This window comes from Acidovorax sp. GW821-FHT10E03 (assembly GCF_059415205.1).
This window is the reverse complement of record NZ_JBWKMU010000009.1, coordinates 168,082-278,883: the sequence shown is the minus strand read 5'-3', so window position 1 is coordinate 278,883 and position 110,802 is coordinate 168,082. Positions and strand designations below refer to the sequence as shown.

The window sequence follows — 110,802 nt, the reverse complement described above, 5'->3', positions numbered from 1 at the left end:
CCAGCAGAGCGTGATGAGCGAGCTGCACGCGATGAAGGAACTGATCGAGGACCGTTTCAACACCCTGGCGTGGCTGGGGCAGGCGCGGCAGAACCCCATCCAGTCCAACCTCATGCTCAAGATGATCCGCGCAGGCTACTCCCCTTCCCTGGCCCGTGCCGTGCTGGAGCGCATGCCCGAGGAGCTGTCGGCCGCCGAATCCGTGCGCTGGCTCATGGAGGTGCTGGAGCGCAACCTCAGGACCGACCTGGCCGAACCCCCGCTGTACGAACAAGGCGGCATCTTCGCGCTGGTGGGCTCCACCGGCGTGGGCAAGACCACCACCACCGCCAAGCTGGCCGCGATGTGCGCGCGCATCCACGGCCCCGGCAGCGTGGGCCTGATCACGCTGGACACCTACCGTGTGGGAGCCCACGAGCAGCTGCGCACCTACGGCCGCATGCTGGGCATCGTCGCCCACCTGGCCCACGACCGCGCCGCGCTGCAGGACCTGCTGGGCCTGCTGTCGGGCAAGAAGATGGTGCTCATCGACACCACGGGCGTGGCCCCGCGCGACCCGCGCAAGCGCGACATGCTCGACGTGCTGGACCTGCCCCATGTGAACCGCCTGCTGGTGCTCAACGCGGGCTGCCATGGCGACACGCTCGACGATGTGCTCACGGCGTTCAAGACCGAAGGCTCCCAGCAGGCCATCCTATCCAAGGTGGACGAAGCCGTGAAACTCGGCCCGGCCATCGACGCACTGATCCGCCACCAGATGGTGCTGCGCGGCGTGACCAACGGCCAGCGCGTGCCGGAAGACTGGGAGCGCGCCGATGCACACAAGCTCATCAGCACCTCCATGCGCGCTCCCGCCAAGTCGGCTTTCGACCCCAAGGCAACCGACCTGAACTTCTTCTTCTCGCATTCGCCTGACACCATGAACGAACGGGGGCTGGTCGATGCTTGATATCGGCTTTCACCAGGCGGCAGGCCTGCACAGCTTCACCCCGCAGTCGGAACTGCGGGTGGTGGCGGTCGCCAGCCAGGACAACGCGGGCACCGGGCTGGAGACGCTGTGGCAGATCTGCGCAAGCCTGCAGCGCCTGGGCTACCCGGTGGTGGTGCTCGATGGCACCGCCCAGGAGACGGACGACAGCCCAGGGCTGCTGCACCTGCTGCAACAGGCGCCCTGGAACGAGGGTGTCAGCCTGAACATGGGGGCCATGGCCTCCTCGCTGGCGGTGATTCCGGCGGCGAAGGGCCTTCTGCGCATCAGCCGGGAAGCCAGCCGCAATGAAACGGCCCCCCTGCCCAGCCTGCTGCCCTATTTCCGGACCTACGGGTTGATCGTGCTGCACGCGCCTGCGGCCACGCTCGGGCCGCTGCTGACGCACACGTCCACCATACCGCTGGTGGTGATGGGCGACGGATCGGCCGGCGTGCTGACCAGCTACAAGAGCCTCAAGCAGATCGCCCTGCACACGACCCTGCCCTGCATGGTGGCGGCCTTGCTGCGCGGCGACACCGCCGCCGAACGGCGCAAGACACAGCACGCGCTGCTGACCCTGCAGGACTGCGCGGAGCGCCACCTGGGTGGCCCGGTGCGCACGACCACCATCGCCACGCAGAACCCCCAGGACCTCCAGCGCCTGGCCTTGCAACTACTGGAAAATGCGGGCACTATCAGTGAATCGCTGACTGCGCTGCCACCCAGCAACTTGACAGGCATGCCTGCGCATTTTGTCCGGAGCCACTGATCTGATGTACACCGCCAAAGGCCAGCTCGATCGTGATGCGCTGATCCGCCAGCACGTCCCGCTGGTGCGAAGGATTGCGCACCACATGATCGCCAAGCTGCCGCCCAACGTGGAGCTGGACGATTTGATCCAGGTCGGCATGATGGGCCTGGCGGAAGCACTCTCGCGCTACGAAGCCGCCCAGGGCGTGCAGTTCGAGACCTTCGCGACCCAGCGCATCCGCGGCGCCATGCTCGACGAGTTGCGCGAGGGCGACTGGATGTCCCGCAGCTCGCGCAAGAGCCAGAAAGACATCGAGCACGCCGTGCAACGGCAGGAGCAGAAACTCGGCCGCAGCCCGCTCGAATCCGAGATCGCCAGCGAAATGGGCATGAACCTGGCGGACTACCAGAACCTGCTGGGCAAGGTGCGGGGCACACAACTCGTGTATCTGGAAGACATGACACACGGCAACGAGGACGACGACGGTTTCCTGGACCGCCATGTTGCCGACGGCGATGCCGACCCCATGGAATTGCTGCGCGACCAGCGGCTCAAGATGTCCCTGGTCAACGCCATCAAGAGCCTGCCCGAGCGCGAGCAGCACATCATGGGCATGTACTACGAGCACGACATGAATCTCAAGGAGATCGCGGCCGTGCTGGGGGTTACCGAGTCACGGGTGTGCCAGCTGCACAGCCAGTCCATCGCCCGCTTGCGTGCCAAGATGCGGGCGCATTAGGGCTCCCTGAGGCCATGGCTCCCCCTGAGTCGCCTGCGGCGCCTTCCCCCTGAAGGGGACGCCCCCCCTGGACTGGCGAAGCCAGATCCCCGGTGGCACTGGTTGGGTTGCGACCGTTTCGACGGCCATTGCGCAAGGCCGAACTCCGGCGTACTGACCCCGGTTCGCTATCGATGGGATAGCTGCTTGCGCTTGACTTGCGTTGGATCAAGCCGGTTTGGCCATTCAAATGCAGGTAGCTCAAGCGCTGGCAGCTATCTTTTTTGAGTTGCGACTCGACTCAGCCCGCCGACTTGTAGATCCGTGCCACGCCGGGCTTGCCGGGCTGGGCGCCGCGGCCGTCGCCATAGGTAGCGGGGGAACCGGCCTGGGGCAGCAGGCTGGCAACCTGGCGGTCGGCGTTGGCGGACAGGCGGGCGAGGCCCTCGCGGTGATTGGCGAGCATGTCGCCGATGGCATCCACCCTCTTTTGCAACTGCGCGGGCAAAGGCAGGCCCCGGGCCGCCGCCTGCTCCAGGACGCGCGCGAACTGGGCCGCAGCATCCCGCAGGGCCATGCTGTTTTTCTCAAGGGATGGGGGATCTGCCGCAAGAAGGGCGGCGGAGACTTTTTCGATCAGCTGTTCAACAGCCGAGAGGGATTCTTCCAGCGACATGGCCCATTGTGCGCTGGATGGCATCTGACTGCCAAGCGAGCTGTGGGATCAGCCGCGGGAGCGGGAGAGGATTTCCTGGGCGTTGGTGAGCATCTTGTCGGCAATGGCCTCGGCATCCACCGAGAACGTGCCTTTTTCGATGGCCGTGCGCACGGCCTTGACCTTGCCGGCATCGAAATCGCCCGTGGAACGGGCCGTCTGGTCCAGTGCGCGGGCTGCGGTGGACACCGTGACGGGCACACCGGCGGTTGACACGGCCGCTGCGTCCTTGGCGGCTCCTTCAGCAGCGCTGGCAGGACTTTTGGCCTGCTTGGCAGGCCCCGTCTGCGCCAAGGCGCCCGGGAGTTCCGGTTTTTGACCAATCTTCATCGCTCTCTCCACCACCCCGCTTGATGTGGGGCACAGTAGCAATGTTTTCGACCCTTTTGGCCCGGACTTTAGCCATTTATCGCCACAGCGTCATCAAAGAGCCACGACCACTGTCCCAGTCTCATTCACAGTTCCACTGACAACGCGGCCATTATCCATGCGGATGCGAACAATCTGCCCCGCTGCCCCTGCCGACATTGCCTGGCCGGCCGATGTCACGGCATAGCCCGGCCCCTGCGCGACCACCTTGACCTGGGCCCCTGCCCGGAAAAGATGCGGGGCCCGCACCATGGTCTGGCGCAAAGTCTGCCCGGCAACCAGCTGGCGGGCGGCCACCTGCCCGACCCACAGCTCCGGATTGGCCATGACGGCCGCCGACTCCTCGGCCCAGTCCACCTCGGCCTGCGTCGCATCGTTGGCCGTGAGGATGGCGCCAGGAGCCACGGGGTTGATCAGCACCCAGGCGGGGCCAAAGGCCTTGACGGTCACCGGAAGATACACGTTCCATGCGGTCTGCCCCTCCACGCAGCGCAGTCCTAGGCGCGTACGCCCCCACAGCCGCGCGCCGGCCGGCAGATAGGGCTCAACCCGCGCACACGGCGCCAGCCGCAGCCTGGAATCCAGTGAGCCAACGCTCACTTCCATCCGCAAGGGGAGCCCCGCAGGCTGGTTGCGCGACATCGCATCGTCCAGCCAGCGCTGGGTCAGCGGCCCCAGGTCGGCCGCGGGATCGGCGGCGGCCTGCGCGAACGCGGCGCCGCTGCCGCCGGCCACAGCGGCCGCCAGCGCCACGCCCGCCAGGGCGCGGTGCGCGGCCACCTGCCCGCGCAAGGACACAGCCTGCGCGCAGGCTCGGACGAAACGGGAAGAAAAGATCGATGGCATGGGGCCTCCTGGGCGTCGCGCGTCTTCCCGCGCAGGGCGGCAAAGACTATTTCACGACTGGAACTATAGGCAGCCGGGCACAGCGCAAAACCCGAAACTGCGCGCCCATTTCCTCGTTCTTCGCGCTTTAGAAAAAAGCCACGGTTTCCATAATCAAGCCACGCCGGAAAGCCCCCTGCCCGGCGCCATTGCAACCCAGGGTGTGAGGCAACCATGCTTGACAAGATGACCAACCGGCTGGACTTTCACGGCAACGCGCTGACGCTGCGTGCCGAGCGCCAGCGCGCCATCGCCAGCAACATCGCCAACGCCGACACCCCGGGCTACGTGGCACGCGATTTCAGCTTTGGCGACGCGATGCGCGAAGCCACGGGGTCCGGATCGGGCGTAACCCGCCTCGCCACCGCAGGCTCCGTGGGCACCACGGGCAACCTGGGGGCCAAGGGCGCCACAGACCCCCGCCACATTCCACTGCCCGCGGCCAGCACGGGCACTGGCGCCCCCGGCGCGCTGGGCTATTCCGTGCAGGCGCAGCCGAGCCTGGACAACAACACGGTGGACCTGGACCGCGAGCGCGCGAACTTTGTCGACAACGCGGTGCGCTACGAAGCCACGCTGCGCTTCATCAACGGCAACGCCAAAACCATGCTCAGCGCGATCCAGGGCCAGTAAAGCCCACCGCATTGCAGCGCAGAAAGCGAGTCACCCCATGTCCATGTTCTCCATCTTCAGCGTGTCGGGCAGCGCCGTCAGCGCGCAGTCGCAGCGGCTCAACGTGGTGGCCAGCAATCTGGCCAACGTGGATGCGGTGGCCGGCCCCGACGGCCAGGCGTACAAGGCGCGCCAGGTGGTGTTCCAGACCGCGCCGATGGGCGCCGACAGCTCGGCCGGCGTGCGGGTGAGCGCCATCAGCGAAAGCAACACCCCCGGACGCCGCGTGCATGACCCCGCCCACCCCTCGGCCGACGAGCAGGGCTACGTGACGCACTCCAACGTCAACGCCGTGGAGGAAATGGTCAACATGATTTCCGCCTCCCGTTCGTACCAGAACAACGTCGAGGTCATGAACACGGCCAAGTCGCTGCTTCTCAAGACCCTGCAGATGGGCCAGTAATTTCCGGGAGACCCCACCATGATCCTCAGCGCCACCAACGCCCCTTCCTTGACGGATGCGACCGGCACGAAAGCCAACGCCGCCACCGACCCCGCCGCCGCGCAGGACCGGTTCTTGAAGCTGCTCGTCGCGCAACTGAACAACCAGGACCCGATGAACCCGCTGGACAACGCGCAGATGACCTCGCAGATCGCGCAGATCAACACGGTGACCGGCATCCAGCAGCTCAACCAGACCATGCAGAGCATGTCCGAGCAGTTCAACTCGCTGCAGGTGATGCAGGGCACGGCGCTGATCGGCCGCAACGTGATGACCGAAGGCTCGAGCGTCGCCGTGGCCGACAAGGTCGGCAAGGGCGGCTTCGAGCTGCCCTCGGCCGCCACGAACGTGAAGATCGAGGTCACCACCGCGGGCGGCCAGGTGGTGGACACCATCGACCTGGGCGCCAAGGCCGCGGGCCGCCACACGTTCGAGTGGGACGCCAGCAAATACACCGGCGCCACCGATGCGCTGCAGTTCCGCGTCAGCGCCGTCAACGGCTCGGCCAAGCTGTCGAGCACGCCGCTGTCCCTGTCCAAGGTCACCGCCGCGGGCGCCGAGGACGGCCAGCTCAAGCTGACGCTCGCGAACGGCAAGACCATCAGCTACAGCCAGATCAAGGCCCTGGTCTAACGCCGGCCCAAACCCTTTCTTCGCCTCTATCAGGAGAACACCATGAGTTTTCAGCAAGGCCTCTCGGGCTTGAATGCCGCCAGCAAGAACCTCGACGTCATCGGACACAACATTGCCAACTCCAACACCGTCGGGTTCAAGGCCTCGCGGGCGGAATTCGCTGAAATGGTCGCTTCCGCCATCGGCTCGGCCGGCGGCACCAACGCGGGCATCGGCGTCGAAGTCGGCGCCGTCTCGCAGCAGTTCACCCAGGGCAACCTCACGATCACGGGCAACAGCCTGGACGTGGCCATCAACGGCAATGGCTTCTTCACGCTGACCCTGCCCGACGGCACGCCCGCCTACACCCGCTCCGGCAACTTCAAGCTGGACAAGGAGGGCAACATGATCACGAACGACAACGCGAACGTGATGGGCTACCCCGTGGACCCCGTGACCGGCCTGCGCTCGGGCACCGACCCCATCCCCATGGTCTTCCCCACCTCCGAGCCGATCCCGGCCAAGCAGACGACGAAGATCACCGCGGCCTTCAACCTGCCCGCCACCGCCACCGACGCGGCCGGCGACCCCGCCGCCACGCCACCCATCCCGGCCACGCCGCGCGCCACCTATGGCACCTCCATCAACGTGTTCGACAGCCAGGGCGTGGCCAAGCCGGTGAGCCTGTACTTCCAGAAGACCGCGACGGACAACACCTGGGACGTGTACGACGCGCTCGACGATCCCACGGCCACCCCGCCCGTGGTGGCCACCCCCATCGGCCAGATCACGTTCGACAACAACGGCGTCATCACCGGCCCCACCGCCACGCCACCCGCCACGGGCTTTTCGCTGCCGCTCACCGTCAATCCGACGCCGCCCAACCCGAACAACCTGCCCACGTTCACCGTTGACGTGAGCCTGGACAAGGTCTCCCAGAGCGGCAGCAAGTTCGCGGTCTCGAACCTGAGCCAGGACGGCTACACGACGGGCGAGCTCACCGGCATCAACATCGAGAACAACGGGATGATCATGACCCGTTACTCCAACGGCGTGACCCGCGCGGAAGGGCAGCTCGCGCTGTCGAGCTTCCGCAACACGCAGGGCCTGGCCTCTGTGGGCGGCAACAACTGGGTGGCCACCTTTGAATCCGGCCAGCCCGTGGTGGGCACCGCGACGGACGGCAACTTCGGCGCCCTGCGCTCGGGCGCCCTGGAAGACTCCAACGTCGATCTCACGGCCGAACTCGTGAACATGATGACCGCGCAGCGTGCCTACCAGGCCAACGCCCAGACGATCAAGACGCAAGACCAGGTGATGTCCACCCTGGTGAACCTGAGATGAAACACCCCCTGAGTCGCTTCGCGCCTTCCCCCTCTCTCGGCGCGCTGTGCGCTCCGGAAGGGGGACGCAGCCAGCGCGGCGGGGCGGCCCTTGCGCGGCTGCCCGCGCCTGGGCCGCGCCGGTTGCACACGCTGCGCACGGCACGCAGCACTGCAGGGTACTGAAAGGAGCATCGCACCATGGACCGCATCATCTACACCTCGATGACGGGCGCGAACGCCGCCGCCCACCGGCAGGCCGTGCTGTCCAACAACCTCGCCAACGCATCCACCCAGGGGTTTCGCGCGGAGCTTTCCACCTTCCGCTCGGTGCCGCTGCAGGGCGACGGCTCCAAGACCCGCGTGTTCGCGCTCGAAGCCACCTCCGGCCATGTGAACACGCCCGGGCCCGTGCAGCGCACCGGCCGCAATCTCGATGCCATGGCCGCGGGCAACGCCTGGTTTGCCGTGCAGGGCCTGGACGGCACCGAGGCCTACACCCGCGCGGGCACCTTCGAGCTGTCGGCCACGGGCCAGCTGCTCACGCCCACCGGGCTGCCGGTGCTCTCCGATGGCGGAGCGCCCATTGACGTCCCGCCGGGCGCCGAGGTCACGCTGGGCTCGGACGGCACGGTCACCGCCAAGGCCGCGGGCCAGCCCGCGCAGGCCATCGGCCGGCTCAAGCTCGCCACGCCCACGCTGGAAGACCCGCTCAAGCGCGGCGATGACGGCCTGTTTCGCACCACGTCCGGCGATCCCATCGCGAACGATGCCAACGCCCGCATGCTCGCGGGGGCCGTCGAAGGCTCCAACGTGAACCCGGTCGAGAGCATGGTCGGGATGATCGCCGCATCGCGCCAGTTCGAGCAGCAGATGCGCCTGCTGCAGACCGCCGAGACCAATGACAAGACCGCCAGCCAGCTGCTGGGCATGAACGGTTGACGCGGCACCACCCACGCCCGCATCGCCCAAGGAAGGAAGCACACCATGATCAACTCCCTCTGGATCGCCAAGACCGGCATGTCTGCCCAGCAGACCCAGCTTGACGTCATCTCGCACAACCTGGCCAACGTCTCCACCACCGGCTACAAGCGCAACAACGCGGTGTTCGAGGACCTGATCTACCAGAACCTGCGCCAGGTGGGCGCCAACACCACCGAACAGAACCAGCTGCCCACCGGCCTGCACCTGGGCCTGGGCGTGCGCACGGTGGCCACCAGCCGCAACTTCGTGCAGGGCAGCCTGCAGGAGTCCAAGAACAACCTGGACGTGGCCATCAACGGCAACGGCTTCTTTGAAGTGACCATGCCGGACGGCACCCTGGGCTACACGCGCGATGGCTCGTTCCAGGTGGATGCGCAGGGCCGCCTCGTCACCTCCAGCGGCCTGCCCGTGGCCAACGGCATCACCGTGCCCCCCAACGCCACGAGCGTGAGCATCAGCGCCGACGGCGTGGTGTCCGCCACGGTGCAGGGCAACACCCAGCCCCAGCCGCTGGGGAACCTGGCCATGTCGGCCTTCGTGAACCCGGCTGGCCTGGAGCCCATCGGGCAGAACCTGTTCAAGGAATCGGCCGCCTCCGGCCAGCCGCAGCAGGGCACGCCGGGCACCAACGGGCTGGGCATTCTCAAGCAGGGCTTCCTGGAAGCCTCGAACGTCAACGTGGTGGAAGAGCTGGTCACCATGATCCAGACCCAGCGCGCCTACGAAATGAATTCCAAGGCCATCCAGACCTCTGACCAGATGCTGGCCAAGCTCAGCCAGCTGTGACGACGACAGGACCTTTCGCCATGCTGCACTCCACACGCCTCCCAGCCCTGGCCGCCGCCGCCGCGGGCGCCCTGCTGCTCACGGGCTGCGCCACCATGTCGCCGCCCCCGCCGGTGGACATCCTTCCCACCACGCCCCCTCCGCTGGCCGCCGCCCCGCGCACGCCGCCACCGGTCACGGGCGGCCTGTTCCACCAGGCCAGCTACCGCCCCGCCTTCGAAGACCGCCGCGCGCGCATGGTGGGCGACAACGTGACGGTCATGATCGTCGAGAACGTGACGGCCAGCCAGAAATCCTCCTCCACGGTGGACCGCACCTCCGAGGCCTCGGCCGGCATCACCAACCTGCCCTTCGTGAAGAAATCGCTGGCCGACCGCACCACGCTGGGCGCGGCCTCGGAAAACACCTTCTCCGGCAAGGGCGGCACCGAAAGCGCCAATACCTTCACGGGGTCGATCACCACCACGGTGGTGGACGTGCTGCCCAACGGCCACCTGGTCGTGACGGGCGAGAAGCAGATCGGCGTCAACCAGAACGTGGACGTGCTGCGCTTCTCGGGCACCATCGATCCGCGCGCGCTGCAGCCGGGCAGCATCGTCAACTCGACCCAGGTAGCCAACGTGCGGGTGGAATCCCGTGGCCGTGGCGCGCAGGGCGAGGCCCAGGCCATGGGCTGGATGGGGCGGTTCTTCAATACCATCACGCCGTTCTAGAGGTTCTGGAGTTTCACCCCCTGAGGCGCTGCGCGCCTTCCCCCTCTCTCTACGCGCTGCGCGCTACGGGAGGGGGACGCCGCCAGCGCGGCGGGGCGGCCCTTGCGCGGCGGCCCTCGCCTGGGGCGCGCCAGTTTTTACGTGGAGCGGGTTCGGGATGCGCCCGGGCTCCAATATCGGGAGACATGGAGACTTTGTACGTTTGGGCGCTGTAGTGTTCCCACACCATAATTGCTACACAATTTATAGCTACCAGCACTGTCTCATCAAGCGGCAGAGGCTGTTTTTAATCATATTTCCTCCTATAGCGCGGCACCGGCGCCTGCCTGGTTTTCCGCGCACCACTGGCCGTTCCCCACCCGCCCGGGAACGCACGCAATAAGCCGGTGAACCCGCTTCTTTTTGGGTTTTAGTTCCTGGCGGGGCCGCCCACAATGGATGCCATGAAAGCCTTGTCCCATTCCCTCCTGCCACGCTCCGCGCGCGCGCTGTGGCTGCTGCTGGCCCTCGTGGCCGCCTGCCTGGCCATGCCCGTGCACGCGTTGCGCATCAAGGAAGTGGCGGCGGTGCAGGGCGTGCGCACCAACCAGCTCACGGGCTACGGCCTGGTGGTGGGCCTGGACGGGACGGGCGACCAGACCACGCAGATGCCCTACACCACGCAGGCCATGTCCAACTACCTGCAGCAGATGGGCATCAGCCTGCCACCCGGCTCGGCCAATCAGCTGCAGCTCAAGAACGTGGCGGCGGTGATCGTCACGGCGCAGTTGCCCGCGTTCGCCCAGCCCGGCCAGATGATCGACATCAACGTCTCTTCCATGGGCAACGCCAAGTCGCTCAAGGGCGGCACGCTGATCGTCACGCCGCTGCGCGGCGCCGATGGCGAGATCTATGCACTCGCCCAGGGCAACGTGGTGGTCGGCGGCGCGGGTGCCTCGGCCGGCGGCAGCAAGGTCCAGATCAACCACCTGAGCGCGGGCCGCATTCCCCAGGGCGCGCAGGTCGAGCGCGCCGTGCCCACGCCGCTCAACGAGGGCGACACCATCAACCTCGGGCTCAACGCCTCCGACTTCCAGACCGCGCGGCGCGTGGCGCAGGCCATCAACACCAAGCTGGGCAGCGGCCTGGCCACGGCGCTTGACGGCCGCACGGTACAGGTGCGCGCGCCGCTCGACCCCGGCGCCCGCGTGGGCTTCATCGCCGACCTGGAAGAGCTGGCGCTGGAGTCGTCCACGCCCTCGGCCAAGGTCGTCATCAATGCGCGCACCGGCTCGGTGGTGCTCAACCAGGCGGTCACGCTGGGCCCCTGCGCCATCGCGCACGGCAACCTGTCGATCACCATCAGCTCCACGCCCATCATCAGCCAGCCTGCCCCTCTCTCGCAAGGGCAGACCGTGGTGGCGCAGCAAAGCGACATCCGCATCAACCAGGAGCCGGGCAACATCATCCAGATGCCGCCCTCGCCCCAGCTCGCGGACGTGGTGAAGGCGCTCAACACGCTGGGCGCCACGCCGCAGGACCTGCTGGCCATCCTGCAGGCCATCAAGGCTGCCGGCGCGCTCAACGCCGAGCTGGAAGTGATCTAAATGCTCCCCCTGAGTCGCTTCGCGCCTTCCCCCAAAGGGGGACGCACCTGGTGGCCTGGCGAAGCCAGTTCCACGGGTGCACTGGCCTGGGCAGCGCCCAATTCACTGTCTGTGGGTAGCCCAGCGCAGGAGTCTTGACCATGGCCCTCACACTCCCTTCGTCCAGCACCACCAGCACATCCAATGCGCTGGCGGTGGACATCCGCTCGCTCAATTCCCTCAAGTACGACGCGGGCACGGCCAGCAGCGCCCAGACCACGCGCGAGGTGGCCAAGCAGTTCGAGTCGCTGTTCATGCGCGAGCTGATCAAGAGCATGCGCGACGCCACGATGAAATCCGGCCTCATGGAGGGAGAGCAGGCCAACCTGGGGCAGGACATGCTCGACCAGCAACTGTCCGTGAGCATGTCCGGCATGCAGGGCGGGCTGTCCGAGGCGATCGCCCGCCAGCTGTCGCGCCAGATGGGGGGCGCCGACGCCAACTTCTCCGTGCCCTCCACCCTGAGCCTGCAGCAGCAGGCGCTGCCCCGCGCCGCCGCGCCGGCCACGGCAGCCCCCGCGGAGGCCACCCTGCAGGCCCCCAAGGGCCGCGAGGGTTTCGTGCAGCACCTCTCGGGCACCGCCGAGCGCGTGGCCCAGGACAGCGGCATTCCCGCCAGCTTCATGCTGGGCCAGGCCGGCCATGAAACCGGCTGGGGCAAGAGCGAGATCCGGAACAAGGACGGCTCCAACTCGTTCAACCTGTTCGGCATCAAGGCCGGCAAGGGCTGGACCGGCAAGGTGGCCGAGATCACCACCACCGAGTACATCAACGGCAAGCCCCAGAAGGTGACGGCCAAATTCCGCGCCTACGACTCGTACGAGGATTCGTTCCGGGACTACGCCCGCCTGATCACGGACAACCCCCGCTACGAAAAGGCGCAGGCCACCGCCAAGAGCGGCTCCGCCGTGGCCTATGCGGCCGAACTGCAAAAGGCGGGCTACGCCACCGACCCCGAATACGCCCGAAAGCTCAGCGGCGCCATCAACAGCGCATTGCGCGTACAGCGCGCCCAGGCGTGATGAGAAAGCCGAGGTAAGCCATGAGTCTTCTCAACGTCGGCGCCCGCGCCCTGCTGGCCAACCAGGTGGCCCTGCAGACGGCGGGCCACAACATCGCCAACGTCAATACGCCTGGCTATTCGCGCCAGACGGTGGTGCTGCAGACCGTGCAGGGCCAGTTCACCGGCGGCGGCTACATCGGCCAGGGCGTGGACGTGCAGACCATCCTGCGCAACCAGAGCGAGCTGCTCACGCGCCAGTCGGCCACGGCGGGCTCGGTGCAGTCGTCCGACATCGTGCGGGCCGAGCGCCTGCGCCAGTTGCAGGAGGTCTTCAGCGGCGGCACGGCGGGCCTGGGTGCCGCCATCAACGACATGATGAATGCGTTCTCGGACGTGGTGAGCGCCCCCACCGACATCACGGCGCGCACCGTGGTGCTCACGCGCATGGACGAAACGGCCTCGCGCATGCGCTCGGCCGCCGACCGCATCAACGAGATCCAGTACACCGTCACCGAACAGCTGCAGAGCAGCGTGACGGCCGTCAACAGCCTGGCCCAGCAGATGGCCAGCGTGAACGAGCAGATCGCGCGCGCCAAGGGCAACGGCCAGACGCCCAACGACCTGCTGGACCAGCGCGACCAGATCATCCGCGACATCAACCAGTACGTGCAGACCACGCAGATCCCGGCCGACGACGGCACCGTGGGCCTGTTCGTGGCGGGCAGCCAGCCCCTGGTGCTGGGCACCACGGCGACCAGCCTGTCGGTCGGGGATGCGACGGCCTTTCCCGGCAGCGGTCAGCTCAAGCTGTTCTTCAACCGGCCCGGCGCACCGGCCGTGGAAATGGACGAGAACGTGCTGGGCGGCGGGTCGATGTCCGGCCTGCTGCGCTTCAACAACAACGACCTGAGCGAAGGCCGCAACCTGCTGGGCCGCATGGCGATGGCCATCGGCATGACCATGAACGACCAGCACAACCTGGGCCTCACGCTCGACGGCGCGCTGGGCAAGGACCTGTTCGCGGTACCCACCAGCATGCCGGGCCACACCAACGGCGCAGGCGTGGGCACGGTGTCCTTCACCGGCCCCACGCAGTTCGCGGCGTCGGACTACGAGATCCGCTTCACCACCGGCACGGCCGGGCAGGTGGTGCGGCTGTCGGACGGCAAGTCCACCCCCTTCACCGACGCGGCCAACCTCGCCACGCTGCAGATCGACGGCCTGAACTTCAACCTGACCACGCCCGGCAACCCCGGCGAGCGCATGCTGTTCAAGCCGTTCAGCACGGCGGCGGCCAACATCCAGTCCCTGGTGTACTCGCCACGCGACCTGGCGGTGGCCAATCCGGTCAACGCGGCCATGGGCACGTCCAACGGCGGAACGCTGCAGCTGTCGGGGCTCAAGGCCACGGGCCTGCCCAACCCGCCGGGGCTGGTGCTGCCGGCCAATGCGAACCCGGCCGCGGTGCCGCCGATCCTGGGCGGGGTGCAGCTGCGCTTCACCGCCGGCCCGCCGACCACCTACGACGTGCTGGACCGCGGCACGGCGCCCCCCACGACGATCGCCGCCGCACAGCCCTACACGCCCGGCGCGGCCATCTCCATCAACGGCTGGGAGATCAAGCTGCAGGGCTCGCCGAACACCGGCGACACGGTCGTCATCGGCAACGCCGCCGACCCCCAGTACGGCGACACGTTCACCCGCAACTCGGGCAACGCCAGCGCCCTCATGGGCCTGCGCGACGTGAAGATGTTCGACGACTCCACGCTCAGCGACGGCTACGCGGGCGCCATCGCCCAGGTGGGCACCCGCACGCAGAGCGCGCTGTTCGCCGCCGAGCTGTCCACCACCATCGCGTCCAACCTGGAGCGGGACCGCACCGCGATCTCGGGGGTGAATCTGGACGAAGAGGCCGCAAGGCTGATCCAATACCAGCAGGCCTACCAGGCATCTTCCAAGATGATCCAGATCGCGCAAAACATCTTTGACTCGCTGCTGCAGGGCCTGGGCCGCTGAATGCGGACAGGAGTTAGGAGTTCGACATGAGCAATAGCATCTACCGCCTTGGCACCGCCAACATGTATGACAACGCCCTGCGCAATCTGGGCACGCGGCAGACCAGCCTGTCGAACCTGCAGGAAAACCTGACCTCGGGCAAGCGCGTGGTGCGGGCGAGCGACGACCCGGTGTCGGCCGCGCAGGCCGAGCGCGCCATCAACCGCCTGGCCCGCATCCAGACCGAGCAGCGCGCGCTGGAAACCCAGCGCAACGCCATCGCGCAGGCCGAATCGGCCCTGGGCGATGCCGTGAATCTGGTACAGAACTTCCGCGAACTGGTGGTGAGCGCCGGCAATGCCGCCCTCACCCCCAACGAGCGCACCACCATCGCCAACCAGCTGCAGGGCCTGCGCGAACAGCTGGTGGAAGTGGCCAACCGCAAGGACACCAACGGCATTCCGCTGCTGGGCGCGCTGGGCAGCGCGCTCGCGCCGTTCCTCGGCCCGCTGAGCAGCTCGCCGGACTACAGCTTCGACGGGCTGCCCGGGCAGGCGGCCAGCTCCGGCGTGACCATTCCCGGCGCGCTGGACGGCGAAGCCGCCTTCATGTTCGACCCGCAGCGCGACGGCGTCTACACCGCCGGCATCAGCGCCATTCCCACCGGGCGCATCCTCAACACCACGGCCGTCACGCCCGTGGACCCGAGCCTGGTGACCGGCGACAACTACACCATCACGTTCAGCGCCGTCGGCCCCGGAGCCACGCCCGGCACCACGACCGCCACCTACACCCTCACCAACACCACCACCGGCGCCGTCTCCCCCGCCGTGGTGGTGCCCGACTTTCCATCGGACAAGCCGGTGACCATTGCCGTCACTGGCATTCCGGGGCTGACCTTCGACATCAAGGGCAATCCGGCCAACGGGGACACCATCACCCTGCAGCCCAGCCCCAGCATGTTCAGCACCATGGACAGCGCGATCAACGGCATCCGCAACGCACCCAACAGCAATGCGGCGGCGCAGGCCGTGGGGCAGGCGCTGGGCAACATGGACATCGGCCTGGAGCGCATGCACAACATGCGCGGCTATGCGGGTGAATTGCTCAACCGCGCGGACCGCATCACGGGCGACCAGGAAAAGCGCTCCATCCAGCTCGAAAGCGACCGCTCACGCGCCGAGGATCTCGATATGATCCAGGGAATTTCGGACTTCCAGAACCAGCAGGTGGGCTATGAGGCTGCGCTCAAGTCCTATGCCCAGGTCCAGAAGCTGTCTCTGTTCAACTTCATTAGCTAGGACCTGCTCACGCGGTGGAGGGGATGCCCCCACCCGGGAACAGGCCCCCGTACATTTGCCTGAGAGCACATGGTCCAATCTGTCCTTGGCAGCCTGATTCTGGGCTATCGCCCCTTGTGGAGCCGCGCCCGCAAACTCGCCGGCATCCAGCTCTACGTGCACAGCGAGGCAACGGCCCTGGTCGATGCCGCCCATCTGCTGCGCACGCTGCAGGAGCTCTGGTCGGCCAGTTCCCCGCCGATCCTGCTGTCGCCCCAGAGCCGCCAGCTGCTGTGCGACATGCTCGAGCACGCGCCGCGCGGCACCCCGTGGATCGAGGTGCGGGGCGGCTGGCTGGCCGATTCCGCCATCTACACGCGCGTCAGGTCCGCGCACCAGCGGGGCCTCAAGCTGGTGTGGCGGGGTGAACTGGGCAAGCTGCCAGAACCCGACATAGCCCAGTGCTTCGACAACAGCCTGCTCACCCTGCGCCCCGAAGACGCCGTGGCGGCGCTGCAGGCCGCGCCCGCCCGTCCCGGCGCGCCCGCGCAGCCGCTGCGCGCCGCCAGCCCGGTGCTGGCCGGGCAGATGTACGAAAACGTCGCCAGCCGCGCGCTCATGGAGCATTGCCTGGATCAGAACAACGCGCTGGCGCTGGCCGGCTGGCCGTCGGAGGACGTGCTCTACAGCCTGCGCCACCACCCCCAGCAACCCTCGCACGCGGTGATCTTCAAGCTTATGAAGGCCATCGACGACGAGCAATCGCTCGAGATCTTCGAGGCCATCATGGGCGAGGACCCGCTGCTGGCCTACCGCTTCATGGTGTACACCAACTCGGCCGCGCTCGGCCTGCGCACCGGCATCGACTCGCTGCGCCGGGGCCTGGTGATGATGGGCTACGGCTCCATCAAGCGCTGGCTGTCCGACCAGCTGCCCCACGCGAGCACGGACCCCAACATGCACCCGGTGCGCGAGGCCATGGTGATGCGCGCCCGCCTGACCGCGCAGTTGCTGGACGCGGGCGTGGAAAACGATTTGCGCCGCGAGATCTACCTGTGCGGCCTGCTCTCGCAGATCGACGAGCTGCTGGGCGAATCCCTGGGCACGATCTTGCGGCGCCTGCCCCTGTCCGAGCGCATCTACGATGCCACGGTGCTGCGCACCGGCCCCTACACCGAAGGCCTGCAGATGGCCTGCGCGCTGGAGACGGACGACGCCAGCGCCATCCGCCAGCTGTGCGAGACCTATGAGCTCGACCTGGAAGAGGTCAACCGCGCCCTGCTGCGCGTGCTGTCAGACCTGGTGGTCGACAGGAAGTAAACCTCCCACGGAAGCCCCCTGAGCCGCTGCGCGTCTTCCCCCCCAGGGGGCGCCACCCGTGGCCCGGCAAAGCCGGCTCCACGGTGGCGCTGGCGGGGCCGCGCACTGTGCGCAACGGCCAGCCGGGGTGAAGGTGCGCGGGGGTCGCAGAGGCCGCTGATGGCGCGATGAAGACGCGTCCAGTGGGAGCGACCCCGGTTTGGAGCCAAGGGTATCTGCCTACCGCCCTTGCTCATCGCGCACGCGCGCGAAAGTCTTCCAGAACGCCGCCTCCTGCGTGGTGGCGAAGTTGATGCGCATGAGGGTGCTGGGCTTGCGCTCGGCGTGGAACAGCGCCCCGGGCGCCAGCAGATAGCCCTCGTCCAGCATGCGCTGCGCCAGCGCGTCGGTGTCCACGCCCGTCTCCACCCAGCCGAACAGTCCCACGGGCTCGGCCGCGAAGGTGCAGCCGGCCCCGAGCGCCAGCTTCACACTGCGCGCGCGTGCCGCGTCGAGCCGCGTGCGGATGCGCTCGGCGTGGCGGCGCAGCTGGCCCTGCTCGATGCACAGCGCCAGCGCCTTCTCCAGCAGCGCGGGCGTGGTGAGGGTCGCGAGCAGCTTGGTGTCCAGCAGCTGCTCGATCAACGAGGGGGGCGCTGCGAGGAAGCCGATACGCCAGTTGGGAGCGAGGATCTTGGCGAAGCCGCTCACGTAGATGGTGCGCTGCAGCCCGTCCAGCGCCGTGAGCCGCGTGGCATGCTCGGGCGCGATGTGGCTGTAGGTGTCATCCTCCACCACGTGGAAGTTGTACTGGTTGGCCAGCTGCAGGATGCGGTGGGCGCTGCCGGGCGACAGGCAGTAGCCCGTGGGGTTGTGGAACACGCTCACGCTCACGTAGAGCTTGGGCTGGTGCACCTCGCAGTACTTCGCCATGACCTCCAGGTCGGGCCCGTCGGCGCGGCGCGGCACCGGCAGGATGTGCATGCCCAGGGCGGCCAGGCGCGCGAACTCCACGGCCCAGCCCGGCTCCTCCACCATCACCGGGTCGCCCGGGCGCAGCAGCGTGCGGCTCACGATGTCGAGCGCGTGCGTGGCGCCCACGGTGGTGATGATGTTCTCGGGCGCCGCGTGCACGCTGAGCGTGGCCAGCTTCTTGGACAGCACCCGCCGCAGCCCCGTGTCGCCCAGCGGCTCGCCGTATTGCAGCGAGAAGTCCTGCAGCGCGCGCGTGTTGGTCACCTTGCGCACGGCGGCTGGCATGAAGGTGGACTCCAGCCAGTCGGGCGGAAACACGCCCATGCCGGGCTGTGGCTTGTCGCTCACCTTGTGGAACATGCCGCGGATGAGCGCCGTGGCATTGACGGGCGGCGCCCCGCGCGCCGCGCCGCGCCCAGCGCCCCGGGCCGCGAACCAGTGCGCCGTGCTCCAGTTGCCCATGCCGCGCTCGACCTCTTGCGCGGCCGCGTCGTCCTCCGGCGCCCGCTCCAGCAGCGCGGTGGCCATCTCCCGCACGAAGAAACCCCGGTTCTTGCGCGCCTCCACCAGGCCCTGCGCCAGCAGCTGGTCATAGGCGGCCACCACGGTGGAGGGGCTCACGCCGTGCTGCTGCGCGCACTGCCGCACCGACGGCAGGCGCGCGCCCGGCGCCAGCAGCCGGTTGCGGATGCGCTCGCCAAAACGCGCCGACAGCTGCTCGGTCAGCGACTGTGTGGAGGTTTTCATCAGCATGGCGGTGTCCTTGTGTACTGTTATCGCGGCCAATACAGATCACGAACTGCGCTGCTGAACTGTATTGGTTGTGTACTGGGCTGGAAGATTACATTGAAGCCTCAGCGTTGACAAGTTCCCCCACTGAGCCCCGCCTATCCCCGCACCATGAGCGCCCCCGAACTGACTGCCCTGCTGCTGTTCTGCACCGCGATGAGTTTCTCGCCGGGGCCCAACACCACCTTGTCCACCGCGCTGGCCGCCAACCTGGGCCTGCGGCGCGCCCTGCGCTTTTGCCTGGCGGTTCCGGCGGGCTGGACGCTGCTGATGCTCGGCAGCGGCCTGGGCCTGGGCGCGCTGATCACGGGCGTGCCGGCCCTGCGCTGGGCGGTGACCCTGCTGGGCGTGGCCTACATGCTCTGGCTGGCCTGGAAGCTCAGCCGCGCAGGCCAGCTGGCCGAAGTGGACAGCACCCGCCTCTCCGTGACCTTCTGGCAGGGCGTGGGCCTGCAGTTCGTGAACATCAAGGCCTGGATGCTGGCGCTCACGCTCAGCGCGGGCTGGGTGGTGAATGCGGCCGGGCAGCCGGCGGCCAACCCCGGCGAGCGCCTGGCGATCATCTGCGCCGTGATGATGGTGTTCGCGTTCACGAGCAATTTCGTCTATGCGCTGGTCGGCTCGCTGCTGCGCCAGTGGCTGGCGCAGGGCAGCCGCCTGCTCTGGTTCAACCGCGCGCTGGCCCTGGTGCTGGTGGCCACGGCCGTGTGGATGCTCACCCTATGAACCGCGCACAGGAACGCGAAGCGCTGGTCTGGGGCCTGGTGGGCGTCACCTTGTTTGCCGCCACACTGCCGATGACCCGCCTGGCGGTGGGCCCCGTGGACGCCCCCCAGCTTTCGCCCTGGTTCGTCACCTTCGGCCGCGCGGCGGTGGCCGGGCTCCTGTCCGTGGCCTACCTGGCGTGGCAGCACGGCCGCGGGCGGCTCAACGTGCCGCGCCGCGCGGAGTGGCCGCTGCTCGCCATCACGGCCTTTGGCGTGATCGTGGGGTTTCCGCTCTTCCTCGCGCTGGCGCTGCGCCATGTGCCCAGCACCCACGGCGCGGTGGTCACGGCGCTGCTGCCCCTGTCCACCGCCGTGCTCGGCGCGCTGTGGTTCCGCCAGCGGCCCTCCGCGGGGTTCTGGGCGTGCGCGGTACTGGGCAGCGGCCTGGTGCTGGGCTTCATGGTGTGGCGTGCAGGGGGGCTGTACCTGGGCGCGGCCAACATCTATCTCCTCATTGCAATGACCACGGGCGCTTTCGGCTACATCGGCGGGGCACGGCTCACGCCGCGCCTGGGCGCCGAGCAGGTGATCTGCTGGGTGCTCGTGTGCAGCCTTCCGCTGACCATCCCGGTGGCCTGGTGGTTCGCGCCCGCCGTGCCCTCTTCCATCGGCGGCATGAGCTGGCTGGGCTTCGTCTACGTGGCCCTGTTCTCGATGTGGATCGGCTTTTTTGCCTGGTACCGGGCCCTCGCGCTGGGTGCCGTGCGCGTGAGCCAGCTGCAGCTTATCCAGCCCTTCCTGAGCCTGCTCTTCGCCGTGCCGCTGCTGGGCGAGCGCCTGGACGCGGCCACCCTGGGCTTCGGCCTGGCGGTGATCGCCACGGTGTTCATGGGCAAGAGGATGCCCGTCCGGCAAGGAGCCCCCGCATGAAGGCGGGCCCTGTGCAGCGCCTGCGCCCCCGGGGCGCGGCCGAGATCAACGCCATGGCTTCTCTGAAGGACTGAGGAGAAAATGCAGCTACACGACATCCCGTTTGCCACCACCGACTGGTCTGGCATTCCCCGCGAGGAAAAAAGCGCGCAGGCCGGCCAGGCCTTCTGGCGCACGCAGCAGTTTGGCGATGTGCGCGTGCGCATGGTGGAGTACACGCCAGGGTATGTGTCGGACCACTGGTGTGTCAAAGGCCACGTGCTGCTGTGCCTGAGCGGAGAATTGCACACCGAGCTGGCCGACGGCCGCCAGTTCACCCTGGCGCCGGGCATGAGCTACCAGGTGGCCGACAATGCGGAACCCCATCGATCCACGTCGCCACAGGGCGCCACCCTGTTCATCGTGGACTGACGCAGTGCCCGGCCCGGCGCGCCGCATCCGATTTTTTGGCGACTTTGCAACAGGGGCGGTCCTTGGGGACTGCCCGCAGGAGACGAGAGTGAAACTGAACGACCTTCCACAGACCAGCACCTGGACCCTGGCGCGCCGCGCCGAGCGCATGAACCCTTCGGTCATCCGCGAAATCCTCAAGGTCACCGAAAAGCCCGGCATCATCAGCCTGGCCGGCGGACTGCCCTCGCCCAGGACCTTCCCGGTCTCGGCCTTTGCCGAAGCCTCCGCCGCCGTGCTGGCCAACGACGGCCCGGCCGCGCTGCAGTACGCCGCCAGCGAAGGCTTCGCCCCGCTGCGCCAGGCCATCGCCGACTTCCTGCCCTGGGACGTGGACGCCGACCAGGTGCTGATCACCACCGGCTCGCAGCAGGCGCTGGACCTGATCGCCAAGGTGCTGATCGACACGGACAGCCGCGTGCTGGTGGAAACACCCACCTACCTGGGCGCGCTGCAGGCCTTCACGCCCATGGAGCCCGCCGTGGTGTCCGTGGCCAGCGACGATGAAGGCGTTCTGATTGACGACCTGAAGGCCAAGGTGGGCACGGGCGCCGGCAAGGCGCGCTTCCTGTACGTGCTGCCCAACTTCCAGAACCCGACGGGCCGCACCATGAGCGAAGCCCGCCGCGCCGCCCTGGTGCAGGCCGCCGCCGAACTGAACCTGCCGCTGGTGGAGGACAACCCCTACGGCGACCTGTGGTTCGACACGCCGCCACCCGCACCGCTCACGGCGCGCAACCCCGAGGGCTGCATCTACATGGGCTCGTTCTCCAAGGTGCTGGCCCCCGGCCTGCGCCTGGGTTTCGTCGTGGCGCCCAAGGCCGTGTACCCCAAGCTGCTGCAGGCCAAGCAGGCGGCCGACCTGCACACGCCCGGCTACAACCAGCGCCTGGTGGCCGAGGTGATGAAGGGCAACTTCCTGGACCGCCACGTGCCCACCATCCGCGCGCTGTACAAGCAGCAGTGCGAGGCCATGCTGGCCGCGCTCGACAAGGAGATGCAGGGCCTGTCCGTGCAATGGAACCGCCCCGACGGCGGCATGTTCCTGTGGGTGCGCCTGCCCGAGGGCATGAGCGCCATCGAGCTGCTGCCCAAGGCGGTGGAGCGCAATGTGGCCTTCGTGCCCGGCGCGGCCTTCTATGCCGACAACGCCGACCCGCGCACGCTGCGCCTGTCATTCGTCACGTCCACGGTGGAGCAGATCGCCACGGGCATCGCCGCGCTGGCCGCCGCGATCCGCGATAGCAAGTGAACACCCCCTGTGGCGCAGCGCGGCCACCTCGCCTGGGCCGCGCCCGCTTCCTGCGTCACGGGCCGCGCAACGCACCATGAAAGTTGATTCAACATGCTGAGGCTCTGGGGACGGCTCTCGTCCATCAACGTGCGCAAGGTGGTGTGGGCGGCGCAGGAGCTGGGCATCACGCTGCAGCGCACCGATGCGGGGGGGCAGTTCGGCATCGTGCGCGAGGCCCGCTACCTCGGGCTCAACCCCAACGGCCTCGTCCCATTGATCGAGGATGACGACACGGGCGCCGTGCTGTGGGAGTCCAACCCCATCGTGCGCTACCTGTGTGCCCGGCATTCCATGGGCGAGCTGTACCCCGATGCGTTGCGCGAGCGCTTCGTGGCCGAGCAGTGGATGGACTGGCAGCAGACCACGCTGAACCCGGCCGGGCGCGATGCCTTCATCCAGTGGATACGCACGCCGGCCGCGCAGCGCAGCGATGCGCTGATTGCCGCGTCGGTGGCGGCCACCGAGCCCCTGCTGGCGATGCTGGATGCGCACCTGGCACGCCAGCCCTTCATGGCGGGAGACCGGTTCACCATGGCCGACATTCCCGTGGGCTGCGAGATCCACCGCTGGTGGGGCCTGCCGCAGGACCGCATCGCGCGGCCGCACCTGGAGCGGTGGTACAACACGGTCAGCACCCGCCCCGGCGCTCGGGGCGTGTTGGACCAGCCTCTCTCCTGAACCTCACCATGCACCAGCGCCCCTTCAAGCAGATCGACGTCTTCAGCGACCGGCCCGGCTACGGCAACCCGGTCGCGGTGGTGCTGGATGCCGACGGCCTGGACGACAGCGACATGCGCCGCTTCGCGGCCTGGACCAACCTGTCGGAAACCACCTTCCTGCTGCCCCCCACCGAGGCCGGGCGCGCTGCGGGCGCCGACTACCGCCTGCGCATCTTCAGCCCCAATGGCGAGCTGCCCTTTGCCGGACACCCCACGCTGGGTACCTGCCACGCCTGGCTGCAGGCGGGCAACACGCCGCGCCAGAGCGGCCTGGCGATCCAGGAGTGCGCGCTGGGCCTGGTGCGCATCGCGCAGGCAAAGGACACACTGGCCTTTGCCGCACCGCCCCTCCAGCGCAGCGCGCCCAGCCCCGCGCTGGTGCCGCTGATCGCCAGCGCGCTCGGCGTGCGCCCCCAGCAGATCCAGGGCGCGCAGCTGCTGGACAACGGCCCCGTGTGGCTGGGCCTGCTGCTCGACAGCGCGGACACCGTGCTGGGCCTCAAGCCCGACCATGCGCGCCTGAAGGACCTGGGCCAGGACGTGGGCGTGATCCATGTGGGCCCCGCCGCCAGCGACACCAGCCGGCCCGGCGTGGTGGTGCGCGCGTTTGCCGCGCCCATGGGCAACCCGGAAGACCCGGTCACCGGCACCCTCAATGCCAGCCTCGCCGAATGGCTGATCGCCGACGGCTTGGCCCCGCGCAGCTACCTGGTGGCCCAGGGCGAGTGCCTGGGCCGTGCGGGCCGCGTGCACATCCGCCAGGACGACGACCACCAGCTCTGGGTGGGCGGGCGCGCCGTCACCTGCATTGAAGGCACGGTGCTGCTATGACCTCGCCCAAGACCCCACGCCCCAGCGGCTGAACCCCGACCCCGTGGGCTCCCCCCGGCGCCCACCGAACACAGCTGAAAAACACCGAGCCACGTCCCCGGTCAGCCCCCGGCGTGCCCTCCCCCGATCGATCCGCCGCCCGTTTCACCACTATTTGTTCCAAGGACCACGACCACCATGCAACAGCGCCCCTTCAAGCAAGTCGACGTCTTCACTGACCAGCCCTACCGCGGCAACCCGCTGGCGGTGGTGCTCGATGGCACCGGCCTCAGCACCGAGGCCATGCAGGAGTTCACCAACTGGACCAACCTGTCCGAAGCCACCTTCCTGCTGCCCCCCACGCCCGAAGGCCGCGCCGCCGGTGCCGACTATCGCGTGCGCATCTTCTGCCCCGGGCGCGAACTGCCCTTTGCCGGCCACCCCACGCTGGGCAGCTGCCACGCCTGGCTGCAGGCCGGGGGCCAGCCCCGGGTGGCCGGCACCGTGGTGCAGGAGTGCGGCGTGGGCCTGGTCACGCTGCGCCAGGACGGCGAGCGCCTCGCGTTCGCGGCGCCCGCGCTCATCAAGAGCGGCCCGCTGCCCGAAGCCGATGTAGCCCTGATCGCGCGCGGCCTGGGCGTGGCGCGCGGCGACATCCTGCACCACGCCTGGTGCGACAACGGTCCCAACTGGCGTGGTGTGATGCTGCGCTCGGCCGAGCAGGTGCTGGCGCTCAGGCCGGACGCCAGCATCCTCGGCCATCTGGACGTGGGCGTGGTGGGCCCGCGTGGAAAAGTGGGCGTCATCGGCAGCACCGACGCCGAGGGCATTGCCTTCGAGGTGCGCGCCTTCTTCCCCGGCAACAACGGCCTGGCCGAAGACCCGGTGACCGGCAGCCTCAACGCCGCGCTGGCCCAGTGGCTCATCGGCGCCGGCCTGGCCCCCACCCGGTACGTGGCCAGCCAGGGCACCTGCCTGGCCCGCGCGGGCCGCGTGTTCGTGGAGCAGGACGGCGACACCATCTGGGTGGGTGGCAGCTCCGTCACCTGCGTGTCGGGCGAGGTGCTGCTGTGACGGCCGCCGCGCCCAGGCCGCCCTGCGTGGACCATCTGGTCGTGCTCGCGGCCGACCTGGCCTCGGGCGTGTCGTGGTGCGAACGCACGCTGGGCATCACGCCCACGGCAGGCGGCGAACACCCGCTGATGGGCACGCACAACCGCATCCTGAATGTGGGGAGCACCGCGCATCCACGCACCTACCTGGAGATCATTGCTATCAACCCAGGAGCTGCTCGCGCAATACCAGAAAGCGCCAGACGCTGGTTTGACATGGATGATGCCGCCTTGCAGCACCATGTGGCGCAACACGGCCCACGGCTCATCCACTGGGTGGCTTCCGTGCCCGACGTGGCCGAAGGGTGCGCCGCGCTGTCGGCGCTCGGCATGGAGCGCGGCGCCATCGTCACCGCCAGCCGTCCCACGCCGCAAGGGCTGCTGCAGTGGCAGATCACCGTGCGCGGCGATGGGCTGCGCCTGATGGACGGCTGCCTGCCCACGCTCATCCAGTGGAGCGATGCGCACCCTTGCGACAGCCTGCCGGCATCTGGCGTGCAACTGCAGTCCCTGGCGCTGCAGCACCCGCAATCGGCCACGCTGCAGGCCGCCTGCGCAGCAGTCGGCGTGGCGGCCCACGTGGCCGTGGGCGCGGGGGATGTGCCCCGCCTCACCGCCCAGCTCTCCACGCCGCGCGGCCCGGTCACCCTTTCATCCTTCATTCCGGAGTAACCACCATGCTCTTTTCCGCACAGGAACTGCTGCTCTTCGCGCTCGCCGCCCTCGTGCTGGTGCTCACGCCCGGCCCCAACATGGTCTATTGCGTCTCGCGCAGCCTCACCCAGGGACCGCGCGCGGGGCTGATCTCGCTGGCGGGCGTGGTGCTGGGCTTTCTGGTGCACCTGCTGGCGGCGGCACTGGGCCTCACCGCGCTGCTGGCCGCCGTGCCCGTGGCGTTCGATGCCATCCGCTACGCCGGGGCCGCCTACCTGCTGTGGATGGCCTGGCAGGCCGTCAAGCCCGGCGGCGCCGCGCCCTTCGAGGCCCGCAACCTGCCGCACGACGGCCCGCGCACGCTGTTCCTCATGGGCTTCATGACCAACCTCCTGAACCCCAAGGTCGCCATGTTCTACCTGTCGTTCTTCCCGCAGTTCCTGCACCCCGAGCGCGGCCACCTGCTGCTGCAGAGCCTGACGCTGGGCGCGGTGCAGATCACCACCAGCGCGGCCGTCAACGCACTGCTGATCCTGTGCGCCGCCCGCGTGGCGCTGTTCCTCAACCGCAACGCCGCATGGATGCGGGCCCAGCGCTACTTCATGGGCACGGTGCTCGGCCTGCTCGCCCTCAGACTGCTCACCGAAAAGAAAGCCGCCGCATGAACGCCCGCCTCGACACCACCCCCCTCCTGCCCACCCTGGCCGACATCGAGGCCGCCGCGCAGGTGGTGTACCGCGACTTTCCGCCCACGCCCCAGTACCGCTGGGGCCTGCTGAGCGAACGCCTGGGCACCGACTGCTGGCTCAAGCACGAGAACCACACGCCCGTGGGCGCCTTCAAGATCCGCGGCGGCCTGACCTACTTCGACCAGCTCGCCCGGCGCGGCGCCATGCCCCGGGAGGTGATCAGCGCCACGCGCGGCAACCACGGACAGAGCATGGGCTGGGCCGCGCGCAGCCACGGCGTGGCCTGCACCATCGTCGTGCCCGAAGGCAACTCGGTCGAGAAGAACGCCGCCATGCGCGCGCTGGGCGTCACGCTCATCGAGCACGGCAGCGACTTCCAGGAGGCGCGCGAGTTCGCCATGGACCTCGCGGCCGAGCGCGGCGCCCACATGGTGCCCAGCTTCCACCCCGACCTGCTGCGCGGCGTGAGCACCTACTGGTGGGAGTTCCTGCGCGCCGTGCCCCAGCTCGACGTGGTGTACGTGCCCATCGGCCAGGGTTCGGGCGCGTGCTCGGCCATCGCGGCCAAGCTGGCGCTGGGCCACGGCGTGCGCGTGGTGGGCGTGGTCAGCAGCCATGCCACCACCTACGCCGACTCGCTGGCCGCAGGCCGCGTGGTCGAGGCGCCGGTCACCACGCGCCTGGCTGACGGCATGGCCTGCCGCGTGGCCGACCGGGAGGCGCTGGCCATCATCGCCCCGCACATCGACCACATCGTGCAGGTGAGCGACGACGAGGTGGCCGCCGCCATGCGTGCCCTTTTCACCGACACGCACAACGTGGCCGAGGGCGCGGGCGCGGCCGCGCTGGCGGCGGCGCTGCAGGAGCGCGCGCAACTCCAGGGGCAGGCAGTGGGCCTGGCGTTGACGGGAGGCAACGTCGACGCGCCGGTGTTCGGCAGCGTCCTGGCGGCCTGACCACCTTGTCCATACGGGCTCAATTGCTACATCTTCAGTAGCATTGGTCGCTTGTGCGACAAGCGCCAGGGCCCGAATCTGGCCACAATCCGCCGCATGGGAACCCTCTACCTCGTGCGCCACGGCCAGGCCTCGTTTGGCGCGGATGACTACGACCAGCTGAGCGCGCGGGGCCGTGAGCAGGCCGTGCGCCTGGGCGAATACTGGCGCGCGCGCGGCCTGGCGTTCGACGCCGTGATCACCGGCACGCTGCGCCGCCACACACAAACGCTGGAAGGCATCGCCGAGGGCCTGCGGACCGCGCCCGAGGTGCTGCGGCTGCCGGGGCTCAACGAGTACGACAGCCATGCGCTGATCGCCGCCATCCACCCCCAGCCCCTGGGCCGCGCCGACACGCCCGAGCTGTACCGCCAGCATTTCCGCATCCTGTGCGACGCGCTCGCCCAGTGGATGGCCGGCGTCATCAGCCCGCAGGGCATGCCCAGCTGGAACGAATTCTCCGCCGGCGTGCGCGCGGCACTGGACCATGTGCGCCATCACCACGTGGGCCACAACGTGCTGCTGGTGAGCAGCGGCGGCCCCATCTCGACCGCCGTGGGCGAAGTGCTGGGCACGGCGCCCGAGGTGACGATCGCCCTGAACATGCGCCTGCGCAACAGCGCGGTGACGGAGTTCTCCATCGCGCCCAAGCGGCTGATGATGCAGACCTTCAACACCCTGCCGCACCTGAACGAGGGGCCGCACCTGGACTGGATCACGCACGCATAGCCGCCAGCGGGCCCGCCTGTTCCCCTGCCCGCCTATCCAGCGCGCCCGGAACCGGGTTCAGGGCACGGGGTTCGAGCTCACGGGCGCAGCCGTGGCAAATCCCGGCGAGGCATGGTGCCGCCGGGCCACGGTGGGCCCGGCCAGCACATCCGGGCCTATTCCCATTCCGTATCGGGGCGCACCGTCTGCGGCGCCAGGTCCGCAAGCTCCTGCAGCAGCGCCACCAGTTGGCCCGCCGCGGCCTCCACCACCGCGCGCCCCTTGCCCGCCGTGGCGCCAGCGGCATTGCCCACGGCACCCGCGGGGTGGTAGTCCTGCATCTGCCAGCCCAGCTTGGCGCTCTTGCCGTTGCCCAGAATGGCGTAGCGCTCCGCCCGGTCCTGCGACGTGGAGCGGAAATCCCGCGCGTGCTCCATGTGCACCGCGCCAGGCGCCAGGTGCAGCATCATCGAGGTCTCGATCTCGCCCGCGTGGATGCCAAAGCGGTGCTCCTCGCCGCTGAACTGGCCCGCCACCGCATCGGGCAGCGGCAGGCTGAACCAGCTGGCGCTGTAGACGATGAGGTCGCAGCGCGTGCGCAGCTCGCGCGCCACGATGTCCATCACGCTCACCTGGCCGCCGTGGCCGTTGAACAGCAGCAGCTTCTTGATGCCCGCACGGGCCACACATTCGCCGATCTCGGTCCACAGCGCGATCACCGTGGCGGGGGACAGCGTGAGCGTGCCCGGAAAGCGGATGTGCTCCGGGCTCAGGCCCACGTTCTGCGGCGGCAGGAAGAGCACGGGCAGGTCGGCGGGCAGCTGCGGCAGCGCCGCGTCGATCACGCCCTGCAGCAGGGTGGCATCCACCGACAGCGGCAGGTGCGGGCCATGCTGCTCGACGGCGGCCACGGGCAGCACGGCCACCACCTGGCCGGCCTGGCCCGTGCCCTGCAGCGCGGCAAAGTCGCGGGTGGACAGGTCGGCCCAGAAGCGGGAGGGCAAGGCGGGGCGGGCGGAGGAGGTCGCGGCGGCAGCGGTCATGCCGCGATGTTAGGGCCTGTCCGGGGCCGCGTCACTTCGGCGCCGCCTTGCCCAGCCCATGGCAGCCGGCGGCCCGCGCCCGTGGTATCCCTGCAGCCACGGGGCGCCGCCCATGCCGCTACCATCACCGCATGACCCAAGACATCTTCCGACAAGACGCCTACCTGCGCGACTGCGATGCGCACGTCACCGCCATCACCGACACCGGCGCCATCGTGCTGGACCGCACGGTGTTCTATCCGCTGGGCGGGGGCCAGGCCGGCGACAGCGGCGTACTCGTGCTCGCCGACGGCAGCAGCATTGCCATCGCCGACACCCGCAAGGGAAAGGATGCCGACGGCAACCCCACCAGCGACATCGTGCATGTGCCCGTCCCCGGGCAGGAAGACGGCCTGGCGCGGCTGGCGGCGGGCACCGCCGTGACCGCCCGCATCGACTGGGAGCGCCGCCACCGCATGATGCGCCTGCACACCACCTCGCACCTGCTGTGCCATGTGGTGCCGCAGCTGGTCAACGGCTGCTCCATCACCCCCGACTACGCGCGGCTGGACTTTGCGATGACCGACCCGCTCGACAAGGAAGCCCTCACCGCCGCCATCGCCGCCCTGGTGGCCGCCGCGCACCCGCTCACGGTGGCCTCGATCAGCGACGAAGAACTGGACGCCAACCCTGCCCTGGTCAAAAGCATGAGCGTGCAGCCCCCGCGCGGCACGGGGCGCATCCGCACCATCCGCATCGGGGGTGACAGCGGTGCACCGCTGATCGACCTGCAGCCCTGTGGCGGCACCCATGTGGCCAACACGTCCGAGATCGGCGCCATCGTGGTGACGAAGATTGAAAAGAAAAGCGCCACCACCCGCAGGGTGGTGCTGGGCTTTGCCCAGTGAGCGCAGCGAAGAGCGCTTTTCCTTGGGGTGCACTCATGGGTGCGCAGCGCAAATGAGTGCGCACCAAAAGACGTGGCACTTGGCCACCACCCGCAGGGTGGCACCGGGCTTTGCCCAGTGAGCCCACGCCCTGGCCACCCCCTCAAATGTCAACAATCTTGAGCCAGGGCGGTACCCCCGTTGCATTGGTTTACGCGGCCTGACGTACAACAGGGACAATAGCGGCCCGCGCACGCGGTCTTGCACCAGGCCTCCTGGGACGGCGGCGCTCACTTCTGCCTGCCGCCATGCCGTTTTCCCTGCGCTCCGTCACCCCTGCCTCCGTCCGCCAGCACCGCTGGTTCCGCCCCATCGTGCGCGCCGCCCTGGCCCTGGCCGGGCTGTGGCTGTTGACCTGGCTGGCCGTGCCGCCGCTGCTCAAGGGCCCGCTGGAGCGCGCGGCCACCGCGCAGCTGGGCCGTGCCGTGACGGTGGGCGCGATCGATTTCAAGCCCTGGACGCTGGAGCTGGCCCTGCGCGACGTGGCGGTGGCCGGCGCCGACGAGGGCGCGCCACCCCAGCTCACCATCGGCCGCATCTACGCCGACGGCGAACTGCAGTCACTGCTGCGCCTGGCGCCCGTGGTGGATGCCTTCACCGTGGAAAACCCCGTGCTGCGCCTCACGCACCGCGGCGATGGCCATTACGACGTGGACGACATCATCGCCAAGGTCACCGCGCCAACGAACGAGCCCGACACGGGGCCGGCGCGCCTGGCGCTCTACAACCTGGCGCTGACCGGCGGCAGCATCGACTTCACCGACAGCAGCGTGGGCAAGACCCACGAGGTGCGCGAGCTGGCGCTGCAGGTGCCGTTCGTGAGCACCCTTTCCAGCCAGCGCGACGTGAAGGTCGAGCCCCACCTGGCGTTCGTGCTGGGCGGCAGCCGCTTCGACTCCTCCGCCCAGGGCACCCCCTTCGCCCAGACCACCCATGCCGACGCGAACGTCCGCTGGCAGGGGCTGAATCTCGCGCCCTATCTGGGGTACCTGCCCGCGAGCCTGCCGGTCAAGGTGCAGGGCGCCACGCTGGATGTGGATGTGAAAGTGGCGTTCGAGCAGGCGCCCCGCATGGCCGTGAAGCTCAGCGGGACCGTACAGGCACGCGATGTGCGCATGACCGACCGGGGCGGCCAGGACCTGCTGGCCTACGACGGGCTGAAGATCGACATGGCCGATGTGCGGCCGCTGGAACAGATCGTGCGTCTGAGCCATGTGGAGCTGACCGCGCCCGTGGTGACCGCCACGCGCAACGCGTCGGGCGACATCAACTGGGCCCAGCTGGCCCAGGCGCCGTCGGCCCCCGCGCAGGTCGCACAGGCCGCGCCGGCCAGCGCCGCGCGCGGGCCCGCCAGCTCCGAGGCAGCGCCCCCAACACCCGCCAGCGGCGCTGCATCGGGCCCCGCGCGCGCCAGGGCCGCAGCCCCCCGCGCGCCCGCGCCGTGGGAGGTGTCCGTCGCCAGCGCCGCGGTGCGGGGCGGCACCGTGCGCTGGGCCGACCAGGGCACGCGCCCGGCCGCCGCGCTGCAGGCCACCGACTTCACGCTGAACGCCGCCGGCATCGCCCTGCCCTTCACCGAATCGTCGAAGCCCTTCACCTTCAAGGGGGGCCTCAACGTGCAAGGCAGCGCCCTGGCCTTCGTGGGCGAAGCCACTGACCGGCGGGCGCAGACCACTGTCTCGGTCAACGCGCTGGCCCTGCAGCTGGCGGCCCCCTATCTGGCGCAGGCGCTGGAGCCGCAGGTGTCCGGACAGCTGACGGGCGACGTGGCCGTGCTGTGGGAGGCGCCCAGCCCCAAGGCCGCGCAGGCCGGCGCCACCGGCGTCACCCTGACGGCCGGCCCCCTGGCCCTGGAGCAACTGTCGGTGAAGCAGGGCAAGACCACGCTGGCCAGCCTGGGCAGGCTGGAGGTGCAGGGCGCCCAGGTGCCGCTGGATGCCCGCACGGTCACGCTGGAGAAGCTGACCCTCAGCCAGCCGCAGGCCACGGTGGACCGGGGCGCGGACGGGCGCTGGATGTTCGAGCGCTGGGCCAAGGGCGCCAGCCCGTCGCCCGCCCCCGCCAGCCCGCCCCCGGGCACCGCCGCGGCCGCCCCCTGGAAGCTGCGCGTGGCCGATTTCGCCGTGCAGGGGGGCGTGGTCTCCTTCGCCGACAACGCCCAGGCACGGCCCGCGGCCCTGGAAGTTTCCGCCCTGAACCTGAGCGCCAGGAACCTTGCCAGCGACGGCGCCAGGCCCGAGGCCTTCCAGCTCTCGGCGCGCGTGGCCGCGCCCGGCAAGGGTGGCGCCAGGGGCGCGGGCAAGCCCGAGGCAGGCCGGATCGACTACCAGGGCACCCTGGCCCTGCAGCCCCTGGCCGCGCAGGGCAAGCTCGACATCGCGCGGCTGCCGCTGCATGCGCTGGACGGCTACCTGGCCAGCCAGCTGTCGGTGGAGCTGCTGCGCGCGGACGTGGGTTTCCGGGGCCAGGTCGCGCTGGCGCAGAACGACAAGGGCACCAGCCTGCGCCTGGCGGGCGACGCCGCCGTCGACGAACTCAAGGCCAACAGCACGGCCGCCTCCACGCCCAAGACCGAGGCGCAGGTGGGCGAGGAACTGCTGGCCTGGAAAAGCCTGAGCCTGCGCGGCCTGTCCGTGGCCACGGCGCCGGGCACGGCGCCGCGCGTGGAGGTCAAGGAGACCAGCCTGGTGGACTTCTTCGCGCGCATCACCGTGAACGAGGTCGGCCGCATCAATCTGAGCGACATCGCCAAGACCCCCGCCGAGGCGCAGGCCGCGAACGCCGCCAGCGCCGCAGCGAGCGGCCCCGCGGCCTCTGCCTCCGCCGCGGCCCCCGCCAGCGCCGCAGTGGCCCAGGCCGACCCGCTGGCCCCGGTGGTGCAGTTCGGGCCGGTGAGCCTGGTCAATGGCCGGGTGGCGTTCTCGGACTTCTTCATCCGGCCCAACTACTCGGCCGACCTCTCGGAGCTGACCGGCCGGCTCAGCGCGTTCTCTTCCGAGGCCCCGGGCGGCGAACCCATGCTGGCCGACCTGGAGCTGCGCGGCCGTGCCGAGGGCTCGGCGTCGCTGGAAGTCACCGGCAAGCTCAACCCGCTGGCCAAGCCCCTGGCGCTCGACATCGTGGGCAAGGTGCGCGACCTGGAGCTGCCGCCGCTCACGCCGTATGCGGTGAAGTACGCCGGACACGGCATCGAGCGCGGCAAGCTCAGCATGGATGTGAACTACAAGGTGCTGCCGAGCGGCCAGCTCACGGCCAGCAACCGGCTGGTGCTCAACCAGCTGACCTTTGGCGAGCCGGTGGAGGGTGCGCCCAACAGCCTGCCGGTGAAGCTGGCGGTGGCGCTGCTGGCCGACCGCGACGGCGTGATCGACCTGGACCTGCCCATCAGCGGCTCGCTGAACGACCCGCAGTTCCGCCTGGGCCCGGTGATCGGCCGGATCATCGTCAACCTCATCGGCAAGGCCCTCACCGCCCCCTTCAGCCTGCTGGCCAGCGCCTTTGGCGGCGGCAACGAGCTGAGCCACGTGGCCTTCGCGCCGGGCAGCGCCGCGCTCACGGCCGAGGCGAAACAGAATCTGGACAAGGTGGTGAAGGCGCTGACCGACCGGCCGGCCCTCAAGATCACCGTGACCGGCATGGCGAGCCTCAAGGACGAGCGCGAAGGCCTGCAGCGCGAACGCCTGCAGCAGCTGGTGGCCGCCGAAAAGCGCCGTGCGGGCGGGGGCGACACGGCAGCGCCCGTGTCGGCGGCCGAGTACCCCGCCCTGCTCAAGGAGGTGTACCGCCGCGCCGACATCCCCAAGCCGCGCAACCTGGTGGGCCTGGCCAAGGACCTCACGGTGCCCGAGATGGAAACCCTGCTGATCACCAGCCAGAGCGCCACCGACGCGATGGCCGCCGAACTCGCGCAGGAACGCGGCCAGGCGATCCGGGCCTATCTGGTGGCGCAGAAGCTGCCCGCCGAACGGCTGTTCGTGGCCGCGCCCAAGTCGGGCAGCCAGCCCGACAAGTGGACACCGCGTGCGGAACTGAGCCTGAACACCCAGTAGCCCCCGTGCCGCCACGAGACGCGGCGGCTCTTCGGGGCGGTCCCCGGCGCCTCCTGCCGGAGCTGCTGCGCCCGTTTCCCCAGGGGGCCCGCGGGGCGCGCCCCGTTCCAGAGGGAGGGCGGTCCCGCGCACAATGGCGGATTCACTGAATGGACGGCCGGGCGCCGGAACCAACGGCGCCGCGCCTGCTCCCACACTGCAACCATGCCCCAACGCCTGCTCCACCGCCTTGCGGTCACTCTGCTTTTCATAGCTGCCAGCGCTTTATGGACAAGCGCCAGCGCCCAATTCAGCTCCAAAACCAGCGGCCAGGGCACGAGCGTGGTCACCACGCCGTATGTGCGGGCCGAGCTGATGGCCCATGCCCCCCAGGGCGTGGCGCCCGGCCAGCCGCTGTGGCTGGGCCTCTCGATCACCCACCAGCCCGAGTGGCATACCTACTGGAAGAACCCCGGCGACTCCGGCCTGCCCACCGACCTGGCCTGGACGCTGCCCGCCGGCCTGGACGCGGGCGAGATCGCCTGGCCCCTGCCCCGCAAGATCCCCATCGGCACCCTGGCCAACTACGGCTATGAAGGCACGGTGCTGCTGCCCGTGCCCGTCACGGTGGCCGGCAGCTTTGCCGCCGGGCCGCTCGCCAGGGACGCCACGATCAAGCTGCGCGCCTCCTGGCTGGTCTGCCGCAAGGAGTGCATCCCCGAAGAGGGCGAATTCACGCTGCAGCTGCCCCTGCGCAGCACCACGGCCCTGAACGGCGCCGCGTTCGAGGCGGCCGCCCAGGCGCAGCCCCGGCCCGTGCTGGCGGGCACCGGCGGCATCGTGCCGGACAGCCAGGCGCAGATTTCCGACGGCAATGCGCTGCAGGTCAGCGTGCAGGGCCTGCCCGTGGCGCTGCGGGGCAAGACGCTGGACCTGTTCCCCGAAACCGCCGAGGTCATCGACAACGCCGCCAGTTGGAAGCAGGCCTGGAACGGCACCGTCTGGACCGCGCAGATTCCCCTGTCTGCCCAGCGCAGCAACAGCCCCACGCTGATGCCCGTGGTGCTGGCCGAGCAGATGGCCGCGCACGCCACCGGCCCCGACACCCGCACCGGCTACCGGGCCGAGCTCAAGGTGCTGGGCACCTGGCCCCCCGCGGCCTCGGTGGCCAGCGTGTCGCCCGCCTTGGAGGCCGCGCTCAAGGCCAATGCAGCGCAAGCGGGAGGAGCGGCAGCGTCGGCCGCAGGCTCCGGCGCATCGTCCCTCACCCTCGCGGCGGCGCTGCTGGGTGCCTTGCTCGGCGGCCTCATCCTCAACCTCATGCCCTGCGTGTTCCCGGTGCTGGCGATCAAGGTGGTGGGCTTCACCCGGCACGCGCAGGACCGCCGCGCGCACCGGCTCAGCGGCATGGCCTACGCGGCGGGCGTGGTGCTGTCGTTCATGCTGCTCGGCGCGCTCATGCTGGGCCTGCGCGCGGCGGGCGAGGCCATTGGCTGGGGCTTTCAGCTGCAGTCGCCGGCCGTGGTGGCCTCGCTGGCGGCGCTGTTCACGCTGATCGCGCTCAACCTGGCGGGGGTGTTCGAGTTCGGGCAGTTCCTGCCGTCCTCGGTGGCCAGCCTGCAGGCGCGCCACCCGGTGGCCGACAGCTTCCTGACCGGCGTGCTGGCCGTGGCCGTGGCATCGCCCTGCACCGCACCATTCATGGGCGCATCGCTGGGCCTCACGGCCACCCTGCCCGCGCCGCAGGCGCTGGCCGTGTTCGCGGCGCTGGGTCTGGGCCTGGCGCTGCCGTTTCTGGCCGCGAGTTTCATCCCCGCCGTGGCCCGCGCGCTGCCGCGCCCCGGCGCGTGGATGGACACCTTCCGCAAGCTCATGGCCTTCCCCATGCTGGCCACCGTGGTCTGGCTGGTGTGGGTGCTGGGCCAGCAAAGCGGCATCGACGGCGCCGGTGCGCTGCTGATCCTGCTGGTGGGGCTGTCGCTGGTGGTGTGGGCGCTGTCGCTGGCGGGCCGCGCGCGCGTGTGGATGGCCAGTGTGTCCATCGCGGCGATGGCCTTGCTGGTCTGGGCCTTTGCGCCGCATATCACCACCATGCCCGCCACGCAGGCCGCCCCGCAGGTTTCCGCCAACGGCTGGCAGCCCTGGGCACCCGGCGCGGCCGAGCAGATCGTGGCCACGGGCCGCCCCGTGTTCGTGGACTTCACCGCCGCATGGTGCGTGACCTGCCAGTACAACAAGAAGACCACGCTGGCCGACGCCGACGTGATCGCCGACCTGCAGGCCAGGAACGTGGCCCTGCTGCGCGCGGACTGGACGCGCCGCGACCCCGACATCACCGCCGCGCTGGCGGCGCTGGGCCGCAGCGGCGTGCCCGTGTATGTGTTCTACCGGCCCGGCAAGCCGCCCGTGGTGCTGACCGAGGTGCTCAGCGTGGACGAGGTGCGCTCCACCATTGCCCAGTTGTAGAGGTTTTCACCCCGTTTCTTTTCCATCGATAGCCAACCCTTCAGGAGAGTCCGCCATGAAGATGCTTCGCCGTACGTTGATTGCCACCGCCGCGCTGGTGGCGCTGGGTGCCCAGGCCGCCGCGACCGTGGGCCAGCCCGCCCCGGACTTCACGCTCAAGGACGCCGCCGGCAAGACGGTGCGCCTGTCGGACTTCAGGGGCAAACATGTGGTGCTGGAGTGGACCAATCCCGGCTGCCCCTTCGTGCGCAAGCACTACGACAGCGGCAACATGCCCGCCACGCAGAAGCACGCCACCGGCCAGGACGTGGTGTGGCTGGCGGTCAATTCCACCGAGAAGGCCAGCAGCGACTACCTGGAGCCCGCCAAACTCACGGCCTGGCTCGCCGAGCGCAAGGCCGTGCCCACCGCCGTGCTCATGGACGAGGAGGGCACCGTGGGCAAAAGCTATGGTGCGCGCACCACGCCGCACCTGTACATCGTCAACCCGCAGGGCGTGCTGGTCTATGCGGGCGGCATCGACAGCATCCCCTCGGCCCGGCCGGCCGACATCGAGAAAGCCACCAACTATGTGAAGGTGGGGCTGGCCGAGGCGCTGGCGGGCAAGCCCATCACGGCGGCGACGACCGCGCCGTATGGCTGCAGCATCAAGTACAAGTAGGAAGCCCCCCTGAGGCGCTGCGCGCCTTCCCCCGGCGGGGGACGCCACCGGTAGCCTGGCGGAGCCAGTTCCACGGTGGCACTGGTGTGGGGAGCGCGCCAGTTTTTACGAGTGTGGCGGGCTCGGCTCAGCGCGCCACGCAGTTCACGCGCAGCACACGGGGCGCCTGGAAGAACATCGTGTTGCCCTGGCCACGGATGTAGGTGCCACCGTCGCCGTACCCAAAGCCGGTGACCACACGCTCAGGCTGCAGCGGCACGGTGCGGCCGTTGATCTCCAGCAGCGCCGGGCCATCGGGCTGGGCGGGCCAGTGCACCACCAGCATGGGGCCACGGTCACAGGCGTAGGTCGTGACACGCTGGACCTTGGGGACATCGGGCGCGCGGGGCGGCGTGCAGGCGCTCAGGGCAACGGTGGACAGGACAACGGCGGCGGCCACAAGGCCAGTGGCGCGGCGAGCGCGTGGGGGGTTCTGCACGGGATCTCCTCGGAATCTGGGGCGGGGCCACAGTGTGGATGGACAACGGTGCTCTGGCGCCGCAGCAGTCCGTCCCCATACACTGCCATGTATGACACGCACGCCCGACACCATCAGCACCCTGCGCGATATTCTGACGCACTGCCGCACCCTTGCGGTGGTGGGACTGTCGCCCCAATGGCACAGGCCCAGCTATTTCGCGGCCAAGTACATGCAGGCGCATGGCTACCGCATCGTGCCGGTGAATCCGCTCGTCGCGCGCGAGGGCGGGCAGATTCTGGGGGAGACGGCCTACGCCAGCGTGGCCGATGCCGCCCGGGCGCTCGCGGCCCGGGGCGAACGCATCGACATGGTGGACTGCTTTCGCAAGAGCGAGGACATCCCCCCGCTGGCCGAGGAGGCGATCGCCATCGGTGCGCGCTGCCTGTGGCTGCAGCTGGGCGTGTTCAACGAGGCCGCCCGCCTGCAGGCAGAGGCCGCCGGGCTGCAGGTGGTCGAAAACCGCTGCGTGAAGATCGAGCACGCGCGGCTGTTTGGCGGCCTGGGCTGGATGGGCGTGAACACGCGCGTCATCAGCGCCAAGCGCCTGCGGCAACTGCCTTACTAGCAAATTCATAGCAGTCAGCGCTTGCCCATCAAGCGCTTGCTGCCAATTTCATTCAAGACCATGTCCTCATCAGACCACCCCTCCGGCGCCGACCGCGACTTCGGCTTCGGCACCCGCGCCATCCACGCCGGCGCCCAGCCCGACCCCGTGACCGGCGCACGCGCCACGCCGATCCACCAGACGACCAGCTTCGTGTTCGACAACGCCGAACACGCGAGCAGCCTGTTCAACCTGCAGACCTTCGGCAACGTCTACAGCCGCATCAGCAACCCTACGGTGGCCGTGTTCGAGGAGCGCATCGCCAGCCTGGAGAACGGCCGCGCGGCGCTGGCCTGCGCCAGCGGCATGGCCGCGCAGATGGCGGCGCTGCTGGCCATCCTGAAGACCGGCGACCACATCGTGGCGGCCAGCACGCTCTATGGCGGCACGGTGGGCCAGCTCGGCGTGGGCTTTGGCCGCCTCGGCATCGAGACCACGTTCGTGGACCCGGCCGACCCCGAGAACTTTGCCCGCGCCATGCGCCCCCACACCCGCGCCGTGTACGGCGAGACCATCGGCAACCCGCTGGTCAACGTGCTCGACATCGCGGCCGTGGCCGAGGTGGCGCATGCGCACGGCGTGCCGCTCATCATCGACAACACGGTGGCCAGCCCCTACCTGTGCAACCCGCTGGCCCTGGGCGCCGACATCGTGGTGCACAGCGCCACCAAGTACATCGGCGGCCACGGCACGACCATGGGCGGCGTGGTGGTGGAGGGCGGCAAGTTCCCGTGGGACAACGGCAAGTTCCCCGAGATGGTGGAGCCCAGCCGCGCCTACCACGGCGTGAAGTTCTACGAGACCTTCGGCGACTTCGGCTACACCATGAAGGCGCGCATGGAGGTCAACCGCACCTTCGGTGGCGTGCTCTCGCCCATGAACGCGTGGCAGCTGCTGCAGGGCGCCGAGACGCTGCACCTGCGCATGCGCGAGCACTGCCGCAATGCGCTGGCCGTGGCGAAGTTTCTGCAAGGCCATCCGCAGGTGGCGTGGGTCAACTACCCGGGTCTGGCGGATTCTCCGTACTTCGATCTGGCGCAAAAGCAGTTCCGCGCCGTGGACGGTACGCCCGGGGCCTCGGGCATCCTCACGTTTGGCGTGAAGGGCGGCGCGGCGGCGGGCGAGAAGTTCATCGACGCCTGTGAGTTCCTGAGCCACCTGGCCAACATCGGCGACGCCAAGACGCTGGTGATCCACCCCGCTTCCACCACCCACCGCCAGCTGAGCGAAGAAGAGCTGGCCCGCGCGGGCGTGAGCGCGGACATGGTGCGGCTGTCGGTGGGGATCGAGGATGTGGACGACATCCTGTGGGATATCGACCAGGCGCTGGGGCGCGCAACCGCCTGAACGCCCTGGCGCACTAGGCGGAGCTCACCGGCGCCCCCAGCCGTTGTGACAGGCTCCGCGCGGCCTCGCGCAGATGCCGCGCCGCCGGGCTGGCGGGACCCGTCCGCAGCGTGGCGCTGGGCCCGATCACCGCCAGGCACAGCACCAGCTGCCCGAACCCGTCAAACACCGGCGTGGCCAGCGCGCTGATGCCGGGCAGGAGCTGGTCAGTCACCTCGCTGATCTGGTGCGTGCGCACCGCCTCCAGTTCGGCCGCGAACGCGGGTTCATCCAGCGCGCCCGCGAACCCTTCGGCCGCCAAGGCTGCGGCGACGCGTTCGCGCGGCCCGAAGGCCGCGAACACCTTGCCCGTGGCCGTGTGGCGCACCGAGGCCGTGGTGCCGTGGCGCATGGCCACGTACACGGCCGTGGGGCCTTCCTCGACACGGATGATGGTCGGGCCGCTGTCGCCCCACACCGAGGCCGACACGGTGTAGCCGATGCGCTGGGCCAGCGCGGGCAGCTCGGCGATCGCCAGGCGCACCGGGTCCACCTGCTGCAGGCTGATCAGGCCCAGCTGCATGGCCAAGGGGCCCAGGCCGTAGTGGCCGCTCACGGCGTCCTGCTCGATCAGGCCCAGCTTGCCAAAGCTCACCAGGTAGGGGTGGGCCTTGGCGGCCGTCATGTCCGCCGCGCGGGCCAGGTCCTTGAGCGCCATGCGCCGGCCGGTGCGCGCCAGCACCTTCAGCAACTGCCCACCCACCTCCACGCTCTGGATGCCGCGCGGGCTGCGGGGCGTGTCTTCGTCATCGGCAAGGGGCAGGTCGGGGGTCGTGATGGGCATGGGCCCGATTGTCCACGCCTGGCGGCAAGGCACGCCTCTTCGGGTTTTCACCTAAACAAATGCATTAGACATGAACGAATTTCTTGCCTAACATCAACACATTCCGTTTAGATAAACGCATTCATCATTAACAAATCTCCACCATGAGCACCGTCAAAACCTTTGCCTCCGCCGCCGACCTCGAAGTGAAGAAGGTGAGCTTCGACAAGCTCTCCGACCACGCATATGCCTACACCGCCGAGGGCGACCCCAACACCGGCATCATCATTGGCGACGACGCCGTGATGGTCATCGACACGCAGGCCACGCCGGTGATGGCGCAGGACGTGATCCGCCGCATCCGCGAAGTCACCGACAAGCCCATCAAGTACGTGCTGCTCTCCCACTACCACGCCGTGCGCGTGCTGGGTGCCAGCGCCTACGGCGCCGAGCACATCATCGCCAGCGAAGACACGCGCGACCTGATCGTGGAGCGCGGCCAGTTCGACAAGGACAGCGAGATCGGCCGCTTTCCGCGCCTGTTCCAGAACGTGGAGAGCGTGCCCGAGGGCCTGACCTGGCCGACCATGACCTTCAACAAGAAGATGACCTTGTGGCTGGGCAGCGTGGAAGTGCAGATCCTGCAACTGGGCCGGGGCCACACCAAGGGCGACACGGTGGCCTGGCTGCCGCAGGAAAAAATCCTCTTTTCCGGAGACCTGGTGGAGTTCGACGCCACGCCGTATGCGGGCGATGCGTACTTCCAGGACTGGCCGCAGACCCTGGACAACCTGGCCGCCCTGAAACCCGAGAAGCTGGTGCCCGGCCGGGGCGCCGCGCTCCAGACGCCCGAGCAGGTGCAGGCGGGTCTGGCGGGCACGCGCGCCTTCATCAGCGACCTGTACGAAAGCGTCAAGGCCAGCGCCGCCCAAGGCGAGGACCTGCGCAAGGTGTACGAGGCCACCTTCGCGAAGCTGCAACCCAAGTACGGCCACTGGGTGATCTTCAACCACTGCATGCCGTTCGACGTGACCCGCGCCTACGACGAGGCCACGCAGTACCCCGACCCGCGCATCTGGACGGCCGAGCGCGACATTCAGATGTGGAAATCTCTGGAAGGCTGAGCCACTGAGGCTGGAGGAGACAAAAGATGAACCCCAGAGACATTCCTGCCGAGGCGTTCCACGCGAGCGGCCCGGACGTGCAGGCCATCGATTTCGGCTACGTGCGCTCGCCCGACCAGGACAGCGCCGCGCCCGCGCCGCACCCCATCGTGGTCGTGGGCGCGGGCCCCGTGGGCCTGTCGCTCGCCATCGACCTGGCCCAGCGCGGCCAGCGCGTGGTGGTGCTGGACAACGACCACAAGCTCTCCATCGGCTCGCGCGCCATCTGCTTCGCCAAGCGCACGCTCGAAATCTGGGACCGCCTGGGCGTGGGCCAGCGCATGGTGGACAAGGGCGTGTCGTGGAACGTGGGCAAGGTGTTCCTCAAGGACGAGCAGCTCTATGAATTCAACCTGCTGCCCGAAGAAGGCCACGAGCGCCCCGCGTTCATCAACCTGCAGCAGTACTACGCCGAGGCCTACCTGGTGGAGCGCGCGCTGCAGCTGCCCGGCATCGACATCCGCTGGCACAACAAGGTGACCGCCGTGGCCGCACGCAACGACGGCGCCCTGCTCAGCATCGACACGCCCGAAGGCCCCTACCAGGTGGACGCGCAATGGGTGGCCGCCTGCGACGGCTCGCGCTCGCCCCTGCGCCAGATGATGGGACTGGAAAGCAAGGGCCGCATCTTCCAGGACCGGTTCCTGATCGCCGACGTGAAGCTGGCGGGCGATGCGGACTTCCCGACCGAGCGCTGGTTCTGGTTCGACCCGCCCTTTCACCCCGGCCAGAGCGTGCTGCTGCACCGCCAGCCGGACAACGTGTGGCGCATCGACTTCCAGCTGGGCTGGGACGCCGACCCGGAAGAAGAAAAGAAGCCCGGGAACATCATCCCGCGCGTGCAGGCGCTGCTGGGCGCGGATGCGCAGTTCGAGCTGGACTGGGCGAGTGTCTACACCTTTGCCTGCCTGCGCATGGACCAGTTCGTGCACGGCCGCGTGGTCTTCGCGGGCGACAGCGCGCATGGCGTCTCGCCCTTTGGCGCACGCGGCGCCAACAGCGGCGTGCAGGATGCCGAGAACCTGGCCTGGAAGCTGGACTGGGTGCTCAAGGGCCGGGTGGGCCCTGCCCTGCTGGCCACCTACGGACCCGAGCGCGAATACGCGGCGGACGAGAACCTGTGCAACTCGACCCGCGCCACCGACTTCATCACGCCCAAGAGCGAGGTGAGCCGCCTGTTCCGCGATGCCGCGCTGCACCTGGCGCGCGAGCATGCGTTTGCGCGCCGCATCGTCAACAGCGGACGCCTGTCGGTGCCGGCCACGCTGCACCAGTCGCCGCTGAACACGCCCGACGCCGACACCTTCGCGGGCACGCAGGTGCCCGGTGCGGTGCTGCTCGACGCTCCCCTGACAAAACAGGGCCGCCCCACGTGGCTGCTGCGAGAGCTGGGGCCGGACTTCACGCTGCTGGTGTTTGGCCCCGCCCCCCCCTGGGCCCGGGACCTGGCCCATGTGCGGGTGCTGCAGATCGGCATCGACGTGATCGACCACCAGGCGCTGGCCGCGCAGCGGCTCGATGCCCTGCCACGCACCGTGTACCTCGTGCGCCCCGACCAGCATGTGTGCGCACGTTGGCGCACCCCCACCGAAGCGGCGGTGCGTGCCGCCCTGGCCCACGCCACGGCGCCGGCCCCCTGACAAGGAACACCTTCATCATGCTCAACACCCAGCCCCACCTGCAGGCCTGCGACGATTTCTACGAGGCGCTGATCGCTGCGCACCAGGGCCTGTCCACGCCCGAGAGCCACGCCATGAACGCCCGCCTCGTGCTGCTGCTGGCCAACCACATCGGCGACCAGGCCACGCTGCTGCATGCCCTGCAGCTGGCGCGCGGCGCCGCGATGCCTCTGGCAGACCGGCGCGCCACCCAGGCCATCACGCCCGTGGTGCCCACGCACGCCCTGGCGGCCTAGCCGCGCCCCCGCACCCCATCCGCCCCCCGGGGCTTGGCACCGCACGGACGGTGCAAGCCCCGGCTTTGCCCGATTCTTTTGACGACACCCCGGAGACGACACCATGCTGCGCAAACACTTCCTCGCCACCCTTGCCGGGCTGGCCTTGGCCACCACCCTCCCCCAGGCCCATGCCCAGGACACCAAGCCGCTGGAATGGGTGGTGGGCTATGCCGCCGGCGGCGGCTCGGACATCGTCGCGCGCACCATCGCCGAGTCGATGTCGGCCACGCTGGGCCGCCCCATCGTCATCAACAACAAGCCCGGCGCGGGCACCAACATCGCGGCCGAGTACAGCGCGCGCAACAAGGACTTCGGCAACCTGATCTTCTCGGCCGACTTCGCCACGCTGGCGGCCAACCCGTTCCTGTTCAGCAAGCTGAGCTACAACGCCGAGAAGGACTTCCAGCCCGTGGGCCTGCTGGTGCGCTTCCCCATGTTCCTCGTGGTGTCCAACAACGTGCCCGCCAGGAACCTCAAGGAGTTCATGGCCTGGGCCAAGGGCCTGCCCGACGGCGTGAACTGGGCCTCGGCCGGGCCCGGCAGCCCGCACCACCTGGTGGGCGAGCTGTTCCGCGAGCAAAGCGGCCTCAGGCTCACGCACGTGCCCTACCGGGGTGCGGCACCGGCCATCCAGGACGTGATCGGCGGCCAGGTCCCGGCCATGTGGATCGACAGCGCCACCGTGTACCCGTTCCTTGCCGCCGGCAAGGTCAAGGCCATCGGCGTGGCCAGCCCGCAGCGCGTGGGCACCATGCCCGACGTGGCCACCATTGCCGAACAGGGCCTGCAGGGCTTCGAGGGCTTTGCGTGGCAGGGGCTGGTCGCCCCCCATGGCACCTCGGCCGAGGCGGTGGCCCAGTTCAGCAAGGCCCTTCAAACCGCCCTTGCCGACACCCGCACGCGTGCGCGCCTGCAGGCCCTGGGTGTCGAACCCTTGCCCGGCACCGCCGCGCAGATGGGGAGCTTCGCGCGCGCCGAACGCGAGAAGTGGGGTCGTGTGATCACCAAGGTGGGCGTCAAGCTGGATTGAGCCCCCTGAGCGGCTGCGCCGCCTCCTCCTCAGGGGGACGCCATCCGCGGCCTGGCCAAGCCAGTCCCGCGGTGGCACTGGCGATAGCAGCGCGCCGGTTTCGCAGCCCGTGGACTCCAGGATTTGCGGGATTCGCGCTTCGGAAAGCGAGCAGCGCCGATTCGTCCGCTACGCGGCGGCTGAGCGGCAGCGCGCCAGCCGGCGCTTGCGCTGCAGGGCGGGGGCCAGCCACAGCACCTGCACCACGGCGTAACCCAGCGCCGCGAGCAGCAATCCCAGCGTGGGCAGGCCGACCAGCAGTGGCGTGCCCAGGGCCTGGATCCAGGCCGCCATCGCCTGCACGGAGAAATCGCCGCCCGGCGCCACGCTGCTCCATGGCGGCAGGGTTTGCGTGCCGGGCATCACCAGCGCGCCCAGGTAGAAGGCCAGGGCATACAGCGGCACGGTGGTGAACGGGTTGGTATAGAAGGTGGCCACGCCGCCCGCCACCACGTTGCCGCGCAGCCACGCGCACACCAGCAGGGTGCCGGGGATCTGCAGCGGGCCGGGAATGAGCCCGCAGAACATGCCGGCCGCCACACCGCGCGCCAGCGGCTGGCGCTGAAAGCGGAACAGCTCGCGCCGCTCCAGCCAGGGCCGCAAGCGGGCGAGCCAGCCCCGGTCCAGGTGCACGCGGGCCCGGGGTTCCAGGCCGCGCAGCCAGCGGCGCAGGGTGCACAGCATCTGCATCACCACCCTGATCAGCCCCACGCCAGGGCCGCGGCCGTGCCGGCGCCCCACAGGGCGGCAAGGCCCGCCAGCAGGCGCACGTCCCGCCGCTCATTGCCGGCGCGGTACGCCGTCACCGTCGCCCCCACCAGGCCCACCAGCACACAGAGCATGATGGCATCGAGCAATTGCATGGTCTCCTACTCCCTTCAGTCCTTGGATGGCGATGCCAGGGGCTTGTGGGCGCCCGGGGCCGAGTTGCGCAGCGACAGGAAGATCGAACCCGCGATCAGCGATGCCGTGACCAGCAGCGCGTAGCCGATCGGAATCTTCACGAGGTCGATGAGCAGCATCTTGCCGCCGATGAACACCAGCACCAGGGCCAGGCCATAGGCCAGCAGGTGGAAGCGGTCGGCCAGGTCCGCCAGCAGGAAGTACAGCGCACGCAGGCCCAGGATGGCGAAGATGTTGGCCGTGAGCACGATGAACGGGTCGCTGGTGATCGCGAAGATGGCCGGGATGCTGTCCACCGCGAAGATGATGTCCGTGGTGCCGATCAGGATGAGCACCACGAACAGCGGTGTGTAGTGCTTGACGCCGTTGATGGTGGTGGTCAGCTTCTCGCCGTCGAACACGTCGGCGATGCGGATGCGCTTGCGCAAAAAGCGCAGCACCGGGTTGGTCGCGATGTCGGGCTCCTGGCCGGCGGCGAACCACATCTTGGCACCGGTGAACACCAGGAAGGCGCCGAACACGTAGAGCAGCCAGTGGAACGAGGCCAGCAGCCAGGCGCCTGCCAGGATCAGCAGGGTGCGCAGCACGATGGCGCCGATGATGCCGATGATGAGCGCGCGCTTCTGGTGCTGGGCCGGTACCGCGAAGTAGCTGAACAGCATCAGGAACACGAAGATGTTGTCGATGGACAGGCTTTTCTCCACCAGGTAGCCGGTGATGAACTGCATCGACACGGTGTTGGCCACCTCGCGGCCCTGGCTGCCGTCCAGGTACCACCACAGGCCGGCCACGAACACGAAGGCCAGGCTGAACCACAGGGCGCTCCACTTCAGGGCCTCCTTGGTCGTGACCTTGTGCGCGCCCTGGCGCTCCATGACCAAGAGGTCGATGCCGATGGCAACGACCACGAAGACGGCAAAGCCCGCCCACATCCACCAGGTTCCAATGGTTTCCATGATGTTGTTCTCCTTCTTCGCGCAGCGGCGTCAGCGCCGCGAACGCGGCAGGGGTGGCAGGCCCGGGGTCGGGGTGGCGGGGGTGCGGACAGCGGTGTGGTGCATGAGGGGACTCCTGAGAAATTCAAGGCAAGCCCGCACTGTAGGGATGCCTTTGCATCTTTAAAACCTGTCTTTTCGGTACCATTGATCTGGTTTTTACGAACCAAATACTCTTTGCCAAATACCCCTTTGCCCTGTTGGGACAACATGCCATGAGCCAGAGCTTCAACTACCGCCACCTGTACTACTTCTGGGTGGTTGCCAAGGAGGGCGGCATCGCGCGTGCCGCCGAGCGGCTGGACATGGCCGTGCAGACCATCAGCGCGCAGGTGCGCTCCCTTGAGCAGGCCCTGGGCACCAGCCTGCTGCGCACCGAGGGGCGCAGCCTGGTGCTCACCGAGGCCGGCGTGGCCGCGCTGCACGAGGCCGACCACATCTTTGCCCTGGGCGAGCAGCTGACCCACCGCGTGCGCGAGGCCGCCAGCGGCCAGACGCTGCGGCTGAACCTGGGCATCTCGGACGGCATCGCCAAGCTGGCCATGCACCGGCTGCTCACGCCCGTGCTCGACGAGCCCCACCTGCGCCTGCTGTGCCACGAGGGGGAGTTCCAGCCGCTGCTCGGCGAGCTCGCGCTGCACAAGCTCGACGCGGTGCTGGCCGACCGCGCCGCGCCGCCCAACCCGGCCCTCAAGACCACCAGCCAGCTGCTGGGCACGAGTGCCGTGGCCTGGTACGCCCCGCCGGTATGGGCCGAGGCGGCGGCGCAGCAGTTTCCGCAGAGCCTGGCCGTGGTGCCCGTGCTGCTGCCCACGGACCATGCGGCCATGCGTGCGCGCATCGACCACTGGCTGGAGCGCGAACGCATCCGCCCACGCATTGCGGGCGAGTTCGAGGACAGCGCCCTGCTCAGCACCTTTGCCGCCACGGGCATGGGTGTGATGCCGGCCCCCGTGACCGTGGGCGCGCATCTGCTCAAGACCCATGGTCTGGTGCAGGTGGGCACGACGCCCGACGTGCAGGAGCAGTTCCACCTGATCTACAACGCGCGCAAGGTCATGCACCCGCTGCTCACGCGCTTGCTGGAAGCCTCCGAGGGAGGTGCGCTGCTCAACTCCTGAGCAGCGCGTGCTGCCTGTGCGGCCTATTTGGTGAACCGGCCGTCACGGCCCATCATGAGCAGATCCACGAACTTGCCCGAACTGTGTTGCGTGGCCGACAGCTCCACGGGGTAGCCGCCCAGGTTCACGCTCTTCATCGACTCCATGGCCTGCACCAGGCTGGCGCGCGTGGGCTTGGCGCCCGCGCGCGCCAGCGCCTCGACCAGGAAGCGGGCGGAGATGAATCCCTCCATCTGGCTGAAGGTGTACTCGGTGATGCCCTTGGCCTTGGCCAGGGTCTGGAACTCGCGCGAGATCGGCATGCTCTGGTTCCACGGCGAGGGCACGACCTGCGACACCACCACGCCCCGCGCGCGCTCGCCCAGCGCCTTGACCAGCTGGGCGTTGCTGATCACCGAGAGCATGTAGAAGGTGGAGCGGTGCCCGGCCGCCAGGTAGGCATCGACGAAATCCACGCTGGGCTTGCCCGCGCTGATGACGATGATGGCCTGGGGCGTGGCCTTGGCCACCGAGGCCACGGCGTCCGCCATCTTCGAGCCATCCACCTCCAGCGGGGCCTGGGCCACGAGTTCCACCTTGTGGTTCTTGACCGACTTCTCGACCGAGGCCAGCCCGCCCGTGCCGAAGGGGTTGTTGAGGTAGACCGCCGCGATGCGCGCGATGCCCACCGAGGCCAGTTGCTTCACGGTGGCGTCGAGCTCGGTCGCATAGCCTGCCTTGATGTTGAACACGTAGCGGCTGCTGGCCTGGCGCAGGCCGTCGGAGCCCGTGAACGGCGCGATGAAGGGCACGCCGCGCTCCTCGGCGATCGGCAGGGCGGCCAGCGCGGGCGGGGTGCCCGCGTACTGGAACAGCGCGAGCACGTTGTCCTCGTCGATCAGCTTCTTCGTGTTCTCGGCCGCCTTCTTGGGGTCGTAGGCATCGTCGAGGGCGACCACGCGGATCTTGCGGCCGCGCACGCCGCCCGAGGCATTCACATGGTCGAAATACAGGGCCGCGCCCTGGCGCACCTCGCTGGTCAGCGCCGCGAGCGGGCCGCTCAGCTGGCAGGACTGGCCGATCACGATCTCGCTGTCGGTCACGCCCGCGCTGTCCTGGGCCCAGGCCGTTCCCGCCAGACCCGCGGCCAATGCCCCACCCGAACGCAAAAACGCCCTGCGTGCCAACCCTGGCTGAACGCCTGTCTTCATGCTTTGTCTCCTGTCGTATTCATGGATCTTCACAACGCAAAAGCCCTTCCGCAGCCCCAAGGCCTGCGAAAGGGCGAAACAGGACGGTCGCTGCGCTGCGCGGCGGTCCTCGGGACTTTCAATGGGCTTCGGCCCGGGCGTGCGCCGCCCCTCCCATGCCCAGGTAGGTGTCGATGATGCGGCGGTCGTTGAGCAGGTCCTGCGCGGCGCCCGTGAGCGCCACGGCGCCCATCTCCAGCACATAGGCGCGGTCGGCCACGCGCAAGGCGGCGCGGGCGTTCTGCTCCACCAGCAGCACCGACACGCCATGCTGGCGCAGCGAGGACACCACCTGCAGCACCTCGCGCACGATCAGCGGCGCCAGACCCAGCGAGGGCTCGTCGAGCATCAACAGGCGCGGGCGGGCCATCAGCGCACGGCCGATGGCCAGCATCTGGCGCTCGCCGCCCGAGAGCGTGGAGGCCAGTTGCACGCGGCGCTCGCGCAGGCGCGGAAAGATCTCGAACACCTCTTCCATGCGCAGCGCCTGGTCGCGCTGGCCCTTGCGCCAGCGCGAAAAACCGCCCAGCAGCAGGTTGTCCTCCACCGACATTTCGCCAAACAGCTCGCGCTTTTCGGGCACCAGCGCCACGCCACGCGCCACCATGGCTTCCACGCTGGGGCGGGCGATGCGCTCGCCGGCCAGGCTGATGGAGCCGGTGGCCGGCAGCAGGCCCATGGCCGCGCACAGCAGCGTGGTCTTGCCGGCGCCGTTGGGGCCGATCACGGTGACGATCTCACCCTCGTTCACATCGAGCCGGACCTGGTGGACGGCCTCCACCTGGCCATAAGAGACGCTCAGGTCCTGGAGTTGCAACAAGGCGGTCATGCGGCGGCTCCTTCAGCAGCGGTGGCGGGCAGGTCATCGTCAGCACCACCCAGATAGGCATCGAGCACGCGCTGGTTGCTCTGCACCTCTACGGGTGTGCCCTCGGCGATCACGGTGCCGAACTCCAGCACGGTGATGCGGTCGGCCAGGTTCATCACGAACTCCATGTCGTGCTCCACCACCAGGATGCCCAGGCCCTCGGCGCGCAGTTGGCGCAGCAGGTCGGCCAGGGCCTTCTTTTCCAGATGCCGCAGGCCGGCGGCGGGCTCGTCGAGCAGCAGGATGGCCGGCTGGCCGGCCAGGGCACGCGCGATCTCGACGATGCGCTGCTGCCCCAGGGCCAGCGAGGCGGCGGGAGCGTCGGCATGGGCACCCAGGCCGCAGCGCTCGATCTGGCGGCGGGCCTCGGCCAGCAGGGCGGCTTCCTCGGCGCGGTCCAGGCGCAGCATCGAGGCGATCCAGCCGCGGTGGGCGCGCTGGTGCGCGCCCAGGGCGACGTTCTCGACCACGCTGCGCTGGCCCAAGAGGCGCACGTGCTGGAAGGTGCGCGCCATGCCCAGCTTGGCAAAGGCGCGCGAGGGGCGGCGCAACATGGCCTGGTCCATCAGGCGCACCTCGCCCTCGGTCGCGTCGTCCACGCCCGAGACCATGTTGAAGAAGGTGCTCTTGCCCGCGCCGTTGGGGCCGATCAGGGCATGCACCTCGCCGGCCTTCACGTCCATGGAGACGTTGTTGTTGGCGACCAGGCCGCCGAAGCGCTTGGTCACGTTGCGCGCCTGCAGCAGCACGGTGCCGGCCGCGGGCAGCGTGCGCTGGCCGAGCGGGGCTGCCTCGCGCACGGCACGCGGTGCCTCGCGGCGCAGCCAGCGATCGCCCAGGCGCTGCAGCGTGGGCCACAGGCCGTCGGCAAAGCGCTGCAGCACGAAGACCATGAGCAGTCCGAAGACGACGACCTCGAAATTGCCGCTGGTGCCCAGCAGCGAAGGCAGCACGTCCTGCAGCTTTTCCTTGAGCAGGGTGATGAGGGTGGCGCCCAGCACCGCGCCCCAGAGGTGGCCGGCGCCACCGACCACGGCCATGAACAGGTACTCGATGCCGATGTTGAGGTTGAACGGCGTGGGGCTGACAAAGCGCTGCAGGTGCGCATACAGCCAGCCCGAGATCGCCGCCAGCAGCGCCGCCAGCACAAAGAGCTTGATGCGGTAGCGCGCCGTGTCCACGCCCATGGATTCGGCCATCACCCGGCCGCCCTTGAGCGCGCGGATGGCGCGGCCCTCGCGCGAGTCGAGCAGGTTGTGCAGCAGCCACAGCGACACCAGCAGCACCGCCCAGATCAGCACGCCGATGGCGCGCGGCGAGGCCAGCGAGAAGCCCGCCACGACGAGCGGCGGCACGCCGGTGATGCCGGTCTGCCCTCCCAGGAATTCCATGTTGCCGAACAGGTAGTACAGCGACAGGCCCCAGGCGATGGTGCACAGCGGCAGGTAGTGGCCCGACAGCTTGAGCGTGACCGAGCCCAGGCCCCAGGCCACCGCGAAGGTGATCACCAGGCCGAGCACCAGCCCCACCCAGGGCAGGCCGGCCATGCCGACCAGGCCCGAGAGCGCCTGCACCGACGCGGGCGCCGTGCAGATCCAGGCCGTGGCATAGGCCCCGACGCCCACGAAGGCCGCCTGGCCGAAGGAGGTCATGCCGCCCACGCCGGTGAGCATGACCAGGCCCGCCGCGACGATGGCATACAGGCCGATGTAGCTGAGCATGACCACGGTGAAATCGGGCAGGAAGCCCCAGCACAGGGCCAGCAGCGCCACGGCCGCGAGCGTGAGCTGGGTGCGCGTGGCGATGCCGCGCGATGTGCCTGCATCGTGTGTGCCGGCAGCCATATCTGTCTTGACGGGCGCGGTCATTCCTCATCCTCCACATGGCGGCTGTTGAGCGAGCGCCACCACAGCACGGGAACGATCAGCGTGAACACGAGAACCTCCTTGTAGGCACTGGCCCAGAACGATGCAAAGGCCTCCAGCTGGCCCACGATCAGCGCGCCGAGCAGCGCCATGGGATAGCTGCCCAGGCCGCCCACGATGGCCGCGACGAAGCCCTTGAGGCCGATCAGAAAACCCGTGTCGTAGTACACGGTGGTGAGCGGGGCGATCAAGAGGCCCGAGACCGCACCGATCAGCGCGGCCAGGGCGAAGCTCACGTCGCCCGAGAGTTCGGTGGGAATGCCCATGAGGCGCGCCCCCACGCGGTTGAGGGCCGTGGCGCGCAGCGCCTTGCCCACCATGGAGCGGCCGAAGAACAGGAACAGCAGCATCACCAGCGCCAGCGTGACGCCCAGCACCACGAGCGACTGGCCCGAGATGGGGATGCCGCCGAGGTCGAAACGCGCCTCGGAGAACGGCGGCGTGCGCTGCCCCTCTGCCCCGAAGAACAAGAGGCCCAGGCCCACGAGCACGCCGTGCAGCGCGACCGAGACGATGAGCAGCATCAGCACCGTGGCATCGGCCAGCGGGCGGTAGGCCAGGCGGTACAGCAGCGGCCCCATGGGCGTGATCAGGATCAGCGTGGTGAGCGCCTGCATGCCCAGCGAGGTGGGGCGCAGGCCGATGATCAGCCCCGCCGCGATGACCGGCAGCACCAGGCACCAGACCACGGTGGCAGGCCAGTTCACGGGGCTGCCGCGCTGGTAGCGCACGGCCTCCACCACCAGCACCACCGCCGCCATGCCCAGCAGCAGCCACAGCGTGCCGGGAATACGCCCGCCCTGCATCATGGCCATGGTCAGCGCCCCAAAGGCCACGAACTCGCCCTGGGGGATGAAGATCACCCGGGTCACGGAAAAAACCAGCACCAGCGCCAGCGCCATCAGTCCATAGATGGCGCCGTTGACAATGCCGTCCTGCCCCAACAGCAGGGCGATCTGCAAATCCATATTCGGCTTTCTTTCACAAGGCAGACACGCCGCAGGCCGCAGGAACCACTCCCCACGCCACGGCGCCAGGCACACGCGCCTGTCTTTCTCAAAGCTCCGGCACCGCACACGCCCCATGCAACCGGCGCGGCCCATGCCAGCGCTCCCGTGCAAGGGCCGCCCCGCCGCACCGGGAGCGTCCCCCTCCCGACTCGCGCAGCGAGACGAGAGAGGGGGAAGGCGCGCAGCGCCTCAGGGGGTGCTTGTTACGGCTGGTATTTCCAAGTGCCGTTCTCGATCTTGACCATCACGCGCGCGCGCTGGTCCAGGCCCAGGTGGTCGTTCTCGGACATGTTGAAGATGCCGTGCGCGCCGGGCACTTCCTTGATCTGCTCCAGCGCATCGCGCAGGGCGGTGCGGAACTCCACCGTGCCGGGCTTGGCCTTCTTCAGGGCCACGGGCACGGCGGCGGCCATCAGCACGCCCGAATCCCAGCCGTGGGCGCCGAAGGTGGAGACGCTGTCCTTGCCGTTGGCGGCTTCATAGGCCGTGACGTAGGCCATGGCGGACTTCTTCACGGGGTGCGAGGCCGGCAGCTGCGAGGCCACGAGCACCGGGCCCGAGGGCAGGAAGGTGCCTTCCACGTCCTTGCCTCCCACGCGCAGGAAGTCGGCATTGGCCACGCCGTGGGTCTGATAGACCTTGCCGGTGAAACCGCGTTCCTTGAGCGCCTTCTGCGGCAGTGCGGCGGGCGTGCCGGAGCCGGCGATCAGCACCGCGTCGGGCTTGGCCGAGATCATCTTCAGGGTCTGGCCGGTCACCGAGGTGTCGGTGCGCGCATAGCGCTCGTTGGCGACGATCTGGATCTTCTTGATGGCGGCGGCCTTGGTGAACTCCTGGTACCAGCCTTCGCCGTATGCGTCCGAGAAGCCGATGAAGGCCACGCTCTTGACGCCCGCATTGGCCATGTGGTCCACGATGGCCAGGGACATCATGATGTCGTTCTGCGGGGTCTTGAAGACCCACTTCTTCTTGGCGTCCATGGGCTCGACGATGCGCGCCGAGGCGGCCATGGAGATCATGGGCGTCTGGGCCTCGGCGACCACGTCGATCATGGCCAGCGAGTTGGGCGTGGTGCTCGACCCGAGGATGATGTCGACCTTGCTTTCGCTGATCAGCTTGCGCGTGTTGCCCACGGCGGTGGTCGTGTCCGACGCGTCGTCGAGCACTATGTAGTTGACCTTCTGGCCGCCGATGGTGCGCGGCATCAGGGCGATGGTGTTCTTCTCGGGGATGCCCAAAGATGCGGCGGGGCCGGTGGCCGACACCGTGACACCGACGGTGATGTCGGCGAGGGCGGCGCCGCAGGCCATGGCGGCGGCCGCGGCCACCAGTGCGAGTTGTGCGAAACGGAACTTCATGCTTTTGTCTCCTGTGGATCGTTGTGAAGAAAGGAAGAAAGAGGTCAGCGCAACGGGGCGCTCTGGCCTGGACCCGGCTCTTCGCGGCCGGTGGGGAGTGCACGGAGTGCGTGGTCTGGCATTGTCATGGACGGGGGGGCCTTTCGGCCAGTGGCGGAGGCATGCGCACCGCGGGAAACCCACCAAAGAACAGGTCGGCCACGATGGGCGCCATGGTCCCGTAGTCGAGTTCGCCGTCGGGCTTGAGCCAGGTGAACATCCAGTTGATCATGCCGAACAGCAGCATGGTCAGCGCCTTGGTCAGGCCGGCGGCATCGGTGTCGGGGCGCAGTTGCCCCAGCGCGGTGGCGAAGGCGGCCACCACGGCGCGCTCCTTGCCCAGGATGCGCTCGCTGTCCTCGGGCTGCAGGAAGCGCACGTCCTCGGTCAGCACGCGGTGGGCGTGCTGGGCCTCGGCGTATTCTTCGACGAAGCGGTGGATCAGTTCGCGCAGCCGCGCCTCGGGCGCGAGCTGCTGGGCCTCGACCTCCTCCACCAGCGCCTGCAGGCGCGAGACATGGCCGTCGGCGATGTGCACGAGCAGGTTGTACTTGTCGCGAAAGTAGTGGTACAGCGTGGGCTTGGACAGGCCGCAGGCCTCGGCCACCTCGTTCATCGAGGTGGCGGGATAGCCGCGGCGTGCGAACAGTTCGGCGGCATGGCGCAGGATCATCTCGCGCTGGTCGTCGTAGCCGGGGGATCGTCCTCGGGCCATGGATGGGTTTCCTTTGTTGCATGCAGAAGTGAAGGGCCGCCATCTTGCCGCATGCCGGCGCCCGGCGGGCACGCACGCGCGGCTTTTCGCACGGCACAGGGTGCCGTGTGCAGCGGTGGATGCCCTGGTCGCGTGCATCAGCGCTCGTCGAAGGACAGCACCACGTGCTCGGTCAGCGGCCGGCACTGGCAGGTGAGCACGAAGCCGGCGGCCACCTCGTTCTTGTCGAGTGCGAAGTTGCGCTCCATGCGCACCTCGCCCTCCACGCACTTGGCACGGCAGGTGCCGCACACACCCGAGGTGCACGAGAACGGCACCTCCAGCCCGGCGGCCGAGGCGGCGTCGAGGATGCTGGCCTGCTCGCCCGAGAACGGGAATTCACGCCTGAGGCCGTCGCGCACGATGGCGATACGGGAGGCCTTGGCGTCGCCCGGCAGCGACTCGTGCACCACGGCGCCCACCTGGCCACCGGCCGGAAGGGCCACGCCAAAACGCTCCACATGGATGCGCTCGGCCGGCACGCCGCCGGCCAGCAGCGCGGCCTCGGCCTCGTCGTTCATCTGGAACGGGCCGCAGATGAAGGCCTCGTCGATCTTCTGTGCGGGGATCAGCGCCTTGAGGAACTCGGCCAGCTTCTCGCGGTTGACGAAGCCCATGTTCAGCGGCGCGTCGGTCTGCTCGGCCGAGAACACGTGGTGCAGCACCAGGCGCGTGAGGTAGCGGTTCTTGAGGTCCTCGATCTCCTCCTTGAACATGGTGGACTGCAGCGTGCGGTTGCCGTAGATCAGCGTGAAGCGGCTGCCGGGCTCGCGCGCCAGCACCGTCTTCATGATGGACAGGATGGGCGTGATGCCGCTGCCGCCCGCGATGCCCAGGTAGTGGCGCTGCGCCTGTGCCTGGATGGGCACGAAGAAGCGGCCCTGCGGCGCCATGACCTGCAGGGTGTCGCCCACCCGGAGCTGCGCATTGATCCAGTTGGAGAACACGCCGCCGTTGACCTTGCGCACGCCCACGCGCAGTTCGGCGTCGTCCACGCCGGCGCAGATGGAGTACGAGCGGCGCAGATCCTGGCCACCGATGTCGGTGCGCAGGGTGAGGTACTGGCCCTGGGTGAAGCCGAAGACCTCGCGCAGCTCGGGCGGCACGTCGAAGGAGACGATGACGGCCTCGGCCGTGTCGGGCTCGATGGCGCGCACGCGCAGGGGATGGAAGATGACGCTCATGTCGGTGTCTTGTGGTGGGTGGCCGTCACAGCGGCTTGAAATGTTCGAAGGGCTCGCGGCAGGCCATGCAGCGGTACAGCGCCTTGCAGGCCGTGGAGCCGAAGGCCGAGAGCCGCTCGGTCTGCAGGCTGCCGCAGCGCGGGCAGGCCAGGGCCGGTGCGGCGGCGTTGGCGCGCGGCATGAAGCGCAGCGGCACCTCGGTGCCCAGCGGCAGCGGGCCGGGCGGCGCGATGCCATAGGCCAGCAGGCGGGCGCGGCCACGTTCGGTGATCCATTCGGTGGTCCAGGCCGGGGCGCGCTGCAGTGTGGCGTGGGCCGGGCCCAGGCCGGCGGCCTCGATGGCGGCGAGCACGTCGTGCTCAATGGCCTCGGTGGCCGGGCAGCCGGAATAGGTGGGTGTGAGCACGATCTCCAGGCCATCGCCCGCCAAACGCACGTCGCGCACGATGCCCAGGTCGCACACGGAAACCGCGGGCACCTCGGGATCGGGCACGCCGTCGAGCACCGCCCACGCGCGGGCGATGCGCGCGTCGGCAGTTTCAGCAGGCGCCATGGCCTCGGCCATCATCACCACACGCCCCCGGGGAAGCTGCGCTGCAGGTACTGCATCTCGGTCAGGATGAAGCCCATGTGCTCGCTGTGCACGCCCTGCTTGCCGGTGCTGAGGAAGGCCGATTCCTTGGGCGTGGCCAGGCTGGCCGCGGCCAGGATCTGCGCCATCTCGCCGGTCCAGGCCTCCCGCAGGTCGGCCCAGCGCGGGCCCAGGCCGGTGGCGTGGGCGGATTCGTCCACCGCGTCGGCCGCGAAAATCTCGGGCGTGTAGCGCCACAAGGCCTTCAAGGCCGCCTCGGTGCGGCGGCGCGACTCGGCCGTGCCGTCGCCCAGGCGCACGACCCAGTCGGCCGCATGCTGCTGGTGGTAGCGCGCCTCCTTGAGGGCCTTGCCGGCAATGGCGGCCAGCTCCGTGTCGCTGGAGGTGGCCAGGCGCTCCCACAGCAGCTTGAAGAGGGTGGCCACCATGGCATTGCGCACCACGGTGAAGGCGAAGTCGCCGCGTGGCAGCTCCACCAGGGTCACGTTGACATAGTCGCGCTCGTCGCGCAAAAAGGCCAGCTGGTCCTCGTCGTGGCCACGGCCTTCGAGCTGCCCGGCCCGGGTGAGCACGGCGCGCGCCTGGCCCACGAGGTCCAGCGCCATGTTGGACAGGGCGATGTCCTCTTCGAGCACGGGGCCGTGGCCGCACCATTCGGACAGGCGCTGGGCGAGGATGAGGCAGGTATCGCCGATGCGCAGCAGGTACTGCACGGCCGGGTCCTGGCTGGTGTGGATGCTGGTGGCTTGCATGGCAGTGGCGCTCACATGTGGTCCACGGACTCGGGCAGCACGTAGAAGGTGGGGTGGCGGTAGACCTTGTCCTGCGCCGGGTCGAAGTACATGGACTTCTCGCCGGGGTCGCTGGCCACGATCTGGTCGGAGCGCACGACCCAGACGCTGGTGCCTTCCTGGCGCCGGGTGTAGACGTCGCGCGCCAGCTGGATGGCCATCTTCGGGTCGGCGGCGTGCAGGCTGCCGCAGTGCTTGTGGTCCAGCCCGGCCTTGCTGCGCACAAAGACCTCCCAAAGGGGCCATTCGGTGGCGGTCGCAGAGGTCGCGGCGTCAGAAGGGGCGTTGGTGCTCATGGGGTTTCCGGACATTCGTTAAATGCGTTGCACTACTTTTTTGATAGCTATTAGCGCTTTATGGATAAGCGCTAGAGGCCTTTTTTTATTCAAATTCTTTGCGGTGATATCAGGCGGCAGCCTTCACCGGCGCGTACTTGGCCGCGTGCGCAAGGGCCGCTTCGCGCACCCAGGCGCCGTCTTCCCAGGCTTTCACGCGGGCGCCCAGGCGCTCTTCGTTGCAGGGGCCGTCGCCGCCGATCACGCGCCAGAACTCGCTCCAGTCGATGGCGCCGTAGTCGTGCGCCTGGCGCTCCTCGTTCCATTGCAGGTCGGGGTCGGGCAGCGTCACGCCCAGCACGCGGGCCTGCTCCACCGTGGCGTCGATGAACTTCTGGCGCAGCGTGTCGTTGGAGACGCGCTTGATGCCCCAGCGCATGGATTGCGCGGAGTTGGGCGACTGGTCGTCGGGCGGGCCGAACATCATGATCGACGGCCACCACCAGCGGTTGACCGCGTCCTGCACCATGGCGCGCTGGGCATCGGTGCCCTGCTGCATCATGGTGAGCAGCGCGTCGTAGCCCTGGCGCTGGTGGAAGCTCTCTTCGCGGCAGATGCGCACCATGGCGCGCGCGTACGGAGCGTACGAGCAGCGGCAGATCGGCACCTGGTTCATGATGGCGGCGCCATCGACCAGCCAGCCGATGGTGCCCATGTCGGCCCAGGTCAGCGTGGGGTAGTTGAAGATGGAGCTGTACTTGGCACGCCCGGTGTGCAGCGCATCCAGCATCTGGTCGCGCGAGGTGCCCAGGGTCTCGGCTGCGGCGTACAGGTACAGGCCGTGGCCGCCCTCGTCCTGCACCTTGGCCAGGAGGATGGCCTTGCGCTTGAGCGTGGGCGCGCGCGTGATCCAGTTGCCCTCGGGCAGCATGCCGACGATCTCCGAGTGCGCGTGCTGGCTGATCTGGCGCAGCAGGGTCTTGCGGTAGTGGTCGGGCATCCAGTCCTTGGCCTCGATGAATTCGCCCGCGTCGATGCGCGCGTCGAAGGCCTCCTGGCGCTGCATCTCTTCGGCGCTGCGCAAGGCCTTGTTGCCGGCGTCGCCGCCTTCCTTGCCCATGGTGTCCATGGCCTGGGTGTACATGGTGTTCGTCCTTTCGTGCAAAGGTGCGCGGCTTCAGCGCGCGCGCTGGTCGATCACGCGGCGGGCCTTGCCCACCAGCGTGCGTTCGATGGAATCGGTGGCCAGCACCTCGACCTGGCAGGTGATGCCCACCAGGGTCTTGATGCGGTGCTGCACCCAGCCGGTGAGCTCGCTGCGCTCGCCCTCGGCCACGCCGGGCTGCAGTTCGCAGCGCACGGTGACCTGGTCGAGGTTGCCGTCGCGCGCCACCAGGATCTGGTACTGGCCCGAGAGCTTCTGGTTCTGCAGCACGATCTCTTCGATCTGCGTGGGGAACACGTTGACGCCGCGGATGATGAGCATGTCGTCCGAGCGGCCCACGATCTTGCCCATGCGGCGGAAGGCGCGCGAGGTGGGCGGCAACAGGCGCGTGAGGTCGCGCGTGCGGTAGCGGATGATGGGCAGCGCCTCCTTGCTCAGCGAGGTGAAGACGAGCTCGCCCTCTTCGCCGTCGGGCAGCACCTCGCCCGTCTCGGGGTCGATGATCTCGGGGTAGAAGTGGTCTTCCCAGACCACGGGGCCGTCCTTGCTCTCGATGCACTCGCTCGCCACGCCAGGGCCCATCACTTCGGACAGGCCGTAGATGTCGACTGCGTCGATGCCGGCCTTGGTCTCGATCTCGCGGCGCATGGCCTCGGTCCAGGGCTCGGCGCCGAAGATGCCGACCTTGAGCGAACTCTCGCGCGGGTCCATGCCCTGGCGCACGAACTCCTCGTTGATGACCTGCATGTACGAGGGCGTGACCATGATGATGCTGGGCCCGAAGTCGCGGATCAGCTGCACCTGCTTTTCGGTCTGGCCGCCGGACATGGGGATCACCGTGCAGCCCGCGCGCTCGGCACCGTAGTGTGCACCCAGGCCACCGGTGAACAGGCCATAGCCGTAGGCCACGTGGATCAGGTCGCCCGCACGCCCGCCGGCCGCGCGGATGGAGCGCGCCACCAGGTCGGCCCAGGTGTCGATGTCCTTCAAGGTATAGCCCACCACCGTGGGCTTGCCCGTGGTGCCCGAGGAGGCGTGGATGCGCGCCACCTTCTCGCGCGGCACGGCGAACATGCCGAAGGGGTAGTTGTCGCGCAGGTCCTTCTTGACCGTGAAGGGGAACTTCGACAGGTCGGACAGCTGCTTCAGGTCCCCGGGGTGCACGCCCTTGGCGTCGAAGGCCTGCTTGTAGTGCGGCACGTTGTCGTAGGCGTGCTGCAGCGTCCAGCGCAGGCGCTGCAGCTGCAGGGCCTGGACCTCGTCGCGGCTGGCGGTTTCGATGGGTTCCAGGTCGCCTGGGGCGGGGTGGCGCACGGCCATGGATGTCTCCTGTGGGGTTCTGGGTAGGGGGGTCAGCGGGCGGCGGCAGCAGCTTCGAACGGCACGGTGTGCTTGCCCTTCATGCAGTACGAGCGGCCGCGGAACACGGCGATGGCCTCGCCACGCTGGTTGTGCACGTTCACGTCGTACACGCCGGTGCGGCCGGCCAGCGAGACCTCGGTGGCCACGGCGGTGAGGCGGTCGCCCTCGCGCGCAGGCGCCAGGAAGTCGATGGACAGGCCCGAGGCCACCGTCATGTCGTTGCGCGCGTTGCAGGAGAAGGCGAACGCCGAATCGGCCAGCGTGGTGATGAAGCCGCCGTGGCAGATGTCGAAGCCGTTGAGCATGTCGGCGCGCACGGTCATCTCAAGCGTGGCCTGCCCCGGCGCGATGGCGGTGATGGCGATGCCCAGGCCCTGCGTGGCGCGGTCGTTGGCGAGCATGCCGGTGCGCACGTGCTCGGCGATGGCCTGGGGGTCCATGGATGCGGTGATGGAGTCCATAAGGTGTTCAGCGGTCTTTGAAGACGGGGGCGCGCTTGCCGATGAAGGCTTCGACACCCTCGCGGTAGTCGGCCGAGGCACCCAGCGTGCGCTGCATGGCAGCCTCCTGGGCCAGGGCCTGGCCGTAGTCCATCTGGGCGGCGGCATCCATGGCGTTGCGCGTGGCCACCAGGGCCTTCACAGGCATGGCGGCCAGGCGCTGGGCCAGGGCCTGGGCTTCGTCCTGCAGGGCCGCGTCGTCCACGCAGCGCCAGATCAGGCCCAGGCGCTCGGCATCGGCCGCTGGCAGCTTGTCGCCCAGCAGCGCCAGGCCCAGGGCCTGGGCACGGCCCACCAGGCGCGGCAGCAGCCAGGTGCCGCCGGTGTCGGGCACCAGGCCGATCTTGGTGAAGGCCTGGATGAAGCTGGCCGAGCGCGCGGCCAGCACCAAGTCGCACGAGAGCGCCAGGTTGGCACCCGCGCCCGCGGCCACACCGTTGACGGCGGCCACCACGGGGATGGGCATGCTGCGGATGCGCAGGCACAGCGGGCCGTAGAGTTTCTCGATCACTTCACCCAGGTCCTTGGGCGCGGCGCCGGGCGTGAGGTCGGGCGCCACGGCCGGGTCGGCCAAGTCCTGCCCCGCGCAGAAGGCCCGGCCCGTGCCCGTGAGCACCACGCAGCGCACCTCGGCGTTGGCCGCAGCGGCCTCCAGGGCGTCCAGCAGTTGCGCATGCAACTCGGCGGTAAAGCTGTTGAGCGCGGCGGGCCGGTGGAGCGCCAGTGTTTGCACGGCGCCCGACTGCGTCACAAGAACAAGGGGTTCAGACATGGATGCTCCTGCCTACCAAAGTGGGGAAACGTTGTATTGATCGGCCGCAAACATTATTGACCGACCGTTCGGTAGAGAATAAACTTTCCACAACCCTGACACAAGTCAAACCCCTCAGGGCAAACCCTTAACGGAGACAAATACATGCCCCTGTTCGATACGCACCGTGCCCTGCTCGATGGCGCCCTGGACGCCCTGGCCACGCGCGGCCACTGGACGCCCTTCCCCGAATCGCCCTCGCCCAAGGTCTATGGCGAGACCGGCCAGGCCGACGGCCAGGCGGCCGTGGCCGCCCTGCTGGGCAAGGATTTCCCGCTGCAGCAGCCCGGTGAACAGGGCCGGCTGGCGACAGAACGCTCGCCCTATGGCGTGGCGCTGGATGTGCGCTACCCCGACTGCGACGTGCACGCGCTGGTGGCAGCGGCCCAGGCGGCCGAACCCGCGTGGCAGGCACTGGGCGCGCAAGGCCGCGTGGGCGTGCTGCTGGAGGCGCTCATGCGCATCCACCGCCGCAGCCATGAGATCGCCCACGCCGTGATGCTGACCACAGGCCAGGGCCCGATGATGGCCTTCCAGGCCGGGGGCCCGCACGCCCAGGACCGCGCTCTCGAAGCCATCGCCTACGCCTGGAAGGCCATGGCCGACGTGCCCGGCGAGGCGCTGTGGGACAAGCCCCAGGGCAAGAACCCGCCGCTGGTGATGCAAAAGCACTACGAGATCGTGGGCCGCGGCGTCGCGCTGGTGGTCGGCTGCGCCACCTTCCCCACCTGGAACACCTACCCCGGCCTGTTCGCCGCGCTGGCCACGGGCAACCCGGTCATCGTCAAGCCGCATCCCCATGCCGTGCTGCCGGCCGCGATCTCGGTGAACATCCTGCGCGAGGTGCTGGCCGAGCAGGGGCTGGACCCGAACACCGTGACCCTGGCGCTGAGCCCCCGCGCCGAAGACACCCAGGCCCTGGCCACGCACAGCGCGGTGGCCAGCATCGACTTCACGGGCAGCAACCAGTTCGGCCGCTGGCTCATCGACAACGCCCGCCAGGCGCGCGTGTATGCCGAGATGGCCGGCGTGAACACGGTGATCATCGAATCCACCGACCAGTACGCGGCCCTGCTGCGCAACCTGGCGTTCACGCTGTCGCTGTACAGCGGCCAGATGTGCACCACCACGCAGGACCTCCTGGTGCCGCGCGGCGGCATCGCCACCGACGAAGGGCACAAGAGCTTCGAGCAGGTGGGCGCGGACCTCGCCGCCGCCGTGACCGAGCTGGCCTCGAACCCGCGCGTGGCCACCTCGGTGCTGGGCGCCGTGGGCTCGCCCGAGACCGTGGCGCGCATGCAGCGGGCCAGCGGCCAGGGCCGCCTGGTGCTGGCCTCGCGCGCCCTGCCCCACCCCGAGTTCGCGAACGCACAGATCCACACGCCCGTGATCGTGGCGCTGGAGCAGGCCGACAGCGCCATCTACGGCCAGGAATGCTTCGGCCCCGTGTCCTACCTGGTGGCCACCGATTCGGGCGCCGCCAGCCTGCAGGTGGCCGAGGCCACGCTGCGCGCGCATGGCGCACTGACCCTGGGCGTGTACTCCACCGACCGCGCCTACATCGACGCCGCCATCGCCTTGGGCCGGCGCACGCGCGTGGCCCTGTCCATCAACCTCACGCAAGGGGTGTTCGTGAACCAGTCGGCGTCGTTCTCGGACTACCACGCCACGGGCGGCAACCCGGCCGCCAACGCCAGCTACACCAACCTGGCCTTCGTGGCCGACCGCTTCGTGATCGTGCAGCGGCGCGAGCATGTGCAGGCGGGGTCCGCTGCGGCAGCGTGATCGGGCGGGCGGCAGGTGGCGGGGCGCCCGGCCCCTGCCCGCTCCGCCGGGACGTGTTTGCGGTCTCAGGCCGGGTGCTGCCGGCGCACCCACCACGACAGCCCCAGGCCCACCACCGAAGCCACGCCGGTGACCGCCCAGGTGAAATGCCAGCCGCCCGCCAGGCCCGCCACCCAGGCCACCAGCGGCGGGCCCAGGAACTGGCCACAGGCCGAGCACTGCTGCACCCAGCCCATCGTGGTGGACACCGTGTGCTCGCTGGGCGCCACCCGGACCGCCAGGGCAAACAAGGTGGCCGGAATCATCCCGCCCACCGCTGAAAACGCCACCACGGCAGCGAACCGAAGAACCGCGCCATCCCCCGCCAAGGGGCTGAAGGCCACCACCGTGGCCAATGCCGTGCCGCCGAAACCGAGGGACAACAGACGGTGCGTGCGCCAACCCGCCCGCATCAAGCCGCCGGCCCCCAGGTTCCCCACCACGTTGGCCGCGCAGGCCAGTGCGGTCAGCGCACCGGCAGCCACGCCGCTGACGCCCGCCTGCATGTAGATGGAGGGCAGAAACCCGATGACGGCCAGCCACTGGCAGGAGTACATGCCAAACGCCACCGCCACCACCCAGGGCCCGGGACTGGCCAGGGTGAGCCGCAGCCGCCGCGCCAGAAGGACCACCGCGGGAGACGGCGGGTCGGTGCGCGGCCGCGCCACGGTGGCGCGCAGCGCATCCGGGCCCACGGCCAGGGCCAGCCAGAGCCCCGCGCAGCCCGCCAGCACACCCAGCAGACCCCACCAGGCCTGCCAGCTCCACAGCCCCATGACCACCGGCCCCGCCAGAAGCGCCAGGGCAACGCCGGCGGGCATGTAGGCACCCCACAGCCCCATGAAGGCGGGCAGCCTGGCAGCGGGCACCAACTGCCGCATCAAGCTGGGCGCCGGCAGCACAACCCACAGGAAACCCAGCCCCTCCAGCGCCCGCAATGCCAGCAGGTCCGCCGGATGGCGGGCCCCCACGCCCGCCAGGCTGGCGATACACAACACGCCCAGCCCATACAGCATGCTGCGCCGCAGGCCAAAACCATCGGCCAGCGCCCCCACCAGAACGCCGAGCAGCATGCCCGCCAGCTGGACCGCCGACAGCAGGAAGCCCGCCTCGACCAGCGAGACCCCCAGCGTCTCCCGCAGCACGGTGATGGCGGGTGGGATCTTGCCGATGTGCAGCGCGGCCGCGAGCCCCGCCAGAAACACGGCGATGGGCGCGCGCAGGGGAAAGGAAGTCAACGGGGGCATCTTCAAGGCATGGATTCGGAAGGAAGGCGGGCGGATGGCATGTGCCCCCCATACCATAGCCGACAGCCCCGCCGGCCGCCCGTCACCGCTGCGGCATGTCCTTGACCGAGTAGCCCAGGCTCACCGTCGCGTCGTCCGGGATCGCGGGCATGGACGCATTCCATGCCTCCCAGGCCGCGCGCATCGTCCGCAGCCGCTCGGGTTCCACGGGAGCCCGGTTGGCGCGCTCGCGTTCGTCCTGCGACAGATCAAACAGGTAGTCGTTGCCGTCCACACGCAGGTATTTCCAGTCGCCCTGGCGCATGGCGCGCTGGCCCCGGTGATTCATGCGCCAGAACAGGGGCGGCGCATCGTGCAGGGCGGCATCGCGCAGCAGCGGCATCAGCGAGCGGCCGTCGAGCGGGTAGTCCCCATGCGCCGCCACGCCGGCCGCATCGAGCATCGTGGCCGACCAGTCCATGGTCATGCAGGTCTGCGGGCTCACGCCGCCCGGTGCGATCACGGCGGGCCAGTGGGCGATCCACGGCACGCGGATGCCGCCTTCGGTCAGGTCCATCTTGCCGCCCACCAGGGGCCAGTTGTCCGAGAAGCGCTCGCCGCCGTTGTCGCTGGTGAAGACCACCAGCGTGTCGCGCTCGATGCCGTGGCGGCGCAGCGCGTCCATCAGGCGGCCAATCCCTTCATCCATGTGGTGGATCATGCGGCGGTAGGTCTCGATGTTGCCGCCATGCAGGTGGAAGAGGTTGCCCTTCACCTCCTGCGCAAGCGCCCCGTCATCGCGCGTCTCCCACGGCCAGTGGGGCGCCGTGTAGTGCAGGCTCAGAAAGAACGGCGTGCCGGCCTGTGCGCCCGGCGCCATGCGCTCCACGTAGCCGAGCGCATGGTCGGTGATGAGGTCGGTGAGGTAGCCGTCCTGCTGTTTTTCCTCTTCGCCCAGGTACAGGTCATGGGTGCCGTTGGAACTGCAGTGCGTGAAGTAGTCCACCCCGCCCGACATGGGGCCGAAGAACTCTTCGTAGCCTGACTGCAGCGGCCCGAAGGCCGGCGGGTAGCCCAGGTGCCATTTGCCCATGAGCGCCGTGCGGTAGCCGCCCGCGCGCAGCAGCGAGGGCAGCGTGGGGTGCGACGGCGGCAGGCCCAGCGTGGTGCTTCCCCGGCTCTTGCTGTTGATGGGCTCCTCGGCCGCGCCGCGCAGGCGGTACTGGTAGCGCGCCGTCATCAGCGCGAAGCGCGTGGGCGAGCACACGGGCGAGTTGGAATAACCCTGGGTGAGCTTCAAGCCCTGCGCGGCCAGGCCGTCGAGCACGGGCGAGACCGGGCCGAAGGCCGCTTCGCGCCCGCCGTAGCAGCCCAGGTCGGCATAGCCCAGGTCGTCGGCGACGATGAAGATGATGTTGGGGCGGGTTTTGATGGTCATCTCGAAGTCCAGTTTCACTAAACCGCGCCCATTGCCTTTGCAACAGGCACGGCCGAGGCGAGGGGCGGCAAGCAAGGGCCGCCCCGCAGCAAGGCCGCCGTCCCCTTCGAGGGGGAAGCGGCAAAGCCGCTCAGGGGGTGCTTCCTGTCAAGGCTTGAAGCCCGAGCGCTGCACGACCGGCGCCCACTGCGCGCGGTAGGCCTTGAGCATGGCCTCGGTCTGGGCCATGGTCGCCACCACGGGTTCCATCTTGGCGGTCTCGAACTTGCGCTGGGTGTCGGGGTCCTTCATCACCTCCACGATCAGCCCGGCCAGGCGTTCGGCCTGGGCCTTGGGCATGCTCATCGGGGCGAAGAAGGTGTTCCAGCCGGTGGCGGCCAGGTCCATGCCGGCTTCCTTGAAGGTGGGAATCTTCGGGTCCAGCGGGCTGCGCTTGGCGCTCGACACGGCCAGGATGCGGATCTTGCCGGCCTCGTGCTGGGGCAGCAGGGTGTCGAAGGTGTCGAACGCCACGGGCACCTGCCCGCCCAGCAGGTCGTTGAGCAGCGGCGCCGAGCCCCGGTAGCCCACCACCTCGGCGCGCACCTTGGCGGCATCGCCCACCATCAGCCCGAAGAAATGCGGCAGGCTGCCCGTGGCGGGCACGCCGAAGTTGGCCTTGTCCGGGTTGGCGCGCAGCCAGGCCATCAGGTGCGGCAGCTCCTTCACGGGCACGGCGCTGGCCACGGCCACGCCGAACTCGTAGCTGTTGACGTGGCTCACGGGACGGAAGTCGCGCTCGGGGTCATAGCCCGCGTCGGGGAACACCAGGGGCGCCACCAGCATCACGGCGGGGTTGGCCAGCAGCAGGGTGGGCTGGTTGGCGGGCGCGGCCTTCACGGCCTGGGCCGAGAGGCGGCCGCCCGCCCCGGTCTTGTTCTCCACGATCACGGGTGTGCCGAGCTTGGTGCCCAGCTTGTCGGCCACGATGCGGGCCACGCGGTCGGTGGCGCCCCCGGGCGCATAGCCCACCACGATGCGCAGGGGCGTCTCCTGCGCCTGGACCAGGGACGCGGACAGGGCAAGCGCGGCGGCGAACGCAAAGGCAAGGGGTTTCCACATGGTCGAAATATCTCCAGGGCAAGGGCATGGGCCCTGCGCGGCCGCGCAGGTGGTGAGGTTGATGGGCGCACTGTATTGGCCACACAATCAATTGATCTAATCAATTCTCGCCCGGAAATACCCTGATGCCCGCACCGCCCGGCCACCGCCTGACCGACCCGCAGGCCGCCAACGACCTGCTGATGTACCGGCTCAACCGCCTGCTCGCCGTGGCGGGCAGCCTGGTGGTGCGGCTGTGCGAGGGCGGCTACGGCATCACGCGGCGCGAGTGGGGCCTGCTCATGATGCTGGCCCAGCACCCCGGCATGCCCCCGGCCGAGCTGGCCCGGCGCCTGGGACTGGACCGCGCACGCACCTCGCGGGCCGTCACCTCGCTGCTGGCCAAGAAACTCATCACCCGCGACGCCATGCCCGGCGACCGGCGCCAGGCCGTGCTGACCCTCACGCCCGCGGGCCAGGCGGTGCACGACGGGCTGTTCCCGCAGGTGAAGGCGCTCAACCAGGAACTGCTGGCCGGCCTGGAAGCGCCGGATGTGCGGGCGCTGGACCATGCGCTGTCCGACATGCAGCAGCGCGCCGAGGCGCTGGTCGCGGCGCGCACCGACGTGCCGCGCACCTACCGGCTGCGGGGCGGACGGCACACCGACTGAGGGGCATCCCGCCGGCACCGCCCCAAAACAGGGATGAGGCGATATCCTTCCATCCCGCATGCCGCCGCAGCCGAAAAGCGGCCGCGCGCCCGCCCAGCCGAGTCTCTCCCGCCCGACGGCCCCACCACGACGCCCCCCGCAGACCACCTTTCATGTCCCAGCACCCAACCTCTTTGTGGAGCCCCTTGCGCCAACCCGCGTTCCGGGGGCTGTGGATCTGCGGTGGCATCTTTTTCGTGGGCAGCGGCATGCAGACCATGGCGGCCGCCTGGCTCATGGTGGAGCTCACGGGCTCCTCGTTCCTGGCCGCGCTGGTGCAGACGGCCGTGTTCATGCCCATGTTCCTGCTGGCCTTGCCGGCGGGGGTGCTGGCCGACACCACCGACCGGCGGCGCCTGATCTCCGGCGCGCTGCTGGCGCAGGTGGGGGCCAGCGCGCTGCTCACGCTGCTGGTGCTGGGCGGCTGGGGCGGCCCGGCGTCGGTGCTGTTCCTGGTGTTCGTGTGCGGCTGCTGCACGGCCGTGCTCACGCCCGCATGGAACTCCTCGGTCATCGACCCCGTGCCGCGCGACGAGTGGCCGCAGGCCATCACCGCCGTCAGCATTGCCTACAACGCCGCGCGCGCCGTGGGCCCCACGATGGCCGGCCTGGTGTTTGCCCAGCTGGGCGCGGGCTGGGTGTTCGCCGTCACGGTGACCACCACGCTGGTGATGTGGCAGTCCATCCGCCGCTGGCCGCCCAAGGCCCATCCCCCGTCCAAGCTGCCGGCCGAACGCCTGTGGGGCGGCACCTTGAGCGGCCTGCGTTTTGCCTGGCACTCGCGCATCATCCTCGCGCAGCTGGTGCGGGTGATGGCCTTCAGCGCGGCGGGCTCGGCCCTGTGGGCGCTGCTGCCGGTGATCGCCCAGCGCCAGCTGGGCACGGGCGCACAGGGCTTCGGCCTGCTCATGGGTTGCCTGGGCACCGGGGCCGTGGCCGTGGGCCTGGTGCTGGGGCGCCTGCGCGCGCGCTTTGGCATGGAGGCCATCGTGGGCGCGGGCGGGGTGGTGTTCGCCATGGCCATGCTGGTCGCGGCGCTGACCAAGATGGCCTGGCTGGTCTACATCGCGATGCTGTTCGCCGGGGCCGCATGGATGTCGGCCATGTCCACCTTCAACACCGCCACGCAGGCCAGCGCGCCGCAGTGGGTGCGCTCGCGCGCCGTGGCCATGCACATGGTGGCGGCGCTGGGCGCGTTCGCCATGGGCTCGGCGTTCTGGGGCGCGGCGTCCGACATCATGGGCCTGGCCCCCACGCTGTACGTGGCCGCCGCGCTCATGGGCGTGGGCCTGCTGCTGGCGCGCCCCATGCCGCTGCGCATGGGCGCGCTGCACGAGGTGACGCAGGCCACCCCCTGGGATGAGCTGTTCATCGAGGCCGAACCCCTGCCCGAGGCGGGCCCCGTGGCCGTGGAGGTGGGCTACCGCATCGCGCCCGGCACCGACGCCGCCTTCCTCGACACCATCAGCCAGATGAAGGCCCCGCGCCGGCGCGACGGCGCCACCTTCTGGCGCGTGTACAAGGACCTGGGCGAACCCTCGCGCTACGTGGAGCGCTTCATCGTCGAATCCTGGGCCGACTACCTGCACCAGCGCGCCCGCGCCACCATGGCCGACCAGGCGCTGGAGACGGAAGTGCGGGCCTTCTTGGCACCCGGCGAGGTGGTGCGCATGTCGCACTACATCGCCGAGAGATAGCTCCCCCCTGAGCCGCTTCGCGTCTTCCCCCTGAGGGGGGACGCCACCCGTGGCCCGGCAAAGCCGGTTCCACGGTGGCGCTGGCAGAGGCGCGCCCTTGGCACAGATCAGCCGAGCCTCCGCCCACCCTGCGACAATCGGTGCATGAGCTTTGCACCCCTCTCCAACGACACCTTCCTGCGCGCCTGCCGCCGCCAAGCCACCGACTACACCCCCCTGTGGCTGATGCGCCAGGCGGGCCGCTACCTGCCCGAATACAAGGCCACGCGCGCCCAGGCCGGCAGCTTCATGGGCCTGGCCACCAATGTGGACTACGCCACCGAAGTCACCTTGCAGCCCCTGGAGCGCTTCCCGCTCGACGCCGCCATCCTGTTTTCCGACATCCTCACCGTGCCCGACGCCATGGGCCTGGGCCTGACCTTTGCCGAAGGCGAGGGTCCGCGCTTTGCCAAGGTGGTGCGCGACGAGGCCGCCGTAGCCGAACTGGCCGTGCCCGACATGGACAAGCTGCGCTATGTGTTTGACGCCGTCACCAGCATCCGCAAGGCCCTGAACGGCCGCGTGCCGCTGATCGGCTTCTCGGGCAGCCCCTGGACCCTGGCCTGCTACATGGTCGAGGGCAAGGGCAGCGACGACTACCGCCTCGTCAAAAGCCTGATGTACAGCCGCTCCGACCTCATGCATCGCATCCTGGCCATCAACGCCGACAGCGTGGCCGCCTACCTGAATGCCCAGATCGACGCGGGCGCCCAGGCCGTGATGATTTTCGACAGCTGGGGCGGCGTGCTGGCCGACGGCGCCTTCCAGGAGTTCAGCCTGGCCTATACCACGCGCGTGCTGGCGCAGTTGAAGCGCACCGGCGTGGACGGCACCGACGTGCCGCGCATCGTCTTCACCAAGGGTGGCGGCATCTGGCTCGAAGACATGAAGGGCATCGACTGCGAGGTGCTGGGCCTGGACTGGACGGCCCACCTGGGCAAGGCCCGGGCCATCGTCGGCGGCCAGGCCGGCGGCCCCGGCAAGGCGCTGCAGGGCAACATCGACCCCAACGTGCTGTTCGCGCCCCCCGCGCAGATCGCGCAGCAGGTGCGCCACGTGCTGGACAGCTTCGGCACGCCGCACACCGACCCCACCACCACCGGCCCCACCCACATCTTCAACCTGGGCCACGGCATCAGCCAGTTCACGCCACCCGAGCATGTGGCCGCGCTGGTCGAGGCGGTGCACGGCCACTCCCGGGCGCAGCGCCAGGGCTGAACCGGCCACCAGCGATGGCGGCACTGCCCGCATCGGCCCTGCTGGCGCCCCCGCCCGCGCTCGCCGGCTGCGTGCGCGCCTACATCTGGCGCGACCTGGCCGCGCTGCCCGCCGGCGCTCCGCGCGACACGCGGGTGCCGGCCAGCCCGTACCCCGGAATCCTCTGGCTGGTGCGCGGCGCCGTGCACCTGCATGAATGCGCGGGCCAGGCCACGGACCAATGGCTGCCCCGCACGGCGCTCTCGGGAGCGCACCGGCACGCCTACCACTCCACCTCCGAACCCGCGGGCGACTTCTTCTGCCTGGCCTTCCAGCCAGGCGCGCTCGCGCTGCTGACGGGGCAGGACCTGCAGCCCCTCACCGACCGCGTGCAGGACGCGCGCGACTGGCTGCCCGCCGGCCCCGGGCGCGCCGACTGGCTTTGCTGGCTCGAGGCGATGCACGCCGCCCCCGGCCACGGTGCCCGCATGGCCCTGTGCGAGGCGTTCCTGGCGCCCCGCTGGGCCGCCGTGGCGCGGCAGCATGCGGCCTGGCTGCGCGTGCTGCAGGGGCGCTGGGAGCGCCCGGCGCGCCAGGCCCTCGCCCGGGAGCTGGGCTGGACGCCCCGCCACCTGCAGCGGCGCGCGCACCAGATCACCGGCCTGCGCCCCGGCGAGGTCGAGCGCATGCTGCGCGCCGAACACGCCCTGCTGGCCATGCGCGACGCGGGCGCGAGCGTCGTCGACGCGGCCTTGCGGCACGGCTACGCCGACCAGGCCCATTTCAGCCGCGAGGCACGCACGCTCTACGAGCGCTCCCCCGCGGCGCTCAGGACCCACGCGCAACAGCCCGCCGACGACGCGGACTGGCTGCTGCGCCGGCCCGCGCAAATGCCAGCGGCGCCTGGCGCGCGGCGCTAGCCGGTGCTAGCGCGGGATGACCCGGGGCCGCCGGATCCGGCCCTGCAGCTGCAGGATGCCGTAGAGCAGCGCCTCGGCCGTGGGCGGGCAGCCGGGCACGTACACGTCCACCGGCACGATGCGGTCGCAGCCCCGCACCACCGAGTAGCTGTAGTGGTAGTAGCCTCCGCCATTGGCGCACGAGCCCATGGAGATCACATAGCGGGGTTCGGGCATCTGGTCGTAGACCTTGCGGATGGCGGGCGCCATCTTGTTGGTCAGCGTGCCGGCCACGATCATCAGGTCGCTGTGGCGCGGACTGGAGCGCGGGATGATGCCGAAGCGGTCCAGGTCGTAGCGCGCCATGGCCGCGTGCATCATCTCCACGGCGCAGCAGGCCAGGCCAAAGGTCATGAACCACAGGCTGTCGGAGCGCGCGGCCTGGACCACGTCGTCCAGCCGGGCCAGCATGAATCCATCGCGCTCCAGCGTGGGAGCCGCCTCGGCGGGGAAAGGGGGGTGGGAGGAGAAGGAGGAAGCCATGGCGGCATCTTGGCGAGGCCGGTGCCCGCCGTCTTGAAGCAAAGCGACCTCAGGGCCGCCCGCCGCGCCCTGCGACAATGCCCGGCCGCGCGGGCGCATTTCCAGCCAGTCCGTGCGGCCGAAGGCCTGACTTATGCACAAAACTGGCGCAGGGCCCGCGCCGTCCGCGCGGCGCGGCACGCCGGGCAGGCCCGAACGGAAATATTCTCAACCAGCACGTAAGTCATTGATTTCAAAGGATGTAGCAGGACTGCTTTTTTTGCGGGCATTCCGGCGAAAGCACGGCGGCACAAGGGCTTGCACGCCAAACACAGGGGATATCAACAAAGTTATCCACAGAAATTCTGGATTTCTCGCAAAACCTGAGGCAAATCAAGCACTTGCGGCCTACATCGCAGGAAAGCCTCAGCAGGGAATGGGGCGGCTAGCACAATTTTGGGGCTTCCCCGGGCCTTGACGGCCGATCGATGTTCGACTTATGCACACAAATCTTGATGCGACGCAACATAATCGGGCCCGGCAGCCTTAGCACAGAATTTGTACCGAAAATCCTTCAGATGATTGATTCATAAGGATTTTTTGGAGCTGCCGATTTTGTGTGCAATCTGTTCAGGCCCAGTATTCATGCGGGTCGGCAGGGTGCTGGGGCAGGATGTCAACAAAGTTATCCACAGAAAGACGGGATTACTCGCTCGCTCCAACAAATCAAGCACTTAGCCCCCGAACCTCCACACCGCCTCCACAAGCCTCTGTAACTCGCTCCCGTCCGTGTCCGCCTCCCTCGCCATCGTCCACGTCGCGCTGCACACCCCGTCCCACAGCGGCGTGGGGGACCTGCTCAGCTACGCCAGCCCCCAGGCCCTGCCGCCCGGCACGCTGGTGCGGGTGCCGCTCGGAAGCCGCGAAGTGCTGGGCGTGGTGTGGGACGCGGCCGAGGGCACCGGCGAGTTGCCCGAGGGGGCCACCCTGCGCCCCATCGCGGGCGTGCTGGAGGGCGTGGCCCCGCTGGACCTGCCCTGGCGCCGCCTGGTGGCCTTCGCCGCGCGCTACTACCAGCGCGCGCTGGGCGAAGTGGCGCTGGCGGCCCTGCCGCCCCAGCTGCGCGATTTGCGGCCCGAGCAGCTGGCCCGCCGCCTGCGCCGCCCCGCGAAGGCGGCCGGGGACACCACGGACGCTATGCAAACAATAGCACTCACCGCTGAACAGGAAAGCGCCAGGGCCCGGATTTCTTCAGAATCCGGCCCCTTCCTGCTGTTCGGCAGCACCGGCAGCGGCAAGACCGAGGTGTACCTGCGCTGCGCCCAGGAGATGCTGGAGGCGGACCCGGCGGCGCAGGCGCTGGTGATGGTGCCCGAGATCAACCTCACGCCCCAGCTGGAGGAGCGCTTCGTCTCCCGCTTCGCCCCGCGGTTCGGCGCGGGGGCCGTCGTCTCGCTGCACAGTGGCATGACGAACCCCCAGCGCCTCAAGAGCTGGCTGGCCGCGCACGGCGGCGCCGCGCGCATCGTGCTGGGCACGCGCATGGCGGTGTTCGCGAGCATGCCGGGCCTCAAGCTCATCGTGGTCGACGAGGAGCACGACCCCAGCTACAAGCAGCAGGAGGGCGCCCGCTACTCCGCGCGCGACCTGGCCATCTGGCGCGGGCGCGAGCAGGGCGCCAAGGTGCTTCTGGGCTCGGCCACGCCCTCGCTGGAAAGCTGGCACGCCAGCCGCCCGCCCACGCCGGACGACCCCGAGGGCGGGCGCTACGCGCGCCTGGCCATGCCCAGCCGGATCGGCGCGGGCGCCCTGGCGCGGGTGCGCCGCGTGGACATGAACCAGCAGCCGCGCCGCGCGATCTTCAGCGCGCCGCTGCTGGCCGCCATCACCGAACGCGTGGCGCGCGGCGAGCAGAGCATGGTGCTGCTCAACCGGCGCGGCTACGCCCCCGTGCTGCACTGCGCCGACTGCGGCTGGAAAAGCGACTGCCCGCACTGCAGCGCCCACCAGGTCTTCCACAAGGCCGACCGCACCCTGCGCTGCCACCACTGCGGCTACACCGTGCGCGTGCCCCGCGCCTGCCCCACCTGCGGCAGCCCCGACATCCACTCCATGGGGCGGGGCACGGAGCAGCTGGAGGAGCAGCTCTCCACCCTGCTGTCCGAGGTGCTGCGACCCGACCGCACGCCCGCGCGCATCGCCCGCATCGACGCCGATACCACCAAGGCCAAGGGCGCGCTGGAGGCCCAGCTGGCACAGGTGCACGCGGGCGAGGTGGATGTGCTCGTGGGCACGCAGATGATCGCCAAGGGCCATGACTTCCGGCGCATCACGCTGGTGGCGGCCGTGCAGCCGGACGGCGCGCTGTTCAGCAGCGACTTCCGCGCGCCCGAGCGCCTGTTCGCGCTGCTCATGCAGGCCGCCGGCCGCGCGGGGCGCGACGCCGCCTACATGGCCGCGCAGGGCACCCAGTGCGAGATGTGGATCCAGAGCTACCACCCCAAGCACCCGGTGTACGAGGCGCTGCGCACCCACGACTACCCCGCCTTCGCCGCCCAGCAGCTCCAGGAGCGCGAGGAAGCCGCCATGCCCCCGTTCGCCTACCAGGCCCTGGTGCGCGCCGATGCCCGCACGCAGGAGGTGGCCCAGGGCTTCCTGGCCGCCGCCACGGCCGCCGCCCATGCCGCCGGCCTGCCGGGGCTGGACGCGGTCACGCTGTTTCCCCCGGTGCCGCTGACCATCCAGCGCGTGGCCAACGTGGAGCGCGCCCAGATGCTGATGGAAAGCCCGAGCCGCGCCGCGCTGCAGCGCTTCCTGGCCGCCTGGCAGCCGGTGCTGCAGGCCACGCGCGCCCAGCCCGCGCACAAGGGGCTGGTGCGCTGGCTGGTGGATGTGGACCCGCTGGTGATCTAGGCTCAAGATCCAGGGTTTTCATGGCCCTGGCGCTTGATGGACATGCGCGGATAGCTATTTAATTGATAGCAAATTCCGCCACATCCCGCGCATCCTCGCACCCGGCGGATTCCGGGCCGGGGTGCGCGCAGGCCATCCGGTCACCCCTGGCGGCACTGCCGGTCCACGTACTGCAGGGCGTCGGGCAACGCGTCGCGGAACACCAGCCACTCGTGGTCGCCGTCGATCACGCGCAGCTCCACCTGCTTGGGCTGAATCTGGTACATCCGCCAGTACAGGGTGGCCGACATGGGAGCGATGCCCAGGTAGTCGTGGTCGCCCGAGACGATCCACATCGGCACACGCGGCGTGCCCGCCTTGTAGGCGTCGAGCGCCGCCGCGTAGTTCAGCGACTTCCAGGTGTCGGGGTCAAACTGCCCGTCGCGCACGAACTGCGGGGTGCGCCGTGCCGCCGAGGTGTCCGGCGGCAGCGGGTCATAGATGGCGGGGCTGATCACCGCCGCGGCGCAGAACTGCGTGGGGTTGCGCAGCGACAGGTTCAACGCGCCGTAGCCCCCCATCGACAGGCCGCCGATGGCCCGGCCGCTGCGCTCCTTTTGCACGCGGTAGCGCGACTCGACGTAGGGCAGCAGGTCTTTCATGATGGCGGTGCCCGCCTTCTCGGCCGCGCCGTCGGCCCACCACGACGCCGGGCCCGCCGTGGGCATGACCACGACCGACGGGCGGATCAGCCCGCGCTTAATGAGGCCGTCCAGGGTCTCGACCGCGCCCCCCTTGGTGCGCCATTCGTTCTCGTCGCCGCCCGCGCCGTGCAGCAGGTAGACCACGGGATAGTTCACCGTGCCGCCGGGCTGGTAGCCGTCGGGCACATACACCGTGAACTTCACGTCGCGGCCCAGCGCGGCCGAGGGTGCCTGGTCGGCAAACACCTGGCCTGCCTGCGCGGTGGCGGCGGCGGAAAGAACGGCGGCCGCTGCCAGCCAGCTCCGAAAACAAGGCTTCGCAAAACGCATGGAGGTCTCCTCATGAATGGATGGATACGCCCATGCTGCAGTGGCACAGGCGATAGCATTGTGTGCGCACCACGCCACAGTGGACGTTTCGCCGGCGACAGGCGTGGAGGAAGGCCTTCCCGGGCGCTGCGCCCCCCCGACCGTCACGCGCGATGCGGGCGCGCATGCTGGACGACCACACCCATCCGTTGGAGGCCAGGGCGCTGATCCTGTCCGGCGCGATCGGCAACCCACGGTCGCGCGGGCCCGATAAAACTTGCCTGCCGTGGGCTTGCCCCAGATACTGCGGCCTGGCACTCCAGCGCCTCGGGGCGTGGCTGTGCTGCGCGGGTCCGGTGGACCCGGCATCCAGGGCCCGTCGACCGGCCTCGTTCCCCCTTCCCTCGTCAGAAAGCCTGCCAATGACCGCCATTGTTCGTGCCCTGATCTTGCTGGCCCTCCTCTCGGGGGGGACCGCCGTGCGCGCCCAGAACCTGCTCACCAACGGCAACTTCGACGCCGGCCTGGCCGGCTGGAGCACCTGGACGGCGCCGCCGGGCTTCTGGGATGGCACCTGGATCCACAGCAACGATTGCGACATCTGGGTGCCCACCCAGTGCCCCTTCGGGGGGGCGGGCACCTCGCACGCGCAGAAGAAGGGCAGCGGCGCGGGCAATGCGCACGGCGGCCTGTTCCAGACCGTGGCGGTGACCCCCGGGCGGGTGTACCGGCTGCGCGGCGCCTGGTCAGGGGGCGTGACGGGCAATGCGGGCGGCAACGCCACCTGGTGGGAGGTCGTGGCCTACGACGGCGCCGTGGGGGCCGCCACCATCGACGCCGCGCCCGGCCCGCTGGACACGATGATCGCCCGGCGCGACGTCTCGAACCTCGCGCTCAACGGGGTATTCCAGTTCCAGTGGGAGCCGTTCGATGCCACCTTCACCGCCGCCTCGAGCCAGGTGACCATCGCGCTGAAGACCGGCAGCTTCTTCACCTTCGACGCGGCGGGCTACCACGACGACCTCGTGCTCGAAGAGGTGGCGCCCAGCCAAATTCCCGTCAACTCGCCCTGGGCGCTGGCGATGCTTTGCCTGGTGCTTCTGGCGACCGGTGCCTGGCTGCGGCGGAGCCAGGGGATGCACCCCAGGTAGGGGGCGGCACAAAATTTCAAGTGCTTTTTGGCCCCCAGCGCTTTACCAGAAAGCGCTGAAAGCTATCGAAAATATAGCAATCAGACCAACAGCGCCACCGCCGCCGAAAAGCTCAGGAACGCCAGCGCCGTGGACACCAGGATGATCCGCGCCACGCGCCCGTTGTTGGCGCCGAACTTCTCGGCCAGCAGCGAGACGTTGCTGGCGCTGGGCAGGGCCGCCAGCAGCACCAGCACCGTGAGCGCGAACGGCGTGAGCGGCACCCCGAGCGCGATGGCCGCCGTGCCCGCGCCCCACACCAGCAGCGGGTGCACCAGCAGCTTGGCCAGCGCGATGGGCACGTAGTCGCGCGCGGGCACCTGCTCGTGCTGGTTCATCTGCGAGCGGGCCAGCACCGCGCCGATGGTGAACAGCGCCACGGGCGAGGCCGCGTCGGCCAGCATGGCGATGGTCTTGTCGACCGGGCCCGGCAGGGTGAACTGCAGGGCCGATGCCACCGCGCCCAGCGCGATCGACCAGGGCATGGGGTTGGTCGCCATGCCCTTGAAGGCGCTGCGCAGCGCCACGCCCACGCCGTGGGTGCCGGCGCCGTCCAGCCGCGACAGCGCGATGCACAGCGAGCTGGTGATGACCATGTCCACCACGATGGTGACGATGGCCGGGCCCGCGCTTTGCGCGCCCAGCAAGGCCACGAGCAGCGGGACCCCCATGAAGCCCGTGTTGGGAAAGGCGGCCACCAGCGCGCCGAAGGCCGCGTCGTTCCAACCGATGCGCGCGCTGCGCGTGAGCGCCACCGTGCCGCCCACCATGGCCAGTGCGCACACCACGTACACGCCCGCCACGGCCGGGTCCAGCAGCTGCCCGATGGGCGTGCTGGCGCCAAAGCGGTACAGCATGCAGGGCAGCGCGAAATACAGCACGAAGGCATTGAGCCCCGGGATGGCCGGCTGGGGCAGCACGCCGCGCCGCGCGGCCAGATAGCCGCAGAGCACGAGCGCGAAGAAGGGGAAGGTGATGAGCAGGACGGAGAGCACGGGGCTATTGTCCGTGCTGCGCGGCGCGGCCGGTCGCCGGGCGCCGGCGGCGGTCAGCGCAAAGTCAGGCGGGGGCCATCACCCCTGGCGAATGCACGGCGCGAGCGCCGGCGCGGCGGTGCCCTTGCGCGCCACTACTGCTTGCGCTGCACGATCAGGTTGCGCTTGGCGTCCTCGGGATAGGCGAAGGTGATGGCACCGTTCCTGACCATGCCGATGACCAGCATGTTGCGGGTGATGGCCTCCTTGTCCTGCACGCTGAACGGCTTGTCGTAGGTGGACACCACCCCGTAGTAGGTCTTCATCCTGCCCTCCAGCGATTCCTTGATGGCCTTGCCCGAGAGGTTGCCGTCGCGGATGCCGAGGAAGGAATACATCAGCAGGTACGTGGCGTCGTACGCGTTGGCCGCGGCCATGGGCACGGCCACCTTGCCGTTGTACTTGCGGGTGTAGCTCGACAGGAACGAGGCCCGGCGCTCGTTGCTCGGCTCGGCGATGAAGGTCTGCACCATGAGCGCGCCCTCGGCGGCGTCCTTGGCCCCTTCAAGGAAGAACGGGAAGGACAGCGGCCACGCGCCCACCTGGGGCACCTTCCAGCCCATCGCCTTCTTGCCGTTGGCGATGGTCGCGTTCTCCGGCCCCACGGTGTAGCTGTAGACCACGTTGGCGCCCGCGGCGCGGGCGGCCGCGAGCTCGGCCGTGAGGTCCTTCACGCCCAGGTCGAAGCGCGCCACGTGCACGGGCTTGAGGTTCTTGGCCGCCAGCGCCGCCACCACGTCGTTGTAGCCGCCCTCGCCGTAGCCCGTCTTGTCGGCGAAGATGGCCACCTTGTCCCAGCCGCGCTTGACGATGTCGTCCACCATGAAGGGCGCCTGCAGCGCGTCGCGGGCCTGCACCCGGAAGATGTAGCTGTCGGCGGCCGGGTACCTGGCCGTGACCGCCGTGCCCGTGGAGCACGGCACGATGAGCGGGCTCCTGGCCTCCTGGAACAGGTCGATGGCCTTGAGCGCCACGCCGGTGTTGCAAAAGCCGATGGTGGCGACCACCTTCTCGCCCAGCAGCTCCTGCGAGACCTTGCGGCCCTGGTCCGGGTTGGCGGCGTCGTCCTTGATGACCAGCTCCAGCGGCCGCCCCAGGTAGCCGCCCACGGCGTTGATCTCGTCCACCGCGAGCTTGATGCCGTTGAGCATGGGCACCCCGAAATCCGCCGAAGGCCCCGTGAACGGGCCGACCACGCCGACACGCACCGGGGCGGTGCTGCCCAGCTGCGCGTGCGCCGGGGCCAGCGCGGCGGCGCAGGCCAGCAGGGCGGCGCCCAGGGCCCCACGGCCGCGGCGCCGGCGGGTACCAGGTTGCAGCGGTGCCCGGGCGCGAAGGGGGCGAAGGGCGCGGAGTGGGGCAGGAAGGTGCATGGTGGGACTCGTCACGGCGCGGCCACCCGGATCGGGCGAAAACCGATGGGCGTAGTATCAAAGTGTGACGATCCCGTCCCTAGCGGGGTTTCCCGCAGCGCGGGGGCGGCGTCAGGCCCCTGTCAGACCCCGCCGGGGCCGGCCGCGGCGCAACCCGGCCCCGCCGGAGCGCGCCGGTATCATTGCGCGCTCCGGCGGCGCTGCGGTACGCCCGCCCCTGGGTGCCCCCGGCCCCTTCTTCCTCTCCTGCTTTTTCCTTCTTCCTCCATCCATGTCCGCCGGTCTCAATCTCGCCCAGCTCCAGGCTGTCCACTACACCGACGGGGCCTGCCTGGTGCTGGCCGGCGCGGGCTCGGGCAAGACCCGCGTGATCACGCAGAAGATCGCGCACATGATCGAGAAGGGCATGGAGCCCAGGCGCATCGCCGCCATCACCTTCACCAACAAGGCGGCCGCCGAAATGCGCGAGCGCGCCAAGGGCCTGATCGGCCGGCGCGCCAAGGACGTGCTGGTGTGCACCTTCCACGCCCTGGGCGTGCGCATGGTGCGCGAGGATGGTTCGGTGCTGGGCCTCAAGCCCCAGTTCAGCATCCTGGATGCCGACGACGTGACGGGCATCCTGAAGGAAGCCTCGGGCGGCACCACCGACATGGCCACCGCGCGCCAGTGGCAGTGGGTGATCAGCAAGTGGAAGAACATGGGCCTGACCTCCGAGCAGGCGCTGGCCCAGGCGGCGGACGACAACGAGCGCATCATCGCCACGCTGATGGCGCGCTACGAGGAGCGCCTGGCGGCCTACCAGAGCGTGGACTTCGACGACCTCATCGGCATGCCGCTGCGCCTGCTGCGCGACTTCCCCGAAGTGCGCGCCAAGTGGCAGGCGGCGCTGAGCCACGTGCTGGTCGATGAATACCAGGACACCAACGCCACGCAGTACGAGCTGCTCAAGCTGCTGGTGGGCGAGAACGGCCATTTCACGGCCGTGGGCGACGACGACCAGTCCATCTACGGCTGGCGCGGCGCCACGCTGGACAACTTGAAGAAGCTGCCCATCGACTTCCCGCACCTCAAGGTCATCAAGCTGGAGCAGAACTACCGCTCCACCAGCGCCATCCTGCGCGCGGCCAACAACGTGATCGGGCCCAACCCCAAGCTGTTTCCGAAAACGCTGTTCTCCGAGCTGGGCGAGGGCGAGCCCGTGCGCGTGGTGGACGCCGACAGCGAAGAGCACGAGGCCGAACGCGCCGTGGCCCGCATCCAGAGCCTGCGCGCGGCCAGCAACCCGCCGCCCGACTGGAAGGCCTTCGCCATCCTGTACCGCGCCAACCACCAGGCCAAGCCGTTCGAGAAGGCGCTGCGCAAGGCCAACATTCCCTACAAGGTCTCGGGCGGCACCAGCTTCTTCGACCGCGCCGAGATCAAGGACCTGTGCGCCTGGTTCCGGCTGTGGATCAACAACGACGATGACCCGGCGTTCCTGCGCGCCATCACCACGCCCAAGCGCGGCATCGGCCACACCACGCTGGCGGCGCTGGGCGCGTTCGCCACGCAGCACAAGCAGAGCATGTTCGGCGCGCTGTTCAACGGCATGCTGCCGGCGGCCGTGCCCAAGCGGGCCATGGACGGCCTGCATGAATTCGGCCGCTACATCAACTACCTGGAGTACAGCGCGCGCCGCGTGCATGGCGCCGAGGAGTCGCGCACCTTCCTGAACGAGTGGCTCAAGGAGATCGGCTACGAGCAGCACCTGTACGACAACGAGGACAGCGAAAAGGTGGCCGCCGCGCGCTGGAGCAATGTGATGGAGTTCTGCGACTGGATGGCCCAGCGCGCGGGCGGCCAGATCGACGACACGGCGGGCGCCGTGGTGGCCAAGGAGACCAAGAGCCTGCTGGAGGTGTCGCAGACCATCGCGCTGCTGTCCACCATCAGCGAACGCGAGCAGGAACAGGACATGGTGACGCTGTCGACCCTGCACGCGAGCAAGGGCCTGGAGTGGCCGCACGTGGTGCTGGTGGGCGTGACCGAAGGCATGCTGCCGTTCAAGCTCGACGACGACGAGGGGCGCCAGCAGAAGGTGAGCGACGACACGCTGCAGCGCCTGCAGGAAGAGCGCCGCCTGATGTACGTGGGCATCACCCGCGCCCAGCGCACGCTGGCCGTGAGCTGGACCAAGCGGCGCAAGAAGGGCCGCGAGATGGTGGCCGCGCAGCCCAGCCGCTTCATCGCCGAGATGGGCCTGGACAAGACGACCGCCCGCGAAGACCCGCGCGAGAAGCTCAAGGCCCTGCGCGCCGAATTCGCCGCCAAGGCCCAGGCGACGAGCGCTGCCAATGCCGCCGTGGCCGCCCAGCCCGCGCCCACAGCCTGAGGCGCCCCATGCCCCGGCCGGCACCCGCTCGCCCCCGCCCCGCGCCCCGGCGGGGGGCCGCTTTTATTTTGATAGCTATCAGCGCTTATCCTACAAGCGCCCACCGCCGAAATGAACCACAATCCACGGCGGCGTGCCCCGCCGCGGCGGACAGGGGCCACCCGCGCCTGCGGGGCCGCTGGCTGGCCGAGCCGCCGGCCCCTGCGCCGGGCGCCACGGCCACGCCGCAGCTGGGGCACCACGCCGCACTGGCACACAGCGTGCGTGGTACCGTGCAGCGTGGCGGCACCACGGCGCCGGTCAGCGGCGACGCCGATGGCGGCGACCCGACCCTGGAAGAATCGATCAACGGCATGAACATCAGCACCCCCTGGACGGGCCAGGTGGTGGATGGATCGTGCGGCAAGGAAATACGCGGAACATGGAACAACGCCACCCCCACCCCTTCAGCTCCATCGGCCCCTTTCGCGCTGCGCAGGCAGGCGGGGTGGCCATGACCGCCACGCCCGCCGCCACGCCATCGCGTCGCACGCTGGCGCTGCTGGTGGCCGCCGCGCTGGCGCCCGCCGGCGCCGCGCTGGCACAGGCGGCCGCACCGGCCGGCGCCACCGCCGGGGGCGCCGAGAGCGCCTGGCGCCGCTGCACCGCCCTGTCCAGCGACAACCAGGCGCGCCTGGCCTGCTTCGACCAGTGGGCCGCCGACCAGCAAAGCTGGAATGCGCCGGGCGCCTCCGCCGCCGCGTCGGCCGTGCCGCCGCCCGTGGACACCACCCTGCCCGCCACCCGCGTCATCGACGTGGCCCGCACCGAGGGCTGCCGCGACCCGCAGTACAGCGACCTCTCGCGCTTCTGGGAGCTGGAATCGGGCAGCGACTGCGGCACCTTCAGCTTCCGGGGCTACCGGCCCATCACCGTGTCGGTGGTGGCGTCGAGCAACGTGAACCGCCAGCCCACGTCCGACGCGGCGGACCACTCGGCCACCGAATCCACGCCCTACCGCCGCACCGAGAACCGCATCCAGCTGTCGGTGCGCACCAAGCTCGCGCAGGGCCTGCTCACGCAGGGCCACCCCACGCTCAAGGATTCCGTGTGGTTCGGCTATTCGCAGCAGTCGTACTGGCAGCTGTTCACGCCCCAGATCTCGCGCCCCTTCCGCGCCACCGACCACGAGCCCGAGGTCATGTACGTCTACCCCACCACGGCGCAGCTGCCGTTCGGCTGGAAGTGGCGCTACAGCGGCATCGGCCTGGTGCACCAGTCCAACGGCCAGAGCAAGCCCCTGTCGCGCAGCTGGAACCGCGTGTACCTCATGACCGGCATGGAGCTTTCCAACAGCTTCAGCGTGAACGCGCGCCTGTGGAAGCGCGTGCCCGAAAGCTCGGGCAGCGACGACAACCCCGGCATCAGCGACTACGTCGGCCGGGGCGAGCTGTCGGCGTTCTGGAACGTCAACAAGGACAACACCGTGGGCGCCACGCTGCGCCACTCGCTGTCGAGCAGCGACCGGGGCTCGGTGCGCCTGGAATGGCTGCAGACGGTGGGCACAGGCCTTTTCGGCAGCAAGAGCAACCTGCGCCTGCACACGCAGCTGTTCAGCGGCTATGGCGACAGCATGATCGACTACAACCGCAAGCGCACCGTATTCAGCCTGGGGCTGAGCCTGGTGGATTTCTAGCAGGTACATCCCCCTGAGGCGCTGTGCGCCGTCCCCCCGCTCTCGCTGCGCTGCGCTGCGCGGGCAGAGGGACGCAGCCCTCGCTGCGGGACGGCCCTTGCTTGGCTGCTCTGGCGTGGGCCGCGCCAGTCGCATACGCCTTGGGCAACGCAACGGCCGGGCGCAACCAAAGGCCAGACGCGCCACACACTCCACTCACAACTCGTTACGACATCGCCCTCAAGTTTCGCGCGCTGGCGCCGGGGCGCCGCCACAATGGCACGCGCACAGAAACCAGCGCGGCCCTGGCGAACGGCTCCCGATAAGAGCCCCTTTCCCACCGTTTTACCTGCCATTGCCCGCACCGTGCGCCCTCGACAATGCCGACAGAGAGGAACACACCCATGGACATGCAATACCAGCTCAAGGCAGGCAGCTACTACCTCTACGACATGCGCGAGGCGCCCAGCGCCGTGACGGGTGAGCGCAGGTTCAAGCTGAAAACCGATACCGTGGCGATTGCGTTCGATGCGCACACGGGCGAGGTGCACCAGCACGGCAGCCCCACGCGCATCCAGTCCTGGGCCAACAACACGCGCCGCCGCCTGCGGGCCGCAGGAGCCCAGGACGTGGCCAACGACATCGTGGTGGTGTCGGGCCCGCTGCCCGTGGACGAGCTCAACAAATGCCTGTGGGTGCGCGGCTACGTGCGCCGCATGTTCTCGCGCCTGGCCACCCTGCCCCACGGCAAGCTGCAGCGGCCCGCGGCCGAACCGTTTCGCAAGGCGGCCTGACACGCCGGGCACCCGTCCTCCGAAGATCCCCGCCAGGGCCGCGCACAGCGGCCCTTTTCTTTTCTGGGCCCCCCCCGAAAAGATCTTGAACAGGTTCTCAGGCCTCGGTGTCTTCGGCCACGTCGCTTTCCAGCGCTTCCAGCACCTCGGCATGCTTGACGATGGTCACCGGCACCGGGCTCGCGTGCGCGACCTCCTGGGAGACCGAGCCCAGCAGCGCGCTGGTGATGGCGCCCTGCCCCTTGGCACCGATGATGACCATGTCGCAGCCCGAGCGCTCGATCATGTCCACCAGCGTGTGGGCCACGTCGCCCACGCCCACGTCGGTCTCGTAGGCCACGCCCGCCGCGTCGAGCAGCGCCCGCGCGGACGCCATGAGGTGCTGGCCGGCCTCCAGGCTGGCGGCGGCGATCAGGTCGGGGTCGCGCGTGGTCACCAGTTCGTACAGCGTGGCGGGTTCCTGCACGTTGGCCAGGACCACGCTGGCCTTCAGGCCCTGGCCCAGGAGCGCCAGCGCATGGTGCACGCCGTCCAGGGAGAGTTCCGAGCCATCCACGGCGATGAGGATCTTGAGCATGTTGTTCTCCTTGCGATGGGCTGGTAGCCCGTCTGGAACCAGTGTAGCGATGCGGCGCGCCAATGCCAGCCCATGTCCCTGCGGCCTGCCCGCACAAGGCGGGGGCGGCCCGTCTGGGACAATCGCCCCATCATGCTGCAGTTCGACCTCCTCAAAACCGACCCCACCAGCCACGCACGCCGTGGCACGCTCACGCTCAACCACGGCGTGGTGCAGACCCCCATCTTCATGCCCGTGGGCACCTACGGCACCGTCAAGGGCGTGATGCCCAGGAGCCTGCACGACATGGGTGCGCAGATCATCCTCGGGAACACCTTCCACCTGTGGATGCGCCCGGGCCTGGACGTGATGCAGAGCTTTGGCGGCCTGCACGGCTTTGAAAAGTGGGACAAGCCCATCCTCACCGACTCGGGGGGTTTCCAGGTCTGGAGCCTGGGCGCGATGCGCAAGATCACCGAAGAGGGCGTGACCTTCGCCAGCCCCGTCAACGGCGACAAGCTCTTCATGTCGCCCGAGGTGAGCATGCAGATCCAGACCACGCTCAACTCCGACATCGTGATGCAGCTCGACGAGTGCACGCCGTACGAGACCAAGGGCCACCTCACCACCGAGGCCGAGGCGCGCAAGAGCATGGAAATGAGCCTGCGCTGGGCCAAGCGCTCGCGGGATGAATTCCAGCGGCTGGAGAACCCCAACGCGCTGTTCGGCATCGTGCAGGGCGGCATGTACAAGAACCTGCGCCAGGAGTCGCTGGAGCGCCTGGTCGAGATGGATTTCCCCGGCTACGCCGTGGGCGGCGTGAGCGTGGGCGAACCCAAGGACGAGATGCTGGACATCATGGCCCACACGCCGCACCGTCTGCCCGCGCACAAGCCCCGCTACCTGATGGGCGTGGGCACGCCCGAGGACCTGGTGCAGGGCGTGGCCGACGGCGTGGACATGTTCGACTGCGTGATGCCCACGCGCAACGCGCGCAACGGCACGCTGTTCACGCGTTTTGGCGACCTCAAGATCCGCAACGCGCGCCACAAGGCCGACCACCAGCCCCTGGACACCAGTTGCACCTGCTATGCCTGCGCGGGCAGCGCGGGCGTGTCGTGGGACGAGGGCGGGCGCGAGGGTTTCAGCCGTGCCTACCTGCACCACCTGGACCGCTGCGGCGAAATGCTGGGCCCCATGCTCACCACCGTGCACAACCTGCACTACTACCTGAACCTCATGCGCGAGGTGCGCGAGTCCCTCGACGCGGGCGCGTTCGCGCAGTTCCGGGCGCGCTTCAAGGCCGAGCGGGCCCGGGGCGTGTAATCACGATCGGAAGCTATAAAAACAATAGCTATCCGCGCTGGATAGACAAGCCCCAGAGGCCCAAATCATTCCAAGAATCCTGCACCAACTGCTGCGCTGGCCCGCGCGCATGCTGACCGGCCTGGGCAGCGGGCTGCTGGCCCTGCTGATCCTGTTCGAGGAATGGGGCTGGGTACCGCTGCAGCAGTTGCTGGCACGCATCGGCCGCTGGCCCGGCCTGCGCTGGATCGAAGGCTGCGTGCGCGCCCTGCCGCCCTGGGCGGCGGTGGCCGTGTTCCTGCTGCCCACGGCGCTGCTGCTGCCCGTGAAGCTGCTGGCCCTGTGGGCGGTGGGCCGGGGGCACGTGGTGCTGGGCATGACCGTGATCGTGATCGCCAAGGTGGTGGGCACCGCCGTGGTGGCCCGGCTGTACAGCCTCACCCAGGCCGCGCTGATGCAGCTGCGCTGGTTCGCCTGGACCCATGCCCGCTGGATGGGCATCAAGCACGCCGTGCTGGAGCGCGCCCGCGCGTCATGGGCCTGGCGCGTGGCGCGGGTCATCCGGCGGCAGTGGCGGCTGCGCTGGCGCCGCCGCTGAGCGCCTCCCCCATCGCGACCACGAACCACAGACCACGGTCCCCGCCTGGGACCGCCACCAACCCGCCATTGCACCGCGACATGGGCATACAGCTTGACCTCCCCACCGTACTCCTGCTCTACAAGACCGCCCTGGTGGCCGGGGCCCTGAGCATCTTTCACGTCAGCCGGCATTCCTGCCGGCCCCAGGGGCTGCGGCCGCTGGCCGGGGCGTACCTGCTGCTGGCCATCGGCGCCGAACTGGCGGGCCGGGGCGAGTACCTCATCCTGCCGGACTGGCTCTGGACACACGGCAGCCTGCTGCTCGGCACGGTCGGCTATTGCCTCTTCTGGGCGGGCGTCCGGGCGCTGAGCGGGCGCAGGCGCATCCCGGTGGGCTGGCTCGCCCTGGTGCCCGCGGGCTGGCTGGTGGCGGGCATCGCCACACAGTTTCCGCTGGACAACCTGCTGCGGGCCGGTGCCTTCCACGTGACGGCCACCGCAGCCCTGGTGGGCTCGGCCCATGAAATATGGCGCGACCGCCGCGCCGAGCCCCTGCCATCACGGGCCCTCCTGGCGGGGTTCCTGCTGGTCAGCGCCTTCATCTTCGCGCTGCGCCTGTTCTACATCGCCACCGAGAACGCCAGCTCCACCGGTTTCGCCCGGGCCTTCTACGTGCAGATGTTCTGCCACTTCGGCATCGCCCTCATGGTCTCGTCGCTCTCCAGCGAACGGGCCGAGGCGCGCCTGGAGCGGATGGCGCAGACGGACGCGCTCACGGGCGTGGGCAACCGCCACTGGGTCATGTCCCGGCTGCCCGCGCAGTTGCCGGTGGGCAGCGCCATCGCGCAGCTCGACCTGGACCACTTCAAGCGCATCAACGACCGCTTCGGCCACGCGGCCGGCGACCGCGTGCTGGTCGCCTTCGCCGAATGCCTGCGCCGCCAGCTGCGCGACTCCGACCTGCTCGCGCGCATGGGCGGCGAGGAATTCCTGGTCTACCTGCCCGATGTCTCGGCGGGCGACGCCACCACCATCGCCCAGCGCCTGTGCACGGCCGTGGCGCAGATCCGGCTGACCGAGAATGGCGAGGACATCCCCGTCAGCGTGAGCATCGGCCTGGCCTGCGTGGCCCGCGCCGGCGGAACCTGGGCCGACTGGCTGAGCGCGGCCGACCACGCGCTGTACGACGCCAAGAGCGCGGGCCGCAACCGCGTGGCGGTGGTGCACGAGCGCCCGGCCTGAGCCGCCCCTCCCGGCCGGGCGCGGACACACCGCGCCAGGGGGCGGTTGCTGCAGAATGCCACCCCATGCCCGCACCCCCTGCCGTTCCGAACGAGGCGCTCGCACTGGCCTTTCACCTCGCGCCCGTGGGCATGTGCGTCACACGCGACCGCGCCATCGAGCTGTGCAACGATGCCTTCGCCCACATGTTCGGCCATGCCCAGGCCGAGCTGCTGGGCCAGCCGCTGGCGCCGCTGTACCCGTCGTTCGACGAGTTCACGCACACCGGCCACCGGGGCCTGAAGGCCATGCGCGACACGGGCGGCTACAGCGACGAGCGCATCATGCGGCGGCGCGACGGGTCGCTGTTCTGGTGCCACGTGGCGGGCCGCGCGCTCGACCGGGCCGACCCGTTCGCGCGCGCCGTGTGGATGTTCGAGGACATCTCGCACCGCCGCCCCGTCAGCACGCCGCTGACCGTGCGCGAGCGCGAGATCGCGCAGCACATCGTCACAGGCGCCACCAGCAAGCAGATCGGGCGCCACCTGGACATCAGCCACCGCACCGTGGACGCCCACCGCGCCCGACTCATGCGCAAGCTGGGCGCCAGCAGCACGGGCGAACTGGTGGCGCTGCTGCTGGCAGGCCCCCCCTGACCCTCGCGGCGGGCGTTTGAAATCGTCAACAACGGTGTCCCGGGGGTGCCGGGCGAGCCCCCCACCGCGCCCGGCCCGGGGACAATCGGGGGCACCCCCGCCCACCGCCGCCCCCGCCCTCCCGCCGATCCACCGCCATCCACTCATGTACCGCCCTTTCGCGCTCCTGCGACCGCTTCCGCCGCCCCTGGCCTGGCTGGGGCTGGCCCTGCTGATCTTCGCCGCCTGCCTGGTGGGCATCTTTGCGCGGCCCATCGGCTTCCTGTCGGCGTTCTGGCCCGCCAATGCGCTGCTGCTGGGACTGCTGGTCCGCTACCCCCGGCTCGCGCGGCCGCCGGCCTGGGTGGCGGCCGCCGTGGGCTACCTGGCGGCGGACCTGGCCACGGGCAGCGACTGGTCCATGGCACTTTGGCTCAACGGGGCCAACATGCTGGGCGCCACGGCGGGCTGGCTGGTGCTGCGCCGCCTGGACGAACGCATCCGGCGCCTGCAGCGCACGGTGTCGGCGCTGTACCTGCTGGTGGCGGCGCTGGTCGCCAGCACCGTGGGGGCCCTGGCGGGCTGCGGCGCCGCGCCGGTGTACTTCGATACTCCCTGGACCGACCTGTTGTCCCTGTGGTTCAGCACCGAACTCATGAACTACATGCTCATCGTGCCGGTGGTGCTGGCCGCGCCCCGCGCCGACGACCCGCCGCCCACCATGAACGCCCCGCAGGGCCTGCCGGGCGCATCGCTGTTCTGGCGCGTGGCCCCCGTGAGCTCGCTGCTGCTGGCCGAGGGCATCCGCACCGTGGTCGGCGGGCCCGGCATGCTGGCCTTCGTGGTGCCGGGGCTGCTGTGGTGCGCGCTCAGCTACAGCCCGTTCACATCCAGCCTGCTGTCGCTGGTGGTGTGCCTGTGGACCATGGCCGGGGTGGCCACGGGCGTGCTCAACTTCACGCCCGCGCATGCCAGCGACGTGTTCTCGCTGCGCGTGGGCGTCACGCTGCTGGCGCTGGGGCCGCTGGCCGTGGCCTGCGCCAGCGCCGCGCGCGCCGAGGCCCTGCGCCGCCTGGACCACGCCGTGCGGCACGACGACCTGACCGGCGTGCTCGCGCGCCGCGCGTTCCTGCAGCAGGGCGAGCGGCTGGTCGCGCGCTACCAGCGCGAATCCGCCGGCCTGGCCGTGCTGATGGTGGACGTGGACCATTTCAAGCAGGTCAACGACCAGCTGGGCCACGGCGCGGGCGACCAGCTCCTCGTCGGCCTCGCCCAGGCCATGGCCGGCGCGCTGCGCCCCCAGGACGTGCTGGGCCGCCTGGGCGGCGAGGAGTTCGCGGTGGTGCTGCCCGATGCCTCGCCCGCCGAGGCGCACGCGATCGCAGAGCGCCTGCGCAAGGTGGTGGAGCAGCAGACCTTTGGCGCCGCCGGGGGCGTTCCACGGCATGCCACCATCAGCATCGGCCTGGTGCACAGCGCCACGCTGGGCGGCGATGCCGACATGGACATGCTGCTGCTCGCGGCCGACGCGGCGCTCTACCGCGCCAAGGCGCAGGGGCGAAACCGGGTGATGATGGGGTAGCCCCCCGCGCCGGCCCGCGGCGTCCCTCTACAGATACTGCGCCCACAGCATGTTGGTCATCCGCCCCGCGGGGTCCCAGACGGCCTTGGCCGCGCGAAACCGGTCCGCCTGCGGGTAGGCCGCCGCGAACTGCGCCCGCGTGGCATGGCGCTGGTAGGGCAGGTAGTAGGTGCCGCCATGCTGCAGGGCCAGGTCGATCAGCGCACGCGTCCACAGAGCCACTTCGGCACAGGCCTCGGGGCGGGTGCCCTGCTTGTAGTACAGCACCCACGAAAACACCTCCTCGCGCGCCCAGGCCATGATGGCATCGGGGTCGGGCGGCGCATGGCGCACCGAGATGTTGAGCACCTGCGCCCCATGCTGCTGCAGGATGCGGGCCAAGCCCCGCGTGAAAGCGGCGAACCGGGCCACGGGCACAAAGTACTCCTGCAGCACGTAGGTGGACTGTGCGCGGCTCGCGGGCTCCAAAGAGGCGGCATCCAGGCTGGCCTCGTGGTTGCGCCACACCACCGGCTGGCCACGCAGCAGCGCCGGGCGCACCACCTTGTGCTGCAGCTGGTGGCCCCCCGGCAGTTCGGTCATGGCCCAGATCACGCTCTTGTCCAGGTCATACCGCTGGCCGCGCGGCACCAGGCGCCCGGGCACGGTCACGGGCTTGTCGGTGCGGGCCCAGGTCACGGCGGTGGCGCGGTCGAAACGGGGGGGCAGCAGGTCGGCGTTGTGCATCACGGCCCGCGCGTTGGCGGCCACCCTGGCGGCAAAGAAGCCGGGGTAGTCGTCCAGCGCCACCTGGGCCACGGTGCGCTCGATGGCGGTGTTGGCATCCAGGTCCAGCTCCACCTCGGTGATCACGCCCAGCCCGCCATAGCCGCCCAGCGCGGCACGGAACAGGTCGGGGTGCTGCTGGCGGCTGGCCTCGCGCACCTCGCCGCTGGACAGCACGATCTGCAGGGCCCGCACGGACGCGCCGATGGGCCCGTGCCCCACATAGCGGCCATGCACGTTCACCGACACGGAACCGCCCACCGTGAAGTTCGAGTAGCTCTGCATGGTGCGCACCGCCAGGTCGTGGGGATCCAGGTGGTCCTGCAGGTCGCGCCAGCGCATGCCGGCCTGCACGCGCACCGTGCGCGCCCCGGTGTCCAGCCACACCAGGGCATTCATGCCGCGCATGTCGATGTGCAGGCCGCCTTCCACGCCGACCTGGCCGCCCATGCTGTAGCGCCCGCCGCCCACGGCCACCGCGCCGGGCCAGTTGCGCACGGCCTGCGCCACGTCCTGCAGGCTGGCGGGCACCACCACCCGCGACACGCGCACGGGGTACAGGCGGGTCACGTTCTCGATCAGCGCCCCGGGCGCACTGTGGGCCGGCAGCGGCGCACAGGACCCCGCCAGTCCGGCGGCGGCCAGCGCGCCCAGAAGCTCGCGGCGGCGCAGCCCCCCCATGGGTGTCACGCGGGGACCCGCTCAGTCATCCCGCGCCAGCCGCACCCCCGCGCCCGTGCCGCAGGCATGGCAGAAGCGGGCGAAGGCGCTCTTGCGCGTGGTGCAGGTGCCGCAGTGGTCGAACAGGCCGATGCCGCAGTGCGGGCAGAAGTCGATCTTCTCGTTCTTCAAGTCCACGGGCCGCTCGCAGCCGGGGCACACGCTCTTGGCCAGGCGGGCCAGGGCCACGTCGTAGCTCAGCTCCTTGCGGCGCTCCTGGTCGGGCAGGGTTTCGGCCAGCTTCTGGCGCTCCAGGTAGCGGTTGAGCGCGAGGATGGCGTAGCGCCCCACCAGCGCCGTGATGCCGATGCCCACCACGTAGCGCACATAGCCGCCGTAGCTGGGCAGGTAGGGCACCAGCTCCACGAAGAACGCGAACAGCGCGAAGAAGATGAAGCCCCACACGAACGGCCAGTAGGTGCCCTTGCGCTTCTTCACGAACAGCCAGCCGGCGATGGCCAGCAGCGGCAGGGTGAGCGCCAGGCGGTACAGGAACACGCGCAGCTCCACCTTGCGGCGCTCGGCCTCCAGCTTCACGTAGCCATCGGCTTCCATGCTGTTCAGGCGCTCCTGCGTGGCCGCCGCCGCCTGGCGCGCGTCGAGCGCGGCCTGCTGCTGCAGCTCCACCGCCTGCTGGGTCTTGCGCTCGGCGAGCTTGAGCACATCGAGCGCCTGGGTGCGCGCAATGACCTCCGGGTCCTGGTCGGCGCGCTGGGTGGCCGAGCGGGTGGAGAGCCAGTTGTTGAAGGTCTCGCGCGCGGCCTGCGTTTCGCTGCGGGCCTTGCTGCGCTGCAGCTGCGCCTGCTCCAGCGCGGTCTGCGCGTCCTGCTCGGCCTGGCGCGCGTCCTTGACCTGGGCGCGCAGCTTTTCGGCGGCCGGCTTGTCCAGGAAGTCATCCACGCGCAGCGGCGTCTCGACCTTGGGCAAATCGCCCACGATGGTGCCGCCCAGCCCGATGAGGAAGCTGGCAAACACCAGCGCCACCAGCCACAGGCCGCGGCGGAACCATTTTTCAGACAGCCGCAGTGATTTGCTCATGATCAGTCCCCTCTGTAGATACTATGCATTTGATAGCTACCAGCGCTTACCAGTCAAGCGCAATCGGCCCATTTCATCAATTCTTCACGGTCAGCACCACCGGCGCGGCCGCCAGCTGGGCCCGCTGCAGCCAGGCCAGCACCGAATCGACCGTGACGGTCTCGATGCGGTCCGAGAACCGCTTGTCGCCCGGGTGGTCGTCGAACGCGATGTTGGCCGAACCCACGCGCCCGCCCATCCGCGTGAGCGGCCCGAGCTTGAGCGTGGTCGGCTCGTAGCCCTTGAACTGCAGCCAGGCCTGCGCCTGCTCGCGGTTGCGCACCGTGGCGGGCTCCATGGCCACGGCCAGCGTTTCCAGCGCCCATTGGTTGGACTGCTGGTACTTGCGGCCCCACACGTAGCTCACCATGCTGTAGGGCGGGTGCTGCAGCGTCCTGGTGCGGGCCTTGTCCTGCAGCACGGCCAGCAGGCGCTGCTGCACCTCGGGCGTGGGCACGGCGTAGACGGCCTCGTAGCGCCACAGGTCGTCCAGGAAGAACTCGCCCAGGCCCTGCCGGTACAGGTGCCCCACGGCCGTGCCGCATTCGTTGAGCTTGTGGGCCACGCGCCAGGGGCCCTCGGGTGTCTTGTAGGCCCAGCCCAGGTGCGAATAGCGCAGGCCGTACTTGCTCAGGTCCTGCCCGGCGCGGGCGAGCACCACCACCTGGGCGCCAGACTTCGCATGCTCCGCGTCGAGCGCGGCGGAGGTCTGCTGCGCCAGTTGCATGCCGCGCTCGATCACCTTGGCCGGCACGGGCTTGGCGGCCTCGCAGGAGCGGCCCGCGTGGGCCGCTGGCGCCGCCAGCAGGGCCGCGCCCGCCACCAGGGCCAGGCCGAGCATGGCGGGGTTGAAGGAGCGCACGCGGGCATGCGCCGGGGTCGTCACGGTCATCTGCTGCATATCCATGGCGGTGCCCCTTACAGGCGCTCGTTGTGCAGCAGCGCACGGCCGATGGCGTTGGGCACGAAGGCGATCGCCTCGCCCGCCACCGACAGCACCACGCCCGTGCCGATCACGCTGCAGGTCACCACCGTGCCCACGGTGTGCGCCGATGCGCCCACGCCCCGGCCCGCCACCTCGACGCTGACCTGGGCGCCGTCGGAGGCGCGCTCCAGCAGGTACACCGTGCCGGTGGCCGAGGCCTCCACCGTCTTCACGGTCAGCACCGCACCCGCCACCGACAATGCGGCAGGCACCGCCACGACCGCGCCAGCGGCGGCGGACGCCACCGACGCCGTGCCCACCACCGAAGCGACAGGCAGCAGCGACAGCGCGGCCGAGGCCTCGCTCTGGGCGCGCGCGGGCAAGGCGGCCAGCGTGCACAGCAGGCCGGCGGCCAGGGCAAGGGTCAGGATCTTCGGCAATTTCTTCATGGTTTCACTCCTCGCGGGAGGTGCTGCGCAGTAGCGCGGCAGCACCGGATTTTTTCAGGGCAACCTCCGAGCATCCGCCATGGGGCCAGGGCGAACGCCGGAAACTCAGCTGGCGTTGTTACCAGACGTAGCAGCATGTGCTGCGGCAGCTTCGCGGCGGCCTTGCAGGCGTGCTTCCAGCAGGTCAGCCTCGTGGCGGTCGCGCAGCATCTTGGCCAGCGTGAAGGCGGTGGTGATCAGGTACAGCCAGCTCACACCCAGGAAGGCCTTGTAGGTCACGTTGATCTCCATGCCGAACAGGCCCCAGCCCGTGAGGCCCATGGCCACGGCGAATCCGCCCCAGACCACCAGCTTCCACATGGGCGTGTCGCCCGCACCGCGGCGCGCGGCGCTCTCGTTGTCCCGCACGAACTTGGCCAGCACGAACGCGGCCGAGAGGCAGAACACATAGCCCATCACCATGAACGCCTGCTCCAGCTGCTCGCCCGGCAGCCAGGCCAGCCCCACGGCGCACAGGAAGACGGCGATGCCGAACGAGACCCACACCTGCAGTTGCCAGGCACGGGTGTCACGCTGAACGAGGAAGGGGGCATTGGATGACATACAGAGGTGGGGCCCTTGTCAGGCCCGTGGTTGAACACGGACCGCATGGTGCCGGGCCCGGCCCCCGCCGCCCCCGCCGGGTTGCGCCAGTGGCGGCAGTCCGGCTTCACGGTATCGCCAAACGATACTTTTTGCCCATTGCAAGCGGCACCTGGGCGACATGCCGGCACCCGCTTGTCTTTCACAATCGCATCCCAGCAGCCGGCGGCCGCCCGCGGCGGCGCCCGCCCCTTCCCCCACCCGCACGCAGCAGTGCACGGAGACAGCCCATGACCAAACCCTTCGATCTTGTCGTCCACGGCGCCACCGGCTTCACGGGCCGCCTCGTGGTCGAGTACCTTTTGCAGCGCTATCCCACCGGCAGCGGCCTGCGCTGGGCCATGGGCGGGCGCAATGCCGACAAGCTCGCCGCCGTGCGCGACGAAGTGGGCGCCCCGGCCGACACCCCGCTGATCGTGACCGACAGCACCGACCCCGCCAGCCTGCAGGCGCTGATGGACCAGACCCGCCTGGTGCTGACCACCGTGGGGCCCTACCAGCTCTACGGCAACGAACTGGTGGCCGCGTGCGCGGCGGCCGGCGTGGACTACGTGGACCTGTGCGGCGAACCCGCGTGGATGCGCCAGATGATCGACGCGCACGAAGCCACGGCCCGGGCCAGCGGCGCGCGCATCGTGTTCTCGTGCGGGTTCGACTCCATCCCGTTCGACCTGGGCGTGTACCTGCTGCAAACCGAGATGAAGGCCCGTTTCGGCCACCCCGCGAGCCGGGTGCGCGGACGGGTGCGCAAGATGAAGGGCACGTTCTCGGGCGGCACCGCCGCCAGCCTGAAGGCCACCATGGCCGCCGCCGCCACCCACCCCGCCGTGCTGGACCTGCTCAAGAACCCGTTCTCGCTCACGCCCGGCTTCGAAGGGCCGCGCCAGCCCTCGGGCAACAAGCCCATGGTGGACGAGGCCCTGGGCGAAGGAGTGTGGGTGGCCCCGTTCGTGATGGCCGCCATCAACACCCGCAACGTGCACCGCTCCAATTTCCTGCTGCAGCACGCCTACGGCACCGACTTCGTGTACGACGAAATGCTCATCACCGGCCCCGGCGAAAAGGGCGAGGCCATGGCCAATGCCGTGGCGGGCGACAAGTCGCTGGGCTCGGACAAGGGCCCCAAGCCCGGCGAGGGCCCTTCCCGCGAGGAACGCGAGAACGGCTTCTACGACGTGCTCTTCCTGGGCACCGACGCCGCGGGCAACAACCTGCGCGTGGGCGTCAAGGGCGACCGCGACCCGGGCTATGGCTCCACCTCCAAGATGATCACCGAGGCGGCCGTGTGCCTGCTGCAGGACGCCACGGACACCCCCGGCGGCATCTGGACCACGGCGCCCGCGCTGGGCGGCAAGCTGATCGCGCGGCTGCAGGCCCACGCGGGGCTGAGCTTCGCGGTGGAAGCGGCGTAACCCCCCGGGGTGGGCCCGGGCATGTCCGTTTTCGCACCAGGCCGGTCGTGAAACGCGCGGCCACGGACCCGCCGGTGCACCGAAAATACAGGGCATGAACACTGCCCTGCGCCCCCGCGATCTCGCCCTGGCCCTGCTCGTCATCGTGGTCTGGGGGCTCAACTTCGCCGTCATCAAGGTGGGCGTGGCCGGTGTGCCGCCCCTGCTGCTGGGCGCGCTGCGCTACCTGCTGGCGGCGTTTCCAGCGCTGCTGTTCGTCAAGCCCCCCAAGGTTCCGCTGCGCCTGTACCTGCTGTACGGCATGACCATGGCGGTGGGCCAGTTCGCGCTGCTGTTCACCGCCATCCACATCGGCATGCCGTCGGGCCTGGCCTCGCTGGTGCTGCAGTCGCAGTCGTTCTTCACGCTGCTGCTGGCGGCCTGGTGGCTGCGCGAGGCATGGCAGGGCAACCAGGTGGCGGGCCTGGCGCTGGCCGGCGTGGGGCTGGTGCTGATCGGCAGTGCCCACGGCGCGTCGATGCCGCTGGCGGGATTCGCACTGACCGTGGGGGCGGCGGCGATGTGGGGCTGCGGCAACATCGTCACGCGCGCCGTGGGACGCTACGGGCCGATGAACCAGTTTGCCTTCATCGTGTGGTCGAGCGTGGTGGCGCCGCTGCCATTCGTGGTGCTGTCCTTGCTGCTGGACGGGCCCGCGGCCGTGTGGGCCGCCGTGCAGCACCTGTCGCTGAAATCCATGGCCGCCGTGGCCTACATCGCCTGGATCTCCACGCTGCTGGGCTTCGGGCTGTGGACGTATCTCATGTCGCGCTACCCGGTGAACCGCGTCGCCCCCTTCACCCTGCTGGTGCCCGTGGTGGGCCTGACCACGGGCTGGTGGGTGTTCGGCGAGCAGTTGTTGCCCGTGCACTTTGCGGGCGCGGGGCTCTTGATGGCGGGGCTGGTGGTCAACCTGTTCGGCGGTCCGGCCTGGGCGGCCGTGGTGGGGCGCCTGCGCGGCGCCCCGTGAGCGGAGGGCTGGCCGCCGCTACAGCGCCAGCGGCAGCTCGGTGGTGGACAGCACATTGCGCAGCACCATGAACGAGCGCACCTGCCGCACGCCCGGCAGGTAGAGCAGCTGCTCGGCATGCAGCCGGTTGAAGCTGTCGTTGTCGCGCGTGCGCACCAGCATGAAGTAGTCGAACTCGCCGGTGACCACATGGCATTCCATGCAGCCGGACACCTTGGCCGCCGCCTTTTCAAACTCGGCAAACGACTCGGGCGTGGAGCGGTCGAGCACCACCCCAATCATCACCAGCATGCCCGCGCCCACGGCCTGGGGGTTGAGCAACGCCACGATGCCGTCGATGAGCCCCAGGCGCTTGAGCCGCTCCACGCGGCGCAGGCAGGCGGGCGGGCTCAGGTGCACCTTCTCGGCCAGCGCCACATTGGACAGCGAGGCATCACGCTGCAGCTGGCGCAGGATGGCCTTGTCGGTACGGTCCAGCTCGGCCGACACATCGGACTGCGGCACATTCTTGGCACGAACTTTTGTTGTGCGCATGGTGATCTGTGAGAAATATTAGTTTTTCATATTCTCATACACAAACCTGAAACGCTGAAATCAGGAAGAAATTCGCAACCACTGTATGCGCGTGTTTTCCTACGATGAAGGCACTGCAAGCCACCTCTTGCACCATCCCTTCCATCGACCGGAAACCCGCCATGAACCTGCAGAAATTCGCCCGCCACCCGCTGACCTTCGGGCCCTCGCCCATCACCGCGCTGCCGCGCCTGTCGGCCCACCTGGGCGGCAAGGTGCACCTGTACGCCAAGCGCGAGGACTGCAACTCGGGCCTGGCCTTTGGCGGCAACAAGACGCGCAAGCTCGAATACCTCATCCCCGAGGCGATCGCGGGCGGCTACGACACACTGGTCTCCATCGGCGGCATCCAGTCCAACCAGACGCGCCAGGTGGCCGCCGTGGCCGCGCACCTGGGCATGAAGTGCGTGCTGGTGCAGGAGAACTGGGTCAACTACTCCGATGCGGTGTACGACCGCGTGGGCAACATCGAGATGAGCCGTATCATGGGCGCCGACGTGCGCCTGGACGCTGCGGGCTTCGACATCGGCATCCGCCCGAGCTGGGAGCAGGCCATGGAAGACGTGAAGAAGGCGGGCGGCAAGCCCTTCCCCATCCCGGCAGGCTGCTCCGAGCACCCCTACGGCGGCCTCGGCTTCGTGGGCTTTGCCGAGGAAGTGCGCCAGCAGGAGAAGGAGCTGGGCTTTACGTTTGACTACATCGTCGTGTGCTCGGTCACGGGCAGCACGCAGGCCGGCATGGTGGTGGGCTTTGCGGCCGACGGCCGGGCGCGCAAGGTGATCGGCATCGACGCCTCGGCCAAGCCCGAGAAGACGCATGCCCAGGTGCTGCGCATCGCGCAGAACACGGCCAAGCTGGTGGAGCTGGGCCAGGAGATCACGGCCGAGGACGTGGTGCTGGACACGCGCTACGGCGGCCCCGAGTACGGCCTGCCCAACGAGGGCACGCTCGAAGCCATCCGCCTGTGCGCACGCCAGGAAGGCATGCTCACCGACCCGGTGTACGAAGGCAAGTCCATGCACGGCATGATCGACATGGTGCGCAAGGGCGAATTCCCCGAAGGCTCCCGCGTGCTGTACGCGCACCTGGGAGGGGTGCCGGCGTTGAACGCCTACAGCTTTCTTTTTCGCAACGGCTGACGCACCGCCGCGCGAGGAAACGGAGCAACAGCGCCTGTGCCGGCTGGCCGGGCTGTCCGTGATCTGAGCGCCCCCCGCTCTGCCCTCACAAGACCTGCGCATGCCGCCCGGTCTTCCACCGCCATGGCCCCGCGCCCTCATCTCATCGCCCTGGCGGCCTCGACAACTCCGCAGTAGCGACAGGCGTGGCCAGAGCGAGACGAAGACTGGTGCGCCTTCCCCTTGTTCACAGCCGCAACGCAGGGTGAACAACCCGCACCAGAAGGACCGCCACATGAAATGCCCACAGCCCAAAAGACGCCCCAGCGTCGCCTTGTTGTTCATGGCAGCCATCGCAGGCTTGGGTTGGGGGCGCATGGCGCACGCCGATGGCTACCCCGCCAAGCCGGTGCAGCTGGTGGTGCCCTTTCCGCCCGGCGGGGCCGTCGACATCGTGGGCCGGCTCATCAGCAAGAAGCTGGGCGAACGCCTGGGCCAGGCGGTGGTGGTCGAGAACAAGGCCGGTGCGGGCACCATCGTGGGCGCATCCTTCGTGGCCAACGCTCCGGCCGACGGCTACACGCTGCTGATCAGCTCGGGCTCCACCTTCACCGTCAACCCGGCGCTCAACAACAAGCTGCCGTACGACCCGGTCAAGAGCTTCGAGCCCATCGGCATGGTGGCGCGCGTGCCGCTGATCCTGCTGGCCCACCGCGATGTGCCGGTGGCCAACCTCCCGCAGCTGATCGCGGCGGTGAAGCGCGCTCCGGACAAGTTCTCCTACGGCTCGTTCGGCAGCGGCACCACGGGCCACTTTGCCGCCGAACTGATGTGGTCGGCCACCGGCATCCAGCTGATGCATGTGCCCTACCGGGGCAGCGCACCCGCCATGAGCGACCTGATCGGTGGGCAGATCCCGTTCACCATCGACACGGTGGCGGCCGCGCTGCCGCAGCTCAAGGGTGGCAAGATCAAGCCCATCGTAGTCACCGGCGCGGCGCGGGCCACGCAGCTGCCGGATGTGCCCACGGTGGCGGAAAGCGGCTTCGCGGGTTTTGCCGCGGATTCGTGGCTGGCCGTCGTGGCGCCGCGCGGCCTGCCCGCCGAAGTCAAGGCGAAGCTGGGCAAGGCCCTGGCCGAGACCATGGCGGATGCCGAGATCCGCAGCAAGCTCATCGCCAGCGGGCTGGAGCAGTCCTATGCCAGCGGCGACGCCGTGCTGGCGCGGATCGAGGACGAACTGCCGCGCATGCGCGCGATCGCCCAGCGCGCGAACATCCGGGCGGAGTGAGCGCGGCAGCGATGGGGCGCTGGCGCGCGCCGGATCACAGCGCCCAGCTCGCCTGCAACGATGGACGCTTTGAAAATGCCTCGTACCAGGCCGCAACGGCGGGATGGCGCTGGCGCCATCCGAAGTCCGCAAACCTGAGATCCAGGTACCACAGCGCACAGGCCACCGTGAGCGTGCCGATGTCCAGCCGCTGCGGCGCGATGAGTGCGGGGTTCGCGGACAGGTGGGCCAGCGAAGTCTCGGCCTTGTCCAGCTGCGCGGCGCGCCACTCGGGCCAGCGCAGCGGCTCGGGCCGCGCCACGTCCTCATAGCGGGCGATCAGCGCGCCGTCGAGGATGCCGTCTCCGAGCGCCTGCAGCGTCAGCGCATTCCAGCGCGCATCGCCACTGCGGGGAAACAGCGTTCCGTTGCCGATCTCGTCGAGGTATTCACAGATGACGCGGCTGTCGTACAGCACGGCGCCCTCGTCGGTGATGAAGGTCGGCACCTTGCCCAGCGGGTTCCTGGCGATGATGTCCTGGTCGCGCCGGACCGGGTTGGCGTTCGATGGCAGCAATTGCACGCGGTCATTGAGGCCCAGCTCGTGCGCCGTGACCAGGCATTTGCGCACATAGGGAGAGAACGGAGAGAAATAGATCTGCATGGAAGTTCACCGGTTCATGGATGGGAAGGCGCTGCCTGCGCCAGCTGGCGGCCCGCGATCCACCCGAAGGTCAGCGCGGGCCCCAGGGTGATGCCGGGCGCGGGGTACTCGCCGCCCATCACCGAATGCATGTCATTGCCCGCCGCGTAGAGGCCCGGGATGGGCTGGCCGGCGGCATCGAGCGCCTGGGCATTTTCGTTGCAGGCAATGCCCACGGCCGTGCCGATGTCGCCCGCGAACACCTTGACGGCATAGAACGGGCCCTGGCGCAAGGCACCGATGCAGGGGTTGGGCTGGTGCGCCGCGTCGCCCAGGTAGCGGTTGTATTCGGTGCTGCCCTTGCCGAAGTCGTCGTCGCGCCCCTGGTCGGCCTGCGCGTTGAAGCGCTCGGCCGTGGCCTGCAGCGCGGCGCCGCCGATGCCCAGGGCATCGCCCAGCGCCCGCAGTGTCGGCGCCTTCACCAGGTAGCCGGCCTTGACGAGGTGATCGCGCGGCCGCCCGCCCGGCAACGCCAGGCCCATGCCCCATTGCTCCATGAAGTCGCTGTCGCAGACCAGGTAGGCCGGCAGGGTGGGCACCGTGGCGTGGGAGCGGTACATCGCCCGCACGAACTCGTGGTACGAGGTCGCTTCGTTGACGAAGCGCTGGCCGGCCCCGTTCACGGCCATGAGGCCGGGCTTGGCGCGGTCCCACACCAGGTGCGGGTAGCGCACGACCGAGCCATCGGGCCGCTGCAGCACGGAGACCGGGGCCCAGAACGCCGGACTGGTGTGGCCCTGCCCCAGCGTGGCACCCGCCTGGCGCGCCAGGGCAATGCCCTCGCCGCGGTTGCCTTGCGGCGACATGGACCACGGCCCTGTCGGCGACGGGTAGTGCGCGCCGCGCAATTCCTCGCTCCAGGGAAAGCCCCCCGTGGCCACGACCACGCCCCGGCGCGCCTTCACCTGTACCGGCGTGCCCCCATGCACCAGCGACACCCCCGCCACGGCGCCATCGACCACGTGCAGCTTTTGCACCGGCGTGTCCAGCCAGTAGTCGATGCCCCGGTCGAGCACGCTCTTGAAGAGGCGGGCCGCCAGCGCATTGCCCAGCACCAGGCGCGTGCCCCGGTGGTAGCCGCGCAGCCGGTCGGCGAAGTAGCGCAGCACGAGCTTCATGCCCTCGCGCCAGGCCGTGAACGAGCGCGTGACCGCCAGCAGGTGCCTGGCGTCGGTCATGTTGACCATCATTCCGCCCAGCACCATGAACTCGGGCAGGGGGTCGCGCAGTTCCCGGAAATGCGCGCCCAGTTCCCGCCCGTCGAACGTCGCCGGGTCGAGCGACCGGCCGCCGAAGGCCGCGCCCTCGCGGTCGGGGTAGTAGTCGGGGGAGTAGCTGCGCGCGACAAGCCGCACGGCGGTGTGCTTCTCGAAGTAGTCGACCATGCCGGCGCCGTGGCGCAGGAAGGCCTGCTGCATCCCTGCCGGCGCCGCGTCGCCCACCGTGTTGCGCAGGTAGGTCCATACCTTCTCGAAGCTGTCGGGGTGGCCCACCTGGGCCGACTGCGCGTTGAGCGGCGCCCACACGGCCCCGCCGGACACGGCGGTGGAGCCGCCCACGCGGTCGGTCTTCTCGACCAGCAGCACGCTGCAGCCTTCGATCTTCGCGGTCAGCGCGGCGGCCATGCCGCCCGCGCCCGCGCCGATCACGACGACGTCGTACTCGGCATCCCAGTGGGGGGCCGTCATGCGCCCGACCCACCCAGCGACTTGCCGCCATCGACGAACAGCACCTGCCCGGTGATGAAGCCGGTCTGCGGCGACACGAGGAAGGCCACCGCCTGGGCGATGTCTTCCGGCCTGCCGGCCTTGCCCGTGGGCTGCAGCGCGAGCTGCGCCGCCAGCCGCTCGGGCGTGAGCGCGCGCAGGATGGGCGTGTCGATCAGCCCCGGCGCGATCGCGTTGACCAGGATGCCACGCGGCGCCAGCTCCATGGCGCTGGCGCGTGTGTAGCCCACCACGGCGGCCTTGGAGGCCACGTAGTGCGGGTGGTTCTTCGCCCCCAGGTACGCGCGCGAAGCGATGTTCACGATGCGGCCGCCCTCGGGCATGGTCTTGGCTACTTCCTGTGTGAGCGTGGCCACGGCGATGAGGTTGACCTCGTAGGCACGGCGGAAGTCGTCGTTGCTCACCTCCAGGAACTTGCGCTCGTCGAAGATGCCGGCGTTGTTGACCAGAGCGCGCACTGGGGGCAGGGAGTGCACCAGGCCGCGCACGGCCGCTTCGTCCGTCAGGTCGAGCACGCGGCACTGCACATCCAGGCCCAGGCTCTTCAAGCGGCCCGTCTCGCGCTGCGCCAGGGCTTCATCGCGGTCCACCATCACCACTGCGTAGCCGTCGCGGGCCAGGCGTTCGACCGTGGCCAGGCCCATTCCACCGGCCCCGCCGGTGACCAGGGCAATCGGTTTGCTGTTGCTGTTGTCGTCCATGTGTTTGCGAAGATTCCGATCAAGCCGAGAGAAAGCCGCCATCGACGGGCAGCACCACACCATTCACATAGCTGGCCATGTGGGAGGAAAGAAAGACCACGGGTCCGACGATTTCCTCGACCTCGCCGCCGCGGCCCGCGGGCACGCGCTTCATGTACCAGTCCGTGCCGCCGGGCACGGCCAGCTGCGGGGCGACCATCTCGGTCAGCATCAGCCCGGGCGCGACCGCATTGGCGCGCACCCCAAAAGGCGCCAGGTCGCGGGCCAGCACCTGGGTCAGCGAACGCACGGCGCCCTTGGAGGCGACATACCCGGCCGACGAGATGCCGCTCACGAACGCCACGATGGACGACAGGTTCACGATGCACCCCCGGGTCTTCTTCAACGCCGGCACGAAGGCATGCGTGACGTTGAACAGGCCCTGCAGGTTCACGTCGATGAGGCGGTCCCACACCTCGGGCGCGTGCGGGTCGTCGATGCGCGCGCGGCCGGAAATGCCTGCGTTGTTGATCAGCACGTCGATCGGGCCGATGCGCGCCTGCAGGTCCGCGGCGCAGGCCTGGACGGCGGCCCGGTCGCACACGTCCAGCACCACGCTCCAGGCCTCGCCGCCGGCATCGCGGATGCGCCGGGCCGTGGCCTCAGCCTTGTCCGCACCGATGTCGGCGCAGATCACCTTGGCGCCCTCGTTCGCGAAGCCCAGCGCAATGGCCGAGCCCAGTCCCCCGCCGGCGCCGGTCACCAGCGCGAGCTTGCCTTTCAACAAATCCATCCAATTTCTCCTGCTGAATGGGCGCCGTTCAGACGCCGAGGTAGGCCCGGCGCACGGCCGGGTCGTCCATGAGCTGGGCCGCCGCGCCCTGCAGCGTGATCTCGCCGTTTTCCAGGATGTAGGCGTGGCTGGCCACCGTGAGCGCCAGGCGCACGTCCTGCTCCACGAGCAGGATGGTGAGACCCTGCTCCCGGTTGAGCCGCTGGATCGCCTCGAAGATCTGCTCGACGAGCAGCGGCGACAGCCCCATCGAAGGCTCGTCGAACATGATCAGCCGCGGGCGGGACATGAGTGCGCGGCCGATGGCCAGCATCTGCTGCTCGCCGCCCGACAGCGTGGCCGCCCGCTGCTCGGAGCGTTCCTTGAGCCGCGCAAACAGGGTGTAGACCTTGTCCAGGTCCTCGGCGATCGCGGCGCGGTCGCGGCGCAGGAAGGCGCCCAGCTCCAGGTTCTCGCGCACGCTCATTTCCTTGAACACCTCGCGCCCCTCGGGCACCTGCACCAGGCCCCTGCGGACGATCTCGTCGGACGGCTGCCGGTGGATGGGCTCGCCGGCGAAGTGGACCTCGCCGGCGGTGGGATCGATGAGGTGCGAGATCGCGTTCAACGTGCTGCTCTTGCCGGCACCGTTGCTGCCCAGCAGGGCCACGATGGCGCCCTGCGGCACGGCCAGGCTCACGCCCGAGAGCGCCTGGATGGCGCCGTAGGAGGCGCTGATGCCGCGCACTTCGAGCAGTGCGCCCTGGCTTGGTTGCTGCATGGGATCAGGCATGGGCCGCTCCCTTGCCGAGGTAGGCTTCGATCACGGTCGGGTTCTCGCTGATTTCCTTGGGGGTGCCTTCGGCGATCTTCTGGCCGAAGGACATGACGGTGATGCGGTCGGAGATCGACATCACCAGCTGCATCACGTGCTCGACCAGGAGCACGGTGATGCCGTCCTTCTGGGCCAGTTCGGTCAGCAGGTGGTCCAGGTTCTCGATGTCCCGGTTGCGCAGGCCGGCCGCCGGTTCGTCCAGCAGCAGCAGGCGCGGCTTGAGCGCCAGGGCGCGGGCGATCTCCAGCAGCTTCTGGTGGCCGAAGTCGAGTTCCTTGGCGCGGGTCTCGCGGTCGTGGGTCAGGCCCACGCGCTCGATGAGGCTGTCCACCAGGTCGCGGATCTCGCCGCCGGGGCGGCGCAGCAGCCGGCCCAGCGTGTTCGCGCTGTGCGAGTGGCAGCCCAGCAGCACGTTCTCGTACACGCTCAGGTCGCCGAACAGCTCCAGGTTCTGGAAGGTGCGCGCGATACCCATGCCGGCCATGCGCGAAGGTGCATGGTGCGTCACGTCCTCGCCGTCCACAACGATGCGGCCTTCGGTCGGCTGGTAGTAGCGGGAGATGCAGTTGAAGGTGGTGGACTTGCCGGCCCCGTTGGGGCCGATCAGCGCATGGATCGAGCCGCGCGCCACGTCGAACGAGAGGCTGTTCACGGCCACCAGCCCGCCAAAGCGCACGGTGATGCCGGAGACTTCCAGGAAGGGGCGCGTGCTCATGCCTGCACCCCCTTGGCGGGCTTGCGTGCCACGCGGCGGTTGCGGTCGGCGAACAGCCCCTTGGGCATGAACATCATGAACCCCATGAGGATCACGCCATAGATGATTTCCTGCACCGACATGAGCTGGCGCAGCAGCTCGGAGATGAGGCCGAAGGCAATGGCGCCGGCCACCGCGCCGCGCACCGAGCCCATGCCCCCCACGACGACCATGGTGAGCACCAGGATGGTGGTCTGGAAGCCCAGGCTCTCCGGGTGGATGAACGAGGTGAACAGCGTGTACATGCCCCCGGCGATGCCCGCGAAGGCCGCCGAGATGGCGAACGCGCTCTGCTTCATGGCCTTGACGTTGATGCCCATGGCCATCGCGGCCACATCGCTCTCGCGCACGGCCCTGAGCGACGAGCCGTACTGTGAGCGCGCCAGCGCCACGGTGAGCCACAGCATCAGCCCCGCCAGCACCACCACGAAGGGGTAGGCCTGCAGGTCGTTGGTCAGCCTGTAGCCGAACAGATTGGCCGGATCCATCTTCATGCCGTTGGAGCCGCCCGTGACGCGCTCCCAGGTGAGGAAGACCCATTGCATCGCCTCGCCGAAGGCGAAGGTGGCCAGGGCCAGGTAGATGTCGCGCATGCGCAGCGCCAGGTAGCCGATGAGGTAGCCGAGCACGGCCGACAGGGCCCCGCCGGCCAGGACGGACAGCACGAAGGGCGGATGCCATGCCGTGTTGATGATGCCGGCCGTGTAGATGCCGATGCCGAAGAACGCGGCGTGCGCCAGCGCGAACTGGCCCGATTCGCCGATCACGACGTGCATGCCCAGGGCCAGCACCACGAAGACCATCAGCAGGTTGACCACGTACAGGACATAGCCCGACACGGCGAAGGGAAGGATCGACAGAACCAGGGCGGCAGCGAGCAATGCCCAGTGATCGCGGGTCATGGTTTTCATACTTTCTTGACTTGGGGCTTGCCGCCCAGGATGCCCTGCGGACGCACGATCAGCGTGACCAGGATGGCCAGGAAGGGCGCGACCACGATGGCGTTGGTGGAGATGAACAGGCCCACCAGGTTCTCGACGATGCCGATGACGAGGCCGCCCAGCACGGCGCCCGGCAGGCTGGTGAAGCCGCCCACGATGGCCGCCGCATAGGCCAGGATCGCGATGTGCGCGATGTCCGGCGTGATGAGGATCTTGGGGGTAATGAGCAGGGCGGCCAGCGCGGACAGCAGGCCTGCCATGGCCCACACCATCATGCGGATGCGCGACAGGCGGATGCCGACGATCTGCGCGGCGCGCGGGTTCATGCCCACGGCCCGCATCGCCTTGCCGATGCGCGTGTGGTTGAACATCAGGTAGATCAGCACCATCGCGGTGAGGGAGGCGACGAAGATCGCCACGTCGAGCCGCGTGAGAAAGGCGTCTCCGATGATCACGGGGTCGTTGGAGACCAGGGGCGGCAGCGAGCGCGGCGTGTCGCCCAGCCCGGTCTGGCGCACCAGGCCCTTGAGCATGTAGGCCAGGCCCAGCGTGGCGATCACCAGCTGCGGGCCCACGCCCTTGGAATGGGTCACCCGCTCCATCACCACCCGCTGGAAGAGAGCCGCGCCCACCGCCACGGCGACCACCGTGACGGGGATGACCACGGCGTACGACCAGCCCGCGATCAGCAGCAGGGACAGCGCCACATAGCCGCCGATCATGAAGATCTCGCCCTGGGCGAAGTTCGGCACGTCGGTGGTCTTGAAGATCGCGACGATGGCGATGGCCAGCAGCGCATAGACGCTGCCCGTCACCAGGCCGGAAAGGATGCCCTGCTGCAGAAACAGCCAAATCTCACTGAAACTCATGGCGATGGAGGGGCGGCCGCACGCGGGCGTGGACCGGCCCCTTCTCCTGGTTGGTTACTTGGGCTGGTAGGTCCAGAGGCTGCGGTAGGCGCCTGGGACCGCGGTCATGTTGGTGCCGTCGAACTTCAGGTAGATGGCCGACTTCTGGCCCGCGTGGTCGGTGGGCGTGAGCTCGATCGGGCCGGCCATCACGTTCGACTCGAACTTGGTCTGCGACAGCGCGGTGAGGAACTTCTCCCGCGTGAGCTGCGGGCCCGCGGCCTTGAGCGCGTTGACCACGGTCATCGCCGACGGGATGCCGTAGGGCATGTAGGTCTGCGGATAGCCTGGCTTGGCGGCCAGCTCGGGGTAGTAGGCCTTGTACATGTCGTAGACCCACTTGAGCTTGGGGCCGCCGGCCACGTCGGCCATCACTTCCTGCAGGTAGACGTTCTTGAACGCATCCTTGCTGCCCACGTTCTCGACCAGCTGCTTGAGGTCGGCCGTGCCGTTGACGGCGATCACGATGGGTTTGGTCCAGCCCAGCTCCTGCGCCTTCTTGACCAGCAGGCTCACGGGGCGCGCGTAGGTGGTGATCAGCAGCACGTCGGGGTTGGCGGCGCGGATCTTGAGCATCGGCGCGGTCACGTCGGTCAGGTTCGGCGCGACCGACTGGACCTGCAGGTCCACCCCGAGCTGCTTGGCCTGGAACTCCGCCGCTTCGAGGTTCCACCCGCCATAGGCATCGTCGTGGTTGATGTAGCCGATCTTCTTGCCCTTGAGGTGCTCGGCGGCGAACTGCACCATCGAGCCGCCCACCGCGCGCTGGGAGATGGAGAACGCGCCGTAGATGTACTTCGACGGCGGGTACAGGGCGCCGTCGCCCGACGCGTTGAGCATCACCAGGGGGATCTGCGAGCGTTCCACGTACTCGCGCGCGCCCACCACGGCGGCAGAGCAGGAGCCCCCGTTGAGCGCGAAGACCTTGTCCTGCTCGGTGAGCTTCTTCACGGCGGCCAGCAGGTCGTTGGCGTTGCAGCGGTCGTCCTCGACCACCAGTTCGATCTTGCGCCCGTGGATGCCGCCGTCCTTGTTGATCTTGTCGTAGTACATCTTGGCCGCGTTCATCACGTCGAAGCCGTAGGCCATGGAGTTGCCCGACAGCGGCCCGAACAGGCCGAGCTTGATGGTCTTGTCGGTCAGGCCCGGTTCGGTCTGCGCCTGCGCGCAGAAGGTGGAAAGTGCGGCCACGCAGGCCACGAGCAAGGACTTGGCTGGTTTCACGAGAGTCTCCTTTTTTTGGGGGGTGAGGTAACGGGGGAGCGCAATGGCGTCAGGCGGCCGGCTGTGGGGCCGTGTCCTTCTTCTCGAACCCTGGGCGGGGAATCAGGCCCAGCCAGGCCTGCGTCAGGCCGCCGTCGACGAGGAATTCCTGGCCGCTGATGTAGCTGGCCCGCTCGCTGGACAGGAACAGCACGGCGCCGGCGATGTCCGAGGGCGTGCTGATGCGGCCGGCGGGCACGATCTGTTCGCGCCGCAGGCGCACCGCGGGGTCCGTGTAGATGCCCTCGCTCATGGGCGTGCGGATCATCGCGGGGCTGACCACGTTGCTGCGCACGCCGTGCGCGCCCAGCTCGACGGCCAGCAGCTGCGACAGCATCTTCACGCCCGCCTTGCTCACGCTGTACGCCCCGCTGTAGGGCTGCGGAATGCTGGCCGAGATGGACGCGATGTGGACCATCGAGCCCCCGCCGTGGGCGATCATCTGCCGCCCGAAGCCCTGGGCGCACAGCAGGTAGCCGGTCAGGTTCACCGACAGCAGCTGGTTCCATTTGTCGACGGCGATGTCCATCAGCGCGTCGGCGTACAGGGCCGCGGCATTGTTGACCAGCAGATCCACCGCGCCCCAGGCCTTTTGCACCTGGTCCGCCGCCGCCTGCACGCTGTGCGGGTCGGTCACGTCGCAGGTGATCGGCAGGACCCGGCCCGGGTGCTCGCCCAGTCCGCCGGCGATCTCCGCCAGGCGCTGTGCATCGCGGTCGAGCAAGGCGACGCGGGCTCCCGCGGCCAGCAGCTGCACGGCGATCTCCAGGCCGATGCCGCCGCCTGCGCCCGTCACCACACCGGTGCGGTTTGCCAACCCCAGCCAGCCGCCATCTTCACTTGCAACCCTTGCCATATCCACGCTCGCCCTTCTTGATCAAAATCACGCATGGTGCGTAAGCGAGGCAATTATGTATACATGAATACTGATTTATCTCAGGGATAACCCTTAAAAAGGCCATTAATGGCATCACATGTATACTTGAAGAAAATTTCTACTGGAGCGGCAGGGATGAGAACTTTGGCCCAGGACGTGACCGAGACGCTGCGCAACTGGATCCTCAACGGGGAGATACGGCCCGACGAGCGGCTGGAGGAAATCCCCCTGGCCGAGAAGCTGGGCGTTTCGCGCACCCCCGTGCGCGCCGCCCTGAGCACCCTGGCCAGCGAGGGGCTGGTCGACCACCAGCCCAAGCGCGGCTACCTGGTGCGCGGCTTCAACATGGAGGAGATCGTCGCGGCCTACGAGGTGCGCGCGGTGCTCGAAGGCCTGGCCTGCCGCAACGCCGCCATGCGCGGACTCACGCCCGAACAGGCGCAGCGGCTGCGCGGGGCGCTGGCGGACGGCGACCGCATCCTGGACCTGGGAGAACTGCGGCCCGAAGACCACGAGCCCTACCAGCAGATGAACGTGACCATCCACGACACGCTGCTGGAAGCCTCGGGCAACCCCTGGGTCACGCGCTTCGCGGAGCAGGCGCAGAACATTCCCTTCGCCTCGGACCGCATCATCCTGTGGGACGACCATCCCATCATCCTGCGCTCGCACGGCGACCACCACCGCATCATCGAGGCGGTCATCGCGCGCGACTGTGTGCGTGCCGAGCAGCTGATGCGCGAGCACGTGTACTACGCAGGGCTGATCCTGCGGCGCAACTACGAGAAGCTGCTCTCGTGCGGGGACGCAGCGCCGGGGGCCAAGCCACCGGCGCGCCGGGGTGCGCCCAAAGACTGACCCGGCGACAGGCCAGGCGGAACGCCCGAGGGCGGTTCCCGGCCCATGTATCCATGCCGGCAGGATCGCGGCTCAGGCGCGCAGCCAGGCCTGCAGGTGCGGATAGGGCGCAACGCCCGAAGAGGCGGCCTGTGCGGGCGATGCCGCGAGGCCCGCCGACACCAGCCCGGCAGCGCCCAGATACACGCCCAGCTCGAAGGTCATGCGCAAGCCCTGCGAGTGGCCGTGGTAGCCCCCTTCGTGGAACAGCAC

At 69.3% G+C, this 110,802-nt stretch carries 107 protein-coding genes (2 of these 107 cut by a window edge); 58 read left to right on the top strand and 49 right to left on the bottom strand.

Going from position 1 to position 110,802, the window contains the following annotated elements; genetic code table 11:
* The 3 genes in view from flhF to AC07OD_RS17915 are tightly spaced (at most 4 nt apart) and all read left to right on the top strand, a layout consistent with a single transcriptional unit that may run on beyond the window.
* On the top strand, window positions 1–949 hold the 3' portion of the coding sequence (gene flhF, locus AC07OD_RS17925) for a flagellar biosynthesis GTPase FlhF (RefSeq protein WP_492245117.1). The gene continues 557 nt to the left of window position 1, outside the view; only the last 949 of its 1,506 coding nucleotides appear in the window; the start codon falls outside the window, past its left edge; it ends in the stop codon at window positions 947–949.
* A complete protein-coding gene (locus AC07OD_RS17920; RefSeq protein WP_218341823.1) occupies window positions 942–1,739 on the top strand; it encodes a hypothetical protein in 798 nt (265 codons plus the stop codon). The genes flhF and AC07OD_RS17920 overlap by 8 nt, the downstream gene beginning before the upstream one ends.
* A gap of 4 nt (window positions 1,740–1,743) precedes the next feature.
* Complete coding sequence (locus tag AC07OD_RS17915; RefSeq protein ID WP_494597667.1) at window positions 1,744–2,460, top strand: RNA polymerase sigma factor FliA; 717 nt, start codon at window positions 1,744–1,746, stop codon at window positions 2,458–2,460.
* 280 nt (window positions 2,461–2,740) lie between these two features.
* Here AC07OD_RS17915 and AC07OD_RS17910 read toward each other — a convergent pair whose 3' ends face one another.
* The 3 genes from AC07OD_RS17910 to flgA form a co-directional block, all read right to left on the bottom strand.
* Complete coding sequence (locus AC07OD_RS17910) at window positions 2,741–3,016, bottom strand: hypothetical protein (RefSeq protein WP_255591934.1); 276 nt, start codon at window positions 3,014–3,016, stop codon at window positions 2,741–2,743.
* 147 nt (window positions 3,017–3,163) lie between these two features.
* The gene (gene flgM / locus AC07OD_RS17905) at window positions 3,164–3,484 is read right to left on the bottom strand and encodes a flagellar biosynthesis anti-sigma factor FlgM (protein WP_218341822.1); all 321 of its coding nucleotides are present in this window, start codon (window positions 3,482–3,484) and stop codon (window positions 3,164–3,166) included.
* Between the two features lie 93 nt (window positions 3,485–3,577).
* The gene (flgA, locus tag AC07OD_RS17900) at window positions 3,578–4,369 is read right to left on the bottom strand and encodes a flagellar basal body P-ring formation chaperone FlgA (RefSeq protein WP_218296954.1); all 792 of its coding nucleotides are present in this window, start codon (window positions 4,367–4,369) and stop codon (window positions 3,578–3,580) included.
* A 213-nt stretch (window positions 4,370–4,582) separates the two neighbouring features.
* Between flgA and flgB the strand changes: the two genes are divergently transcribed.
* The 12 genes from flgB to AC07OD_RS17840 all read left to right on the top strand — a co-directional run bounded on the left by flgB (window position 4,583) and on the right by AC07OD_RS17840 (window position 17,162).
* The gene (gene flgB / locus AC07OD_RS17895) at window positions 4,583–5,041 is read left to right on the top strand and encodes a flagellar basal body rod protein FlgB (RefSeq protein ID WP_218296953.1); all 459 of its coding nucleotides are present in this window, start codon (window positions 4,583–4,585) and stop codon (window positions 5,039–5,041) included.
* Between the two features lie 37 nt (window positions 5,042–5,078).
* Complete coding sequence (gene flgC / locus AC07OD_RS17890; protein ID WP_218296952.1) at window positions 5,079–5,483, top strand: flagellar basal body rod protein FlgC; 405 nt, start codon at window positions 5,079–5,081, stop codon at window positions 5,481–5,483.
* An 18-nt stretch (window positions 5,484–5,501) separates the two neighbouring features.
* Window positions 5,502–6,155, top strand: coding sequence for a flagellar hook assembly protein FlgD (locus AC07OD_RS17885; protein ID WP_494597666.1), 654 nt, complete (start codon window positions 5,502–5,504; stop codon window positions 6,153–6,155).
* Window positions 6,156–6,197: 42 nt separating this feature from the next.
* A complete protein-coding gene (gene flgE / locus AC07OD_RS17880; RefSeq protein WP_218296950.1) occupies window positions 6,198–7,478 on the top strand; it encodes a flagellar hook protein FlgE in 1,281 nt (426 codons plus the stop codon).
* Window positions 7,479–7,657: 179 nt separating this feature from the next.
* On the top strand, window positions 7,658–8,398 hold the full coding sequence (gene flgF, locus AC07OD_RS17875; RefSeq protein WP_218296949.1) for a flagellar basal-body rod protein FlgF: 741 nt from the start codon (window positions 7,658–7,660) through the stop codon (window positions 8,396–8,398).
* Window positions 8,399–8,443: 45 nt separating this feature from the next.
* Window positions 8,444–9,226, top strand: a complete 783-nt coding sequence (gene flgG / locus AC07OD_RS17870; protein ID WP_218296948.1) for a flagellar basal-body rod protein FlgG — start codon at window positions 8,444–8,446, stop codon at window positions 9,224–9,226.
* Window positions 9,227–9,246: 20 nt separating this feature from the next.
* On the top strand, window positions 9,247–9,939 hold the full coding sequence (locus AC07OD_RS17865) for a flagellar basal body L-ring protein FlgH (protein ID WP_369643501.1): 693 nt from the start codon (window positions 9,247–9,249) through the stop codon (window positions 9,937–9,939).
* 443 nt (window positions 9,940–10,382) lie between these two features.
* Window positions 10,383–11,525, top strand: coding sequence for a flagellar basal body P-ring protein FlgI (locus tag AC07OD_RS17860; RefSeq protein WP_218341819.1), 1,143 nt, complete (start codon window positions 10,383–10,385; stop codon window positions 11,523–11,525).
* A gap of 140 nt (window positions 11,526–11,665) precedes the next feature.
* Window positions 11,666–12,586: a flagellar assembly peptidoglycan hydrolase FlgJ gene (flgJ, locus tag AC07OD_RS17855; RefSeq protein ID WP_218296945.1), complete on the top strand. Its 921-nt coding sequence runs from the start codon at window positions 11,666–11,668 to the stop codon at window positions 12,584–12,586.
* A gap of 20 nt (window positions 12,587–12,606) precedes the next feature.
* Window positions 12,607–14,583 carry a flagellar hook-associated protein FlgK gene (flgK, locus tag AC07OD_RS17850; RefSeq protein ID WP_218296944.1) on the top strand — a complete coding sequence of 659 codons (1,977 nt, stop codon included), beginning with the start codon at window positions 12,607–12,609 and terminating at the stop codon, window positions 14,581–14,583.
* Window positions 14,584–14,609: 26 nt separating this feature from the next.
* Complete coding sequence (flgL, locus tag AC07OD_RS17845; protein ID WP_494597665.1) at window positions 14,610–15,863, top strand: flagellar hook-associated protein FlgL; 1,254 nt, start codon at window positions 14,610–14,612, stop codon at window positions 15,861–15,863.
* 69 nt (window positions 15,864–15,932) lie between these two features.
* On the top strand, window positions 15,933–17,162 hold the full coding sequence (locus AC07OD_RS17840) for an HDOD domain-containing protein (RefSeq protein WP_494597664.1): 1,230 nt from the start codon (window positions 15,933–15,935) through the stop codon (window positions 17,160–17,162).
* A gap of 219 nt (window positions 17,163–17,381) precedes the next feature.
* Here the strand turns inward: AC07OD_RS17840 and AC07OD_RS17835 are convergent, their stop codons facing one another.
* A complete protein-coding gene (locus tag AC07OD_RS17835) occupies window positions 17,382–18,869 on the bottom strand; it encodes an aminotransferase-like domain-containing protein (RefSeq protein WP_494597663.1) in 1,488 nt (495 codons plus the stop codon).
* Between the two features lie 147 nt (window positions 18,870–19,016).
* Here AC07OD_RS17835 and AC07OD_RS17830 point away from each other — a divergent pair, with 147 nt between their 5' ends.
* From AC07OD_RS17830 to AC07OD_RS17780, 11 genes are all read left to right on the top strand, one after another.
* Window positions 19,017–19,631, top strand: coding sequence for a LysE family translocator (locus tag AC07OD_RS17830; protein WP_369643505.1), 615 nt, complete (start codon window positions 19,017–19,019; stop codon window positions 19,629–19,631).
* Window positions 19,628–20,542 (top strand): DMT family transporter, encoded by a 915-nt coding sequence (locus tag AC07OD_RS17825; RefSeq protein WP_218341816.1) that lies wholly within the window; start codon window positions 19,628–19,630, stop codon window positions 20,540–20,542. The genes AC07OD_RS17830 and AC07OD_RS17825 overlap by 4 nt, the downstream gene beginning before the upstream one ends.
* Before the next feature lie 81 nt (window positions 20,543–20,623).
* Window positions 20,624–20,953 (top strand): DHCW motif cupin fold protein, encoded by a 330-nt coding sequence (locus tag AC07OD_RS17820; RefSeq protein ID WP_218341815.1) that lies wholly within the window; start codon window positions 20,624–20,626, stop codon window positions 20,951–20,953.
* Window positions 20,954–21,041: 88 nt separating this feature from the next.
* Entirely contained in the window at window positions 21,042–22,244 is a 1,203-nt protein-coding gene (locus tag AC07OD_RS17815) for an aminotransferase-like domain-containing protein (protein ID WP_218296937.1), read from the top strand.
* Window positions 22,245–22,337: 93 nt separating this feature from the next.
* Window positions 22,338–22,964, top strand: a complete 627-nt coding sequence (locus AC07OD_RS17810; RefSeq protein WP_492254010.1) for a glutathione S-transferase — start codon at window positions 22,338–22,340, stop codon at window positions 22,962–22,964.
* A gap of 8 nt (window positions 22,965–22,972) precedes the next feature.
* Window positions 22,973–23,836 carry a PhzF family phenazine biosynthesis protein gene (locus AC07OD_RS17805; protein ID WP_218341813.1) on the top strand — a complete coding sequence of 288 codons (864 nt, stop codon included), beginning with the start codon at window positions 22,973–22,975 and terminating at the stop codon, window positions 23,834–23,836.
* Window positions 23,837–24,013: 177 nt separating this feature from the next.
* Window positions 24,014–24,889, top strand: coding sequence for a PhzF family phenazine biosynthesis protein (locus tag AC07OD_RS17800; protein WP_492245114.1), 876 nt, complete (start codon window positions 24,014–24,016; stop codon window positions 24,887–24,889).
* Window positions 24,890–24,915: 26 nt separating this feature from the next.
* Window positions 24,916–25,599, top strand: coding sequence for a VOC family protein (locus AC07OD_RS17795; RefSeq protein ID WP_494597662.1), 684 nt, complete (start codon window positions 24,916–24,918; stop codon window positions 25,597–25,599).
* 5 nt (window positions 25,600–25,604) lie between these two features.
* Complete coding sequence (locus AC07OD_RS17790; RefSeq protein WP_218341811.1) at window positions 25,605–26,246, top strand: LysE family translocator; 642 nt, start codon at window positions 25,605–25,607, stop codon at window positions 26,244–26,246.
* A complete protein-coding gene (locus AC07OD_RS17785) occupies window positions 26,243–27,226 on the top strand; it encodes a threonine dehydratase (RefSeq protein WP_494597661.1) in 984 nt (327 codons plus the stop codon). Before AC07OD_RS17790 ends, AC07OD_RS17785 begins: the two co-directional genes overlap by 4 nt.
* Before the next feature lie 96 nt (window positions 27,227–27,322).
* On the top strand, window positions 27,323–27,994 hold the full coding sequence (locus AC07OD_RS17780; protein ID WP_492245111.1) for a histidine phosphatase family protein: 672 nt from the start codon (window positions 27,323–27,325) through the stop codon (window positions 27,992–27,994).
* A 155-nt stretch (window positions 27,995–28,149) separates the two neighbouring features.
* Here the strand turns inward: AC07OD_RS17780 and AC07OD_RS17775 are convergent, their stop codons facing one another.
* The gene (locus AC07OD_RS17775) at window positions 28,150–29,016 is read right to left on the bottom strand and encodes a creatininase family protein (protein ID WP_218296929.1); all 867 of its coding nucleotides are present in this window, start codon (window positions 29,014–29,016) and stop codon (window positions 28,150–28,152) included.
* Window positions 29,017–29,147: 131 nt separating this feature from the next.
* Between AC07OD_RS17775 and AC07OD_RS17770 the strand changes: the two genes are divergently transcribed.
* From AC07OD_RS17770 to AC07OD_RS17755, 4 genes are all read left to right on the top strand, one after another.
* Window positions 29,148–29,903, top strand: a complete 756-nt coding sequence (locus AC07OD_RS17770; protein WP_494597660.1) for an alanyl-tRNA editing protein — start codon at window positions 29,148–29,150, stop codon at window positions 29,901–29,903.
* Between the two features lie 287 nt (window positions 29,904–30,190).
* The gene (locus AC07OD_RS17765) at window positions 30,191–33,991 is read left to right on the top strand and encodes a DUF748 domain-containing protein (RefSeq protein WP_494597659.1); all 3,801 of its coding nucleotides are present in this window, start codon (window positions 30,191–30,193) and stop codon (window positions 33,989–33,991) included.
* Between the two features lie 204 nt (window positions 33,992–34,195).
* Entirely contained in the window at window positions 34,196–36,436 is a 2,241-nt protein-coding gene (locus AC07OD_RS17760) for a protein-disulfide reductase DsbD family protein (protein WP_494597658.1), read from the top strand.
* A 55-nt stretch (window positions 36,437–36,491) separates the two neighbouring features.
* Complete coding sequence (locus AC07OD_RS17755) at window positions 36,492–37,097, top strand: thioredoxin family protein (protein WP_494597657.1); 606 nt, start codon at window positions 36,492–36,494, stop codon at window positions 37,095–37,097.
* A gap of 127 nt (window positions 37,098–37,224) precedes the next feature.
* Here AC07OD_RS17755 and AC07OD_RS17750 read toward each other — a convergent pair whose 3' ends face one another.
* The gene (locus AC07OD_RS17750) at window positions 37,225–37,575 is read right to left on the bottom strand and encodes a hypothetical protein (protein ID WP_218296924.1); all 351 of its coding nucleotides are present in this window, start codon (window positions 37,573–37,575) and stop codon (window positions 37,225–37,227) included.
* A gap of 91 nt (window positions 37,576–37,666) precedes the next feature.
* Between AC07OD_RS17750 and AC07OD_RS17745 the strand changes: the two genes are divergently transcribed.
* Window positions 37,667–38,182 carry a CoA-binding protein gene (locus AC07OD_RS17745; RefSeq protein WP_218341301.1) on the top strand — a complete coding sequence of 172 codons (516 nt, stop codon included), beginning with the start codon at window positions 37,667–37,669 and terminating at the stop codon, window positions 38,180–38,182.
* Window positions 38,183–38,242: 60 nt separating this feature from the next.
* The gene (locus AC07OD_RS17740) at window positions 38,243–39,568 is read left to right on the top strand and encodes an O-acetylhomoserine aminocarboxypropyltransferase/cysteine synthase family protein (protein WP_492245107.1); all 1,326 of its coding nucleotides are present in this window, start codon (window positions 38,243–38,245) and stop codon (window positions 39,566–39,568) included.
* Between the two features lie 13 nt (window positions 39,569–39,581).
* Here the strand turns inward: AC07OD_RS17740 and AC07OD_RS17735 are convergent, their stop codons facing one another.
* Entirely contained in the window at window positions 39,582–40,391 is an 810-nt protein-coding gene (locus tag AC07OD_RS17735) for an IclR family transcriptional regulator (protein WP_492254020.1), read from the bottom strand.
* 143 nt (window positions 40,392–40,534) lie between these two features.
* Here AC07OD_RS17735 and AC07OD_RS17730 point away from each other — a divergent pair, with 143 nt between their 5' ends.
* From AC07OD_RS17730 to AC07OD_RS17715, 4 genes are all read left to right on the top strand, one after another.
* The gene (locus tag AC07OD_RS17730) at window positions 40,535–41,494 is read left to right on the top strand and encodes an MBL fold metallo-hydrolase (protein ID WP_218296919.1); all 960 of its coding nucleotides are present in this window, start codon (window positions 40,535–40,537) and stop codon (window positions 41,492–41,494) included.
* A 26-nt stretch (window positions 41,495–41,520) separates the two neighbouring features.
* The gene (locus tag AC07OD_RS17725) at window positions 41,521–43,173 is read left to right on the top strand and encodes an FAD-dependent oxidoreductase (RefSeq protein WP_494597656.1); all 1,653 of its coding nucleotides are present in this window, start codon (window positions 41,521–41,523) and stop codon (window positions 43,171–43,173) included.
* A 14-nt stretch (window positions 43,174–43,187) separates the two neighbouring features.
* Entirely contained in the window at window positions 43,188–43,448 is a 261-nt protein-coding gene (locus AC07OD_RS17720) for a DUF2783 domain-containing protein (RefSeq protein ID WP_218297010.1), read from the top strand.
* Between the two features lie 103 nt (window positions 43,449–43,551).
* Window positions 43,552–44,520, top strand: coding sequence for a Bug family tripartite tricarboxylate transporter substrate binding protein (locus AC07OD_RS17715; protein WP_218296917.1), 969 nt, complete (start codon window positions 43,552–43,554; stop codon window positions 44,518–44,520).
* 168 nt (window positions 44,521–44,688) lie between these two features.
* Here AC07OD_RS17715 and AC07OD_RS17710 read toward each other — a convergent pair whose 3' ends face one another.
* The 3 genes from AC07OD_RS17710 to AC07OD_RS17700 are packed head-to-tail and all read right to left on the bottom strand — an operon-like array spanning window position 44,689 to window position 46,418.
* Window positions 44,689–45,249: a DUF2062 domain-containing protein gene (locus AC07OD_RS17710; RefSeq protein WP_492808009.1), complete on the bottom strand. Its 561-nt coding sequence runs from the start codon at window positions 45,247–45,249 to the stop codon at window positions 44,689–44,691.
* Window positions 45,250–45,260: 11 nt separating this feature from the next.
* Window positions 45,261–45,422, bottom strand: coding sequence for a hypothetical protein (locus AC07OD_RS17705; RefSeq protein ID WP_492808008.1), 162 nt, complete (start codon window positions 45,420–45,422; stop codon window positions 45,261–45,263).
* 15 nt (window positions 45,423–45,437) lie between these two features.
* Window positions 45,438–46,418, bottom strand: a complete 981-nt coding sequence (locus tag AC07OD_RS17700; protein ID WP_494597655.1) for a TerC family protein — start codon at window positions 46,416–46,418, stop codon at window positions 45,438–45,440.
* 254 nt (window positions 46,419–46,672) lie between these two features.
* Here AC07OD_RS17700 and AC07OD_RS17695 point away from each other — a divergent pair, with 254 nt between their 5' ends.
* Window positions 46,673–47,578 carry a LysR substrate-binding domain-containing protein gene (locus AC07OD_RS17695; protein WP_494597654.1) on the top strand — a complete coding sequence of 302 codons (906 nt, stop codon included), beginning with the start codon at window positions 46,673–46,675 and terminating at the stop codon, window positions 47,576–47,578.
* A gap of 23 nt (window positions 47,579–47,601) precedes the next feature.
* Here AC07OD_RS17695 and AC07OD_RS17690 read toward each other — a convergent pair whose 3' ends face one another.
* The 14 genes from AC07OD_RS17690 to AC07OD_RS17625 form a co-directional block, all read right to left on the bottom strand.
* Window positions 47,602–48,768, bottom strand: coding sequence for an ABC transporter substrate-binding protein (locus AC07OD_RS17690; protein WP_494597653.1), 1,167 nt, complete (start codon window positions 48,766–48,768; stop codon window positions 47,602–47,604).
* A 118-nt stretch (window positions 48,769–48,886) separates the two neighbouring features.
* Window positions 48,887–49,636 carry an ABC transporter ATP-binding protein gene (locus tag AC07OD_RS17685; protein ID WP_492808002.1) on the bottom strand — a complete coding sequence of 250 codons (750 nt, stop codon included), beginning with the start codon at window positions 49,634–49,636 and terminating at the stop codon, window positions 48,887–48,889.
* Window positions 49,633–51,543 carry a branched-chain amino acid ABC transporter ATP-binding protein/permease gene (locus AC07OD_RS17680; protein ID WP_494597652.1) on the bottom strand — a complete coding sequence of 637 codons (1,911 nt, stop codon included), beginning with the start codon at window positions 51,541–51,543 and terminating at the stop codon, window positions 49,633–49,635. Before AC07OD_RS17680 ends, AC07OD_RS17685 begins: the two co-directional genes overlap by 4 nt.
* On the bottom strand, window positions 51,540–52,568 hold the full coding sequence (locus tag AC07OD_RS17675; protein ID WP_494597651.1) for a branched-chain amino acid ABC transporter permease: 1,029 nt from the start codon (window positions 52,566–52,568) through the stop codon (window positions 51,540–51,542). The genes AC07OD_RS17680 and AC07OD_RS17675 overlap by 4 nt, the downstream gene beginning before the upstream one ends.
* Window positions 52,569–52,813: 245 nt before the next feature.
* On the bottom strand, window positions 52,814–53,968 hold the full coding sequence (locus tag AC07OD_RS17670) for an ABC transporter substrate-binding protein (protein WP_494597650.1): 1,155 nt from the start codon (window positions 53,966–53,968) through the stop codon (window positions 52,814–52,816).
* Window positions 53,969–54,092: 124 nt separating this feature from the next.
* Window positions 54,093–54,722 carry a TetR/AcrR family transcriptional regulator gene (locus AC07OD_RS17665; RefSeq protein ID WP_494597649.1) on the bottom strand — a complete coding sequence of 210 codons (630 nt, stop codon included), beginning with the start codon at window positions 54,720–54,722 and terminating at the stop codon, window positions 54,093–54,095.
* Window positions 54,723–54,859: 137 nt separating this feature from the next.
* The gene (gene paaE, locus AC07OD_RS17660; protein ID WP_494597648.1) at window positions 54,860–55,945 is read right to left on the bottom strand and encodes a 1,2-phenylacetyl-CoA epoxidase subunit PaaE; all 1,086 of its coding nucleotides are present in this window, start codon (window positions 55,943–55,945) and stop codon (window positions 54,860–54,862) included.
* 25 nt (window positions 55,946–55,970) lie between these two features.
* Window positions 55,971–56,498, bottom strand: coding sequence for a 1,2-phenylacetyl-CoA epoxidase subunit PaaD (gene paaD / locus AC07OD_RS17655; protein WP_494597647.1), 528 nt, complete (start codon window positions 56,496–56,498; stop codon window positions 55,971–55,973).
* 14 nt (window positions 56,499–56,512) lie between these two features.
* Window positions 56,513–57,289, bottom strand: coding sequence for a 1,2-phenylacetyl-CoA epoxidase subunit PaaC (paaC, locus tag AC07OD_RS17650; protein WP_494597646.1), 777 nt, complete (start codon window positions 57,287–57,289; stop codon window positions 56,513–56,515).
* 11 nt (window positions 57,290–57,300) lie between these two features.
* Window positions 57,301–57,624 (bottom strand): 1,2-phenylacetyl-CoA epoxidase subunit PaaB, encoded by a 324-nt coding sequence (paaB, locus tag AC07OD_RS17645; protein WP_218296905.1) that lies wholly within the window; start codon window positions 57,622–57,624, stop codon window positions 57,301–57,303.
* 109 nt (window positions 57,625–57,733) lie between these two features.
* On the bottom strand, window positions 57,734–58,747 hold the full coding sequence (gene paaA / locus AC07OD_RS17640; protein ID WP_494597645.1) for a 1,2-phenylacetyl-CoA epoxidase subunit PaaA: 1,014 nt from the start codon (window positions 58,745–58,747) through the stop codon (window positions 57,734–57,736).
* A gap of 33 nt (window positions 58,748–58,780) precedes the next feature.
* Window positions 58,781–60,088: a phenylacetate--CoA ligase PaaK gene (gene paaK, locus AC07OD_RS17635; protein ID WP_494597644.1), complete on the bottom strand. Its 1,308-nt coding sequence runs from the start codon at window positions 60,086–60,088 to the stop codon at window positions 58,781–58,783.
* Between the two features lie 32 nt (window positions 60,089–60,120).
* Window positions 60,121–60,591 carry a hydroxyphenylacetyl-CoA thioesterase PaaI gene (gene paaI / locus AC07OD_RS17630; RefSeq protein ID WP_494597643.1) on the bottom strand — a complete coding sequence of 157 codons (471 nt, stop codon included), beginning with the start codon at window positions 60,589–60,591 and terminating at the stop codon, window positions 60,121–60,123.
* A 7-nt stretch (window positions 60,592–60,598) separates the two neighbouring features.
* Window positions 60,599–61,402: an enoyl-CoA hydratase-related protein gene (locus AC07OD_RS17625; RefSeq protein WP_494597642.1), complete on the bottom strand. Its 804-nt coding sequence runs from the start codon at window positions 61,400–61,402 to the stop codon at window positions 60,599–60,601.
* A 144-nt stretch (window positions 61,403–61,546) separates the two neighbouring features.
* Here AC07OD_RS17625 and paaN point away from each other — a divergent pair, with 144 nt between their 5' ends.
* On the top strand, window positions 61,547–63,226 hold the full coding sequence (paaN, locus tag AC07OD_RS17620) for a phenylacetic acid degradation protein PaaN (RefSeq protein ID WP_494597641.1): 1,680 nt from the start codon (window positions 61,547–61,549) through the stop codon (window positions 63,224–63,226).
* Between the two features lie 65 nt (window positions 63,227–63,291).
* Here paaN and AC07OD_RS17615 read toward each other — a convergent pair whose 3' ends face one another.
* The 3 genes from AC07OD_RS17615 to AC07OD_RS17605 form a co-directional block, all read right to left on the bottom strand.
* Window positions 63,292–64,512, bottom strand: coding sequence for an MFS transporter (locus tag AC07OD_RS17615; protein ID WP_218341320.1), 1,221 nt, complete (start codon window positions 64,510–64,512; stop codon window positions 63,292–63,294).
* An 82-nt stretch (window positions 64,513–64,594) separates the two neighbouring features.
* Entirely contained in the window at window positions 64,595–65,929 is a 1,335-nt protein-coding gene (locus AC07OD_RS17610) for a sulfatase family protein (RefSeq protein WP_218296899.1), read from the bottom strand.
* A 147-nt stretch (window positions 65,930–66,076) separates the two neighbouring features.
* On the bottom strand, window positions 66,077–67,030 hold the full coding sequence (locus tag AC07OD_RS17605; protein ID WP_494597640.1) for a tripartite tricarboxylate transporter substrate-binding protein: 954 nt from the start codon (window positions 67,028–67,030) through the stop codon (window positions 66,077–66,079).
* A 125-nt stretch (window positions 67,031–67,155) separates the two neighbouring features.
* On the opposite strand from AC07OD_RS17605, the gene AC07OD_RS17600 reads away from it, so the two are divergent.
* The 4 genes from AC07OD_RS17600 to AC07OD_RS17585 all read left to right on the top strand — a co-directional run bounded on the left by AC07OD_RS17600 (window position 67,156) and on the right by AC07OD_RS17585 (window position 71,572).
* Complete coding sequence (locus tag AC07OD_RS17600) at window positions 67,156–67,680, top strand: MarR family winged helix-turn-helix transcriptional regulator (RefSeq protein WP_369643533.1); 525 nt, start codon at window positions 67,156–67,158, stop codon at window positions 67,678–67,680.
* Between the two features lie 152 nt (window positions 67,681–67,832).
* Window positions 67,833–69,416 (top strand): MFS transporter, encoded by a 1,584-nt coding sequence (locus AC07OD_RS17595; protein WP_218296896.1) that lies wholly within the window; start codon window positions 67,833–67,835, stop codon window positions 69,414–69,416.
* Between the two features lie 144 nt (window positions 69,417–69,560).
* Window positions 69,561–70,673 carry a uroporphyrinogen decarboxylase gene (gene hemE, locus AC07OD_RS17590; protein ID WP_218341286.1) on the top strand — a complete coding sequence of 371 codons (1,113 nt, stop codon included), beginning with the start codon at window positions 69,561–69,563 and terminating at the stop codon, window positions 70,671–70,673.
* Window positions 70,674–70,687: 14 nt separating this feature from the next.
* Window positions 70,688–71,572: a helix-turn-helix transcriptional regulator gene (locus tag AC07OD_RS17585; RefSeq protein WP_492245091.1), complete on the top strand. Its 885-nt coding sequence runs from the start codon at window positions 70,688–70,690 to the stop codon at window positions 71,570–71,572.
* A 6-nt stretch (window positions 71,573–71,578) separates the two neighbouring features.
* On the opposite strand, the gene AC07OD_RS17580 is transcribed toward AC07OD_RS17585, so the two are convergent.
* Window positions 71,579–72,022: a NuoB/complex I 20 kDa subunit family protein gene (locus AC07OD_RS17580; RefSeq protein ID WP_370627860.1), complete on the bottom strand. Its 444-nt coding sequence runs from the start codon at window positions 72,020–72,022 to the stop codon at window positions 71,579–71,581.
* 840 nt (window positions 72,023–72,862) lie between these two features.
* Between AC07OD_RS17580 and priA the strand changes: the two genes are divergently transcribed.
* Window positions 72,863–74,986, top strand: a complete 2,124-nt coding sequence (gene priA / locus AC07OD_RS17575; RefSeq protein ID WP_218296892.1) for a replication restart helicase PriA — start codon at window positions 72,863–72,865, stop codon at window positions 74,984–74,986.
* 140 nt (window positions 74,987–75,126) lie between these two features.
* On the opposite strand, the gene AC07OD_RS17570 is transcribed toward priA, so the two are convergent.
* Window positions 75,127–75,999, bottom strand: a complete 873-nt coding sequence (locus AC07OD_RS17570; protein WP_218296891.1) for an alpha/beta hydrolase — start codon at window positions 75,997–75,999, stop codon at window positions 75,127–75,129.
* Between the two features lie 401 nt (window positions 76,000–76,400).
* Between AC07OD_RS17570 and AC07OD_RS17565 the strand changes: the two genes are divergently transcribed.
* The gene (locus AC07OD_RS17565; RefSeq protein ID WP_492245089.1) at window positions 76,401–77,129 is read left to right on the top strand and encodes a hypothetical protein; all 729 of its coding nucleotides are present in this window, start codon (window positions 76,401–76,403) and stop codon (window positions 77,127–77,129) included.
* A gap of 80 nt (window positions 77,130–77,209) precedes the next feature.
* On the opposite strand, the gene AC07OD_RS17560 is transcribed toward AC07OD_RS17565, so the two are convergent.
* Window positions 77,210–78,163 (bottom strand): AEC family transporter, encoded by a 954-nt coding sequence (locus tag AC07OD_RS17560; RefSeq protein ID WP_494597639.1) that lies wholly within the window; start codon window positions 78,161–78,163, stop codon window positions 77,210–77,212.
* A 134-nt stretch (window positions 78,164–78,297) separates the two neighbouring features.
* Window positions 78,298–79,575, bottom strand: a complete 1,278-nt coding sequence (locus AC07OD_RS17555) for an ABC transporter substrate-binding protein (protein WP_255591627.1) — start codon at window positions 79,573–79,575, stop codon at window positions 78,298–78,300.
* A 271-nt stretch (window positions 79,576–79,846) separates the two neighbouring features.
* On the opposite strand from AC07OD_RS17555, the gene AC07OD_RS17550 reads away from it, so the two are divergent.
* From AC07OD_RS17550 to AC07OD_RS17535, 4 genes are all read left to right on the top strand, one after another.
* Complete coding sequence (locus AC07OD_RS17550) at window positions 79,847–81,946, top strand: ATP-dependent helicase (RefSeq protein ID WP_218296888.1); 2,100 nt, start codon at window positions 79,847–79,849, stop codon at window positions 81,944–81,946.
* 8 nt (window positions 81,947–81,954) lie between these two features.
* Complete coding sequence (locus AC07OD_RS17545; protein WP_494597638.1) at window positions 81,955–82,443, top strand: hypothetical protein; 489 nt, start codon at window positions 81,955–81,957, stop codon at window positions 82,441–82,443.
* On the top strand, window positions 82,440–83,621 hold the full coding sequence (locus AC07OD_RS17540; RefSeq protein ID WP_494597678.1) for a phospholipase A: 1,182 nt from the start codon (window positions 82,440–82,442) through the stop codon (window positions 83,619–83,621). Before AC07OD_RS17545 ends, AC07OD_RS17540 begins: the two co-directional genes overlap by 4 nt.
* A gap of 383 nt (window positions 83,622–84,004) precedes the next feature.
* Window positions 84,005–84,394, top strand: a complete 390-nt coding sequence (locus AC07OD_RS17535; RefSeq protein WP_010466226.1) for a hypothetical protein — start codon at window positions 84,005–84,007, stop codon at window positions 84,392–84,394.
* A 97-nt stretch (window positions 84,395–84,491) separates the two neighbouring features.
* Here AC07OD_RS17535 and AC07OD_RS17530 read toward each other — a convergent pair whose 3' ends face one another.
* Window positions 84,492–84,971: a universal stress protein gene (locus AC07OD_RS17530; protein WP_218296886.1), complete on the bottom strand. Its 480-nt coding sequence runs from the start codon at window positions 84,969–84,971 to the stop codon at window positions 84,492–84,494.
* A gap of 132 nt (window positions 84,972–85,103) precedes the next feature.
* Here AC07OD_RS17530 and tgt point away from each other — a divergent pair, with 132 nt between their 5' ends.
* From tgt to AC07OD_RS17505, 5 genes are all read left to right on the top strand, one after another.
* A complete protein-coding gene (gene tgt, locus AC07OD_RS17525; protein ID WP_218296885.1) occupies window positions 85,104–86,276 on the top strand; it encodes a tRNA guanosine(34) transglycosylase Tgt in 1,173 nt (390 codons plus the stop codon).
* A gap of 109 nt (window positions 86,277–86,385) precedes the next feature.
* Window positions 86,386–86,853, top strand: a complete 468-nt coding sequence (locus AC07OD_RS17520; protein WP_255591624.1) for a hypothetical protein — start codon at window positions 86,386–86,388, stop codon at window positions 86,851–86,853.
* An 80-nt stretch (window positions 86,854–86,933) separates the two neighbouring features.
* The gene (locus AC07OD_RS17515; RefSeq protein WP_494597637.1) at window positions 86,934–88,076 is read left to right on the top strand and encodes a GGDEF domain-containing protein; all 1,143 of its coding nucleotides are present in this window, start codon (window positions 86,934–86,936) and stop codon (window positions 88,074–88,076) included.
* Window positions 88,077–88,141: 65 nt separating this feature from the next.
* The gene (locus AC07OD_RS17510; RefSeq protein WP_218296883.1) at window positions 88,142–88,711 is read left to right on the top strand and encodes a LuxR C-terminal-related transcriptional regulator; all 570 of its coding nucleotides are present in this window, start codon (window positions 88,142–88,144) and stop codon (window positions 88,709–88,711) included.
* A gap of 145 nt (window positions 88,712–88,856) precedes the next feature.
* Window positions 88,857–90,272 carry a GGDEF domain-containing protein gene (locus AC07OD_RS17505; protein ID WP_492254041.1) on the top strand — a complete coding sequence of 472 codons (1,416 nt, stop codon included), beginning with the start codon at window positions 88,857–88,859 and terminating at the stop codon, window positions 90,270–90,272.
* Window positions 90,273–90,299: 27 nt separating this feature from the next.
* Here the strand turns inward: AC07OD_RS17505 and AC07OD_RS17500 are convergent, their stop codons facing one another.
* The 5 genes from AC07OD_RS17500 to AC07OD_RS17480 form a co-directional block, all read right to left on the bottom strand.
* Window positions 90,300–91,718 (bottom strand): FAD-binding oxidoreductase, encoded by a 1,419-nt coding sequence (locus AC07OD_RS17500; protein ID WP_494597636.1) that lies wholly within the window; start codon window positions 91,716–91,718, stop codon window positions 90,300–90,302.
* Between the two features lie 21 nt (window positions 91,719–91,739).
* Window positions 91,740–92,795 (bottom strand): serine endopeptidase, encoded by a 1,056-nt coding sequence (locus AC07OD_RS17495; RefSeq protein WP_218296880.1) that lies wholly within the window; start codon window positions 92,793–92,795, stop codon window positions 91,740–91,742.
* Between the two features lie 76 nt (window positions 92,796–92,871).
* Entirely contained in the window at window positions 92,872–93,675 is an 804-nt protein-coding gene (locus AC07OD_RS17490; protein ID WP_218297003.1) for a DUF2145 domain-containing protein, read from the bottom strand.
* Between the two features lie 77 nt (window positions 93,676–93,752).
* Complete coding sequence (locus tag AC07OD_RS17485) at window positions 93,753–94,208, bottom strand: hypothetical protein (RefSeq protein ID WP_218296879.1); 456 nt, start codon at window positions 94,206–94,208, stop codon at window positions 93,753–93,755.
* 105 nt (window positions 94,209–94,313) lie between these two features.
* Window positions 94,314–94,811: a YiaA/YiaB family inner membrane protein gene (locus AC07OD_RS17480; protein ID WP_218296878.1), complete on the bottom strand. Its 498-nt coding sequence runs from the start codon at window positions 94,809–94,811 to the stop codon at window positions 94,314–94,316.
* A gap of 269 nt (window positions 94,812–95,080) precedes the next feature.
* Here AC07OD_RS17480 and AC07OD_RS17475 point away from each other — a divergent pair, with 269 nt between their 5' ends.
* A complete protein-coding gene (locus AC07OD_RS17475; protein ID WP_494597635.1) occupies window positions 95,081–96,262 on the top strand; it encodes a saccharopine dehydrogenase family protein in 1,182 nt (393 codons plus the stop codon).
* Window positions 96,263–96,368: 106 nt separating this feature from the next.
* Window positions 96,369–97,271, top strand: coding sequence for an EamA family transporter (locus AC07OD_RS17470; protein WP_494597677.1), 903 nt, complete (start codon window positions 96,369–96,371; stop codon window positions 97,269–97,271).
* An 18-nt stretch (window positions 97,272–97,289) separates the two neighbouring features.
* Here AC07OD_RS17470 and AC07OD_RS17465 read toward each other — a convergent pair whose 3' ends face one another.
* A complete protein-coding gene (locus AC07OD_RS17465) occupies window positions 97,290–97,805 on the bottom strand; it encodes an Lrp/AsnC family transcriptional regulator (protein ID WP_218341274.1) in 516 nt (171 codons plus the stop codon).
* A gap of 161 nt (window positions 97,806–97,966) precedes the next feature.
* Between AC07OD_RS17465 and AC07OD_RS17460 the strand changes: the two genes are divergently transcribed.
* Together AC07OD_RS17460 and AC07OD_RS17455 are read left to right on the top strand one after the other, a co-directional pair.
* Window positions 97,967–98,983, top strand: a complete 1,017-nt coding sequence (locus tag AC07OD_RS17460) for a 1-aminocyclopropane-1-carboxylate deaminase (RefSeq protein ID WP_218296875.1) — start codon at window positions 97,967–97,969, stop codon at window positions 98,981–98,983.
* A gap of 322 nt (window positions 98,984–99,305) precedes the next feature.
* Window positions 99,306–100,253, top strand: coding sequence for a Bug family tripartite tricarboxylate transporter substrate binding protein (locus tag AC07OD_RS17455; RefSeq protein WP_255591622.1), 948 nt, complete (start codon window positions 99,306–99,308; stop codon window positions 100,251–100,253).
* A gap of 34 nt (window positions 100,254–100,287) precedes the next feature.
* Here AC07OD_RS17455 and AC07OD_RS17450 read toward each other — a convergent pair whose 3' ends face one another.
* The 10 genes from AC07OD_RS17450 to AC07OD_RS17405 are packed head-to-tail and all read right to left on the bottom strand — an operon-like array spanning window position 100,288 to window position 109,671.
* Complete coding sequence (locus AC07OD_RS17450) at window positions 100,288–100,896, bottom strand: glutathione S-transferase (RefSeq protein ID WP_492807973.1); 609 nt, start codon at window positions 100,894–100,896, stop codon at window positions 100,288–100,290.
* A 14-nt stretch (window positions 100,897–100,910) separates the two neighbouring features.
* Window positions 100,911–102,623, bottom strand: coding sequence for an FAD-dependent oxidoreductase (locus tag AC07OD_RS17445; protein WP_494597634.1), 1,713 nt, complete (start codon window positions 102,621–102,623; stop codon window positions 100,911–100,913).
* Window positions 102,620–103,363, bottom strand: a complete 744-nt coding sequence (locus tag AC07OD_RS17440) for an SDR family NAD(P)-dependent oxidoreductase (protein WP_492807969.1) — start codon at window positions 103,361–103,363, stop codon at window positions 102,620–102,622. Before AC07OD_RS17440 ends, AC07OD_RS17445 begins: the two co-directional genes overlap by 4 nt.
* 19 nt (window positions 103,364–103,382) lie before the next feature.
* Entirely contained in the window at window positions 103,383–104,135 is a 753-nt protein-coding gene (locus AC07OD_RS17435; protein ID WP_218296870.1) for an SDR family NAD(P)-dependent oxidoreductase, read from the bottom strand.
* 28 nt (window positions 104,136–104,163) lie between these two features.
* Window positions 104,164–104,907, bottom strand: a complete 744-nt coding sequence (locus tag AC07OD_RS17430; protein ID WP_255591621.1) for an ABC transporter ATP-binding protein — start codon at window positions 104,905–104,907, stop codon at window positions 104,164–104,166.
* On the bottom strand, window positions 104,900–105,664 hold the full coding sequence (locus tag AC07OD_RS17425; RefSeq protein WP_218296869.1) for an ABC transporter ATP-binding protein: 765 nt from the start codon (window positions 105,662–105,664) through the stop codon (window positions 104,900–104,902). Before AC07OD_RS17425 ends, AC07OD_RS17430 begins: the two co-directional genes overlap by 8 nt.
* Window positions 105,661–106,605, bottom strand: coding sequence for a branched-chain amino acid ABC transporter permease (locus AC07OD_RS17420; protein ID WP_369643545.1), 945 nt, complete (start codon window positions 106,603–106,605; stop codon window positions 105,661–105,663). Before AC07OD_RS17420 ends, AC07OD_RS17425 begins: the two co-directional genes overlap by 4 nt.
* A 5-nt stretch (window positions 106,606–106,610) precedes the next feature.
* Window positions 106,611–107,513, bottom strand: coding sequence for a branched-chain amino acid ABC transporter permease (locus AC07OD_RS17415; RefSeq protein WP_218341268.1), 903 nt, complete (start codon window positions 107,511–107,513; stop codon window positions 106,611–106,613).
* Between the two features lie 54 nt (window positions 107,514–107,567).
* A complete protein-coding gene (locus AC07OD_RS17410; RefSeq protein ID WP_218296866.1) occupies window positions 107,568–108,776 on the bottom strand; it encodes an ABC transporter substrate-binding protein in 1,209 nt (402 codons plus the stop codon).
* Window positions 108,777–108,825: 49 nt separating this feature from the next.
* Window positions 108,826–109,671, bottom strand: a complete 846-nt coding sequence (locus AC07OD_RS17405; RefSeq protein WP_494597633.1) for an SDR family NAD(P)-dependent oxidoreductase — start codon at window positions 109,669–109,671, stop codon at window positions 108,826–108,828.
* 156 nt (window positions 109,672–109,827) lie between these two features.
* Here AC07OD_RS17405 and AC07OD_RS17400 point away from each other — a divergent pair, with 156 nt between their 5' ends.
* A complete protein-coding gene (locus AC07OD_RS17400; protein WP_369643547.1) occupies window positions 109,828–110,550 on the top strand; it encodes a GntR family transcriptional regulator in 723 nt (240 codons plus the stop codon).
* Between the two features lie 72 nt (window positions 110,551–110,622).
* On the opposite strand, the gene AC07OD_RS17395 is transcribed toward AC07OD_RS17400, so the two are convergent.
* A protein-coding gene (locus tag AC07OD_RS17395; protein WP_494597632.1) for a hypothetical protein crosses the window boundary here: on the bottom strand, window positions 110,623–110,802 show its 3' end. 348 nt of this gene lie beyond the right edge of the window; the window shows 180 of its 528 coding nt (coding positions 349–528); its start codon lies off the right edge, out of view; the stop codon is at window positions 110,623–110,625.

What these genes read in the sequence shown, in the direction of transcription:
- AC07OD_RS17920 (WP_218341823.1), top strand. Translation starts at nt 942, where the DNA reads ATGCTTGATATCGGCTTTCACCAGGCGGCAGGCCTGCACAGCTTCACC.
- AC07OD_RS17915 (WP_494597667.1), top strand. Translation starts at nt 1,744, where the DNA reads ATGTACACCGCCAAAGGCCAGCTCGATCGTGATGCGCTGATCCGCCAG.
- AC07OD_RS17910 (WP_255591934.1), bottom strand. Translation starts at nt 3,016, where the DNA reads ATGGCCCTGCGGGATGCTGCGGCCCAGTTCGCGCGCGTCCTGGAGCAG.
- flgM (WP_218341822.1), bottom strand. Translation starts at nt 3,484, where the DNA reads ATGAAGATTGGTCAAAAACCGGAACTCCCGGGCGCCTTGGCGCAGACG.
- flgA (WP_218296954.1), bottom strand. Translation starts at nt 4,369, where the DNA reads ATGCCATCGATCTTTTCTTCCCGTTTCGTCCGAGCCTGCGCGCAGGCT.
- flgB (WP_218296953.1), top strand. Translation starts at nt 4,583, where the DNA reads ATGCTTGACAAGATGACCAACCGGCTGGACTTTCACGGCAACGCGCTG.
- flgC (WP_218296952.1), top strand. Translation starts at nt 5,079, where the DNA reads ATGTCCATGTTCTCCATCTTCAGCGTGTCGGGCAGCGCCGTCAGCGCG.
- AC07OD_RS17885 (WP_494597666.1), top strand. Translation starts at nt 5,502, where the DNA reads ATGATCCTCAGCGCCACCAACGCCCCTTCCTTGACGGATGCGACCGGC.
- flgE (WP_218296950.1), top strand. Translation starts at nt 6,198, where the DNA reads ATGAGTTTTCAGCAAGGCCTCTCGGGCTTGAATGCCGCCAGCAAGAAC.
- flgF (WP_218296949.1), top strand. Translation starts at nt 7,658, where the DNA reads ATGGACCGCATCATCTACACCTCGATGACGGGCGCGAACGCCGCCGCC.
- flgG (WP_218296948.1), top strand. Translation starts at nt 8,444, where the DNA reads ATGATCAACTCCCTCTGGATCGCCAAGACCGGCATGTCTGCCCAGCAG.
- AC07OD_RS17865 (WP_369643501.1), top strand. Translation starts at nt 9,247, where the DNA reads ATGCTGCACTCCACACGCCTCCCAGCCCTGGCCGCCGCCGCCGCGGGC.
- AC07OD_RS17860 (WP_218341819.1), top strand. Translation starts at nt 10,383, where the DNA reads ATGAAAGCCTTGTCCCATTCCCTCCTGCCACGCTCCGCGCGCGCGCTG.
- flgJ (WP_218296945.1), top strand. Translation starts at nt 11,666, where the DNA reads ATGGCCCTCACACTCCCTTCGTCCAGCACCACCAGCACATCCAATGCG.
- flgK (WP_218296944.1), top strand. Translation starts at nt 12,607, where the DNA reads ATGAGTCTTCTCAACGTCGGCGCCCGCGCCCTGCTGGCCAACCAGGTG.
- flgL (WP_494597665.1), top strand. Translation starts at nt 14,610, where the DNA reads ATGAGCAATAGCATCTACCGCCTTGGCACCGCCAACATGTATGACAAC.
- AC07OD_RS17840 (WP_494597664.1), top strand. Translation starts at nt 15,933, where the DNA reads ATGGTCCAATCTGTCCTTGGCAGCCTGATTCTGGGCTATCGCCCCTTG.
- AC07OD_RS17835 (WP_494597663.1), bottom strand. Translation starts at nt 18,869, where the DNA reads ATGCTGATGAAAACCTCCACACAGTCGCTGACCGAGCAGCTGTCGGCG.
- AC07OD_RS17830 (WP_369643505.1), top strand. Translation starts at nt 19,017, where the DNA reads ATGAGCGCCCCCGAACTGACTGCCCTGCTGCTGTTCTGCACCGCGATG.
- AC07OD_RS17825 (WP_218341816.1), top strand. Translation starts at nt 19,628, where the DNA reads ATGAACCGCGCACAGGAACGCGAAGCGCTGGTCTGGGGCCTGGTGGGC.
- AC07OD_RS17820 (WP_218341815.1), top strand. Translation starts at nt 20,624, where the DNA reads ATGCAGCTACACGACATCCCGTTTGCCACCACCGACTGGTCTGGCATT.
- AC07OD_RS17810 (WP_492254010.1), top strand. Translation starts at nt 22,338, where the DNA reads ATGCTGAGGCTCTGGGGACGGCTCTCGTCCATCAACGTGCGCAAGGTG.
- AC07OD_RS17805 (WP_218341813.1), top strand. Translation starts at nt 22,973, where the DNA reads ATGCACCAGCGCCCCTTCAAGCAGATCGACGTCTTCAGCGACCGGCCC.
- AC07OD_RS17800 (WP_492245114.1), top strand. Translation starts at nt 24,014, where the DNA reads ATGCAACAGCGCCCCTTCAAGCAAGTCGACGTCTTCACTGACCAGCCC.
- AC07OD_RS17790 (WP_218341811.1), top strand. Translation starts at nt 25,605, where the DNA reads ATGCTCTTTTCCGCACAGGAACTGCTGCTCTTCGCGCTCGCCGCCCTC.
- AC07OD_RS17785 (WP_494597661.1), top strand. Translation starts at nt 26,243, where the DNA reads ATGAACGCCCGCCTCGACACCACCCCCCTCCTGCCCACCCTGGCCGAC.
- AC07OD_RS17780 (WP_492245111.1), top strand. Translation starts at nt 27,323, where the DNA reads ATGGGAACCCTCTACCTCGTGCGCCACGGCCAGGCCTCGTTTGGCGCG.
- AC07OD_RS17775 (WP_218296929.1), bottom strand. Translation starts at nt 29,016, where the DNA reads ATGACCGCTGCCGCCGCGACCTCCTCCGCCCGCCCCGCCTTGCCCTCC.
- AC07OD_RS17770 (WP_494597660.1), top strand. Translation starts at nt 29,148, where the DNA reads ATGACCCAAGACATCTTCCGACAAGACGCCTACCTGCGCGACTGCGAT.
- AC07OD_RS17765 (WP_494597659.1), top strand. Translation starts at nt 30,191, where the DNA reads ATGCCGTTTTCCCTGCGCTCCGTCACCCCTGCCTCCGTCCGCCAGCAC.
- AC07OD_RS17760 (WP_494597658.1), top strand. Translation starts at nt 34,196, where the DNA reads ATGCCCCAACGCCTGCTCCACCGCCTTGCGGTCACTCTGCTTTTCATA.
- AC07OD_RS17755 (WP_494597657.1), top strand. Translation starts at nt 36,492, where the DNA reads ATGAAGATGCTTCGCCGTACGTTGATTGCCACCGCCGCGCTGGTGGCG.
- AC07OD_RS17745 (WP_218341301.1), top strand. Translation starts at nt 37,667, where the DNA reads ATGACACGCACGCCCGACACCATCAGCACCCTGCGCGATATTCTGACG.
- AC07OD_RS17740 (WP_492245107.1), top strand. Translation starts at nt 38,243, where the DNA reads ATGTCCTCATCAGACCACCCCTCCGGCGCCGACCGCGACTTCGGCTTC.
- AC07OD_RS17735 (WP_492254020.1), bottom strand. Translation starts at nt 40,391, where the DNA reads ATGCCCATCACGACCCCCGACCTGCCCCTTGCCGATGACGAAGACACG.
- AC07OD_RS17730 (WP_218296919.1), top strand. Translation starts at nt 40,535, where the DNA reads ATGAGCACCGTCAAAACCTTTGCCTCCGCCGCCGACCTCGAAGTGAAG.
- AC07OD_RS17725 (WP_494597656.1), top strand. Translation starts at nt 41,521, where the DNA reads ATGAACCCCAGAGACATTCCTGCCGAGGCGTTCCACGCGAGCGGCCCG.
- AC07OD_RS17715 (WP_218296917.1), top strand. Translation starts at nt 43,552, where the DNA reads ATGCTGCGCAAACACTTCCTCGCCACCCTTGCCGGGCTGGCCTTGGCC.
- AC07OD_RS17710 (WP_492808009.1), bottom strand. Translation starts at nt 45,249, where the DNA reads ATGCAGATGCTGTGCACCCTGCGCCGCTGGCTGCGCGGCCTGGAACCC.
- AC07OD_RS17705 (WP_492808008.1), bottom strand. Translation starts at nt 45,422, where the DNA reads ATGCAATTGCTCGATGCCATCATGCTCTGTGTGCTGGTGGGCCTGGTG.
- AC07OD_RS17700 (WP_494597655.1), bottom strand. Translation starts at nt 46,418, where the DNA reads ATGGAAACCATTGGAACCTGGTGGATGTGGGCGGGCTTTGCCGTCTTC.
- AC07OD_RS17695 (WP_494597654.1), top strand. Translation starts at nt 46,673, where the DNA reads ATGAGCCAGAGCTTCAACTACCGCCACCTGTACTACTTCTGGGTGGTT.
- AC07OD_RS17690 (WP_494597653.1), bottom strand. Translation starts at nt 48,768, where the DNA reads ATGAAGACAGGCGTTCAGCCAGGGTTGGCACGCAGGGCGTTTTTGCGT.
- AC07OD_RS17685 (WP_492808002.1), bottom strand. Translation starts at nt 49,636, where the DNA reads ATGACCGCCTTGTTGCAACTCCAGGACCTGAGCGTCTCTTATGGCCAG.
- AC07OD_RS17680 (WP_494597652.1), bottom strand. Translation starts at nt 51,543, where the DNA reads ATGACCGCGCCCGTCAAGACAGATATGGCTGCCGGCACACACGATGCA.
- AC07OD_RS17675 (WP_494597651.1), bottom strand. Translation starts at nt 52,568, where the DNA reads ATGGATTTGCAGATCGCCCTGCTGTTGGGGCAGGACGGCATTGTCAAC.
- AC07OD_RS17670 (WP_494597650.1), bottom strand. Translation starts at nt 53,968, where the DNA reads ATGAAGTTCCGTTTCGCACAACTCGCACTGGTGGCCGCGGCCGCCGCC.
- AC07OD_RS17665 (WP_494597649.1), bottom strand. Translation starts at nt 54,722, where the DNA reads ATGGCCCGAGGACGATCCCCCGGCTACGACGACCAGCGCGAGATGATC.
- paaE (WP_494597648.1), bottom strand. Translation starts at nt 55,945, where the DNA reads ATGAGCGTCATCTTCCATCCCCTGCGCGTGCGCGCCATCGAGCCCGAC.
- paaD (WP_494597647.1), bottom strand. Translation starts at nt 56,498, where the DNA reads ATGGCGCCTGCTGAAACTGCCGACGCGCGCATCGCCCGCGCGTGGGCG.
- paaC (WP_494597646.1), bottom strand. Translation starts at nt 57,289, where the DNA reads ATGCAAGCCACCAGCATCCACACCAGCCAGGACCCGGCCGTGCAGTAC.
- paaB (WP_218296905.1), bottom strand. Translation starts at nt 57,624, where the DNA reads ATGAGCACCAACGCCCCTTCTGACGCCGCGACCTCTGCGACCGCCACC.
- paaA (WP_494597645.1), bottom strand. Translation starts at nt 58,747, where the DNA reads ATGTACACCCAGGCCATGGACACCATGGGCAAGGAAGGCGGCGACGCC.
- paaK (WP_494597644.1), bottom strand. Translation starts at nt 60,088, where the DNA reads ATGGCCGTGCGCCACCCCGCCCCAGGCGACCTGGAACCCATCGAAACC.
- paaI (WP_494597643.1), bottom strand. Translation starts at nt 60,591, where the DNA reads ATGGACTCCATCACCGCATCCATGGACCCCCAGGCCATCGCCGAGCAC.
- AC07OD_RS17625 (WP_494597642.1), bottom strand. Translation starts at nt 61,402, where the DNA reads ATGTCTGAACCCCTTGTTCTTGTGACGCAGTCGGGCGCCGTGCAAACA.
- paaN (WP_494597641.1), top strand. Translation starts at nt 61,547, where the DNA reads ATGCCCCTGTTCGATACGCACCGTGCCCTGCTCGATGGCGCCCTGGAC.
- AC07OD_RS17615 (WP_218341320.1), bottom strand. Translation starts at nt 64,512, where the DNA reads ATGCCCCCGTTGACTTCCTTTCCCCTGCGCGCGCCCATCGCCGTGTTT.
- AC07OD_RS17610 (WP_218296899.1), bottom strand. Translation starts at nt 65,929, where the DNA reads ATGACCATCAAAACCCGCCCCAACATCATCTTCATCGTCGCCGACGAC.
- AC07OD_RS17605 (WP_494597640.1), bottom strand. Translation starts at nt 67,030, where the DNA reads ATGTGGAAACCCCTTGCCTTTGCGTTCGCCGCCGCGCTTGCCCTGTCC.
- AC07OD_RS17600 (WP_369643533.1), top strand. Translation starts at nt 67,156, where the DNA reads ATGCCCGCACCGCCCGGCCACCGCCTGACCGACCCGCAGGCCGCCAAC.
- AC07OD_RS17595 (WP_218296896.1), top strand. Translation starts at nt 67,833, where the DNA reads ATGTCCCAGCACCCAACCTCTTTGTGGAGCCCCTTGCGCCAACCCGCG.
- hemE (WP_218341286.1), top strand. Translation starts at nt 69,561, where the DNA reads ATGAGCTTTGCACCCCTCTCCAACGACACCTTCCTGCGCGCCTGCCGC.
- AC07OD_RS17585 (WP_492245091.1), top strand. Translation starts at nt 70,688, where the DNA reads ATGGCGGCACTGCCCGCATCGGCCCTGCTGGCGCCCCCGCCCGCGCTC.
- AC07OD_RS17580 (WP_370627860.1), bottom strand. Translation starts at nt 72,022, where the DNA reads ATGCTGGCCCGGCTGGACGACGTGGTCCAGGCCGCGCGCTCCGACAGC.
- AC07OD_RS17570 (WP_218296891.1), bottom strand. Translation starts at nt 75,999, where the DNA reads ATGCGTTTTGCGAAGCCTTGTTTTCGGAGCTGGCTGGCAGCGGCCGCC.
- AC07OD_RS17565 (WP_492245089.1), top strand. Translation starts at nt 76,401, where the DNA reads ATGACCGCCATTGTTCGTGCCCTGATCTTGCTGGCCCTCCTCTCGGGG.
- AC07OD_RS17555 (WP_255591627.1), bottom strand. Translation starts at nt 79,575, where the DNA reads ATGCACCTTCCTGCCCCACTCCGCGCCCTTCGCCCCCTTCGCGCCCGG.
- AC07OD_RS17550 (WP_218296888.1), top strand. Translation starts at nt 79,847, where the DNA reads ATGTCCGCCGGTCTCAATCTCGCCCAGCTCCAGGCTGTCCACTACACC.
- AC07OD_RS17545 (WP_494597638.1), top strand. Translation starts at nt 81,955, where the DNA reads ATGCCCCGGCCGGCACCCGCTCGCCCCCGCCCCGCGCCCCGGCGGGGG.
- AC07OD_RS17540 (WP_494597678.1), top strand. Translation starts at nt 82,440, where the DNA reads ATGACCGCCACGCCCGCCGCCACGCCATCGCGTCGCACGCTGGCGCTG.
- AC07OD_RS17535 (WP_010466226.1), top strand. Translation starts at nt 84,005, where the DNA reads ATGGACATGCAATACCAGCTCAAGGCAGGCAGCTACTACCTCTACGAC.
- AC07OD_RS17530 (WP_218296886.1), bottom strand. Translation starts at nt 84,971, where the DNA reads ATGCTCAAGATCCTCATCGCCGTGGATGGCTCGGAACTCTCCCTGGAC.
- tgt (WP_218296885.1), top strand. Translation starts at nt 85,104, where the DNA reads ATGCTGCAGTTCGACCTCCTCAAAACCGACCCCACCAGCCACGCACGC.
- AC07OD_RS17520 (WP_255591624.1), top strand. Translation starts at nt 86,386, where the DNA reads ATGCTGACCGGCCTGGGCAGCGGGCTGCTGGCCCTGCTGATCCTGTTC.
- AC07OD_RS17515 (WP_494597637.1), top strand. Translation starts at nt 86,934, where the DNA reads ATGGGCATACAGCTTGACCTCCCCACCGTACTCCTGCTCTACAAGACC.
- AC07OD_RS17510 (WP_218296883.1), top strand. Translation starts at nt 88,142, where the DNA reads ATGCCCGCACCCCCTGCCGTTCCGAACGAGGCGCTCGCACTGGCCTTT.
- AC07OD_RS17505 (WP_492254041.1), top strand. Translation starts at nt 88,857, where the DNA reads ATGTACCGCCCTTTCGCGCTCCTGCGACCGCTTCCGCCGCCCCTGGCC.
- AC07OD_RS17500 (WP_494597636.1), bottom strand. Translation starts at nt 91,718, where the DNA reads ATGGGGGGGCTGCGCCGCCGCGAGCTTCTGGGCGCGCTGGCCGCCGCC.
- AC07OD_RS17495 (WP_218296880.1), bottom strand. Translation starts at nt 92,795, where the DNA reads ATGAGCAAATCACTGCGGCTGTCTGAAAAATGGTTCCGCCGCGGCCTG.
- AC07OD_RS17490 (WP_218297003.1), bottom strand. Translation starts at nt 93,675, where the DNA reads ATGCTCGGCCTGGCCCTGGTGGCGGGCGCGGCCCTGCTGGCGGCGCCA.
- AC07OD_RS17485 (WP_218296879.1), bottom strand. Translation starts at nt 94,208, where the DNA reads ATGAAGAAATTGCCGAAGATCCTGACCCTTGCCCTGGCCGCCGGCCTG.
- AC07OD_RS17480 (WP_218296878.1), bottom strand. Translation starts at nt 94,811, where the DNA reads ATGTCATCCAATGCCCCCTTCCTCGTTCAGCGTGACACCCGTGCCTGG.
- AC07OD_RS17475 (WP_494597635.1), top strand. Translation starts at nt 95,081, where the DNA reads ATGACCAAACCCTTCGATCTTGTCGTCCACGGCGCCACCGGCTTCACG.
- AC07OD_RS17465 (WP_218341274.1), bottom strand. Translation starts at nt 97,805, where the DNA reads ATGCGCACAACAAAAGTTCGTGCCAAGAATGTGCCGCAGTCCGATGTG.
- AC07OD_RS17460 (WP_218296875.1), top strand. Translation starts at nt 97,967, where the DNA reads ATGAACCTGCAGAAATTCGCCCGCCACCCGCTGACCTTCGGGCCCTCG.
- AC07OD_RS17455 (WP_255591622.1), top strand. Translation starts at nt 99,306, where the DNA reads ATGGCAGCCATCGCAGGCTTGGGTTGGGGGCGCATGGCGCACGCCGAT.
- AC07OD_RS17450 (WP_492807973.1), bottom strand. Translation starts at nt 100,896, where the DNA reads ATGCAGATCTATTTCTCTCCGTTCTCTCCCTATGTGCGCAAATGCCTG.
- AC07OD_RS17445 (WP_494597634.1), bottom strand. Translation starts at nt 102,623, where the DNA reads ATGACGGCCCCCCACTGGGATGCCGAGTACGACGTCGTCGTGATCGGC.
- AC07OD_RS17440 (WP_492807969.1), bottom strand. Translation starts at nt 103,363, where the DNA reads ATGGACGACAACAGCAACAGCAAACCGATTGCCCTGGTCACCGGCGGG.
- AC07OD_RS17435 (WP_218296870.1), bottom strand. Translation starts at nt 104,135, where the DNA reads ATGGATTTGTTGAAAGGCAAGCTCGCGCTGGTGACCGGCGCCGGCGGG.
- AC07OD_RS17430 (WP_255591621.1), bottom strand. Translation starts at nt 104,907, where the DNA reads ATGCCTGATCCCATGCAGCAACCAAGCCAGGGCGCACTGCTCGAAGTG.
- AC07OD_RS17425 (WP_218296869.1), bottom strand. Translation starts at nt 105,664, where the DNA reads ATGAGCACGCGCCCCTTCCTGGAAGTCTCCGGCATCACCGTGCGCTTT.
- AC07OD_RS17420 (WP_369643545.1), bottom strand. Translation starts at nt 106,605, where the DNA reads ATGACCCGCGATCACTGGGCATTGCTCGCTGCCGCCCTGGTTCTGTCG.
- AC07OD_RS17415 (WP_218341268.1), bottom strand. Translation starts at nt 107,513, where the DNA reads ATGAGTTTCAGTGAGATTTGGCTGTTTCTGCAGCAGGGCATCCTTTCC.
- AC07OD_RS17405 (WP_494597633.1), bottom strand. Translation starts at nt 109,671, where the DNA reads ATGGCAAGGGTTGCAAGTGAAGATGGCGGCTGGCTGGGGTTGGCAAAC.
- AC07OD_RS17400 (WP_369643547.1), top strand. Translation starts at nt 109,828, where the DNA reads ATGAGAACTTTGGCCCAGGACGTGACCGAGACGCTGCGCAACTGGATC.